The sequence below is a fragment of the Thalassococcus halodurans genome (assembly GCF_900108225.1).
In the GTDB taxonomy this organism is placed as follows: domain Bacteria; phylum Pseudomonadota; class Alphaproteobacteria; order Rhodobacterales; family Rhodobacteraceae; genus Thalassococcus; species Thalassococcus halodurans.
This window is the reverse complement of record NZ_FNUZ01000007.1, coordinates 1-113695: the sequence shown is the minus strand read 5'-3', so window position 1 is coordinate 113695 and position 113695 is coordinate 1. Positions and strand designations below refer to the sequence as shown.

At 59.9% G+C, this 113695-nt stretch carries 114 protein-coding genes and 1 riboswitch (1 of these 115 cut by a window edge); of the genes, 76 read left to right on the top strand and 38 right to left on the bottom strand.

From position 1 onward, the window contains the following. Positions 1-590, bottom strand: partial view of a CatB-related O-acetyltransferase gene (locus C4S59_RS17640; RefSeq protein WP_103911697.1) — the 5' portion only. Its footprint begins 136 nt before the window's first position; 590 of the gene's 726 nt are visible here — the first part of the coding sequence; the start codon lies at positions 588-590; its stop codon lies beyond the left edge, outside the window. After that, positions 590-3139, bottom strand: coding sequence for a glycosyltransferase (locus tag C4S59_RS17635; RefSeq protein WP_103911696.1), 2550 nt, complete (start codon positions 3137-3139; stop codon positions 590-592). The genes C4S59_RS17640 and C4S59_RS17635 overlap by 1 nt, the downstream gene beginning before the upstream one ends. Positions 3140-3343: 204 nt before the next feature. On the opposite strand from C4S59_RS17635, the gene C4S59_RS17630 reads away from it, so the two are divergent. After that, positions 3344-4432, top strand: coding sequence for a DUF2793 domain-containing protein (locus C4S59_RS17630; protein WP_103911695.1), 1089 nt, complete (start codon positions 3344-3346; stop codon positions 4430-4432). An 88-nt stretch (positions 4433-4520) separates the two neighbouring features. Beyond that, positions 4521-6968, top strand: a complete 2448-nt coding sequence (locus C4S59_RS17625; protein WP_103911694.1) for a calcium-binding protein — start codon at positions 4521-4523, stop codon at positions 6966-6968. On the opposite strand, the gene C4S59_RS17620 is transcribed toward C4S59_RS17625, so the two are convergent. The 3 genes from C4S59_RS17620 to C4S59_RS17610 form a co-directional block, all read right to left on the bottom strand. Beyond that, the gene (locus C4S59_RS17620) at positions 6969-7778 is read right to left on the bottom strand and encodes an ABC transporter permease (RefSeq protein ID WP_103911693.1); all 810 of its coding nucleotides are present in this window, start codon (positions 7776-7778) and stop codon (positions 6969-6971) included. A gap of 86 nt (positions 7779-7864) precedes the next feature. Beyond that, positions 7865-9736, bottom strand: coding sequence for a M10 family metallopeptidase C-terminal domain-containing protein (locus tag C4S59_RS17615; protein WP_103911692.1), 1872 nt, complete (start codon positions 9734-9736; stop codon positions 7865-7867). 92 nt (positions 9737-9828) lie between these two features. Further along, positions 9829-11148: a UDP-glucose dehydrogenase family protein gene (locus C4S59_RS17610; protein WP_103911691.1), complete on the bottom strand. Its 1320-nt coding sequence runs from the start codon at positions 11146-11148 to the stop codon at positions 9829-9831. A gap of 98 nt (positions 11149-11246) precedes the next feature. Here C4S59_RS17610 and C4S59_RS17605 point away from each other — a divergent pair, with 98 nt between their 5' ends. The 3 genes from C4S59_RS17605 to kdsA are packed head-to-tail and all read left to right on the top strand — an operon-like array spanning position 11247 to position 13839. Further along, positions 11247-12233 carry a KpsF/GutQ family sugar-phosphate isomerase gene (locus C4S59_RS17605; protein WP_234994821.1) on the top strand — a complete coding sequence of 329 codons (987 nt, stop codon included), beginning with the start codon at positions 11247-11249 and terminating at the stop codon, positions 12231-12233. Continuing rightward, the gene (locus tag C4S59_RS17600; RefSeq protein ID WP_103911690.1) at positions 12230-13021 is read left to right on the top strand and encodes a 3-deoxy-manno-octulosonate cytidylyltransferase; all 792 of its coding nucleotides are present in this window, start codon (positions 12230-12232) and stop codon (positions 13019-13021) included. Before C4S59_RS17605 ends, C4S59_RS17600 begins: the two co-directional genes overlap by 4 nt. After that, positions 13018-13839 (top strand): 3-deoxy-8-phosphooctulonate synthase, encoded by an 822-nt coding sequence (gene kdsA / locus C4S59_RS17595; RefSeq protein WP_103911689.1) that lies wholly within the window; start codon positions 13018-13020, stop codon positions 13837-13839. Before C4S59_RS17600 ends, kdsA begins: the two co-directional genes overlap by 4 nt. A gap of 3 nt (positions 13840-13842) precedes the next feature. Here the strand turns inward: kdsA and C4S59_RS17590 are convergent, their stop codons facing one another. Further along, positions 13843-14205 carry a winged helix-turn-helix transcriptional regulator gene (locus C4S59_RS17590; RefSeq protein ID WP_200813249.1) on the bottom strand — a complete coding sequence of 121 codons (363 nt, stop codon included), beginning with the start codon at positions 14203-14205 and terminating at the stop codon, positions 13843-13845. 96 nt (positions 14206-14301) lie between these two features. Here C4S59_RS17590 and C4S59_RS17585 point away from each other — a divergent pair, with 96 nt between their 5' ends. The 7 genes from C4S59_RS17585 (at position 14302) to C4S59_RS17555 (ending at position 21181) form a co-directional block, all read left to right on the top strand. Then, complete coding sequence (locus C4S59_RS17585; RefSeq protein WP_103911687.1) at positions 14302-15144, top strand: SDR family oxidoreductase; 843 nt, start codon at positions 14302-14304, stop codon at positions 15142-15144. A gap of 93 nt (positions 15145-15237) precedes the next feature. Beyond that, positions 15238-16053, top strand: a complete 816-nt coding sequence (locus tag C4S59_RS17580; RefSeq protein WP_103911686.1) for a M90 family metallopeptidase — start codon at positions 15238-15240, stop codon at positions 16051-16053. A gap of 128 nt (positions 16054-16181) precedes the next feature. Continuing rightward, positions 16182-17570: a GntP family permease gene (locus C4S59_RS17575; RefSeq protein WP_103911685.1), complete on the top strand. Its 1389-nt coding sequence runs from the start codon at positions 16182-16184 to the stop codon at positions 17568-17570. Positions 17571-17668: 98 nt separating this feature from the next. After that, complete coding sequence (locus tag C4S59_RS17570; protein ID WP_103911684.1) at positions 17669-18712, top strand: pyridoxal-phosphate dependent enzyme; 1044 nt, start codon at positions 17669-17671, stop codon at positions 18710-18712. Further along, the gene (locus tag C4S59_RS17565; RefSeq protein WP_103911683.1) at positions 18705-19871 is read left to right on the top strand and encodes a M24 family metallopeptidase; all 1167 of its coding nucleotides are present in this window, start codon (positions 18705-18707) and stop codon (positions 19869-19871) included. The genes C4S59_RS17570 and C4S59_RS17565 overlap by 8 nt, the downstream gene beginning before the upstream one ends. Before the next feature lie 5 nt (positions 19872-19876). Then, entirely contained in the window at positions 19877-20587 is a 711-nt protein-coding gene (locus C4S59_RS17560) for a maleate cis-trans isomerase family protein (RefSeq protein ID WP_103911682.1), read from the top strand. A gap of 111 nt (positions 20588-20698) precedes the next feature. After that, on the top strand, positions 20699-21181 hold the full coding sequence (locus C4S59_RS17555; protein WP_146064559.1) for a hypothetical protein: 483 nt from the start codon (positions 20699-20701) through the stop codon (positions 21179-21181). Positions 21182-21288: 107 nt separating this feature from the next. On the opposite strand, the gene C4S59_RS17550 is transcribed toward C4S59_RS17555, so the two are convergent. Then, positions 21289-21897, bottom strand: a complete 609-nt coding sequence (locus C4S59_RS17550; protein ID WP_103911680.1) for a GntR family transcriptional regulator — start codon at positions 21895-21897, stop codon at positions 21289-21291. A gap of 287 nt (positions 21898-22184) precedes the next feature. Here C4S59_RS17550 and C4S59_RS17545 point away from each other — a divergent pair, with 287 nt between their 5' ends. Continuing rightward, the gene (locus C4S59_RS17545) at positions 22185-23645 is read left to right on the top strand and encodes a NarK family nitrate/nitrite MFS transporter (RefSeq protein WP_103911679.1); all 1461 of its coding nucleotides are present in this window, start codon (positions 22185-22187) and stop codon (positions 23643-23645) included. Between the two features lie 69 nt (positions 23646-23714). Further along, positions 23715-25496, top strand: a complete 1782-nt coding sequence (locus C4S59_RS17540; protein ID WP_160006948.1) for a bifunctional protein-serine/threonine kinase/phosphatase — start codon at positions 23715-23717, stop codon at positions 25494-25496. Here C4S59_RS17540 and C4S59_RS17535 read toward each other — a convergent pair. The 14 genes from C4S59_RS17535 to thiD all read right to left on the bottom strand — a co-directional run bounded on the left by C4S59_RS17535 (position 25477) and on the right by thiD (position 39397). After that, a complete protein-coding gene (locus C4S59_RS17535) occupies positions 25477-28098 on the bottom strand; it encodes a nitrate reductase (protein WP_103911677.1) in 2622 nt (873 codons plus the stop codon). The genes C4S59_RS17540 and C4S59_RS17535 overlap by 20 nt on opposite strands. Next, positions 28098-28430 carry a nitrite reductase small subunit NirD gene (gene nirD / locus C4S59_RS17530; protein WP_103911676.1) on the bottom strand — a complete coding sequence of 111 codons (333 nt, stop codon included), beginning with the start codon at positions 28428-28430 and terminating at the stop codon, positions 28098-28100. The genes C4S59_RS17535 and nirD overlap by 1 nt, the downstream gene beginning before the upstream one ends. After that, positions 28427-30862 carry a nitrite reductase large subunit NirB gene (gene nirB / locus C4S59_RS17525; RefSeq protein ID WP_103911782.1) on the bottom strand — a complete coding sequence of 812 codons (2436 nt, stop codon included), beginning with the start codon at positions 30860-30862 and terminating at the stop codon, positions 28427-28429. The genes nirD and nirB overlap by 4 nt, the downstream gene beginning before the upstream one ends. Positions 30863-30876: 14 nt before the next feature. Then, a complete protein-coding gene (locus tag C4S59_RS17520; protein ID WP_103911675.1) occupies positions 30877-31818 on the bottom strand; it encodes a GAF domain-containing protein in 942 nt (313 codons plus the stop codon). A 226-nt stretch (positions 31819-32044) separates the two neighbouring features. Continuing rightward, a complete protein-coding gene (locus tag C4S59_RS17515; RefSeq protein ID WP_103911674.1) occupies positions 32045-32791 on the bottom strand; it encodes an ABC transporter permease in 747 nt (248 codons plus the stop codon). Further along, positions 32788-33432 carry an ABC transporter ATP-binding protein gene (locus C4S59_RS17510; protein WP_234994820.1) on the bottom strand — a complete coding sequence of 215 codons (645 nt, stop codon included), beginning with the start codon at positions 33430-33432 and terminating at the stop codon, positions 32788-32790. The genes C4S59_RS17515 and C4S59_RS17510 overlap by 4 nt, the downstream gene beginning before the upstream one ends. A gap of 92 nt (positions 33433-33524) precedes the next feature. Further along, a complete protein-coding gene (gene tenA / locus C4S59_RS17505; protein WP_103911673.1) occupies positions 33525-34196 on the bottom strand; it encodes a thiaminase II in 672 nt (223 codons plus the stop codon). Continuing rightward, a complete protein-coding gene (locus C4S59_RS17500; RefSeq protein WP_103911780.1) occupies positions 34193-35062 on the bottom strand; it encodes an ABC transporter substrate-binding protein in 870 nt (289 codons plus the stop codon). The genes tenA and C4S59_RS17500 overlap by 4 nt, the downstream gene beginning before the upstream one ends. A 72-nt stretch (positions 35063-35134) precedes the next feature. Next, entirely contained in the window at positions 35135-36106 is a 972-nt protein-coding gene (locus C4S59_RS17495) for a HesA/MoeB/ThiF family protein (RefSeq protein WP_103911672.1), read from the bottom strand. Then, entirely contained in the window at positions 36103-36699 is a 597-nt protein-coding gene (locus tag C4S59_RS17490; RefSeq protein WP_103911671.1) for a thiamine phosphate synthase, read from the bottom strand. Before C4S59_RS17490 ends, C4S59_RS17495 begins: the two co-directional genes overlap by 4 nt. Then, entirely contained in the window at positions 36696-37460 is a 765-nt protein-coding gene (locus C4S59_RS17485) for a thiazole synthase (protein ID WP_103911670.1), read from the bottom strand. Before C4S59_RS17485 ends, C4S59_RS17490 begins: the two co-directional genes overlap by 4 nt. A 1-nt stretch (position 37461) precedes the next feature. Beyond that, on the bottom strand, positions 37462-37659 hold the full coding sequence (gene thiS, locus C4S59_RS17480; protein ID WP_103911669.1) for a sulfur carrier protein ThiS: 198 nt from the start codon (positions 37657-37659) through the stop codon (positions 37462-37464). Then, positions 37656-38615, bottom strand: a complete 960-nt coding sequence (locus C4S59_RS17475) for an FAD-dependent oxidoreductase (RefSeq protein WP_103911779.1) — start codon at positions 38613-38615, stop codon at positions 37656-37658. The genes thiS and C4S59_RS17475 overlap by 4 nt, the downstream gene beginning before the upstream one ends. Then, a complete protein-coding gene (gene thiD / locus C4S59_RS17470; protein ID WP_200813252.1) occupies positions 38612-39397 on the bottom strand; it encodes a bifunctional hydroxymethylpyrimidine kinase/phosphomethylpyrimidine kinase in 786 nt (261 codons plus the stop codon). Before thiD ends, C4S59_RS17475 begins: the two co-directional genes overlap by 4 nt. A gap of 67 nt (positions 39398-39464) precedes the next feature. Further along, positions 39465-39565, bottom strand: a riboswitch (TPP riboswitch). A 151-nt stretch (positions 39566-39716) separates the two neighbouring features. Between thiD and bioB the strand changes: the two genes are divergently transcribed. Genes bioB through bioA form a run of 4 tightly spaced genes read left to right on the top strand, consistent with a single transcriptional unit; the run spans position 39717 to position 43727 of the window. Continuing rightward, positions 39717-40694, top strand: a complete 978-nt coding sequence (gene bioB / locus C4S59_RS17465; RefSeq protein WP_103911777.1) for a biotin synthase BioB — start codon at positions 39717-39719, stop codon at positions 40692-40694. Next, positions 40691-41824 (top strand): 8-amino-7-oxononanoate synthase, encoded by a 1134-nt coding sequence (locus tag C4S59_RS17460; protein WP_103911668.1) that lies wholly within the window; start codon positions 40691-40693, stop codon positions 41822-41824. Before bioB ends, C4S59_RS17460 begins: the two co-directional genes overlap by 4 nt. Then, complete coding sequence (gene bioD / locus C4S59_RS17455; RefSeq protein WP_103911667.1) at positions 41821-42441, top strand: dethiobiotin synthase; 621 nt, start codon at positions 41821-41823, stop codon at positions 42439-42441. Before C4S59_RS17460 ends, bioD begins: the two co-directional genes overlap by 4 nt. After that, the gene (gene bioA / locus C4S59_RS17450) at positions 42438-43727 is read left to right on the top strand and encodes an adenosylmethionine--8-amino-7-oxononanoate transaminase (protein ID WP_103911666.1); all 1290 of its coding nucleotides are present in this window, start codon (positions 42438-42440) and stop codon (positions 43725-43727) included. Before bioD ends, bioA begins: the two co-directional genes overlap by 4 nt. A gap of 6 nt (positions 43728-43733) precedes the next feature. Here the strand turns inward: bioA and C4S59_RS17445 are convergent, their stop codons facing one another. Further along, complete coding sequence (locus tag C4S59_RS17445; RefSeq protein ID WP_103911665.1) at positions 43734-44318, bottom strand: hypothetical protein; 585 nt, start codon at positions 44316-44318, stop codon at positions 43734-43736. A 68-nt stretch (positions 44319-44386) separates the two neighbouring features. Between C4S59_RS17445 and C4S59_RS17440 the strand changes: the two genes are divergently transcribed. The 7 genes from C4S59_RS17440 (at position 44387) to paaZ (ending at position 50794) form a co-directional block, all read left to right on the top strand. Then, positions 44387-44914, top strand: coding sequence for a Crp/Fnr family transcriptional regulator (locus tag C4S59_RS17440; RefSeq protein ID WP_160006945.1), 528 nt, complete (start codon positions 44387-44389; stop codon positions 44912-44914). Between the two features lie 136 nt (positions 44915-45050). Beyond that, positions 45051-46028, top strand: coding sequence for a 1,2-phenylacetyl-CoA epoxidase subunit PaaA (gene paaA / locus C4S59_RS17435; RefSeq protein WP_103911663.1), 978 nt, complete (start codon positions 45051-45053; stop codon positions 46026-46028). A gap of 23 nt (positions 46029-46051) precedes the next feature. After that, on the top strand, positions 46052-46339 hold the full coding sequence (gene paaB, locus C4S59_RS17430; RefSeq protein ID WP_103911662.1) for a 1,2-phenylacetyl-CoA epoxidase subunit PaaB: 288 nt from the start codon (positions 46052-46054) through the stop codon (positions 46337-46339). Next, positions 46339-47136 carry a 1,2-phenylacetyl-CoA epoxidase subunit PaaC gene (gene paaC, locus C4S59_RS17425; RefSeq protein WP_103911661.1) on the top strand — a complete coding sequence of 266 codons (798 nt, stop codon included), beginning with the start codon at positions 46339-46341 and terminating at the stop codon, positions 47134-47136. The genes paaB and paaC overlap by 1 nt, the downstream gene beginning before the upstream one ends. Continuing rightward, entirely contained in the window at positions 47133-47639 is a 507-nt protein-coding gene (paaD, locus tag C4S59_RS17420) for a 1,2-phenylacetyl-CoA epoxidase subunit PaaD (RefSeq protein WP_200813247.1), read from the top strand. Before paaC ends, paaD begins: the two co-directional genes overlap by 4 nt. Before the next feature lie 37 nt (positions 47640-47676). Continuing rightward, the gene (paaE, locus tag C4S59_RS17415) at positions 47677-48741 is read left to right on the top strand and encodes a 1,2-phenylacetyl-CoA epoxidase subunit PaaE (RefSeq protein WP_103911659.1); all 1065 of its coding nucleotides are present in this window, start codon (positions 47677-47679) and stop codon (positions 48739-48741) included. Continuing rightward, positions 48731-50794, top strand: a complete 2064-nt coding sequence (paaZ, locus tag C4S59_RS17410; protein ID WP_103911658.1) for a phenylacetic acid degradation bifunctional protein PaaZ — start codon at positions 48731-48733, stop codon at positions 50792-50794. The genes paaE and paaZ overlap by 11 nt, the downstream gene beginning before the upstream one ends. 6 nt (positions 50795-50800) lie before the next feature. Here the strand turns inward: paaZ and C4S59_RS17405 are convergent, their stop codons facing one another. The 5 genes from C4S59_RS17405 to C4S59_RS17385 form a co-directional block, all read right to left on the bottom strand. Then, positions 50801-51400, bottom strand: a complete 600-nt coding sequence (locus C4S59_RS17405) for a TetR/AcrR family transcriptional regulator (protein WP_103911657.1) — start codon at positions 51398-51400, stop codon at positions 50801-50803. A 78-nt stretch (positions 51401-51478) separates the two neighbouring features. Beyond that, complete coding sequence (paaK, locus tag C4S59_RS17400; RefSeq protein WP_103911656.1) at positions 51479-52786, bottom strand: phenylacetate--CoA ligase PaaK; 1308 nt, start codon at positions 52784-52786, stop codon at positions 51479-51481. A 20-nt stretch (positions 52787-52806) separates the two neighbouring features. Further along, a complete protein-coding gene (gene paaI, locus C4S59_RS17395) occupies positions 52807-53241 on the bottom strand; it encodes a hydroxyphenylacetyl-CoA thioesterase PaaI (protein WP_103911655.1) in 435 nt (144 codons plus the stop codon). Positions 53242-53255: 14 nt separating this feature from the next. Beyond that, positions 53256-54047 carry a 2-(1,2-epoxy-1,2-dihydrophenyl)acetyl-CoA isomerase PaaG gene (gene paaG, locus C4S59_RS17390; RefSeq protein WP_103911654.1) on the bottom strand — a complete coding sequence of 264 codons (792 nt, stop codon included), beginning with the start codon at positions 54045-54047 and terminating at the stop codon, positions 53256-53258. Between the two features lie 90 nt (positions 54048-54137). Then, entirely contained in the window at positions 54138-56012 is a 1875-nt protein-coding gene (locus C4S59_RS17385; RefSeq protein WP_103911653.1) for an FAD-dependent monooxygenase, read from the bottom strand. Between the two features lie 287 nt (positions 56013-56299). Here C4S59_RS17385 and C4S59_RS17380 point away from each other — a divergent pair, with 287 nt between their 5' ends. The 4 genes from C4S59_RS17380 to C4S59_RS17370 all read left to right on the top strand — a co-directional run bounded on the left by C4S59_RS17380 (position 56300) and on the right by C4S59_RS17370 (position 59485). After that, complete coding sequence (locus C4S59_RS17380; protein ID WP_146064558.1) at positions 56300-57106, top strand: M48 family metalloprotease; 807 nt, start codon at positions 56300-56302, stop codon at positions 57104-57106. Between the two features lie 137 nt (positions 57107-57243). After that, positions 57244-57870 carry a hypothetical protein gene (locus tag C4S59_RS19605; protein ID WP_160006942.1) on the top strand — a complete coding sequence of 209 codons (627 nt, stop codon included), beginning with the start codon at positions 57244-57246 and terminating at the stop codon, positions 57868-57870. Between the two features lie 178 nt (positions 57871-58048). After that, positions 58049-58969, top strand: coding sequence for an AEC family transporter (locus C4S59_RS17375; RefSeq protein WP_160006939.1), 921 nt, complete (start codon positions 58049-58051; stop codon positions 58967-58969). Positions 58970-58978: 9 nt separating this feature from the next. Next, entirely contained in the window at positions 58979-59485 is a 507-nt protein-coding gene (locus C4S59_RS17370) for a MarR family winged helix-turn-helix transcriptional regulator (RefSeq protein WP_234994817.1), read from the top strand. Here C4S59_RS17370 and C4S59_RS17365 read toward each other — a convergent pair. The 6 genes from C4S59_RS17365 to C4S59_RS17340 all read right to left on the bottom strand — a co-directional run bounded on the left by C4S59_RS17365 (position 59482) and on the right by C4S59_RS17340 (position 66288). Then, positions 59482-60684 (bottom strand): aminopeptidase P family protein, encoded by a 1203-nt coding sequence (locus C4S59_RS17365; RefSeq protein WP_103911650.1) that lies wholly within the window; start codon positions 60682-60684, stop codon positions 59482-59484. The two genes, C4S59_RS17370 and C4S59_RS17365, sit on opposite strands and share 4 nt — an antisense overlap. A 216-nt stretch (positions 60685-60900) precedes the next feature. Next, positions 60901-61425, bottom strand: a complete 525-nt coding sequence (idi, locus tag C4S59_RS17360; protein ID WP_103911649.1) for an isopentenyl-diphosphate Delta-isomerase — start codon at positions 61423-61425, stop codon at positions 60901-60903. 84 nt (positions 61426-61509) lie between these two features. Then, on the bottom strand, positions 61510-61893 hold the full coding sequence (gene cueR, locus C4S59_RS17355) for a Cu(I)-responsive transcriptional regulator (protein WP_103911648.1): 384 nt from the start codon (positions 61891-61893) through the stop codon (positions 61510-61512). Continuing rightward, entirely contained in the window at positions 61890-64394 is a 2505-nt protein-coding gene (locus C4S59_RS17350) for a heavy metal translocating P-type ATPase (RefSeq protein ID WP_103911775.1), read from the bottom strand. The genes cueR and C4S59_RS17350 overlap by 4 nt, the downstream gene beginning before the upstream one ends. Positions 64395-64465: 71 nt before the next feature. Beyond that, on the bottom strand, positions 64466-65572 hold the full coding sequence (locus tag C4S59_RS17345; RefSeq protein ID WP_103911647.1) for a Gfo/Idh/MocA family protein: 1107 nt from the start codon (positions 65570-65572) through the stop codon (positions 64466-64468). 8 nt (positions 65573-65580) lie between these two features. Next, positions 65581-66288 (bottom strand): GntR family transcriptional regulator, encoded by a 708-nt coding sequence (locus C4S59_RS17340; protein ID WP_103911646.1) that lies wholly within the window; start codon positions 66286-66288, stop codon positions 65581-65583. Between the two features lie 107 nt (positions 66289-66395). Here C4S59_RS17340 and C4S59_RS17335 point away from each other — a divergent pair, with 107 nt between their 5' ends. From C4S59_RS17335 to C4S59_RS17245, 19 genes are all read left to right on the top strand, one after another. Beyond that, positions 66396-67550: an LLM class flavin-dependent oxidoreductase gene (locus tag C4S59_RS17335; protein WP_103911645.1), complete on the top strand. Its 1155-nt coding sequence runs from the start codon at positions 66396-66398 to the stop codon at positions 67548-67550. Continuing rightward, positions 67550-68440, top strand: a complete 891-nt coding sequence (locus C4S59_RS17330) for an aldo/keto reductase (protein ID WP_103911644.1) — start codon at positions 67550-67552, stop codon at positions 68438-68440. Before C4S59_RS17335 ends, C4S59_RS17330 begins: the two co-directional genes overlap by 1 nt. Then, positions 68440-68964 carry a flavin reductase family protein gene (locus tag C4S59_RS17325; protein ID WP_103911643.1) on the top strand — a complete coding sequence of 175 codons (525 nt, stop codon included), beginning with the start codon at positions 68440-68442 and terminating at the stop codon, positions 68962-68964. Before C4S59_RS17330 ends, C4S59_RS17325 begins: the two co-directional genes overlap by 1 nt. Before the next feature lie 84 nt (positions 68965-69048). Continuing rightward, complete coding sequence (locus C4S59_RS17320; RefSeq protein WP_103911642.1) at positions 69049-70323, top strand: ABC transporter substrate-binding protein; 1275 nt, start codon at positions 69049-69051, stop codon at positions 70321-70323. A gap of 33 nt (positions 70324-70356) precedes the next feature. Continuing rightward, on the top strand, positions 70357-71418 hold the full coding sequence (locus C4S59_RS17315; RefSeq protein WP_103911641.1) for a carbohydrate ABC transporter permease: 1062 nt from the start codon (positions 70357-70359) through the stop codon (positions 71416-71418). Beyond that, on the top strand, positions 71415-72851 hold the full coding sequence (locus C4S59_RS17310) for a carbohydrate ABC transporter permease (RefSeq protein ID WP_103911640.1): 1437 nt from the start codon (positions 71415-71417) through the stop codon (positions 72849-72851). Before C4S59_RS17315 ends, C4S59_RS17310 begins: the two co-directional genes overlap by 4 nt. Beyond that, positions 72851-73924, top strand: a complete 1074-nt coding sequence (locus tag C4S59_RS17305) for an ABC transporter ATP-binding protein (RefSeq protein WP_103911639.1) — start codon at positions 72851-72853, stop codon at positions 73922-73924. The genes C4S59_RS17310 and C4S59_RS17305 overlap by 1 nt, the downstream gene beginning before the upstream one ends. Next, entirely contained in the window at positions 73921-74913 is a 993-nt protein-coding gene (locus C4S59_RS17300; RefSeq protein ID WP_103911638.1) for a YeiH family protein, read from the top strand. Before C4S59_RS17305 ends, C4S59_RS17300 begins: the two co-directional genes overlap by 4 nt. Positions 74914-75123: 210 nt before the next feature. Further along, the gene (locus tag C4S59_RS17295; protein ID WP_103911637.1) at positions 75124-75303 is read left to right on the top strand and encodes a Flp family type IVb pilin; all 180 of its coding nucleotides are present in this window, start codon (positions 75124-75126) and stop codon (positions 75301-75303) included. A 92-nt stretch (positions 75304-75395) separates the two neighbouring features. After that, positions 75396-76199, top strand: a complete 804-nt coding sequence (cpaB, locus tag C4S59_RS17290; protein WP_103911636.1) for a Flp pilus assembly protein CpaB — start codon at positions 75396-75398, stop codon at positions 76197-76199. A 12-nt stretch (positions 76200-76211) separates the two neighbouring features. Next, positions 76212-77660 (top strand): TadE/TadG family type IV pilus assembly protein, encoded by a 1449-nt coding sequence (locus C4S59_RS17285; RefSeq protein WP_103911635.1) that lies wholly within the window; start codon positions 76212-76214, stop codon positions 77658-77660. Between the two features lie 3 nt (positions 77661-77663). Further along, on the top strand, positions 77664-78152 hold the full coding sequence (locus tag C4S59_RS17280; protein ID WP_103911634.1) for a TadE/TadG family type IV pilus assembly protein: 489 nt from the start codon (positions 77664-77666) through the stop codon (positions 78150-78152). Next, on the top strand, positions 78149-78787 hold the full coding sequence (locus tag C4S59_RS17275) for a TadE/TadG family type IV pilus assembly protein (protein ID WP_103911633.1): 639 nt from the start codon (positions 78149-78151) through the stop codon (positions 78785-78787). The genes C4S59_RS17280 and C4S59_RS17275 overlap by 4 nt, the downstream gene beginning before the upstream one ends. An 18-nt stretch (positions 78788-78805) precedes the next feature. Next, entirely contained in the window at positions 78806-80005 is a 1200-nt protein-coding gene (locus C4S59_RS17270) for an AAA family ATPase (protein WP_160006936.1), read from the top strand. An 11-nt stretch (positions 80006-80016) separates the two neighbouring features. Then, positions 80017-81414, top strand: coding sequence for a CpaF family protein (locus tag C4S59_RS17265; RefSeq protein WP_200813246.1), 1398 nt, complete (start codon positions 80017-80019; stop codon positions 81412-81414). Between the two features lie 2 nt (positions 81415-81416). Continuing rightward, on the top strand, positions 81417-82388 hold the full coding sequence (locus C4S59_RS17260; RefSeq protein WP_103911631.1) for a type II secretion system F family protein: 972 nt from the start codon (positions 81417-81419) through the stop codon (positions 82386-82388). A 15-nt stretch (positions 82389-82403) separates the two neighbouring features. Next, positions 82404-83393, top strand: coding sequence for a type II secretion system F family protein (locus tag C4S59_RS17255; protein WP_103911630.1), 990 nt, complete (start codon positions 82404-82406; stop codon positions 83391-83393). Positions 83394-83561: 168 nt separating this feature from the next. Further along, positions 83562-84365, top strand: a complete 804-nt coding sequence (locus C4S59_RS17250; RefSeq protein ID WP_146064557.1) for a helix-turn-helix transcriptional regulator — start codon at positions 83562-83564, stop codon at positions 84363-84365. Next, entirely contained in the window at positions 84362-84808 is a 447-nt protein-coding gene (locus tag C4S59_RS17245; RefSeq protein WP_103911628.1) for an A24 family peptidase, read from the top strand. The genes C4S59_RS17250 and C4S59_RS17245 overlap by 4 nt, the downstream gene beginning before the upstream one ends. 19 nt (positions 84809-84827) lie before the next feature. Here the strand turns inward: C4S59_RS17245 and C4S59_RS17240 are convergent, their stop codons facing one another. Next, positions 84828-85031, bottom strand: a complete 204-nt coding sequence (locus C4S59_RS17240; protein WP_103911627.1) for a hypothetical protein — start codon at positions 85029-85031, stop codon at positions 84828-84830. A gap of 159 nt (positions 85032-85190) precedes the next feature. Here C4S59_RS17240 and C4S59_RS17235 point away from each other — a divergent pair, with 159 nt between their 5' ends. The 10 genes from C4S59_RS17235 (at position 85191) to pqqE (ending at position 92581) form a co-directional block, all read left to right on the top strand. Further along, on the top strand, positions 85191-86807 hold the full coding sequence (locus C4S59_RS17235) for a sensor histidine kinase (RefSeq protein WP_103911773.1): 1617 nt from the start codon (positions 85191-85193) through the stop codon (positions 86805-86807). A gap of 81 nt (positions 86808-86888) precedes the next feature. Continuing rightward, on the top strand, positions 86889-87266 hold the full coding sequence (locus tag C4S59_RS17230; RefSeq protein ID WP_103911626.1) for an MbcA/ParS/Xre antitoxin family protein: 378 nt from the start codon (positions 86889-86891) through the stop codon (positions 87264-87266). Next, positions 87226-87993: an RES family NAD+ phosphorylase gene (locus C4S59_RS17225; RefSeq protein ID WP_103911625.1), complete on the top strand. Its 768-nt coding sequence runs from the start codon at positions 87226-87228 to the stop codon at positions 87991-87993. Before C4S59_RS17230 ends, C4S59_RS17225 begins: the two co-directional genes overlap by 41 nt. Beyond that, on the top strand, positions 87990-88607 hold the full coding sequence (locus C4S59_RS17220) for a GNAT family N-acetyltransferase (RefSeq protein WP_103911624.1): 618 nt from the start codon (positions 87990-87992) through the stop codon (positions 88605-88607). The genes C4S59_RS17225 and C4S59_RS17220 overlap by 4 nt, the downstream gene beginning before the upstream one ends. Before the next feature lie 27 nt (positions 88608-88634). Beyond that, positions 88635-89327, top strand: a complete 693-nt coding sequence (locus C4S59_RS17215) for a response regulator transcription factor (RefSeq protein WP_103911623.1) — start codon at positions 88635-88637, stop codon at positions 89325-89327. Positions 89328-89431: 104 nt separating this feature from the next. Next, complete coding sequence (gene pqqA / locus C4S59_RS17210; RefSeq protein ID WP_103911772.1) at positions 89432-89521, top strand: pyrroloquinoline quinone precursor peptide PqqA; 90 nt, start codon at positions 89432-89434, stop codon at positions 89519-89521. A 24-nt stretch (positions 89522-89545) separates the two neighbouring features. Continuing rightward, on the top strand, positions 89546-90442 hold the full coding sequence (gene pqqB / locus C4S59_RS17205) for a pyrroloquinoline quinone biosynthesis protein PqqB (protein ID WP_103911622.1): 897 nt from the start codon (positions 89546-89548) through the stop codon (positions 90440-90442). Further along, a complete protein-coding gene (gene pqqC, locus C4S59_RS17200) occupies positions 90439-91188 on the top strand; it encodes a pyrroloquinoline-quinone synthase PqqC (RefSeq protein WP_103911621.1) in 750 nt (249 codons plus the stop codon). Before pqqB ends, pqqC begins: the two co-directional genes overlap by 4 nt. Beyond that, complete coding sequence (gene pqqD / locus C4S59_RS17195) at positions 91188-91460, top strand: pyrroloquinoline quinone biosynthesis peptide chaperone PqqD (RefSeq protein WP_200813245.1); 273 nt, start codon at positions 91188-91190, stop codon at positions 91458-91460. Before pqqC ends, pqqD begins: the two co-directional genes overlap by 1 nt. Beyond that, complete coding sequence (gene pqqE, locus C4S59_RS17190; protein ID WP_200813244.1) at positions 91460-92581, top strand: pyrroloquinoline quinone biosynthesis protein PqqE; 1122 nt, start codon at positions 91460-91462, stop codon at positions 92579-92581. The genes pqqD and pqqE overlap by 1 nt, the downstream gene beginning before the upstream one ends. A 305-nt stretch (positions 92582-92886) precedes the next feature. Here pqqE and C4S59_RS17185 read toward each other — a convergent pair whose 3' ends face one another. Then, positions 92887-93975 carry a ParB/RepB/Spo0J family partition protein gene (locus C4S59_RS17185; protein ID WP_103911620.1) on the bottom strand — a complete coding sequence of 363 codons (1089 nt, stop codon included), beginning with the start codon at positions 93973-93975 and terminating at the stop codon, positions 92887-92889. Next, positions 93972-95219 carry an AAA family ATPase gene (locus C4S59_RS17180; RefSeq protein WP_103911769.1) on the bottom strand — a complete coding sequence of 416 codons (1248 nt, stop codon included), beginning with the start codon at positions 95217-95219 and terminating at the stop codon, positions 93972-93974. The genes C4S59_RS17185 and C4S59_RS17180 overlap by 4 nt, the downstream gene beginning before the upstream one ends. 553 nt (positions 95220-95772) lie before the next feature. Between C4S59_RS17180 and C4S59_RS17175 the strand changes: the two genes are divergently transcribed. The 17 genes from C4S59_RS17175 (at position 95773) to C4S59_RS17095 (ending at position 110819) form a co-directional block, all read left to right on the top strand. Next, entirely contained in the window at positions 95773-96483 is a 711-nt protein-coding gene (locus C4S59_RS17175; RefSeq protein ID WP_103911619.1) for a DnaA N-terminal domain-containing protein, read from the top strand. A 74-nt stretch (positions 96484-96557) separates the two neighbouring features. Beyond that, positions 96558-97484 (top strand): hypothetical protein, encoded by a 927-nt coding sequence (locus C4S59_RS17170; protein WP_103911618.1) that lies wholly within the window; start codon positions 96558-96560, stop codon positions 97482-97484. A gap of 96 nt (positions 97485-97580) precedes the next feature. After that, entirely contained in the window at positions 97581-98537 is a 957-nt protein-coding gene (locus C4S59_RS17165) for an AAA family ATPase (RefSeq protein ID WP_103911617.1), read from the top strand. Beyond that, on the top strand, positions 98534-99433 hold the full coding sequence (locus C4S59_RS17160) for a DUF58 domain-containing protein (protein WP_103911616.1): 900 nt from the start codon (positions 98534-98536) through the stop codon (positions 99431-99433). The genes C4S59_RS17165 and C4S59_RS17160 overlap by 4 nt, the downstream gene beginning before the upstream one ends. A 3-nt stretch (positions 99434-99436) precedes the next feature. Then, the gene (locus tag C4S59_RS17155; protein ID WP_103911615.1) at positions 99437-99808 is read left to right on the top strand and encodes a hypothetical protein; all 372 of its coding nucleotides are present in this window, start codon (positions 99437-99439) and stop codon (positions 99806-99808) included. Then, complete coding sequence (locus C4S59_RS17150) at positions 99801-100760, top strand: VWA domain-containing protein (RefSeq protein WP_103911614.1); 960 nt, start codon at positions 99801-99803, stop codon at positions 100758-100760. The genes C4S59_RS17155 and C4S59_RS17150 overlap by 8 nt, the downstream gene beginning before the upstream one ends. Beyond that, a complete protein-coding gene (locus tag C4S59_RS17145; RefSeq protein ID WP_234994815.1) occupies positions 100757-101662 on the top strand; it encodes a vWA domain-containing protein in 906 nt (301 codons plus the stop codon). The genes C4S59_RS17150 and C4S59_RS17145 overlap by 4 nt, the downstream gene beginning before the upstream one ends. Next, on the top strand, positions 101662-102348 hold the full coding sequence (locus tag C4S59_RS17140) for a tetratricopeptide repeat protein (protein WP_234994814.1): 687 nt from the start codon (positions 101662-101664) through the stop codon (positions 102346-102348). Before C4S59_RS17145 ends, C4S59_RS17140 begins: the two co-directional genes overlap by 1 nt. Beyond that, positions 102345-103517 carry a BatD family protein gene (locus C4S59_RS17135; protein WP_103911613.1) on the top strand — a complete coding sequence of 391 codons (1173 nt, stop codon included), beginning with the start codon at positions 102345-102347 and terminating at the stop codon, positions 103515-103517. The genes C4S59_RS17140 and C4S59_RS17135 overlap by 4 nt, the downstream gene beginning before the upstream one ends. 137 nt (positions 103518-103654) lie before the next feature. Next, positions 103655-104287 (top strand): S-(hydroxymethyl)glutathione synthase, encoded by a 633-nt coding sequence (gene gfa / locus C4S59_RS17130; RefSeq protein ID WP_103911612.1) that lies wholly within the window; start codon positions 103655-103657, stop codon positions 104285-104287. Between the two features lie 130 nt (positions 104288-104417). Then, complete coding sequence (locus C4S59_RS17125) at positions 104418-105137, top strand: LuxR C-terminal-related transcriptional regulator (RefSeq protein WP_103911611.1); 720 nt, start codon at positions 104418-104420, stop codon at positions 105135-105137. 12 nt (positions 105138-105149) lie between these two features. Further along, a complete protein-coding gene (locus C4S59_RS17120; protein ID WP_327346786.1) occupies positions 105150-106304 on the top strand; it encodes an FIST N-terminal domain-containing protein in 1155 nt (384 codons plus the stop codon). Continuing rightward, positions 106304-108559 carry a hybrid sensor histidine kinase/response regulator gene (locus C4S59_RS17115; protein WP_103911610.1) on the top strand — a complete coding sequence of 752 codons (2256 nt, stop codon included), beginning with the start codon at positions 106304-106306 and terminating at the stop codon, positions 108557-108559. Before C4S59_RS17120 ends, C4S59_RS17115 begins: the two co-directional genes overlap by 1 nt. 65 nt (positions 108560-108624) lie before the next feature. Continuing rightward, entirely contained in the window at positions 108625-109302 is a 678-nt protein-coding gene (locus C4S59_RS17110; protein ID WP_103911609.1) for a hypothetical protein, read from the top strand. Beyond that, complete coding sequence (locus tag C4S59_RS17105; RefSeq protein WP_103911608.1) at positions 109299-109643, top strand: hypothetical protein; 345 nt, start codon at positions 109299-109301, stop codon at positions 109641-109643. Before C4S59_RS17110 ends, C4S59_RS17105 begins: the two co-directional genes overlap by 4 nt. Before the next feature lie 37 nt (positions 109644-109680). Next, entirely contained in the window at positions 109681-110061 is a 381-nt protein-coding gene (locus C4S59_RS17100) for an NUDIX hydrolase (RefSeq protein ID WP_200813243.1), read from the top strand. Between the two features lie 11 nt (positions 110062-110072). Further along, positions 110073-110819 carry an SDR family oxidoreductase gene (locus tag C4S59_RS17095; RefSeq protein WP_103911607.1) on the top strand — a complete coding sequence of 249 codons (747 nt, stop codon included), beginning with the start codon at positions 110073-110075 and terminating at the stop codon, positions 110817-110819. Positions 110820-110834: 15 nt separating this feature from the next. Here C4S59_RS17095 and C4S59_RS17090 read toward each other — a convergent pair whose 3' ends face one another. Then, positions 110835-111638: a quinoprotein dehydrogenase-associated SoxYZ-like carrier gene (locus C4S59_RS17090; RefSeq protein ID WP_103911606.1), complete on the bottom strand. Its 804-nt coding sequence runs from the start codon at positions 111636-111638 to the stop codon at positions 110835-110837. A 141-nt stretch (positions 111639-111779) separates the two neighbouring features. On the opposite strand from C4S59_RS17090, the gene C4S59_RS17085 reads away from it, so the two are divergent. Then, positions 111780-112817 carry a quinoprotein relay system zinc metallohydrolase 2 gene (locus C4S59_RS17085; RefSeq protein WP_103911605.1) on the top strand — a complete coding sequence of 346 codons (1038 nt, stop codon included), beginning with the start codon at positions 111780-111782 and terminating at the stop codon, positions 112815-112817. A gap of 3 nt (positions 112818-112820) precedes the next feature. Here the strand turns inward: C4S59_RS17085 and C4S59_RS17080 are convergent, their stop codons facing one another. Beyond that, positions 112821-113435: a hypothetical protein gene (locus C4S59_RS17080; protein WP_103911604.1), complete on the bottom strand. Its 615-nt coding sequence runs from the start codon at positions 113433-113435 to the stop codon at positions 112821-112823. Positions 113436-113695: the final 260 nt, after the last annotated feature.

Sequence of the window (113695 nt, the reverse complement as noted above, 5' to 3'; positions counted from 1 at the left end):
CACCGCAAGTTCAGCATGGCTGATTGCTGTCGGGCAGGGATGCGCATTTTCAGAATTTGCGCCGGATTGCCGCCGACGACCGCATAGGCCGGCACATCGCGCGTCACGACAGCACCGGCGGCAACAACAGCCCCATCCCCGATGGTCGTGCCCGCCGCGATATATGCCCCATGTCCGATCCAGACATCATTGCCGATTGTTGTGAGTTTCACCTGTGTTGCAGGCCCATTCCGGATGTTGAAATGCGGGGGCCATGTCGCCCCGTTTGCCCAGTTTTGCGGATTAAGCGAAATCAGAGCCTGCGCCTGATAAAAGGCCGGGCTGGTTGAGGCCCAGGTCATCGGGTGGTTCTGGCGTCCGATCTGGACGTTTTCGCCAAACGAACAGTACCGGCCGATCCGCGCGCCGAAACAATAGCCGGACACCTGATAGGAAAAGGCCCCGAGACACAGAGAATATTCGTATTGCGTCCATTTCAGGCTGCAGGGGGCTTCGATTTCGCATTGATCGGGAAGGTTGATGGTGGCGCTGCCGCGGGGCAGAACCTCGATCCCAAGTGCGTGTAGATGGTCAATGGCGACGGGCTTCATTACGCGGCCCCCTTCAATGCGTGTATTTGGACAGTCTCGAGGATCAATTTCGCCGCTTGTTGTGGCGCGTTGGGACGGGTCAATAGCTCTGCTGGTAGTACGACACCGTTCGGGGCGTTCCATACGGCTTCGCCCTGAGCGCCAAGATCGAAAGCAAGACAGGGCAGGCCGGTCGACAAAGCCTCGTGAACCGTGAAGCAGAAGGTTTCGGGCCAGATTGACGGGATCAACCAATGGGTGACGCTGTATTTCTGAGCCAGCCTTGGGATGTCCCGTCTGTCGTAAGCACCGTGGACCGTGACCCACGGGGGCAGGCCGAACGACGGGTCCACGTGCCCGATTACGGCCAAGCGCACGTTCGGATTGCGCGGCATTTGCAGCGAAAGAGCACGCACAAACTCTGCCCCCTTTTGCTGACCGATTGCCCCGAGAACAGCGATGGTGACGCCCGCGTTTCCGTGTTGCATCACGCGCGGAACCGTGTGGGCAATATGGGGCTCGACGCAGATCGCTTGCTTCAGATCGGGCCAGACCCGAGAGACGATGGATTTGCTCGATTTGGAAAAAACGGTCAGCTTGGACCGCTTGGCAAGTCGATGCCACGCGCTTTGCCAGTCGGTCAGTGGTGTGATCGTTCCATCCGGCCGCGTGTATAAATGCGCACGATCCTGTGTTTCTGCCAAGGGCGGACCAGTGTAGCGGCCGTCTTGCCCCAGCAAGGTGTAGGACGGAGACAGAGGCAGGTAGTCGTGAAACTTCAGCTCGGACAGATCATGGGGGTTCAGCATCGACAAAAGAACGTCCGGCAGCCCGGCAACGTCGCGATCACCGACAGCGCAAGAGTAAACCAAGCGTTTGCGGGGGATCAGTGACAGAAAGCTGCGAACGTTCTCAAGCTCATTGGTTTCACCGGTGGTTTGCCCGTGCGACGTCAAAAGTTCGAGCCGCCAACGATGCGTGCCCCCAAGGCGCAAAACAATCGCGGCTGGGTGCGTTTTTAAAGCGATCTGGATGTCCTTTTCTAAGGCATGCTCTGCACCGCCGCCCATGGAATGCCCAATAAACACGGGGGTATGTTCTGTCGCAATCGCACCGGCCCACGCAAATGCAAGTGCGAGCCTGCCCGAGCTGAGCGGATCGGTCGCGATGAAATCCTGCACCTGCTGGTCATAATCCGGATAGCGGTTCAGAATGATGCTGTGATGGGCGGTTATCAAAGCGGACTTGGCGGTGTCACCAAAGCTTTGACCACCTGCATGTTCGACAAACAGCGCCGGTTGCCCCACGTGACGGGCGCCAAGGGCGCGGGTTTTCTGGCACCAGTCGACCTCTTCCCCGTATCCGCGCCCGAAAGCGGTATCCAACTGCGGTACGTGGCGAAGCCATTCACGCGAAAGCGCCATGCAGAAGCCGACGCCTGTTGGCACGGTCGCCGTCCAGTCGAGGGGATTCAGGCGCTGTGCGGCAAGGTCGATCTGGTCCGCTTGACCCGCCTTCAAACCGACGTTGTGGCACAGGATGGGCGCGGTCATGACCTCGGCGGCATTGGACATCGGTGTGACGCTGGCAATACCGGGATCTGTCAGCAGCGGCGCAATCAGGCGCATGGCCCAACCATCGGGTACAAATGCATCCGAGTTCAGTAAAACCACGGGCCAGTGCCGTTCTGCTTTCATTTTTGCGACGTGATCAAGACCACGGTTCACCGTGCCGACAAACCCGATATTTTCAGCGTTTTGCAGCAACGTCGCCCGGGTTTTATTGCGCGCGGTCCAAGCGTTCAAAAAGGGCTGAACGTCGGGATCAGGGGATGCGTCGTTGATCAGAACAAGATGCCACGGAATATCTGTGTGCGCCTCAACCCGCCTTAACGCCTCTTTCAGGGAAGCCAGCGCGTTGTAAACCGGCAGCACAATCAGCACCCCGGGTTTACGAGACCTGCGCAATGCTGCCAGCGCAGGATGCATCGCGCCAACGGGGCCCAAAGAGGGCACTCCGCCCGCCCGTGGGACGGGATGGCAAAGGCCCAAGTGTCGTTTGACCTGTTCGCGGTAATTCGGCCGTCGTTCCGTCATCCAGCCAATGATCGCGGGCAGCGCTGCAATGCCGTCGCGCAGAAAGCCGAGAAGGCATCGGCGATGCGCGCGTTTGATCTGACGCGTTGAAAAGGAGGGGAGGCTGACGGGACCCACCTTTGGCGCATCGCTGGCAGGTGTGACCTTCAGGCCCGGCGGCGCGCATTTCGGTAGTTCGGAAAACCCGATTGGAAGCGACAGATCAAACCCCTGAGGGCCGGAAATTCCGGCCGCAGCAAAGACATCACTGCGCCAGATCGAGGGTTTTGCGACCACCTGCTGACCCGCCAGAACCAGCGAAACGGTTTCGGCTTTGGCCCATCCCACAAGCCGAAAACACCCGTTTTCATAGGCGATCCGGTCAATATGCCCGATCACCGCCCCACTGCTGTCTGTCAAAGACGGGCCAGACGCGGACAAACCCAAATGCCTGTGCGCGTATCGGGAATAAAGGGCTGCGATCTGGCGGAACATGGGACCTCCTGCTGGTGATAGCTTTTGGTGCCATGGCGACTTTTAAGACCGGTTTAAGTGAAACGGTAAAACAGTCGATTGTATCAAATGCGAGATATTTTTCGGTTGGTGCCCAACCACTGCGCAACGCCCGCCACGGTCGTCGAAAATTAAGGGCCTATTCACCAAGGTCCGGTCAACGCAATCTAGACCGCCGAGGTGATCATGCCGTCCGTTTCCGCCGTTCTTTCAATGCCTTACATCGAACCTTCCCAAGCCCAGAAACATGTCACCCACAATGAGGCGCTGCGCGTGCTGGATGTGCTGACACAATTGAGCGTGCTGGACCGGGCGTTGACCGTGCCGCCGACAGAGCCTGCGACGGGTGATTGTTACATCGTGGCGGCGTCTGCCACTGGTGACTGGGCGGGGCATGATCAGGACATCGCCGTATTCGAAGAGACGTATTGGCGGTTCGAGACACCCAAAACAGGGTGGCGCGGATGGGTCGTGGCCGAAAACGCCGAGGTTGTTTTTGATGGTACCGTCTGGGCTACGTTCCCGACATCGCTGTCCAATATTGACGGCCTCGGGATTATGACCTCGTACGACAGCATCAACCGTTTGGCCGTCGCGTCCGAGGCCTCGCTTTTGACCCATGCCGGCGCAGGACATCAGTTGAAGATCAACAAGGCAGCAGTGGGCGATACGAACAGCCTGTTGTTCCAGACAAACTGGTCAGGTCGGGCCGAAATGGGTTTGGCGGGCAGCGACGCTTTTTCCATCAAGGTCAGCCCCGATGGCGGTGCGTGGATCACCGCGCTTGAGTTCGATCCCGCGACAGGTGCGGCCAGCGGCGCCGCGGTGCAGGCCACGCCCGACGACACCACGGCGGGTCGTTTGATGCGGGCCGATTATGGTTACGGTCCCGGTAATCTTTTGGGTGCGGTATCGTTGTCGGGTGGAACGCCGACGGGCGCGGTGATCGAAAGCGGGGCAGGCTATGTGCGCTTTGCCGATGGGACGCAGATCGCGACAGCCAAGCTGACATTGGTCCAAAGCGATGCCGCCACAGTGTCGGCCGCGTGGAGCTTTGGCCAGTCGTTTATCGCCGCCCCGATGGTGCAGGCGACGCTGGATATGACAAGCACTTCGGGCCTGACCCCGACTGACGATGCCCTTCTGGGCGTGGGCGCAGTTGTGCCGGACGGGGTCTCGGCCACGATCAGCCTGAAACGTGTCGCGGGACAAACGGATTTCGGGGTCTCGGACAGTTGCGATGTCTTTGCCATAGCCATCGGGCGTTGGGCCTAGGGCATTCACGTAAAATTCGTGAAAATCGCCACCAGCGAGCCTTAATCTTTCCGTGAGATTTGCCCGCCCTGACAGCAAAATTGCGGTCATGTTTGCGTCGGTGGTTCATCTTGGTTCTGTCTTCAGTGACGCCCAGCCTGTTTTGCTGGGCGCACGCGATTTGCAGGTTGTCGATGGGCCGAACGGGATAACAGCATATGTTGTGGCCACCCCAACCGAGGGGATCTGGCTGTCCCAGTGGACAGTTGGAAACACCGGCCTGTCCCTGACGTCATCAGCGCAAGCGGTGGGAGCCGCATCTGTTGGCGAAGATCCGGTCGTCAGCCATACGACGACGTCAAATGGCGATACTTTTGCCGTTCTTTCGGGAACCTCCCAGATCGGGCTGACGGGCTATGACACCGACAACCTGACACTTGAAGGCAGTTTCGCAAGCGGGATTGATGCCGATCTGACGCATTTCGTTATGCACGCAACCGGTGGCACAACCTATCTTTACGGGATCGAAGACGGCTCTGCGCGGCCTTCGGTCTGGGCACTGGATGCCACAGGGCAGGCGACGTTGGTTGATGCGGGTGTGACAGTGACGTCCCCCTATCAAGACAGCCTTCTGATCGCAGGGGGTTACCTTGTTGCCGGATCCACCGGCACGCGCGCGATTACGGTTTACGACATAGCATCGGACGGCACGCTGATTGCGCATCAGGAAATCGAACGCAGCGATACGCCGGGCATTTCAGGAACCACTCATCTGGCCACGGTCGAAGTGGACGGCACCCGTTTCGTCATCATTGCCGGTCAGGACAGCAGCACACTCAGCGTTTATGCGCAAAACCAGAACGGGCGTTTGTTTCTGCGCGATCACATCATCGATTCACGCAATAGCCGGTTTGACGGCGTGTCATCGCTGGATGTGCAGGTGATAGGCGATGCGATCTATGTGGCAGCCGCAGGGTCAGACGGCGGCGTCAGCCTTTTTCGCATGATGCCGGACGGACAACTGGTTCAGGTCGCCACCCTTATGGACGAACTGGATACGTCGCTTTCCGGATCGGTCACATTGGACATGTTCAGCCGCACGGATGGCGATCTCGGGTTACTGACCATGGCCAGCAGCGAAAGCGGCATCAGCCTGTTTTCTGTTTCGGAAACGGCCACGATTGTCGCGGACAGCGACGGCGAAACCCAGTTGGCAGGAAGCGTGGGGCAGGATTTGTTTGTCATGACCGCCGACGCCGCCCGCGATCAGATCACCGGCTTCGACATTACCGAGGACATGCTCGACCTGACGGCTTGGGCCTTTTATCGCAGCCCAACGCAACTGGTGATCAATCCCACGGCAACGGGGGCCGAAATCAGATTTCAAAGCCTGATCGGCGAAGAAGTATTGGTCATCACCTCGAACGACCTGCAACCGATCGACCCCAATCTTTTGACGGCGGCTCTTGCCACTGGACCCGACCGGTACATGCCCTGGTGGCTTACTGGCACCCGCCCTGATGAAGTCATCCCCGGCCAACAGCTGGATGGCACCACCGTCAACGACACGCTCCAGGGCGGTGATGGCGATGATGTCATTCTGGGCCGCGGCGGTATCGATCTGATCGACGGCGGGGCAGGGGCCGATAGCATCGCAGGTGGCGAAGGAAGCGACCGGATGATGGGGGGCGCTGGCGATGACACCGTCAGCGGCGCCAACGGCTATGATCATATCCAAGGCGGCACCGGTAACGATCTCATCAGCGGCAACAATGGCAACGACAGTCTTTTTGGCGATCTTGGGGACGACATTTTATTCGGAGGTCTCGGGGCAGACCTTCTTGAGGGCGGCGACGCAAACGATGATCTGTCGGGGGACGCAGGGCCTGACCGGCTGTTTGGTGGGGCAGGCGCGGACACGTTGAACGGGAATGCCGGTACGGATCAGCTTGACGGTGGGCTTGATCACGATGTCCTGCTGGGCGGACTGAACCACGATATTCTGGCGGGCGATTGGGGTGACGATACCCTGGACGGCGGATCAGGTAATGACACGCTGGACGGCGGGGAAGGGAACGACAGCCTGGAAGGCGGCGCAGGGGCAGATCAGCTTTCGGGTGGGAACGGGGCCGATATCCTTTCTGGCGGGATCAACCATGATCAGCTGTCAGGCGGGGCCGGTGATGATCAATTGTTTGGCGGCAACGGTGACGACAGCCTGATCGGGGACAGCGGCAATGACACGCTGTTTGGAAACTCAGGTGATGACCGGTTGGAAGGTGGCGGCGGCACGGACATTCTGAACGGCGGTCTGGGGGCCGATACCTTTGTGTTCCGCGGTGGATCGGTGCGGATCGAGGATTTCCAGAACGATGTGGACCACCTTCTGATTGATCCCGCACTGTGGGGTGGCGCTGCGCTGGACCCCGATGAAATCACGGCCCTCGCCCATGTTCAGGACGGCACGGTTGTTTTTGATTTCGGGGCGGACGGACGCCTTGTGATCGAAGGGGTCGGAACGACGACTGCGTTGGAAAACGATCTTGGTATGGCCTGATCACAGTTCCAGCAAATCCCGTCGGAACGCCTGCAAGATCAGCATGCCGAGAACCGCCGTGAACAGCGCAAATCCCAAGGGGTACAGATAGCCCGCGTAATCGGCTGAATAGAACGCATATGTCGCCTTACGCGACAGGCCGGTGATATGTACCAAAGGGTTCCATTCCAGCCAGTCGCGGTAAGGTTGCGGCACCATATCGTGCAGGAAAATCACACCGGACACCAGCACCATAGGTCGCATCAACACTGACCAGATGCTTTGCCAGATCACGTATCGTGTGATCAGCATACAGTTCAGGCACCCGACGCCAAACCCCAACGCCGCCGCAACGCCGTAACACGGGATCAGGATCGCCAGATCCAGTCTTTGGGCCGGGTCGAAGGCCACCATAATGACCGCAAGAATAATCACCGTCACAACTGTCTGGGTCAGAACGGCCAGAAGGAAGCGCGCCAAAATCGTATCGAGCAGCGTCACACGCGGATAGCCCAGCAAGGGTTTTGACTGGTTGATCGCCTGTGACACCTTGGTGCTGACGGCCTGAAACATGACAAAGGGCAGAAAGCCGCTGGCATAAAACAGCGCGAAATCGTCGCCCAAGGGCGGGGCGCGGAAGCCGATCGAAAATAGGATCACCAACGCTGCAATGCCCACGGTAGGCTCTAGCACAGCCCAAAGATACCCGCCCGGGGACCGCCCGTAGCTTGTTGCCATTTCACGTAGCACCAGCGCGGCAATCACACGCCAAGTGGCCCCCTGTGTCTGCCCGTGGACCGAGTGCAAAACCGGCTGTCCAGAAGATGGCATTCCTGTTCCCTTCCTGTGTCAGACGGTTTTGCCCCGACACAGGTTAAAAGCAGGTTCAAATCGGCGCATGAAACGCCGGTTTGCGATCAGAGGAAATCAAATACGGTATCCGAATACAGCCAGTCATTCGAATAGGCTGTCGCGTCCGTCGGCTCTTCGATTTCCTGAGCGTTGGGCACACGCGTCGTGAATGATAGACCCGAGAACAGGCCGATTGTGGACGTCGTCGTCGAAGTTGTTGTCGATTGTGACGTGCGAACAAAGCTGAAGCTGTCGAGGCTCAGGAAGCTTTCAAACAGGTTGTGCTGCGATGCAAAAAGACGGCCAAGGCCCGTAGGCTGCGTACCAGTTCCACCACCACCCGTACCACCGGATACCGCGTCAGACACTGTCACTGTACCATCAGAAAACGCGATGAATTCGATGTCGGTCAAGCTGTCGGTGCCAAAGTTGGACACAAGCTGATAGCCGTCGGCAGTTTCTGTCACTGTCGCATCCTCACGGGCCACAGCGACAACAAAAGTGTCATTGCCCAGACCACCGTTCGCGACGTCGTCACCGTAGCCGCCTGTGAACATGTTGTCGGCATCATTGCCGACAAAAATATCGTCATTGCTGCCGCCTGTGGCGTTTTCGATGATCACACCGTTCGCGATTGTAAAGCCGCCGTAGATACCATCCGCCTTGGAGACAAAACCACCGCCACCGAGTTCGGCGTTCAACGTGGCTGCGCGCAGATCGATGGTGACACTGGCCGAACCGGTGTAAACGATTTCATCGGTGCCACCGGCATCCCAGATTGCCTGATAGCCGGTGCCCGTCGCATTCACAGACACCAGTGTGTAAGTGTTGTCACCGGTCGCGTGCGTCATGTTCGCACCATAGGTCGCCTGCAGCTGGGCAATATCCAGCGCCATAGGTCCGATTTCATAACCGTAGTCGTAGGTGCTCGGATTACCCTCAGTCGGAAAACCCGTATTGTACGACATCGTCGTATAAATGCCTTGGTTCAGGTCAAAAATGCCATAGCTGCCAAACGGAGCTGTAACACCGGGCATGACAGTCGATGTCCCGCCATTGTCATGCGGATGCGCCAAGCCCATGCCATGCAGCAATTCATGCGTGATGGTGACGAAACCATAACCGCCCAGTTCCAGATCGCCGCCCGCCGTTCGATCCCATTGGGTTGCATCAAAAACGCCCACGCCTGAATTCGTGCCACCGGGCGGGATGAAGTAACCAAGGAATTCGCCGTTAACCTCGTTCGTATCAACGATGATGCGAAAATCTGCCTGCGATGCATTGGTCGTCACAACAAAAGTAACATCCGCCACTTGTGACATCAGTTCCAGAGATTCAAGGAACTGCTGGCGTTCGTAACTGTTCACGCCCTCAGACGTGAAACCGTCTTCGGTGTAACCGCTTGGTGCGAAGTAGACCGTGATGGTGTTCGACGAAAGTGATGTGCCCCAATCCAAGGTTGCCAAAAGATCAACGTCAGAAAAAGAAACCTCTTCAACGGTCAGTTGGTACGTACCCACGTCGGACGAGTCATAACCGCGCGCAGCGATATACACGGTCTGGTTGGTGTCAGAGTAGTAGCTTGTCGACGCCCACAGATTGGTTCCCGAGTCATCATCCTGAGCCAGGACATTTCCGTTCGAATCATAAATCGTCAGATAGCTGTCTTCGAGCGTTCCGTTGCCGAGGTCGACCTGAATGTATTGCCCTGCCGTTAGGTCGACCGCATACCAATCTTGATCGCCACCGGTTTCGATGGAACTGTTAACGCTGTCACCCACCAAAATTTCGTACGACGTCCCAATAGTTTGCCCAACTTCCTGTGTCGGGGTCAGGGTGCGTGATAATTCAGGGTCAACGGTGTCGGCACCACGGTTCGAGCCGTAGTAAACTTCCAACCAATTTTGGAAAATCCAGTTCGAGGAAAGCAACGGCATTTTTCGATCCTAATAGACGAGAGTGTTTATTGGCGGAAAAAACTACCTTTTGAATAACGGCACCGCCAACCGGCATGTGACCGCTATGCAAACTATATGCCGAATCCCGCGCGTCCGATGCTGTCATAGGCAACAAATCCGGCTTCTTTCGCATCCCGCGACGAGTAAATGTTGCGCAGGTCAGCAAGGCGGGCGTCGTTCATGCTTGCGCTGACCCGTTTCAGATCAAGCGCACGGAATTCATTCCACTCGGTCAGGATCACCAACAGATCGGCGTCTTTGGCCGCGGCATAGGGGTCATCGTACCACTGAACACCCGGCAAAAGGGCCTCGCCTTCGCGTTTGCCTTGCGGGTCGGTCACGCGCACTTCGGCACCGGCACCCACCATCGCAGGCACAATCGTCAGGGACGGCGCATCGCGCATGTCATCGGTGTTGGGTTTGAATGTCACACCCAAAACGGCCACGGTTTTACCGTTGAATGACCCACCGACCAGATCGAGCAGTTTGTCGAACATGCGGCGTTTGACGTCTTCGTTGATCTTGATCACCGCCTCGGTGATGACCATCGGGCTGGCGTGGTCCTGACCGATGCGGGCCAGCGCCTTGGTGTCCTTGGGGAAGCACGAACCGCCATAGCCCGGCCCTGCGTGCAGGAACTTGTTGCCGATGCGTCCGTCCAGACCCATGCCCTTGGACACCTGTTTTACGTCCGCGCCGACCTTTTCGCAAAGGGCCGCGATTTCGTTGATGAAGGTGATCTTGGTCGCCAGAAACGCGTTGGCGGCGTATTTGATCATCTCGGCGCTTTCCAGATCAGTCGTCACAATCGGGAAATCACGCAGGTACAGCGGGCGATAGATATCGGCCATCACCTGCGCCGCACGATCGGTTTCAACGCCCACCACGACGCGATCAGGCTTCATGAAGTCATCAATCGCCGCGCCTTCGCGCAGGAATTCAGGGTTCGAGGCCACGTCGAAATCCAGATCGGGGTTTGCTGCAGCAACCACTTCACGCACCTTGGCGTTGGTGCCGACAGGAACCGTCGATTTGGTCACGATGACCATATAATGGTCCGCCGCCTTCGCGATCTCTTCCGCCGCCGCCATCACATAGGTCAGGTCCGCATGGCCATCGCCACGACGTGTGGGTGTGCCCACGGCGATGAACACGGCATCCGCATCCTTGATCGCTTCGGCCAGATCGAGCGTGAAGGTCAGGCGACCAGCATCGACGTTTTTGGCCATCAGCAGGTCAAGACCGGGCTCATAGATCGGCACTTCGCCACTTTCGAGCATCTCGATCTTGCGCGGGTCTTTGTCGACGCAGACAACCTCGTGCCCGAAATCGGAAAAGCAAACCCCCGAAACCAACCCAACATAGCCGGTGCCGATCATCGCAATCTTCATATGCTCATGCCTTCTTGTACTGTTTAAAGGGTGTCATGCTGTAGCAGACAATCGCTGTCAACGCACGGGCGGGTTGGACAGCAGCAAATAGGCGGGATATGACCCAGAAAACGCAAACCGGAATGATGCTTATGACGTCCACGCCGTCCCAAATTGCCCGCCGTGTTCTGGAAACCGAACGCGATGCGCTGGATCGTATGATCGCCGAGCTGTCGGACCAGTTCGATGCGGTCGTCGATCTGTTCCTGAACCTGAAGGGCCGTGTGATCGTGTCAGGCATGGGCAAGTCCGGCCATGTGGGTGCGAAAATCGCAGCGACCCTGGCCTCGACAGGCACGCCCGCGCAGTTCGTCCATCCGGGCGAGGCATCGCACGGCGATCTGGGCATGGTCACCCGCGATGATGCAGTGATCCTGATCTCCAACTCGGGCGAAACCAAGGAACTGGCCGACATCATCGCCCACACCCGCCGGTTCTCGATCCCGATGGTGGCGATCACCAAGAATGCAGACAGCACTTTGGCCGCACAGGCCGACCATACACTGCAACTGCCCAACGCGCCCGAAGCCTGCGCCATCGGCATGGCGCCCACCACATCGACAACGCTGACCATGGCGCTTGGTGACGCGCTGTCGGTCGCACTGATGGAGGCACGCGGCTTTGACCGTGATGCCTATCGCGTCTTCCATCCGGGTGGCACGTTGGGGGCGCAGCTGTTGAAGGTGTCGGCGGTGATGCACAAGGATGATGAGCTTCCCATCGTTAGCCCCGACACCGACATGGGCGAAACGCTGGTCGTGATGAGTCAAAAAGGCTTTGGCGTTGCGGCTGTGGTCGAGAACGGCAGACTGGTCGGCATCATCACCGACGGTGACTTGCGCCGTAATCTGAACGGGTTGATGGAGTGTAAGGCCCGTGACGTGGCCACCCCGAACCCCAGTACAATTGAACCCGATGTCCTGCTGGTCGAAGCACTGGGCATCATGAATGACAAGAAAATCAGCGCGCTTTTTGCTGTGGATCAGGACAACCGCCTGTGCGGTCTGATCCACATCCATGACGCGCTTCGGGCAGGTGTTGCATGAAATCGGTTATCTTTATCCCCGCGCGCTACGCATCCTCGCGCTATCCCGGAAAACCGCTGGTCGAACTGACCGGCGCGGATGGCGTCAAGAAAAGCCTGATCCAACGCTCATGGGAAGCGGCCAAAGCCGTTGACGGCGTCGATGCTGTCTATGTCCTGACGGATGACGACCGTATCCGCGACGCGGCGCTGGCCTTTGGCGCCGATGTGCTGATGACCTCATCTGACGCGCGCAATGGCACCGAACGCTGTGCCGAAGGTCTGGCGCAACTGGAGGGTCAGCCTGATGTGGTTGTGAACCTTCAGGGCGACGCGCCCCTGACGCCTGCTTGGTTCATCGAAGACCTGCTGGCTGCCGTCGCCGCTGATGAAGAGGTGCAGATGGCCACGCCCGTTCTGCGCTGTGACAAGGAAACGCTGACCAACTTTGTGACCGACCGTTTGAACAGTCGGGTAGGGGGCACCACCGCCGCCATCCGCCCCGATGGCAAAGCGCTCTATTTCTCGAAAGAGGTGCTGCCTTACGTCGGATCGCTCGATAATCCGCCCGAGGTCTGGCACCACGTGGGCGTTTACGCCTACCGCCCCAAGGCGCTGGCCGCCTACGGATCATGGCCCGAAGGTCCGCTGGAAAAGGCCGAAGGGCTGGAACAGCTGCGCTTTCTTGAAAACGGCTGGCCCATCACCTGTGTGCCCGTCGAAGGCCGTGGTCGCGTGTTCTGGGAACTGAACAACCCTATCGATGTAGAACGGATCGAGGCCGTTTTGAAGCAGGAAGGACTGTCATGAAAACCGTCAAGATCGGCGATATCACTGTCGCGAACGACGCCGCCTTTACCCTGATCGCAGGGCCCTGCCAGATCGAAGGTTTGGACCACGCCCGCATGATGGCCGAAAAGATCGCCAAAGCGGCTGATGCCGTTGGCGTGCGCTGGATCTATAAATCCAGTTTTGACAAAGCGAACCGGTCGTCCCTCAACGCTGCACGCGGTGTTGGCATGGATGAAGGCCTGTCGATCCTGTCGAAAATCCGAGAAGAATTCGGCGTGCCGGTCCTGACCGATATCCACAACGCAGACCAATGCGCCACCGTGGCCGAAGCCGTGGACGTTCTGCAAATCCCCGCGTTCCTGTGCCGTCAGACCGATCTGCTGCTGGCTGCAGGCGAAACGGGCAAGCCTTTGAACGTGAAAAAGGGCCAGTTCCTTGCCCCGTGGGACATGACCAACGTCGCCGATAAAATCGCGTCCACAGGCAACGAAAACATCATGCTCTGCGAACGCGGGGCGTCGTTTGGCTACAACATGCTGGTCTCTGACATGCGGTCACTGCCGATCATGGCGCAGACGGGCTATCCGGTGGTGATGGACGCAACTCATTCGGTGCAACTGCCCGGCGGCAAAGGCACCTCAACCGACGGTCAGCGCGAATTCGTTGAACCGCTGGCCCGTGCCGCACTTGCCGTTGGTGCGGCGGCTGTGTTCATGGAAACACACGAAGCACCAGACACAGCGCCCTGCGACGGCCCGAACATGGTGCCTGTCGATGATCTGGAACGCGTGCTGCGCGGTCTGGTTGCCATCGACCGTTTGACCAAAAACCTCTGACCCTCAGGGCTGTTTCGCCGCAAGGATATCGCCAAGGTTTCCTTCGATCCACGAAGCCAACTCCCTGACCCGTTTGGACACTTCCTGTCCGAACGCGGTCAGGCTGTATTCGACGTGCGGCGGCACAACGTCGAACGCCTTGCGGTCCACAAACCCGTCTTCTTCCAACAATTTAAGCGTCTGCGACAACATCCGTTCGCTGACGCCTTCGATCTTGCGGCGCAACTCGCTGAACCGCATCGTGTCGTTTTGCAGCGCAATCAGCACCAACACGCCCCAACGGCTGGTGACGTGATTGAACAGCGTCCGCGACGGGCAATTCGCGCTTAACACATCGGGTTCGAAAACTTTTTCCAGCGTATCCATCGTTTTTTCCATACTTACATTTTTGTATGTACTTCCTTTTTGTTAGTTAGGCAGTAGATGGACTGTTGTCAATGAAACTCCAAAAGGACAACAACCATGAAAATCGCCATTACAGGGGCCAGCGGCCAACTGGGTCGCCTTGCTATCGAAAACCTGAAAACACGCGTGGACGCAGGCGATATCGTCGCCTTGGTTCGCGACCCGTCCAAAGTCGCCGATCTGGGTATTGAGTCGCGGGAAGCGGACTATCACAAGCCCGAAACCCTGACCGCTGCGCTGCAAGGCATCGACCGTCTTGTTCTGATTTCCTCCAGCGACTTTGACGACCGCGCGGGCCAGCATCAGAACGTGATCAACGCCGCCACGGAAACAGGCGTGAAACATCTGATCTACACATCGATCCTGAAGGCCGATGGATCCCCCATGATCATCGCGCAGGATCACAAGGTGACAGAGGCCGCGATCAAAGCATCCGGCATTCCCTACACCTTCCTCCGCAACGGCTGGTACACCGAAAACTGGACCGGTTCGCTACCCGCCGCAGTTGAGGCTGGCGCGCTGATCGGCTCTGCCGGTGACGCAAAAGTCACGCCCGCCACCCGTCAGGACTACGCCGAAGCAATCGCCGCCGTAGCCGCAGGTGAGGGGCACGAAGGTCAGATCTACGAACTGGGTGGCACCGCCTTTACCCTGTCCGATCTGGCCGCAGAACTGTCCAAACAAACCGGTAAGGACATTCCCTACAACGATCTGCCCGAAGCCGCCTACAAAGACATCCTGATCAGCTTCCAACTGCCCGAGGCCTTGGCGACCGTCATTGCAGACGCCGATGCACAGGCGCAGAACGGATGGCTGACCGATGAAAGCGGCACACTGGAACGCCTGATCGGCCGCCCCGCGACGCCGCTAGCCTGGGCCGTTGCGGCCGCCTTGGGGTAACGGTTCGCGCGAAAGTGGGCAGGGCAGGTGGTAAAACCTGCCCTGCATGCATAGGTTGCAGGGCAGTACACCGCCTTACACACGGCCACGCGCATGCCCATTCTTGTCTTAACGATTGTCATTCTCGGACTTGGTTACCGGCTCTATCGGCGCAGGGCCAAAGCGCAGTTGCGAAAAGACTGGCTGGCCACCCCGCTCACAGATCACGAAAGGGCAATTGTGCATGAACAGGTGCCGTTGGTCCGCACCTTGCCCGACCACCTGCAACAAAAGCTGGAAGGCAAGATCAACCTGTTCCTGAGCGAGTTCGATTTCTACGGCTACAACGGTCTTGAGATCACCGAAGAAATCGAACTGTCCATCGCCGCGCAAGCCTGCATTCTGGTGATGAACACCGATGCATGGTTCGATCACCTGACCAACGTGATGGTCTATCCCGGTGCGTTCCGCGCCAAACAGGCCCATCACGACGGCTATGTCGTGACTGAGGTGAACGAGACCCGATCCGGCGAAAGCTGGTCACGGGGACCGGTGATCCTGTCATGGGACTGTGTTGCCCAAGGGGCCGCGAACGATAAGGACGGGCACAACGTGGTCTTTCATGAATTTGCCCACCAATTGGACGATCTGACAGGCCACACAAATGGCGTGCCGATCTTGGGCAAAGACCAGACATTTGCCCGTTGGGAACGGGTCATTCTGGATGCATTCGACCGCCACGTCGCCAACACCGAACGCGGCCGCAAAACCGCGATGGACCCTTACGGCGCGGAAAACCACCAAGAGTTCTTTGCCGTCGCGATCGAGACCTTTTTCGAAAAGCCCGAACGCTTCAAAAAGGAAGAGCCCGAGGTCTACGCCGAACTGTCCAAGCTCTTGCGGCTCGACCCCTTGGAATGGACGAAATAGCCCGCCGCCATGATTTCGGCGGGGCGAACCTGCCTGTTTCCTAAGCGCCTACACAAACCACCCCCCTGCGACGCTCTGTCTAGGCTGCGTTCCTAGACACGCGCCCGACCCAGAGATAGCATTTTAACATGAGCTTATTTGGCATTGCGGCCTCGCTTGGACTGCTGATTTATCTGTCCTACCGCGGCCACAGCATCCTTACTTTGGCACCGCTTCTGGCGATCCTTGCCGCTGTGTTTAGCGGTGGACCACCGCTTGGAACCTATACCCAGATATTCATGTCAGGGCTTGGCGGGTTTCTCGTCGTATATTTCCCGATATTCCTGTTCGGTGCGGTCTTCGGAAAGCTGATGGAGGATTCTGGTTCGGCCGCCGCCATTGCCCAAGCCGCAGCGCGATTTCTGGGGCCTAAACGCGCGATCTATTCGGTGGTTCTGGCCTGCGCAGTGCTGACTTATGGCGGGGTATCGTTGTTTGTCGTGGCCTTCGCAGTCTACCCAATCGCCCGCCAGTTGTTCAAAGAAAGCGGCACGGCGGACCGATTCATTCCTGCCGCCATAGCGCTTGGGTCCTTCACCTTTACCATGACCGCGATGCCCGGATCGCCTGCGATCCAGAACGCGATCCCGATGCCCTATTTCGACACAACGCTGTACGCCGCGCCCGGGCTGGGGATGATCGCAAGCGTGATCATGTTGGGGTTCGGCATGGCGTGGCTTCAAGTGCGAAGCCGCAAACACGACACATCAGTCGCCGAGCTGACGTCGAACCCCCAGCCAACCGATCTTTCCAACGGCGCGGCGTCCGGCCGGACCCTGCACTGGGCCATTGGGTTTCTGCCGATTATCGTCGTGCTGCTGGGGAACGCGCTGATGGTCTATGTGGTCTTGCCGCTGGCCAACACCGATTACCTTGCGTCCCCGACTTACGGGGCCACGACCGTCGCGTCGGTCTCTGGCATATGGGCCATTCTTGTTGCGCTCGCGGCGGCTTGCCTTGTCATCATTTTACTGCAAGCAAAACGCCTGAAATCCCTGAAGCAGTCACTGTCAGACGGGGCGCAAAACGCGCTTCTTCCCATTGCAAGCACAGCCTCGCTTGTGGGCTTTGGGACAGTAATCGCATCGCTTTCAGGCTTTGATACCGTTCGCCTTGCTTTGCTTGATCTGTTCCCTGAAAACCCGCTGATTTCCCTGTCGCTTGCCGTCAATGCACTGGTCGGCATCACCGGATCGGCCTCGGGCGGGATGAGCATTGCGTTGAACACACTTGGCGCGACTTATCTTGAACTCGGGCAACAGCACGGGATTGACCCTGCCTTACTACACCGCGTCACCTCGATTGCGACTGGCGGGCTTGATGCACTGCCGCACAACGGGGCGGTAGTGACGCTTTTGTCGATCTGCGGGCTGACGCACAGGCATGCCTACTTTGATATCTTTGTTGTGGCTGTTCTGTGTCCGCTGATCGCACTGGTCGCGGTTCTTGTTCTGGGCAGCACATTCGGAAGTTTCTGAACACATCAGAATTTCCGCCAGATTATCCCGAATTTTCTTTACCAGACCGCGACTGCCTGATCCTAATGGCGAAACAGAAGTCAGCAGTCAGGTATGTCATGCCCCAGCACTTGCAAAACCCGTGGCGCGGCAAAGGACTTTTGCCCGATGCGATCCACCCGATTGATCATGCAGAAGACGTGGCAGCGCTGTTGGCGCAATGCCCTGCGCATCAACCCACACAGCTGACCCAAAGTCCTGAACTGGCGAAACTGGCAGGTGTAGCAGAGGTCTGGATCAAGGATGAACGCAGCCGCATGGGATTGGGCAGTTTCAAGGCGCTTGGCGCGGCCCATGCCATTGCCCGCGAAGCGGCTGCTACCGCGCCTGACGATTGGTCCACCGCCCTGAACGGGCAGGTCTTTGTCACCGCCAGCGCCGGCAACCACGGCCTGTCCGTCGCCGCAGGGGCCCGCGTGTTCGGGGCCAAGGCGGTGATCTATCTGTCCAAAACCGTGCCCGCCGCCTTTGCCGACCGCCTTAGGTCTTTCGGCGCCGATGTCATCATCGAAGGCGACGACTATGAAGCCAGCATGACCGCCGCCGCCAAGGCCGCCGAAGACAACGGCTGGACGCTTCTTTCAGACAGCAGTTGGGAAGGCTATTTCGAACTGCCACTGCGCGTAATGGAAGGCTACGTTCAAATGGCGGACGAAGCGGCGCAGGACATTTCCGAACCACCCACTCATATCCTGTTGCAGGCGGGCGTCGGTGGTTTGGCAGGGGCCGTTGCCGCCCACGCCCGCAAGACATGGGGTGATGTCCCACAGATCATCGTCGTCGAACCCGACGCAGCGCCCGCGCTTTATGAAAGCATTCGGAAGGGCGAACTGGTGGACACGACGGGCCCTGTGTCTTCAATGGGTCGGCTGGATTGCAAAACGCCCTCGGTCATCGCATTGGCAGGTCTTTCGCGCGATGCCGACCAGTTCACGCTGATCACAGAAGACGAAGCCAAGGACGCGATGCCCACACTTGCCGAGCATGGGTTCGAGACCACGCCATCCGGCGGGGCAGGGCTTGCCGCGTTATTGGCGGGTCTGAGCCTGCCGCCTGACGCGCGGGTGCTGACATTCCTCAGCGAAGGGCCCGAGGATGCCTGACAGGTCGTTGATCTTTCCGGCCAGCGAATACCGCCAGCGCATCGCGCGCTTGCAGGCGCAACTGGCCGCGAAAGACTGCGACGCTCTGCTGCTTACATCCGCGGCGGACATTTTTTACACCACCGGTTTCCTGACCCGTTTCTGGGAAAGCCCCGCACGCCCGTGGTTCGTCATCGTCCCCGCGCAGGGCGATCCGATTGCTGTGATCCCCTCCATCGGCGCGGATCTGATGGGGCGCACATGGATGCCCGACATCCGCACATGGAATGCACCGGACCCGCGTGATGACGGGGTTACTTTGCTGTCAGACTCCCTGCGCGAGGTCACTCCCGAAACAGGCCGCATCGCCACGCCCATGGGGTTGGAAACCCACCTACGGATGCCCTTGGCCGACTACCACGCGGTGCAGCACAGCATAGCGCCGCGTCAGTTCGTCGACGGCACCGACGTGATCCAACGAGTGCGCGAGATCAAATCAGACCCCGAGATCACCAAAATCCACGACATCTGCCAGATTGCCGACCGCGCCTTTGCACGCGTGCCCGAATTCGCCATGGCTGGAAAAGGCATCGACGCCATCTTCCGCGACTTCCAGATCGCGTTGCTGACTCAAGGCGCGGATTGGGTCAGCTACGTGGCAGGCGGCGCAGGGCAGGGGGGCTATGGCGACGTCATCTCTCCCGCGCCTGCAACCCCCTTGGCAAAGGGCGACATTCTGATGCTCGACACAGGTGCTGTGAAAGACGGCTATTTCTGCGACTTTGACCGGAACTTTACGGTCGGCACACCCAACGCCGCCACCGCCCGCTGTCACGACGCGCTATGGCACGCGACGCAGGACGCCTTGGAACAGCTGCGTCCGGGCATGACCGCCCGCGATTTGTGGGCCATCCTGAACAACGGCCTGACCGGTAGGGGGGCTACACCCCTAGGCGGGCGCTTGGGACATGGGCTGGGCATCACGCTGACCGAATGGCCGTCACTGACCCCGCTGGATGACACCGAACTGCGCAGCGGAATGGTGCTGACACTGGAACCGGGTGCTGTGGTCGAAGGCGACCGCATTCTGGTGCACGAAGAAAACATCGTGCTGCGGGATGACGGGCCTGAACTGCTGACAACCCGTGCGCCGCAAACCCTGATGACATTGGCGGAGTAGGGGACATGACCAAGGTTCCATACGAAACATCCGAACCCGATTTACCCGCCTTGGGCCTGATCGCGCTGCGTGTGGATGAAACACTGGAACCAGAGTTCCACCGCATGATCCCGCCCGACATGGCGCGGCTTTATGTGTCGCGCGTGCAGTCCGGCGACACGTTGTCACCGGAAAGCATTGCGCATATGGCAGACAATCTTGCGACCTCAGCCGCGCTTCTGCCGTCGGGTGGGCCGTTAGCGGTTGTCGGCTATGCCTGCACCTCGGGCACGGCGTTAATCGGAGAAGACCGCGTGACGGACCTGGTCCGTCAAAACAGCACGGCGCAGCACGTCACCAACCCGCTGACCGCCGCTGTGGCCCAGTTGAAAGCCTTGGGCGTGGGCAGCATCGGGGTCGTTTCACCCTATGTCGACAGTGTCTCTGGCCCCTTATGTGATGCCTTCACCGAACGTGGCATCACCGTGTCGCAAAGGCTTTCGTTCGGAGAAGAGATCGAAGCGCAGGTCGCGCGTATCACCCCGGCCTCCATCGCCAAAGCGGCCCTCCATATCGCCCAAGAGGGTGGCTGCGACGCTATTTTCCTGTCCTGCACAAACCTGCGCACGCTGGATATCCTGCAACCACTGATGCTCGACCTGAATATGCCGGTTCTAAGTTCGAACCACGCATTGGCATGGCATATGAAGCTTTTGGCGGGGTTGGAGGCAGATTGAGCGGATAGCTTGTGTTGCCCCGCAAGGAGAAATGTCACCGGGTATGCATAGCCGGAGTGCGTCCCAGTTGGGACGAGCCAAGAGCGACGACAAACATTCCGGACGCACCGCTTGCCAGTGGTTTCCGTACCCAGCTACAAGTCTTCAGAGAAATCAAACAAATTGGAAATCATGGGTATTCTGACAAGATGGCGCTCAATTAGAGCTTTTCAAAAAGGCGATGCGTTTGTGAATGTTGGCAAGTTTGCAGCGGCATGCGAGCAATATGATCTTGTCACAGAGCCGGCGGAGTATGTGGCGAAGGCGTGCCTGCAAAAGGCAGTGAGCATGCACAAAGGCAACTGCACGTCCGAAGCGGCTTCGTTTTACAGGGCCTTTCTTTCCGAGCACAGCGGAAAAATTACGAGGGATGCAGATCGGATATTTCTAAAGGCATTTGCCGAGTTTTATCTCGGGGTCCTGTTGGATGACGGAATGTTGTCTTCTCAACCAATAAAAATGGACGACCTAATTCGGCTACATGCAAAAGCCGACTATGTGACCCGTTGCGAATTTCCAGTTGGGGGTTATGGCCGTAAAGGTGCCGGTTCTTGACGGGAAAAGCTGCAATTTAGCCTTGCATAGGCTGGTGCTAGAAATCTTGCGTTGTGGGCACCGCACGACGATCTGATAATCTATCTTATGTTAACTTAATTCACGTCTCAGGACAGACGGGATAGATGCCGCTGCATCACGATACGCGCTGTGGCAGCGTCGCCTTCCTTGATTGCTGCAAGGATTGCGGCATGGTCGCGGTCGGCGCGTTTTTTCCAGCGGCCGGCGTAGTGCATATTGTAGTGCCACGAATACAAAACCTGCAGTTCAGCGATCTCGGCCACCAATCGCGGCATGTCGCATCCGGCGATCACAGCAAGATGGAAACGCCGGTTCGCGTCTTCCCAATCTTCGACCGTTTCGGCGAAATCGCAGGCGTCTTGCGCGTCTTCGATGTCTTGCACCTGTTCAGGTGTCAGGTTCGGTACCGAGCGTTCCAGTGCGACAGGCTCTAACGCCACGCGCATCACCTTCAGCTCTTCAGCCGTCTTTTGATCCATCGACGCAACGCAGGTCCCGCGACGAGGCAAGCTGATCACAAGGCCCTGACCTTCCAATCGCAGAAACGCTTCGCGGACCGTTACCTGACTGACACCGAATTCGCGGGCGACCAGATCCTGACGCAGCTTTTCACCCGGCGATACCTCGCAGCGCACAATGCGGCTGGCAAGTTGATGGGCAATGTCGTCGGATTTTTTAGGCGTCTGATCCAGCACGCGAGGTCCCCTGAGGCTTGGGCGGCAAACCTAGCCCGACCGCCGGAACAGGGCAACCATCCCAAAAGACAAAGCGGTCACGAATGCCCGAGATCACCGAATTGGTGATTTTGCAGAATGCACAAACATTCAAACCCTTCCCGCTATAGCGCCCATTTTTTAGGCGCACGCCCAAAAACACGCCGCCATTCGCCCCACTAGGGATAAAATGCATGCATTCGACCAAGACATGATCCAATCGCTCAGCGACCCGTCGCACGGCGCGACGGAAGACTTTGGAGACCGTCATGTCCTCGAGCAATTTTAATATCTTCTCGTTCTCGGGGAAGATGAAAATCCTTCACCTCACTTGGTTCGCTTTCTTCCTGACCTTCGTGGTCTGGTTCAACCTTGCCCCGATGCTGGGTGCGATCAAAGAAAGCCTTGGCCTGACCAAGCCGCAGATCACCACGCTGCTGATCCTGAACGTCGCGCTGACCATTCCGGCGCGGATCATCATCGGCATGCTGACCGACCAATATGGCCCCCGTCGCGTTTATTCGGCGCTGCTTATTCTGGCGTCGATCCCCTGCTTTATCTTTGCTGTCGCTGAAAACTTTACCCAACTGGCGCTGGCCCGTTTCGCGCTTGGGTTCATCGGGGCCGGTTTCGTCATCGGCATCCGGATGGTTTCTGAATGGTTCCCCGCCAACGAACTGGGAACCGCAGAAGGCATCTATGGCGGCTGGGGCAACTTCGGTTCGGCGGCTGCGGCCTTCACCCTGCCCACCATCGCGCTTTGGTTCGGCGGTGAAGACGGTTGGCGTTGGGCGATCGGTCTGACCGGTGCAATGGCGCTTGTGTTCGGCTTTATCTACTACGCAAGCGTTCAGGACGTGCCGAAAGGGTCCAAGTATTTCCGCCCCAAGAACGCCACCGCGATGGAGGTCACCTCGAAAGGCGATCTGTTCTTCCTGCTGGTCATGAAAGTGCCGCTGTACATCGCTTTGGGTGCTTTGGCATGGCGCCTGAAGAACGTCGACATCTTCACACCCATGACGACGAACGTTGTCTATTTCGGCCTGCTTCTTCTGTACCTCTATGACTCGATGTTGGCCGTGCGCGCCAACCGCAATGTCCTGACCGAAGAAGTCCCTGAATTCCAGCGCTACAAGTTCAAGCAGGTCGCCATTTTGAACATCCTGTACTTCGCCACCTTCGGCTCGGAACTGGCTGTTGTGTCCATGCTGCCGCTGTTCTTTCTGGAAACCTTCGACCTCACACCTGTCGTCGCGGGCATGGTGGCCTCGGCCTACGCCTTTATGAACCTGATGTCGCGCCCCGGTGGCGGTTGGATTTCCGACCGGTTCGGCCGCAAAAAGACACTGCTGATCCTGACCGCGGGCCTCGCGCTTGGCTATGCTCTGATGGGCGTCGTCGATGCGGCATGGCCGATTTGGCTGGCGGTTGTTGCAGCCATGGCCTGTTCGTTCTTTGTACAGGCCGGTGAAGGCGCCGTGTTCGCTGTGGTCCCGCTGATCAAACGGTCTCTGACAGGCCAGATCGCAGGCATGACCGGTGCCTACGGCAATGTTGGCGCGGTGATTTACCTGATCATCTATTCGGTGGTGGACGCCTCGACTTTCTTCATGGTCATCGCCGGTACTGCCGTCTTGGGCTTCATCGCCTTGCTCTTCCTTGAAGAACCCTCGGGCGAGATCGCCGAGGTTGACGAGGACGGCGCGGTCACCATGATCAAAGTGACCTAATCAGACCGGAATCGGTTGAAAACGATCAGGCGGGCATGTCCCGCCTTTTCGTGCATCATGAGGAAGACGATGCCTGCAAATTCAGAACAACCGCTGGTCAAAGGTCAGTTTCCGACCCATCCGCTCAAGGCCGCGATGGGGGGCTATTCTGCTGCAGGTGTCAAACCGCGTAACGACGACGCGATCTCGGGCCGCATTCCGGAAAGCCTTTATGAACTTCACGCGCGCGGCGCGATGATCTGTATTGCCGACGGCATAAGCACCGGTCGCAATTCATGGAAGGCCGCGCAAACGTCGGTAATGCAGTTCGCGCAGGACTATTACTCGGCCCCCGAAAGCTGGACAGTGGCGGATTGTTCGGGGCGTCTTATTCAGGCGCTGAACACCTTCTTCTACGCGCAGAACCGCAGCGGTTCGCCCGAGGCAGAGGGTCAGGTCACCACCTTTACCGCTATGATCGCCAAGTCGACCACAGCGCATATCGTGCATGTAGGCGACACGCGCTGTCTGTTGCTGCGCAACGGTCGTCTGAAGTGTCTGACCACCGACCACACCAGCATGTACATGGGCGAGAAAGAGGTCCTGACACGGGCGCTTGGCATCGATCAACGCCTGAATGTGGATTACGCCGAACACGAAATGGCCGCAGGGGATGTGTTTATCCTGCTGTCCGATGGGGTCCACAGCGCCCTGCCCGAACACGCCCTGCTCGAACAGCTGTCAGCGCCCCTGAAAACGCAACGCGATCTGGAAAAAGCAGCCCGCGCCCTGTGCGACGCGGCGCTTGCGGCGGGCAGTGACGATAACGTGTCTGCCATGCTGATGGCGGTTGAATCCCTGCCCTCGGAAAGCGTGACCGAAGCCCACCGCCGTTTGACCGATCTGGTCATTCCGCCGGTTATGAAGCCGGGCAACCGGATCGACGGCTGGCAGGTGACAGAAGTGCTGCACGCCTCGACCCGCAGCCATGTCTACAAGGTGCGTCGCGCAGATAAGCCCGATGGCGAATATGTGCTTAAGGCTCCGTCCCGCAACTTTGCCGAAACGCTTCAGTACCTCGAAGGCTTCACCCTCGAACAATGGGTCGGGCGCAAGATTTCACATCCTCAAGTGATGAAAATCTTGCCGCATGAAGACACAAGTTTTCTCTATTTCGTTGCCGAATGGGTCGAAGGCGAAACCCTGCGCGATTGGATCACAAGGCATCCGACGCCCCGTTTGCGCGATGTGCTGCCTGTCCTGACATCGCTCGTTTCAGCCGTGCGGGTGTTTCATCGCCTGCGCATGGTGCACCGAGACCTGAAACCTGAGAACGTCATGATCCTTGCAGATGGCACCGCGAAAATCATCGATTTCGGATCGGTTCAGGTCGCTGGTTTCAAGGGCCTTCTTGCGGGCGCCGACGAAGACCTTCCCGAAGGATCGCTGAACTACATCGCCCCCGAAGTGCTGGCCGGAAAACCCGCGTCCAACCTGTCGGATCTGTTTTCCATCGGCGTGATCGCCTTTGAAATGCTGACCGGCAAAGTGCCTTTCGATCACGAAAAACGTGGCAATCGCCTGTCCGTGAACCAGAAAGACTGGGTGCCGAAACCGCTGACCGACGCGCGCCCTGATTTGCCGAAAACTGCAAGCGCCGCCATTCTGCGTGCCATTGATTTCGAACCCAAAGAACGCCCGCAGGTGATGACCGAATTTCTGGGTGAACTGCGCAGCGCACGGGCCGAAGCCGCCGCAGGCGGTGACTTTGTGCCGCTGTTGCAGCGCGGGGGCCGCAACTTCTGGCGCACATGGGCACTGACAGCCACCAGCGTGGCGGCTGTCTTGCTGATCACTCTGCTGGTTCGCTGACCTCGACCGCGGCCAAAAGCCCCGCCAATTCAGATTTGCACGACCCGCAATTGGTGCCCGCTGACAGGCAGGCGCCAATTTCCTCGACCGTGGTCAGGCCCTTTTCCTCAATCTCGCGCAGAATGGTGTTGCGACCAACCGCAAAGCAGGAACAAACCACCGGACCGGGATCGGGCATATCGCCCCGCGCCTTGCCCGCCAGCGCCCAAAGCGTTTCCGTGCCCGGCAATCCCGCAAGGAAATCGCGCATCAGGTCCACAGGCTCGGGACCGACATAAAGCGCTGCGATCAGGATTTCGTCCTGATAGAACGCAATCCGGAACGTGCCCCGCTTCGGATCCTTCAGAACCTGAGCAGAGGTCTCGGACTGTTTTAGCAGCGAACGTGCGTAGGCTTCCCAATCATCGGGGATCGTATCGCCCGCCAGTTCCGCACGCCAGCCCTGACCAGTCCGCGCCCGCGCCCAATAGGAACAGTCCGGATCAAACGACGTGGCCGAGATCGCAAAACCATACCATTTCGCAGGAAACGGTTCGGCCGCAACGGTGCTGGCCTTGCTTTCCGGTTGCCCCGAAATCGGGTCGGTCACGGGTGCGACCAGCGCATCAATCCGTGCAGAGGGGGCCGTTTCACCGGTCCAGTGCATCGGAACAAACAGATCCCCCGGTGCCACATCTGTGGTGCGCCGCAACCGCAAGACCGAGGTTCCGTGCGGACTTGTCAGGCGCACAAGGTCTGCGGGCTTCAGGCCCAGTCGATCCGCATCCTTGGGGTGCATATCCACAAAGGGTTCGGGCAGATGCGCCGACAGTCGCGGGCTAAGAGCTGTCCGCGTCATAGTATGCCACTGATCGCGCAGACGCCCCGTGTTCAGCCTGAACGGGCGCTTCTCATCCGGCATAGACGCAGGATCGCGCGGCGTCAGCGCCAGCATCTTGGCCTTGCCATCCGCGTGGTAGAAACCACCGTCAGCAAAGAACCGGCCACCCTGCTTTGCTGCGCTTTGGGGCCAGCGGAATGGCGACAGCGTGTCATAATCGGCGTCGCAAATGTCCTTGAAATCCGAGATATCAAAGTCGCGCCCGAATGACCCGGCGATACCCGAAAGCGTCGCATATTCGCGGAAAATCTCGGCCGGACTAGTCCAATCGAAACCGTCAAAGCCCATGCGTTTTGCAACTTCGGCCAGAATCCACCAATCGGGCTGGGCAATCCCCGGTGCGGCCAGAACCGCGCGCTGCCGCGACACGGTACGATCAGAGTTTGTGACCGTGCCGGATTTTTCGGCCCATGCCGCCGCAGGCAACAACACATCCGCGCCACGCGCGGTGTCGGTGCGTTCGGTGATATCGCTGACCACAACAAAATCGCAGCCTTCAACAGCACCGCGCACACGGTCGGCATCCGGCAGGGTCACGGCAGGGTTCGAATGGATCACCCACAGCGCCTTGATGCGGCCTTCGCCCAACGCGCGGAACATATCGACCGCTTTCAAACCGGCCTTATCGGGCATCGCAGGCGATGCCCAGAACCCCTGCACGGCCTCGCGGTGGTCGGCGTTTTCCAGATCAAGGTGACAAGCCAGCATATTGGCCAGACCACCCACTTCGCGCCCGCCCATCGCGTTGGGCTGTCCGGTTACGGAAAACGGACCCATGCCAAGCCGTCCGATGCGGCCAGTGGCAAGATGGCAGTTCAGGATCGCATTGACCTTATCCGTGCCGGACGAAGACTGGTTCACGCCCTGACTGAAAATGGTCACGACCTTTTCCGTCCCGATCCAGAGATCGAAGAATGTCTTCAGATCGCCATCGGACAGGCCCGTGATCGCCGGATCACTGGCCTTGGCCGCTGCAATCGCGTTATCCGCGCCACTGACGTAAGCGTCGATATAGGCGCGGTCCAAAAGCCCGCGCCGGTCAATTTCCGCCAGCAAGGCATTGAACAGCGCCACGTCGCTGCCCGCCCGCAAAGCAAGGTGCAAATCCGCGCCATCGCAGCTTGCCGTGCGACGGGGATCAATGACCACCAGTTTGGTGCCACGGGATTTCCGCGCGGCCAGAATGCGTTGGTACAGAACCGGATGACACCAAGCGAGGTTCGAACCGGTCAGAACAATCAGATCGGCGTTTTCAAGATCTTCATAGGTGCCGGGCACCGTGTCGGTGCCAAAGGCGCGTTTGTGCCCTGCCACGGTCGACGACATACACAGACGCGAATTGGTATCGATATTGGCCGAACCGATGAAACCCTTCATCAGCTTGTTGGCGACGTAATAGTCTTCGCTTAGCATCTGGCCCGATACATAGAACGCCACCGAGTCCGGCCCGTGTTCCGCGATCGTTTTCGAGAACGTCTTGGCCACATGATCCAGCGCGCTGTCCCAATCGGTATCGGTCCCGTTAACGCGCGGGGTCATCAACCGGTGCGACAGACCCACCGTTTCGGCCAGAGCCGATCCTTTGGAACACAGACGCCCGAAGTTCGCCGGATGGTCCGGATCCCCTTTGACGGTCAGGCGGCCCTGCCCGTCAGGCGTTAGCAAAACACCACAACCCACCCCACAGTAGGGGCAGGTTGATCGCGTCGTGGCAGCCGTCATCAGGCGGCGTTCCGCGCGGCAACCGCATCCGTATCAAGCAGCAGACGACCGTCTTCGATCTTGACCGGATAGGTCGCAATGCTGCCTTCGTCCGCACCTTGGGCTTCGCCGGTTTCCAACGAATAAACCCAATTATGCAGCGGGCACGTCACCTGTTTTCCATGCACGATGCCTTCGGCCAAAGGGCCGCCCTTGTGGGCGCATTTGTTCGATGTCGCAAAGACTTCGGCTTCGTCAGTGCGGAACACAGCAATGCAGCCCGCAGGGGTTTTCACGATGCGCGCGCCGCGCAGGGGGATGTCTGTCAGGGCGCCAATATCGGTCCAGCTCATTCTGCGGCCTCCGTCGTCAGGTCGGCAAGCGGCGCATATTGCGCCTTACGGTTTTCTACATGTTCGGCCCACGGGTCGTGCTGATAGACGCTTTGCGAGATATCAAAACGTTCGATCAGTGCGGCACGGGTCGCCGGATCGTCCAGCGTTTCCTTGACCCAATCCAGCCCGACTTTCGCAACCCACTTATAGGCGCGGTCCAGATACTTGGCGTTTTCGCGGTACAGCTGGACAAAAGCCACGGTCCATTCGATCGCTTCCTCTTCGGTCGCCACATCGATCAGACGTTCGGTTTCTTTCACATCCATACCCGCCGCGCCGGCAACACCGATCTGATAGCCACTGTCGACACAAATCACGCCCACGTCCTTACAGGTCGCTTCAGCACAGTTGCGCGGACATCCCGATACACCCAGCTTGACCTTGTGCGGTGTCCAAGACCCCCACAGGCGTTTTTCAAGCTTGATGCCCAGACCGGTCGAATCCTGCGTACCAAAGCGGCACCAGTCAGACCCCACACAGGTTTTCACCGTCCGAAGGCCCTTGGTGTAGGCGTGGCCGGAAACCATGCCCGCATCGTTCAGATCCGACCAGATCGCTGGCAGGTCTTCTTTCTTGATGCCCAAAAGGTCGATCCGCTGACCGCCTGTCACCTTGACCACGGCGTCGAACTTTTTCGCCGCTTGCGCGATGGCGATCAGCTCGTCGGGATCGGTCATCCCGCCCCACATACGCGGCATTACGGAATAGGTGCCGTCCTTCTGGATGTTCGCATGGTTGCGTTCGTTCACAAAGCGCGACTGCAAATCGTCCTGATAGTCCAGCGGCCAGTCCGCCAGCAGGTAATAGTTGATGGCCGGACGGCATACGTGACAGCCGTTCGGCGTTTTCCACGCCAGTTGCTGCCAGACCGCAGGCTGCGATTTCAGCTCTTGCGATTTGATCAGACGGCGCACGTCTTCGTGGGTCAGGTCGGTACACTTACAGATCGGCTTTTCGGCCTTCGCCTCAAAGCTGTCACCCAGCGTGACGGCCAGAACCTGTTCCACCAGACCGGTGCATGTCCCGCAGGACGCCGAAGCCTTGGTGATGGCCTTCACATCGTCCAGCGTGGTCGCGCCGCCTTCGATGGCGGTAACAATTGTGCCTTTGCAAACGCCGTTACAGCCACAGATTTCGGCGTCAGCCGGCAATGCTGCAACGGCTGCCAGAGGGTCCGCGGCGGCAGCGCCACCCCCCTGGAATGCCGGACCAAAGATAATCGTGTCGCGCATCTCGGAGATGTCCGAGCCGTCTTTGATCAATCCGAAGAACCAGTTCGAATCCGCGGTGTCGCCGTACATCACGGCACCAACCAGCTTGTCGTCCTCGATGACCAGACGCTTGTAAACACCGCGCTTGGGGTCGCGGAACACGATGTCTTCGCGTGCGTCGCCCTCGGCGAAATCGCCTGCGCTGAACAGGTCGCAGCCTGTGACTTTCAACTTGGTCGACAGTTCGCGCATCTTGAACGCGTCGTCTTCGCCCAACAGGGTTTTGGCCAGAACCTTGGCCTGATCATAAAGCGGAGCAACAAGACCAAACAGGTTGCCTTCGAATTCGACGCATTCACCCACCGCCAGAATATCAGGGTCCGAGGTGCGCATCTGCGCATCGACCTTGATCGCGCGACCCATTTCAAGACCGGCATCCTGACCCAGTGCTGCGGCCGGACGGATACCGACCGCCATACAGACGATATCGGCCTCAAGCACAGTGCCGTCTTCCAGCAGAACGCGTTCGACCTTGCCATCCCCTTCGATGCACTTGGTCTGCGCCTTCAGCATCACATTGATGCCGCGCTTTTCCAGATCCTGTTTCAGCAAGTAACCCGCGGCTTCGTCCAGCTGACGCTCCATCAGGTGACCCATGATGTGCAGCACAGTCACGTCCATGCCGCGCAGGCGCAGCCCCGCCGCAGCCTCAAGACCCAACAGACCGCCGCCGATCACAACAGCCTTGCCGCCCGGCTTGGCCGATGCGTCGATCATGGCGTTTGTATCTTCCAGATCGCGGTAGGCAACGACACCCGGCAGATCATGGCCCGGCATCGGGATGATGAACGGGGCAGAGCCCGTGCCGATGATCAGCTTGTCATAAGCAACTTCGCCGTTTTCACCGACAACCACCTTACGGTCGCGATCGATTTTGGTGACCTTTTCGCCAAACCGCGTTGTCACCTTGTTGTCTGCATACCAAGCATCGTCATGGGTGACGATTTCTTCGAATGTCTTTTCCCCCGACAGAACAGGCGACAACATGATCCGGTTGTAGTTGCCACGCGGCTCGGCGTTGAACAGAGTGACGTCGAATGCCTCTGGCGCTGTGTCGAACAGGTGTTCCAGCACCCGTCCCGAGGCCATGCCTGCCCCGATAACCACAAGTTTCTGCATCGTCATTGCCTTTCTTACAGGTACCAGGCGACCACGTGGGTCAGCTCGGTGTCTTTGTAGACAGGAAGGGCCACCATCAGGGTGTAGCCCTTGGGAAGGCCGGTCGCGCCTTGATGGACTTCGGGCAGACCCGACCCCAGAACCTGACCGACAGGTCCCTGCCATGCGCTTGCCGATACCGCATCGACAGGCGGGTTTTCTTTGGGCCAAAGCGGCCCTTCAAGTGCGCAGAACCCGTCCATGCGCAGCGCTTTTTTCTCGGCGCCAACCACTTCGGGGCGTGCGTCCCAAATCTCGAACCGGCGCGCGATCGGTGTGTTTTCAGAGGACAGCAGTGTCAGCACATAGGATTTGTCGCCCGGAACCGGCACAGGCACGCCCAAACCGTTCTTCAACCCGATCTCGCCTGCGGCCTCGGCACGGATAAACGCGCCGATACGGGACAGGTCGCGCATAAGGATCGGCGTGGACGCCGCCCAAACACCCCCCGGAAGCCCCTGCCCGTAGGCAAACGAGATATCCTGAGAAATCGCTTCGAAATTCTTGGCGGTCCCGTAGTAGCCGTCTGTCAGCACCAGCTTGCTGCCTTCGTCTTCCCAGACTTCGATTGCGCCGTGATGGTCCGCATCGTCGCCACACAGAATAACCAGAACGGCCTTCAGCGTTTTTCCGGCAAAGACAGGAACGGCCACGGCACAGGTCAGACCGGCCTCTTTCGCGGCCTCTGTCCGTTTGAAATACGATCCGTCGAATTCCTTAAGAACAACGGGGCGCGCTTCGGCCCACGCCTTGCCCGGCAGGCCTTCGCCCTTGGCAAAGCTCATCTGACCGGAAAGATCGCTCAGGCCTTCGGCACCGTCATAGGCACCACCGCCATGCACCAAATGATCCCCTTCGGGAATCCACACTTCGGCGATGCGGGTAAAGGTTGCCACTGGGGCTAATGGCTGGCTCATAGGCTGTCCTTTTCGACTCGTAGGCACGCAGAACCAGAACAACTAGATTAGGCCGAATTGTCACTCTGCGTATAAGCTTCGCGCGCCGAATGCCTGCATAAGCGTCAGAAGGTCCAAGCCTAAGCGCGATTTTTGCTCGCAAAATGTACGACCACTACAGCCAGCGCGATAATATCAGGCATACAGTGCGGGATTGCTCAATTTATGAGCGGTTACAAAACGGGGGTCAGAGCGACGGCTCCGCCTGCCCGCGACTCTTATTTTCGATCTTGCATGCAAGGCGATTCACAACGGCATGAAGCAGGATTGTCATCACCGCAACGACCAGAACAGCCGCAAACATCAGGCCCGTTTTCGCCCGACCGTTGGACAGCAGCATCAAATAGCCCAGCCCCCGAGACGCCCCCACCCATTCCCCGATAATCGCCCCGATCGGCGCATAAACAGCCGCAAGCCGCAGACCCGACATCAGGCCGGGCAACGCCGCGGGCACGCGCAAAAACCACAGAACACGCCAGCGCGTTCCACCCATGACCTCTGCCTGCCGCAACCAGGCGGGCGGGGTCGCAACCAACGCGTCATGAAAGGCGGATGTCACAGGGAAATAGATGATCAAAAGCGCCATCATGATCTTTGACCAAAGCCCGTAGCCGAACCAAAGCGTCAGGATCGGCGCCAGCACGAAAACGGGAATGGATTGGCTGAGCACCAACACAGGCTTCAGCCAGCGATCAAGGCGCGGCGCCATCGCAAGGCCAAGTGCTGTCACCATACCCAGTATCGCTCCAAGCAAGAGCCCGATCATCACCTCGGACAGGGTCACGATGGCATGTTCCGCCAAAAGCGCCCGATTGCCCCACAACGTCACAGCGACCTTTGCCGGCGGCGGAAGAATAAAGGCCGGCACGTCCGTCACCCAGACAACACTCTGCCAAAGGCACAGGATCAAAGCTGCGGGCAAAAGATATTTCATGCAGCCTCCAGCAACAGCCGTGTCAGATCGGACGTCAGCGCCTGAACCTTCGGATCGTCAGCCTGCTTTGAATGCTGCGGCACAGACACGGGTGTCAGCCCGCTGTGATCAAGGATCAGAATGTCATCGGCAATGCGCGCGGCTTCGGCAGGATCATGGGTGACATGCAGCACAGTACGCCCGCTCAAAAGATCACGGGCGACGTCCTGCACGCGCAACCGCGTCGCCACATCCAGCGCGGAAAACGGCTCGTCCAGCAAAACAACCGGGCGGTCTTCGTAAAGCGTGCGCGCAAGGGCCAGACGCTGTTGCTGACCACCGGAAAGACGGGTGCAGTTTTGCGCCCCTTGCGCGCCCAGCCCGACCTGTTCCAGAAGCGCCTTTGCGCGGGCGTGATCTGGCCTCTCTCCGCGCAGACGCGACCCGATCCAGACATTCTGAAGCGCACTCAACCACGGCAAAAGCCCCGCATCCTGCGCCATAAGGGCCACCTGCCCCAAAGGCTGCGCCCCCGTATCAAGCACCGCCGATCCATCCATCCGCAACCCGTCCGGCAGACCTGTAAAGGCCTGCAACAGCGTGGATTTTCCAACGCCGGACGGCCCCAAAAGACATGTCCAGCGCCCCGCCGTTACAGTCAAGGACAATGGGCCAAGCAATCGCCGCGCACCCGTTCTTGCATCGGCAAACACCGAACCTTCAAAGGATAGTCCAGGGACAGGTGCGCGCGCTGTCACGGATCAAGCCCCATATCCCAGAACCCGACCTCGAGCCGCGTTGCCGTGGTGAACCTTTGACACAAACGCGGCCAGCTTGGTGATGCTTCGGCCCCCTCCCCCAGACGCAAGCGCACCGCCTCGTCGATCAAGGTACCGACACGGGAACACAGTACCTGATAATCACCACCCCCATAGGTTTCGATCCAGTCTGCATAGTCCGGCGCCGGATCCGACGCCAAAAGACGGGCTCCGATTTCGCCATAGCCCATCACACAAGGGGCCAGTGCTGCCATCAGATCAAGAAACCCGCCTGCGTGGCCTGCATCCAGAACGTAGCGGGTATAGGCCAGCGTCGCGGGGCGTTCTTCGGCACTTTGCAATGTGCTTTCGGAAATCCCCGCCTCGGCGCAAATGCGGGTATGAAGCCGCAATTCATCATCGATCAACGCTTGGGTCGTCGCCGCACAATGGCGCATTTCTTCCAGCGTTTCGGCCTTGGTCATCGCCAAGGCCCAAGCCCGCGCAAAATGCACAAGGTACAGGTAATCCTGCACCAGATAATGCAGAAAGCTTTCGCGCGGCAGGGTGCCGTCCCTCAGCCCTTCGACAAAGGCATGATGGGTATAGGCGTGCCAGTGATCACCAGCAGCAGCACGCCAGACGGGAAAGGTACTGCCGTAGGTCACTGGGCCACCGTCACGGCCAGATCGGACACAGGTCGCACTGTGGGGACCAGACCACGATCATGCAGGAACGTCTCGAACCGCGCGTAACGGCCTTCATCCAGCGCCGACGGACGCAACGCAAAGCGCGGCAAGGTATCCTGCCATGCCATCGCGTTCAGCGCATCGTCCAGTTCCGCCGAGGTTGCAGCAAAGATTTTCCAGCTCTCGTCGGGATGGTTGACGATGTATTGCGTGGCCTTTTCCGTCGCTGCAAGGAAACGGGCAATCTGGTCGGCATCCATCGTGTCGGGGTTGGCGACATAGATCAGTTCGTCATACGCGGGAACCCCGTGTTCTTCGGGATAAAGGCAGCGGCCCGCAATGCCTTCGATCTCCATCTGGTTCAGTTCGAAATTGCGGAAGGCCCCGATCACCGCATCCACCTGACCCGACATCAGCGCAGGGGACAACGACCAGTTCACGTTGACCAGTTCAACATCGTCCAGACCGATACCAGCAGGCTGCAGCATCGCACCCAAAAGCGCCTCTTCCACGCCTGCGATGGAAAATCCGATCTTGCGTCCGGCCAGATCCGCAATGGATTGAACAGGGCCGTCTTCCAGCGTCAGAAGACAGTTCAGCGGCGTGGCGACCAATGTGCCAACGCGCTTGAGCGGCAGACCTTCTGCCACCTGCAAATGAAGCTGAGGCTGATAGGAAATCGCCAGATCGGCCTTTCCGGCAGCGGCCAGCTTGGGCGGATCAGAAGGATCGGCCGGGGCGATCACTTCGACCTCAAGGCCTTGTTCTGCAAAATAGCCGTTTTCCTGCGCGACGATAATCGGGCCGTGGTCGGGGTTTACGAACCAGTCAAGCACGACAGACATCTGGTCAGCTGCAAAGGCGGGCGTCGCACACAGGCACGCCAACAGGGCAAGTGGTTTCACAAGAGGTCTCCTTCAGGAATTATTCGGAAAATCAGGCAGCGCGATCAGGGCAATGTCGCCCTGCCACACAAGAGAAAGGCGCTGCGCAGCAGTCCATGCGCGCAGTCCGGATTTACAACAAAGCACGGCGCGTTGGCCTGCTTCGGGCATAGGGCCATCGGGGCCGAAGGTGTCGACAGTCAGGCGGCGCGCATCAGGGTGGACAAGCGGCGCTTCTTCCGCGCCGCGCAGATCCACAAGCCAATCGTCGGTGCGCACCGCATCGGGGTCGATGAACACGGCCTGCCGGTCGGGTTCGGGGGCGCTATCAAACCGGAACCCGCCAAACCGTTGGCCTGCGGCGTCAAAGGTTGTGATCTGCCCCAACGGGGCCGGATCGCCCGCAGCAACGGTCAGCGCCATCTGCGCCTGAAGGCTGCCGATCACACCAACGACAGGGCCCAGAACACCCTCGACCGCGCAGGACCCCAAATGTTCCGGCAGGTCCGGAAACACCGCGCGCAGCGACGGCTTTCCCCCGCAAAATCCGCCGACGTAGCCATCCGTTCCACTGACCGATGCGCTGATCAACGGAATACCCTGATCCTTGCAAACGTCGGACAGGATATAGCTGACCGCAAAGCTGTCGGCGCAATCCAGAACAACCGTCGCCCCATCGCACAACGCTTCCGCGTTCGCGGGCATAAGGGCCGCCTGTTCAGCAATGATCCGGACATCCGGGTTCAGACCGCTTAGTGCCTCTTGCACCGCAATCACCTTTGGCATCCCGATCTGAGCCGCGCGAAAAAGCGTCTGGCGGTGCAAGTTGCTCAGGCTGACCACATCCGCATCCACAACCCGCAAGCTGCCGACACCGGCGCCAGCAAGATATTGCAACACCGGCGCGGCCAGGCCCCCTGCCCCCACAACCAGAACAGATGCCTTGGCCAAACGTGCCTGCGCCTCGGCCCCGATTACCGCCTGCTGACGGGCATAGCGGGTCATCGCGTGACCTCGATCCAGTCGCAGATGCGGGCCTCGGGATCGGCATTCAGCGTGATATCCGTCACCACCGACACGATATCGGCCCCCGCCGCAAAGGCCGAAGGCGCGCGTTCGACCGACAAACCCCCAATGGCGACCAGAGGCAGATCACCGATCCGGCGTTTCCATTCGGTCACACGATCCAGCCCCTGTTCGTGCCACTTCATTTTTTTCAGGATGGTCGGCCATACTGGCCCAAGCGCGATGTACCCCGGATCACAGGCCAACGCCCTGTCCAGTTCATCTTCGTCATGGGTCGACAGGCCGAACCGGATATCCGCGGCACGAAGGGCGTTCAGATCCGCACTATCAAGGTCCTCTTGCCCCAGATGCACCCAATCGCATCCCAGCTCGATCGCCAGTTCCCAGTGATCATTGACCACCAACACGGCCCCAGCCTCGCGGCACAAATCACGCGACCGTTCGATCCGCTGTTTCAGGTCATCGGGCGCACAATCCTTGGCCCGTAACTGCACAAGCTTGACCCCCAAGGGCAGCGCACGTTCCAGCCAATCGGGATGGTCGAAAATCGGATAGAAACGATCCAGCGTCATTCCAGCACCGCCAATCCCATCAGGGGTGTTGACGGCTGCGCCATATCGCGCGGCTCCATCGGGTCAGCGTCATAGGCCAGCTTTCCGGCGCGCAGCGCCAGCGCAAAGCCTTCGGCCATCGCCGCCGGATCACCGGCCTGCGCAACGGCGGTGTTCAACAGGACCGCATCGAACCCCATCTCCATCACCTGCGCCGCATGACTGGGCAGCCCGAGCCCCGCGTCCACCACCATCGGCACCTCGGGAAACTGGGCCCGCAGCGTGCGCAGACCGTAGGGGTTCATCAACCCGCGCCCTGTGCCAATCGGAGCACCCCACGGCATCAACACCTCGCAGCCAGCGTCCAGCAGTTTGCCCGCAAGAACGCCGTCTTCGGTGGTATAGGGAAATACGCGGAACCCGTCTTCGGACAGAATGCGCGCCGCCTCGACAAGCCCGAACGGGTCCGGCTGCAAGGTGTCGGCATGGCCGATCACCTCAAGCTTGATCCAATCTGTGTCGAAAACCTCGCGGGCCATGTGCGCCGTGGTCACCGCCTCGCGCACGGAATGACAGCCTGCCGTGTTCGGCAGAACGGGGATATCCAGTTCGCGGATCAGCTCCCAAAAATCGCCGCCACCCGCAGACTCGCGGCGCAACGACACCGTCGCCACGCCCGCTCCGGACCGGCGGAAGGCATCTGCCAAAACATCAGGTGACGGATATAGCGCCGTGCCCAGCATCAGGGGCGACGCGATCTCTGTTTCATAAAAAACCGGCATCTCAGCCCCCTTGCTTCGGGGCGAGGATTTCAAGCTGATCCCCCGCTTCAAGGCTTTGCGACGCGCGCATCGCGGCAGGCACAAAATTGGCGTTCAACGCGGTGGCCACGCGCGCATCGCCATAGCCAAGCTCAGCCAGGGCGGCATCAAGCGTCTGTGCAGACACCTCCTGCACGGTTCCGTTCACTGTGATCTTCATTCAATGTGCTCCGGTTTTCTGGAGTTCAAAACAAGCGTCGCCGCTTCTTGGGCCAACGCGGGGGCCATCAAAAATCCGTGGCGGAACAGACCGTTGACGTGGATACGATCCGGTGCCTTCACCACGCGCGGCATGTTGTCGGGAAAAGCGGGGCGCGCGTCGGCGCCGATTTCCAGCACCTCGGCCTCGGCAAAGGCGGGGTGCAATGCGTAGGCGGCATTCAAAAGCTCGGCGATGCCGCGCAACCGTGCTGGCCCCTGATCGCCGCTTTCGATCTGGGTCGCCCCCAGCATGTAGAGTCCTTCGCCACGGGGTACGATGTAAATGGGGTGGCGCGGATGCAGCATCCTGATGGGCCGGTGCAGGGTCACATCAGGGGCGCGAAGGATCACCATCTCGCCCCGAACGCCGCGCAGTTTCAGCAGATCTTCCCGTGCCGCCAACCCGCGACAGTCGATCAACTGACCCGATATCGGGCCATCCGTGACGATAGAAACACCCCGCCGCGCAAGACCGTCGCGCAAAACAGACAGGGCTTTGCGCGGATCAAGATGGGCTTCGTCCTGAATAAAAAGGGCCTTTTGAAAACGATCTGCCAGCGCCGGTTCCAGTTCAGAAATCTCAGGGGCGGACAGGGCACGATGCTGGGGCACGCGACGGCCGAACCGCACCAGTTCGCGCTGGTCACGGCCCAAAGCCACCACCAATGTGCCGCGCCGTTCCACCTGAACGCCCGCCGCCGCCCACCAATCGGCAGCCCCCTGCCCCAAGGTGACAACTTCTGTCACGGCGGTTTCGCCTTCGCAAAACGGGGCCAGCATGCCGCCGGCATAACGCGAACATCCGGTCAAACCGCCCTGCGGATCGATCAGACGCACCGATGCCCCCCGCGTCGTCAGCTCGTGTGCGACGCACAGCCCCGCAACTCCGGCCCCAAGGATCGTGACCCCGGTCATGGCCACATCGCGTGGAAATGATGAACCGGCCCGTGCCCCTGCCCGACGTCCAGTTGATCCGCTGCGAGGATCGCCTGATGCAACCAGTCGTGCGCCACCTGCACCGCAGTTTTCATGTCACGGCCCTTTGCTAGCTCGGACGCGATGGCCGAGGACATCGAACACCCCGTGCCGTGCGTGTTGCGCGTATCCACGCGCGGCGCGGCAAAGCGGGTCATGTCATCCGCTTCAACAAGAAAATCCTCGCACAGCGCACCATCGGCGTGGCCGCCTTTCATCAAAACCGCCTGCGGCCCAAGCGCCCGCAGCGCCTGACCCTGCGCCTGCGGGTCGCCAGCCATTGCACCATCCAGCAACCGCGCGGCCTCGGGCAGGTTCGGCGTCAACAACGCAGCACGCGGCAGCAAGCGCCGCGTCAGCGCATCAACTGCCGTGTCGTCCAGCAAGGCATCACCGGATTTCGCCACCATCACCGGATCAAGAACGATAGGGCCGCGATACTCCGCCAGCGCATCAGCGACAGCTTCGACGATCTCGGCAGTGCCCAACATGCCGATCTTGATGGCATCCGGCGGAATGTCCGACAGGACCGACCGGATTTGCGCGGCAACCATGTCGGGCGACATCATCTGAACCGCCTGCACCCCTTGGGTGTTCTGCGCGGTGATCGCGGTGACGGCTGTCATGGCATAGACGCCGCGCGCGGATGCGGATTTCAGATCGGCCTGTATCCCGGCGCCGCCGCCGCTGTCAGAGCCTGCGATAATCAGTAATTTTGCGATCGTCCCCAACTGTGCCTCCATCAAGGGAACGGCACAGCAAACAAAAGGCAAAACGGCATGGGGTGCCATCTAGCGCGCTTCCGTTCCCTACGCCGGTATTGTCCGGATCAGGTTCGATGGGTTGACTGACGCCTCTCAGCCCGATGACGGGCACCCCAACGGATTCGGCGTAACGCTATGTCCGGCCTGGGTTTTTGGCAAGGGGCGAAAAATCGTGGCCTGTTGACCAAGGGGCTGCGACCAAAAATGGGCTTGTCAGTCAGCCCACAATCGATAAAAAAATACCCAAACAGAAAATCGCATGGATTTTATCGATAAAATGACAAGCACGTCCAAAGAATGGAGCCGCGAGGCCGCCCAGACCCTGTACGACCAGCCACTCATGGACCTGCTGTTTCAGGCACAAACCGTCCATCGGCAGAACTTTGATCCGAACAAAGTGCAAACCTCGAAGCTTTTATCGATAAAAACCGGCGGCTGCGCCGAAGATTGCTCGTATTGCTCTCAGTCGGCCCGAAACGGATCGACACTCCCCGCCTCGAAACTTATCGAGGTCGAACGCGTTCTGGCCGAGGCCCGTCGCGCCCGTGATGGCGGCGCGACACGGTTCTGCATGGGGGCCGCGTGGCGTGAACCAAAAGACCGCGACATGGACAGCCTTGTTGCCATGGTCGAAGGCGTGCGGGCCCTTGGCATGGAAAGCTGCATGACCCTTGGCATGCTTGACGACAATCAGGTGGTACGCCTGCGGGACGCGGGTCTGGATTACTACAATCACAACATCGACACCTCCGAACGCTACTACCCTGAAGTCATCACCACCCGCACCTTCGCCGACCGCATAGACACGCTGAACCGCGTGAAAGAAGCAGGGATCAAGGTCTGCTCTGGCGGCATTCTGGGTATGGGGGAAGAAACGCAGGACCGGCTGGATATGCTGGTCACGCTTGCCAACCTTGACCCCGCCCCCGACAGCGTTCCGGTCAACATGCTGATGCCCCAGGCGGACACGCCTTTGGCCGACGCAGCCCCCGTTGACCCCATTGATTTCGTCCGGATTATCGCCGTGGCGCGGATCATGATGCCGCGGTCCTATGTCCGCCTGTCCGCAGGCCGCTCCGACATGAGCGAAGAGATGCAGGCAATGTGTTTCTTTGCCGGTGCAAACTCCATGTTCGTGGGCGAAACGCTTTTGACCGCCGAAAACCCCGAAGAAGACAAGGATGCACTGCTGTTTGCCAAACTGGGCATTCAGGCGGAAACCGCCGCCGGACAAAGCGCAAAGGCCGCAGAATGACCGCCCTTGGCAGACTCGCCGCGTCGCTGGACGATCTTGACGCGCGCCACCGTCGCAGACGCTTGATCCCGCAGGCGGGACTGGATTTCGCATCCAACGACTATCTGGGCCTTGCGAACTCTAATGTCCTGCGCACCGCCGCTGCCGATGCGCTGACCCGTGGCGTGCCTTTGGGGTCCGGCGGATCACGGTTGCTGCGCGGCAATCACGCCGAACACGAAGCACTTGAAGCAGAAGCCGCCGCCTTTTTCGGGGCCGAAGCCGCGCTATTTGTCGTTGGCGGGTTTCAGGCCAATCAGGCTATTTTTGCCGCACTTCCGGGGCCGGACGATCTGGTTCTTTATGATGAACTCGTTCACGCCAGCACCCATGACGGAATGCGCGCAGGTCGCGCCGAAACCCGGTCTTTTGCACATAACGATCCCGATGACGCCCGTCGCGTGCTGCGCGACTGGCGCACGCAGGGTGGCACAGGATCCATCTGGATCGCAGTCGAAAGCCTTTATTCGATGGAGGGCGATTTTGCCCCCTTAGCCGAATTTGATGCCTTGGCGGTCGAAACCGACGCGATCCTTGTGGTGGACGAAGCCCATGCCACGGGCCTTTACGGACCGGGAGGTCGCGGACTGGCCCACGGGCTGAAGGCCGAGGTTCTGACACTGCACACCTGTGGCAAGGGTCTGGGTGTCTCCGGCGGGCTGGTTTGTGGTGCGCGGGTTTTGATCGATATGCTGGTCAATCGCGGACGCCCCTTTATTTTTGCCACCGCGCCTGCCCCCTTCACCGCCGCGTTGGTGCGTGCGTCGATCGCCCATTTGGCGGCAGACGATACGCTGGTCACATCCGCGCGGGCCCGCATCGATCATGCCCATGCCACGGCAAGCGCCCATGGCATTTCTGACAACGCCCTGAAAAGCCAGATCATTCCGGTGATCATCGGCGAAGACGCCCCGACCATGCATATTGCGACGGGCCTTCAAGCACAGGGCTTTGACGTACGCGGCATCCGTCCGCCAACCGTGCCCAAGGGGACATCGCGGCTTCGGATTTCGATCACCGGAAACGTCAGCAACGCCGACATCACCGCATTGTTCGAGGCCTTGACGCACCACCGGCAGGCCGCCGCATGAACGCGATTGTCATCACCGGAACCGACACCGGCATCGGCAAGACCGTTTTTGCCGCGGGCCTGACCGCCGCGTTGAATGCCACCTATTGGAAGCCCGTCCAATCCGGGCTCGAAGAGGCAACCGACACCGAACAGGTCGCCCGCCTGTCAGGTCGCCCTGCGCTGCCCGAAGCGTACCGCCTGCAACTGCCGGCCTCACCGCATCTTTCGGCCGAGGCCGAGGGCGTCGAAATTGATCCGAACCGTCTCGCCTTGCCAGTAACCGACGGCCCGCTTGTTGTTGAAGGCGCAGGCGGCGTGATGGTTCCCCTGACCCGCAAGCTGTTCTACCGCGATATGTTTGCCAGATGGCAGGCCCCGGTCGTGCTTGTGGCGCGCACCCAGTTGGGAACGATCAATCACACGGCCATGTCCCTGATGGCGCTGCGTGACGCGGGCTGTTCTGTGGTCGGCGTGGCCTTTATCGGCGCGCCGGAACCGGATGTCGAAGACACCATCGTCCAGATGTGCGCCACCACACATCTTGGCCGCCTGCCCCATCTGTCGCCTCTGACCCCCGAAACACTGACCACGGCTTTTGCGAAGGTCGACACCGCTACGATCAAGGCCGCGCTATGACCCCGCTCGACTTTGACGCCCGTCACCTCTGGCATCCCTACACCAATGTTCTGGCCCCCGGCCCGATGCACTTGATCACCAAGGCAGAAGGCGTTTGGCTGACCCGCGATGACGGCGGACAGATGATTGATGCGATGTCGTCATGGTGGTGTGCCGTCCATGGCCATAGGCACCCTGCGATCACCAGCGCGATGCATACCCAGATCGACACGCTGCCGCATGTCATGTTCGGTGGGCTGACCCATGATCCGGCGATTGAACTGGGCCGTAAACTGGTGGCGATGCTGCCCGACGGACTGGACCGGATTTTCTATTCCGACAGCGGGTCCGTGGCGATTGAAGTCGCGCTCAAAATGGCCGTGCAATACCAGATGGCCAAGGGTGAAACCGGTCGCACCCAATTCGCAACCATTCGCGGCGGCTATCATGGCGACACGTGGAAAGCGATGAGCGTTTGCGACCCTGTCACCGGCATGCACGGGCTTTTTGCCGGTGCATTGTCGATCCAGCATTTCCTGCCGCGCCCACCTGTTGGCCTGACCGACGACTGGAGCGATGATCCGGCGTTGAACGGCATTGGTGCGCTCTCTGATCTATTGGATCATAACGCCCGCTCTATCGCCGCGCTGATCCTTGAACCGGTCGTTCAAGGTGCGGGCGGCATGTATTTCTATCATCCCGAATATCTGCGTCAGGCACAGGCCCTGTGCCGCGCCCATGGCGTGCTTCTGATCCTTGACGAAATCGCCACAGGCTTTGGCCGGACCGGGCAGATGTTTGCCATGGATCACGCGGATATCGTTCCGGACATTCTGTGTCTGGGCAAGGCGCTGACCGGCGGGCACATCACCCTTGCCGCGACCATCGCCAGCGAAGAGGTCGCGCGCGGCATTGGCGAAAGCGCCGCTGGCGTTATGATGCACGGGCCGACCTATATGGCCAACCCGCTGGCCTGCGCAGCCGCCTGCGCCAGTCTGGACCTGCTCGCCTCAGGCGATTGGAAGACAAACGTTCAGTCGATCGAGGCGCAGTTGCGCGACGGCCTCGCCCCTGCCGCCACCCTTCCGGGCGTTCGGGACGTGCGCGTTCTTGGCGCAATCGGCGTTATAGAAATGCACGATCCTGTGGATGCACGCATCGCCCATGCGCGCGCGCCAGAAACAGGTGTCTGGCTGCGTCCCTTCGGCCACAATATCTATACGATGCCACCCTACATCATCACGCCCGACGAACTGAGCCGCGTCACCATGGCGATGGTGGAACTGGCACAGGGTTCGTCGCGCTGATCAAGGTCACTTTGTACAGCCGTTGTGGCGGCGCCACATGTCGGGATCATGCCCCTCAGGTATCGCTTGGCAGGGATCATCCGCATAGCCACGCAACCTCTGATACGCCGCGATCTGGTCCTCACTCAGCACATCAGGCGTCATCAAATGGCGCGACAGATGCACAAAACGGAGCGCGGCGCGGGCCTCTGCCGAGGCCGCCAAAAGGGCGCGAAGGCTGTCCGGATCTATATCCTTGGCGGCGAAAGCCTCGCTTAGCGCGGCTTCTGCAGCGATAAACTTTTCACCCGCCTCAATGGCCTCGGCTTTCATCCCGTCATAGATAACCATGATCCTCGCGACCTGATCTTCGCTCAGTCCGATCTCGTCCTGCATCTCCAACAGATGCGCAGGTCCGGGCAACCCGCTAAGCTCCGCAGGCAGCGCAAGACCCCACCCACCCCCACGCCGCAGCTCGGCAATGTCGTCATCCGACAGGCTTTTGATCGCACGATCCTGAAAGCCTGCGTAGGGCGTGGCATGGTCCATCCCTGCCGCCCAAAGGCCGGTCGGTAAAACCCCCAGCGCAATAACCCGTATGACCTGATCCATCCTACGTCCCTCCGGTTCACAAGTTCTGACACCAGCCGTAGCATCAGACTCGCGCGACCTATATGATCATGATCATGTCACCTTGCCTGAACGATCTTTTTCACGACTGCCCGTCGATCATCGCACATGCGGGCGAATACCTGTTTCATTCGGGCGATCAGGTCGCATCGATGTATCTTGTCGAAAGCGGCCAGATTGATCTGGTGCGCGTCAGCCCTTCGGGTACACGGCTGATCCTAAACCGCGCAAACGCAGGCGCGATTCTGGCCGAGGCATCGGCCTATTCGCCGATCTATCATTGCGATGGTCAGGCCAGCACAAAAGCCACCCTGCTGCGTCTGCCTGTCGCCGACTTTCTTGACCGGCTTCATGCCTCTGCCCCTTTGACACGGGCATGGGCCGCACAATTGGCCCGAACGCTTCAGAAATCGCGGATGCAGTCCGAAATCCGGACGTTGAAAACAGTGGCCGAGCGGCTGGATGCATGGTTGGTCGACAACCCTGCCCTTCCCCCGAAAGGACAGCTTCAGGATCTGGCGCATATTCTGGGCGTATCCCGAGAAGCGCTTTACCGCGAACTGGCCAAGCGGCGCTAAGGCGCGCATGGGAACAACCGAATTTCCGGCCCGCTTCAAATTTTGTTTGATCCACTGGCCCATCTTGCGCTAAATATTCACCAACCGGTCGGTCAACGAATAAGATGGCTGACCTGTCGCGATGGGAGGCACGACCATGTATGCACAGATGATCAAGTCGGAATCGTCCAATGACGACCCGCAGGCGTTGGCCGAGTTTCAGGCGCGAATCGACCGTGGAGAACGGATCGAGCCCAAGGAATGGATGCCTGAGGGTTATCGCAAAACGCTGATCCGCCAGATCGGCCAGCACGCCCATTCCGAGATCGTCGGCCAACTGCCCGAAGGCAACTGGATCACCCGCGCCCCCACGCTTGAGCGCAAACAGATCCTGCTGGCCAAAGTGCAGGATGAAGCAGGCCACGGGCTGTACCTTTATTCAGCCTGTGAAACGCTTGGCGTCACCCGTGATGAGCTTTTCGAAAAGCTGCACTCCGGCGCGATGAAGTATAGCTCGATCTTCAACTACCCGACGCTGACATGGGCCGACATGGGCGCGATCGGCTGGCTGGTCGACGGTGCCGCGATCATGAATCAGGTGCCGCTACAGCGCACATCCTACGGCCCCTACGCCCGTGCGATGGTCCGCATCTGCAAAGAAGAAAGCTTTCACCAACGTCAGGGCTATTCCATCATGATGAAGATGGCCCAAGGCACGCCTGCGCAAAAGGAAATGGCGCAGGATGCGCTGAACCGCTTCTGGTATCCGTCGTTGATGATGTTCGGCCCCTCCGATGCAGAGTCCGTCCATTCGACGCAGAACATGGCGTGGAAAATCAAGATCAACACGAACGATGAATTGCGCCAGCGCTTTGTGAACGAAACCGTGCCGCAGGCCGAATATCTGGGCCTGACCGTGCCTGATGAACACCTGCGCTGGAACGACGACAAACAGGGCTACGATTTTTCCGAACCGGATTGGGATGAATTCTTTGAGGTTCTGAAAGGCAACGGCCCGTGTAACGAAGAACGCCTTGGGGCCCGCCGCAAGGCTTGGGACGACGGCCAGTGGTTCCGCGAAGGACTATCGGCCTACGCCGACAAACAGGCCACCCGCCGGACAGCGGCGGAATAGGGACACTGAGGGGAGGAGAAATCATGTCGAAAAAAGAATGGCCCCTGTGGGAAATCTTTATCCGTGGCCAGCATGGCCTGAACCACCGTCACGTGGGCAGCCTGCACGCCCCTGACGCTGAAATGGCGATCAACAACGCTCGCGATGTCTACACCCGCCGCAAGGAAGGCGTGTCGATCTGGGTCGTGCCCTCGTCCGCGATCACGGCATCAAGCCCCTCTGAAAAAGGCCCGCTTTTCGATCCGGCCGAAGACAAAGTCTATCGCCACCCGACCTTTTACGACATCCCCGATGAAGTGGGGCACATGTGATGGCTCTGGACGGACGCGATCCTGTGAAGATCGATGACGCCCTGCGCCCCGCCATGTTCGACTGGCTCTGCCGGCTGGGGGACAACGCGCTGATCCTTGGGCACCGCACGTCGGAATGGTGCGGTCATGGCCCTGCGCTGGAAGAGGACATCGCGCTGGCCAATACCGCGCTGGACCTGATCGGGCACTGCCAGATGTGGCTGGGCCTTGCCGCCGAGGTCGAGGGTCAGGGCCGCACAGCCGACCAACTGGCCTATCTGCGCGATGCGATGGCCTTCCGGAATGTGAAGCTAGTCGAACTGCCCAACGGCGACATCGGTCAGACAATCATGCGCGAATTCCTGTTCGATGCCTTCCACTTCGAACTTCTGACAGAGCTGTCCACCTCGCCCAACACCCGCGTGGCCGAGATCGCCGCGAAGGCGCTGAAGGAAGTGGCCTATCAGCTGGACCGAGCCTCGGACCTTGTTGTCCGGCTGGGCGACGGCACCGAAGAAAGCCACGCCCGAATGCAGGCCGCGCTGGACCACCTCTGGCCCTACACCGGCGAGATGTTCACAGCCGACGCCGTCGACACCGCGATGACAGAGGCTGGCATCGCCCCTGATCTGAGTGATCTGCAAACACGCTGGACCGCCACTGTGAAGGATATTCTGGACGAGGCCACGCTGACCCTGCCCGAACGCCGTTTCGACGTGCACACAGGTGGCAAGCAAGGACGGCATACGGAACATCTGGGCTACCTTCTGGCCGAAATGCAGTTCCTGCAACGCGCCTATCCGGGGGCCGAGTGGTGACAGCCAGCACCGACCAGATATGGGAATGGCTGGCCGAGGTGCCCGACCCTGAAATCCCCGTCGTGTCAGTTACCGAACTTGGCATCATCCGCGATGTCCGCTGGGACGACGACATCCTGCGCGTCGCGGTCACGCCCACCTATTCCGGCTGCCCCGCCACGGCAGTGATCGACATGATGGTCGAGGATAAACTGCGCGAAAAGGGTATCGAAAAGCTGGCGCTGGAACGACGCCTGTCGCCCCCGTGGACCACCGACTGGATCACCGACAGCGCCCGCGACAAGCTGCGCGCTTATGGGATCGCGCCACCCGTGAACGGCACGGCCTCGGATGGCCGCATGGGCCGCGCGGCGCGCTTGGCGGGATCGAACCTGACAATCGAATGCCCCCGCTGCGGATCGACACATACCGACAAAGTCAGCCAGTTCGGATCGACGCCCTGCAAAGCGGCTTATGTCTGCCGCGACTGTCTGGAACCCTTTGACTATTTCAAATGCCATTAACGCTGGCCTCAGAGCACTTGGAACAGGAGACGCGATAATGCCCCGCTTCCACACCCTTGATGTGATCGATGTCCACCACGACACCCGTGATGCCGTGGTTGTCACACTGAAACCGCAGGATGGCGATTTCACCTTTACCCAAGGCCAGTACCTGACCTTCCGCCGCGACTTTGACGGGCAGGAACTGCGCCGGTCCTATTCAATTTGCGCAGGTCTGGACGACAATCTGCTGCGTGTCGGCATCAAGCGGGTCGATGGCGGCGCGTTCTCGACCTGGGCCAATGAAAACCTGCGCCCCGGCGACACGGTCGAGGCGATGACACCGCAAGGCCGCTTCTTTACCCCGCTCGATCCCGACAGCGCGCGCGGCTATCTGGCCTTTGCGGGCGGGTCCGGCATCACGCCTGTTCTGTCGATCATCAAGACCACCCTCGCGCGGGAACCGAACGCAAACATCACGCTGGTCTACGCCAACCGCCACGCCAGTTCGATCATGTTCCGCGAGGAACTGGAGGATCTGAAGAACACCTATCTGGGGCGTTTCTCGGTCATCCATATTCTGGAAACCGGCGGAGATATCGATCTGTTCTCGGGCCGCGTCGATGCCGAAAAACTCGATACGCTTTTCCGCCTCTGGATCGACGCCGACAGCATCGACACCGCGTTTATCTGCGGCCCCGAGCCGATGATGCTGACCATCGCCGAAGGCCTGCGCAAACACGGGCTGAGCGATGACCAGATCAAATTCGAACTTTTCGCTTCGTCCCAGCCGGGCCGCGCGAAACAGAAGGCCAGCGCAAAGGCGGACAGCCAGACAAGCGACGCCTGCGACGTGTCTGTCACCATCGATGGCGTGACCCGCAGCTTCCAGATGCCGCGCGACGGAACCGCCGTTCTGGACGCAGCGCTTCAACATGACATGGACGCGCCCTATTCCTGCAAGGCGGGCGTCTGTTCGACCTGCCGCGCCAAAGTGCTGGAGGGCGAGGTCGAAATGGAAATGAACCACGCGCTGGAAGATTACGAAGTGCGCGCGGGCTACGTCCTGTCGTGCCAGTGCATTCCCCTGTCCGACAAAGTGGTGCTGACCTATGACGAATGAAACTCCCCGCCGCTTGGAAAGCTACCTGAGCGGCGCGTGGCGCACCGGCGCGGGTGAACCCAAACCGCTTTTTGATGCCGCAACCGGCGACATCCACGCGCTGATCGGGTCCGAAGGTCTGGACATGGCTGCCGCGCTGGACTGGGGCCGCACCGTGGGCGGCCCTGCCCTGCGCCGCCACACCACCCACGAACGCGCCATGATGCTGAAGACCATCGGTCTGAAGCTGTTAGAGATGAAAGACGACTTCCACCGCGAAAGTCTGCACACAGGGGCCACGCCCCGTGATGCATGGCCAGATATCGACGGCGGGATCGGCACCATGCTGACCTTCGCCTCCAAGGCCCGTCGCGAACTGCCCAACGCCCGCGTTCTGCCCGAAGGTCCGGTCGAACAACTGTCCAAAGACGGCTCTTTCGTGGGCCAGCACGTCCTTAGCCCGATGCTGGGCGTTGCGGTTCATATCAATGCTTTCAACTTCCCCGTCTGGGGCATGTTGGAAAAGATCGCCCCAGCCCTGATCGCAGGCATGCCCTGTCTTGTGAAACCGGCCTCGACCGGTGCCTATCTGGCAGAACTCGTCGCCCGCCGGATCATCGACATGGGCATTCTGCCCGACGGCGCGTTGCAGATTGTCTGCGGCGGTGTCGGCGATCTGCTGGATCACGTGACCGAACAGGATGTGGTCACCTTCACCGGATCGGCCGCGACCGGCCACAAGCTGCGCAGCCATCCGGCCATCGTCAAAAACTCGGTCCGGTTCACGATGGAGGCCGACAGCCTGAACGCCTCGATCCTTGCGCCCGATGCGGTGGCGGGAACGCCCGAGTTCGATCTGTTCGTGAAAGAAGTCCAGCGCGAGATGACGTCGAAGGCGGGCCAGAAATGTACCGCCATCCGCCGCGTCCTTGTGCCGAAATCCCAAGAACAGGCCGTGATCGACGCGTTGTCAGCGGCATTGGCCAAGGTGCAGCCGGGCCTGCCATCGGTTGCCGCAACCCGCATGGGGGCCTTGGCCTCACTTTCCGATCGCGACACCGTCCGCGCCCAGATCGCCCGTATCACAACCGACGCCGAAATCGTTTTCGGCGATCCTGACGCGGTCAGCACCTCGTCGGGCGATCCCGACAAAGGCGCGTTCATGAATCCCGTTCTGCTGCATTGCGCCAATTCGATGACCGCAACCGCCCCCCACGACACCGAGGCATTTGGCCCCGCCGCCACCGTCATGGGTTACGACGGCGTGGACGAAGCCATCGCCTTGGCCATGAAAGGCCGCGGGTCCTTGGTGTCGTCGGTCTTTACCAATGACGACACTCTCGCTGCCGAGCTGACCTTGGGCCTTGCGCCGCAGCATGGTCGGGTGCTGGTCGGCAACCGCGACAGCGCCAAAACGTCCACCGGTCACGGCTCTCCGCTTGCGCCGCTGATCCACGGCGGTCCCGGCCGCGCTGGTGGGGGTGAAGAAATGGGTGGCATGCGCGGGGTCAAACACTTTATGGCGCGCACCGCCATTCAGGGCACGCCCCGTATGCTGGCCAAAATCACGGGCCAATGGGTGGCGGGCGCCCCTGCGCAATCCGGCATGCATCCGTTCCGGAAATCGCTGGCAGAGCTGCACATTGGCGACCAGTTGGTCACCGCCCGACGCGCGATCACGCTGGAAGACACCGAACATTTTGCCAAATTCACCGGCGATACCTTCTACGCCCATATGGACGAAGTCGCGGCCAAGGCGAACCCGTTCTTCGACGACCGCGTCGCGCATGGTTATCTGATCGTGTCCTTTGCCGCAGGCCTGTTCGTACAGCCCGATCCGGGCCCTGTTCTGGCGAACTACGGCATCGACAACCTGCGTTTTCTGACGCCGGTCTATTTCGGCGACAGTCTGGGCGTGCAGCTGACCTGTAAGGAAATCAGTCCCCGCGAAGGATCGGTTTATGGCGAGGTCCGTTGGGATTGCTGCGTCACCAACCAGAACGACGAGGTTGTCGCGCAATACGATGTTCTGACGATGGTCGCAAAAAGCTGGCCGTTGCCGGACGATGCCTAAGGGGCGTCAGGCGACGCCCTTTACGCCATCCAAAATCAGCGTGGTCGCCATGCGCGCGTAATCTTCGCGCGTCATGGGGCCATCTTCGCGGAACCACAGATAGGCCCAGTTCATCATCCCGAACAGCGACATGGTGACTGGCATCAAAAGCGATCCTGACGGAGCCGCCAGTTCAGGGTGGATTTCCGCGATCACATCCGCAATGCGCTTTACGATCTGGCGGTTCATTGTGGTGACTTGGGCCAGCTGATCTTCGTCCAGTGCTTCGCCCGCGTTCAGCTGCACCTTGTGCATATCATCGGCGCCCTCGTAGGCATCCAGCGTGGCCTTCACCAGTTTCTGCAACCGGTCACGTGGCGCAAGCGATGGGTCATCCGCTTCGGCCAAGGCCGCCTCAAGCTCGACCAGGTGGGCCTGAATGATGGAAAAGATCAGCTCGGACTTGGAGGGGTAGTAATGATAGAGCAGCGATTTCGACACGCCCGCCAGTTTCGCGATACCGGACATCGACGCCTTTTCCATCCCGTCGGTGGCAAAGACATGGGCGGCCACCAGCAAAAGCTGATGCTGCTTTTCCTCGAAATCCTTAGCGCGTGTTCTGGCCATACCAATCGGCCCTTCCCTGATACTCCATCGCTGGCTTAAACGACGGCGGTCCTCTCCGCCACCCCGGACGGTCGAGCGTTAGCCGGTCCGGTTGTCCACCACCCGTTTGGCCTTGCCCTCGGATCGGGCGACGCCATTGGGATCGTGCACGGTGATTGCCGCTGTGATGCCAACGACCGATTTGATGTGATGCGCCAGTTCCCGCGCCGTCGCATCGCGCGCGTCCGACGACGACATATCGGCCGTGCATTCCACATGCACCACCATCGCGTCCATCCGGCCCTTGCTGATCAATTCGATCTGGAAGTGCGGCGCAAGACCCGCGCATTTCAGGATCTGTTCCTCGATCTGGGTCGGAAACACGTTGACGCCGCGCAGAATGATCATGTCGTCGCTGCGCCCCGTGATCTTTTCGATCCGCCGCATGGACCGCGCCGTTCCGGGCAGGATGCGCGTCAGATCGCGGGTCCGGTAGCGCACCATCGGCAACGCCTCTTTCGTCAGCGTGGTAAAGACCAACTCGCCCATCTCGCCATCCGGCAGCACCTCGCCCGTCGCGGGGTCGATGATTTCGGGGTAGAAGTGATCTTCCCAGACATGCAGCCCGTCTTTGGTTTCGACGCATTCATTGGCGACACCGGGCCCCATGATCTCTGACAGGCCGTAGATATCCACCGCATGCATATCGAACGCCTGTTCAATCTCGCCGCGCATCGAATTCGTCCACGGCTCTGCCCCGAAAATCCCGACGTTCAAAGAGGACTCGCGCGGGTCGATGCCCTGCCTGCGGAACTCATCCAGAATGGCCAGCATGTAGGACGGGGTCACCATGATGATCTGCGGTTTGAAATCCTGGATCAGCGTGACCTGCCGTTCGGTCATCCCGCCGGAGACAGGCACCACAGTGCAGCCCAGACGTTCGGCCCCGTAATGCGCACCCAGACCGCCGGTGAACAACCCGTAGCCATAGGAGATATGGCAAATGTCCCCTTTCCGCCCGCCAGAGGCACGGATCGACCGCGCAACACAATCGGCCCAATTGCTGATGTCGTTCTGCGTATAACCGACCACTGTCGGCTTGCCGGTAGTGCCCGACGACGCATGCACACGCGCCACCTGATCCTGCGGCATAGCGAACATGCCAAAGGGGTAGGTATCGCGCAGATCCTGCTTCATCGTAAAGGGAAATTTCGCCAGATCGGCCAGCGTTTTGAAATCATCCGGATGCGCGCCGTGCTTGTCAAAGTTCGCTTTGAAAAAGGGCGAGTTGTCATAGGCATGGCGCAGCGACCACGCCATCCGCTGCTCCTGAAGCGCGGTGATTTCATCGCGGCTCGCAATCTCGATCGGGTCAAGGATGTCCTTTGGTGGTGTCAGGTCTTTCATGGTCTCTCCTCCCCTAATCCTTATGCGCCTGCGTCCGTCAAAAGCGGCTGTCCCAAGCTGCGCGAATGCCCGCGGAATTCGGCAATTACGGTGCCGTCCTGTCGTGTGATCGTGACGTCGTAGATGCCCGACCGGCCCTTGCGCGAAATCTCGTGGGCGTGGGCGGTCAGACGATCCCCCAAAGCGCCGGGCGTGATGTAGGTCACCGAACAATGCTGCGCGACGGTGGCCTGATTGTAGGTATTGCACGCAAAGGCAAAGGCGCTGTCGGCCAGCGTGAACAGATAGCCCCCATGGGCCGTACCGTGTCCGTTGGTCATCCGCTCGGTCACGACCATTTCGATCACCGCCTCACCGGGGCCGACACTGGCCAGCTCCATACCCAACTGCTGCGTTGCGTTATCCGTGGACCAGAGTGCCTTGGCGCAGGCTTCGGCGAGTTGCTGATCTGTCATGTCCTGTGCCACGATCAACGCCCCGAAAAACTTGGCGCGCGCTTTTCAAGAAACGCGATGACGCCTTCCTTGTAATCGTCCGACGCCCCCGCCGCGCGCTGACTATCCCGTTCGCGATCAAGCTGCGCATCGAAATCGTTGGTCGCCGCGTCATGGATCAACTGTTTTGTCAGGCCCAAACCAAAGGTCGGCCCCGCCGCCAGCTTTTCCGCCAGCGCCGTCGCCTCATCGATCAGCGCGTCGTCATCGACGGCCTTCCAGATCAATCCCCAGTCCGCTGCGGTTTCCGCCATCAAAGGCTCCGCCGTCATGGTCAGCGCCTTGGCGCGCGCCTCGCCAATCATGCGCGTCAACGTCCAACTGCCGCCTGCATCGGGAACCAGTCCGATCTTGCTGAAAGCCTGAATGAACTTGGCGGATTTCGCGGCCAGCACAATATCGCAGGCCAAGGCCACATTGGCCCCTGCCCCCGCCGCCACGCCATTCACTGCGCAGACGATGGGTTTCTTCAAATCCCGCATCAGCCGCAGCGTCGGGTTGTAAAACATATCCAACGTCTGCCCCAGATCGCGCGCCTCGCCCTTGCGCGGATCACGATCCCCAAGGTCCTGCCCCGCGCAAAAGCCACGCCCCGCGCCGGTAAGAAGAACAGCGCGCACCGCATCGTCATCCCTTGCGCGCTCGAACTCGGCCCGCAGCGCGATGTGCATCTCTTCGGTAAAGGCGTTCAACCGGTCCGGACGGTTCAGCGTTATACACAGAACGCCCGCGTCCAACCGCGACAGCACGGTGTCGGATGATGTCATTAGTCATGTCCTCCCTGCCCCTTTCGCGGGGCTTGGAGGAAAGGTTATTTGTAACCGACCGGACGGTCAATGTTTAACATGATCGCTCGTTCACATCATGAACTCGGCGAAAAACGCGCCTAGGTCATCATAGGCATCCAACGGCAAAACCTGCGCCACAAACTGATCGGGCCGCACGACAACCACCGCCCCTTTGGCACGGTCAATTCCGCGTATATCGAAAATATCCACGCCCGATTTCAGATCGGGACAAAAGATTTTTTCGTAATCCGTCAGTCCCAACTTGCCTTTCTTCGGCACCAGCAAATCGGGCATCGTAAACAGATCCAGATCACGATGCGCCTGCTGGAACACTGCCCGCACGTCCAAAACCGCATCCAAGTCTTCGCCATCGCGCCCGAATTTCATCAGGGGCGACTTCGGATCTTCCAACAGATAATCGCACAACGCCGCGACCTTGCCACCCGGACCTCCCGTATCGGACGCATCCGCAAAACAGATTACGCGCCACCGCCCGTTCGCCGTCAAAGCCTCGGACAATTCCAGCGGCTTCGCATCGGCCAGCCGGATCACAGGGGCCGAATGGAACCGCTTGCCCACGACCTGACCCTTGGCCAGATCCTGATGCGCCGTCCCGCCAATAATCAACGAGGCATCATAGGTCGTCTCAACCCCCGCCGTATACCGCCCGTGCTTCTGGAAATACCGCTGGAACTGCGCGCTTTCCTCGGCTGTCTTGGGCTTTTCACTGAACAGCCGCGCCATATCGCGGTCAAAGTCGATCAGTTCTTTCGCCTTGGCATGACGTTCCTCCGAATACGTCGCCAGAAGTTTGGGTTGCGCACGCCCCTTCAGAACGGCGGCCAGTTTCCAGCCAAGGTTAAACGTATCCGCCATCGACACGTTCATCCCCTGCCCCGCCTTGGGGCTATGGGTGTGGCAGGCATCACCGGCAATAAAGATGCACGGAATGTCCCCGTCGCGAATGTCCGACGGCAGGTCATCGAATGAATCGCAGACCCGCTGCCCGATCTCATAGGCCGAGAACCAAGCAACCTCTTTCACTTCGAAATGATAGGGTGCCAGAATGGCGCGCGCCTTTCCTTCCAGCATTTCGGCGGTCACGCCACGATCCGCGGCGCGTTCATCGCCATGCAATGCGTCCATCTCGATATACAGGCGCGTCAGGTAGCCGCCTTCGCGCGGGATGATCAGGATGCTGCCTGCCTCGGCTGACTGGATCGCGCATTTCAGGCGGTAGTCGGGAAAATCCGTCACCGCCAGCACATCCATCACACCCCAAAGCTGCCGTGCGGCCTCGCCCTTTAGCGCATAGCCCATAGCGGCGCGCACCTTGCTGCGGGCACCGTCGCAACCGACGACATATTTCGCGTGAACCACTTCTTGCTGACCCGGTGCATCAAGGCAGTCGAACGTCAGCGTCACGGGATGCTCGGCACTGTCATCACAGACCAGTCCGGCCAGATCACGGTTATAATCCGGCACCAGCCCCATCGCCGAATTCTCCATCATCTCAAGATAGAAATCATGCACCCGCGCCTGGTTCAGAATGACATGCGGCTGATGGGACAGGTCGTCTTCCACATCCTGAATACGGTCAGCGCGATGCAGGCCCGAGCCACTGGGATCGGGCCGCCAGAACGCGACCTCGTTCACCCAATAGCTTTCTTTCAAAACCTTTTCGGCAAAACCGAAGGCCTCGAACATCTCAAGCGACCGGCAGGCAATGCCATCAGCCTGCCCGACCTCAAGCGGCCCGTCCTTCTTGTCAAAGATGCGCACCGACATGCCACCAATCGCCGCCAGTTGCGCAGCAAGCGTCAGACCGGCAGGCCCACATCCGATGATCGCGACATCCACATGATCACTGGCTTTGGGCGCCTTGTCCGCCTCCGGCGTTTTCAGCGGATCACCCGTACGAAACCCGTCCAGATAAAATTGCATGCGGCATCTCCTCCTGTCGCGACCTTATATTAGTAAGTATACATACTATAATCGCGAGTCAACCCCTCTCAGCAAATGGCGCAGGTCCAGGGAAACGCGCATCGATCGGGATTTTTGGATATGCCTACAATCCCGCGAGTGCCTCCAAACAACACACAGTTCCGGACACCGCGAAGGGCAAAAGTAACGTTGCCCTATGGGGTCGCGCACCCCTTTAAGGCGATATTTTTTGCTGGAAACAACTTAATCGCCCGAAAATCGCCCGTTTTACCTGCTTCTATTCGCTTATGAAAAAGAAGCCCCATCCAGCCATAGACAGATTGTTAAGAGGTATTTCGACGGATCACGTAGAAACCGCTCGGGATGCATGGCGCGACGCTTTGAAAGAAGGCGCAGCGTCCGTCAGCGACGTAAAAGCAAAACTGGCATCCGCCGCTTGGTCTGAGAATCCTCGCGGGCCTCTGGCCAAATACTTTGGAGTTTTGCTCTCCATACTGAGCGAATTAGATGCATCTGCTTTTGAAGACGAAGTTAAAAGGCTTCGAAAATGTGATTTGCACCCCATGCACAGGAAGACGCTGGACATTCTTTCGAGGCGACGTTTCGAAGCGCCTGCTACTCATGTTGCCGAGAAGGTACCCGTATTTATAGCCTCGGACATCGAAGACCGCAGTATCGTCATCAAAAACATCGAAACGTGGAGCACCACAAAGGGTCTTTCACTCGAAAACATTACCCGAATAGACGTAATCCCGCGACACCCAGAACTGGGTTATTTAGGAAAGTATAACTTGCTCTTCTCCGGTATTATTTTGACATGGCCTACTAAAACGCCCCGAGGCGTCGAGCAGTGGTTTAATCGTTTGGACGCGGAATTCACGTTTTATCACGAAATAGGGCATCACGTATCGGGGCACATCCAAGGGGGGGAGGTTTCTGAACAGGAACGGGAAGCCAACGAATACGCACTTTCAATGATGCGCAATTCAAGACCAGCCTTTACGTTGATTAGCAGAATGTTTGTCTGGCCACTCAGACCAAAGCTAAGACGTTTGATCGCGTCATCAAAACACCCAAGGGCTCCTGCGACCTAGTCGAAATCCGACACTAGCGCTGCAACCAGAACGGCAACTCAGTTCCCGACTCGCCAAACACGACCGTTGCTCAAAACCGGCGTTGATGTGTACCTTTCCAAGACGGCTTTTTCGGCGAAATTTTGAGATGTGTTTTAATGGGTGGCAATGAACTTCAGAAGTATCTGGACGCGAACGTAGACCGCACCGACCCGATCTATGGGCCGCAATGTCGTTGCTCTGTCACCCTGACAGATGGGCTTGTTCTGCCGTGCGTCATCCTAAGGCAGGCCGCACCCACGGTCGATCTGGCGCTACGCCGGTTTGACGACGAAAAGCATGGCAAAGGTGTTTTCGGAAAATCTAAAAAGCCTTACCAGCAGATTGTCCGGCACTTCGTGACCTCTGGTTCATCGATCGACGATTTCTATGTGAAATCCGTCGACCCAAGCCCTTTCGCACTCCCGTCAGAGGTCATGAGCCAAATCAAGGGCGAGACCATGATGGGCTGGACGGGTTGGGTGTTCGAAATGTCCGATGGTTCGGTCTTTTCCTACGGCTCGTCGTTTTCCTTTGATTTCTTTGAACTGCCAGACGGGTACACGTTCGGCGACGTGGCAAAGGTACACAACCATTCCTTTGTGAACACGGATGGACAGGTCGCCTCAATTCATGAGGATCCGGCAGGCTACCTCGAAAAACGAGGCTCTGACGATCTGGCCAGAACCTATCAGGCAAGGCCGTCATTTGTCTGCTACGTGGACAGTCGGACCCGTTTGGAATGACCTAGGCACAGCACTATTGCAGACTCCGGCTCAGCTTCGAACTGCTGGCACGTCGCAAAACCAGCCCTTTCAACGCCTAAAATTTTTGCCCCGCATAATCTCAAACCCATTGCCCGATCTCCCCCGAGGCCTTACCCCACATAATAAAACCAAACAGTACCACGCGGGCCAAAAGACCATGATCGACATTATCATCCTGATGCTTCCCATCTTTTCGATGATCGCGATCGGCAGTCTGTTTCTGCACCAAGGCTGGTTCCCGTCCGAAGGCCTGCCCATCCTGAACAAGTTCGTCATGAACGCCTGTATCCCTGCGTTGCTCTTTTCCGCCGTCACCGGCAGCGACAGCTTCGGGGCCGAGGCCTGGCGAAACGCGGCGCTTTATGCGGGTGCGTCGGTGTTGGGATGCTTCCTACTCTGGGTCATTCTGCGCCTCGTCCTGAAAGGCCACGGCGCGCAAAGTGTCATTCTGGCGATGGGCGCCGCCACCGCGAACAGCGTGTTTCTGGGCTTTCCGATCCTGACCATCTTTATGCCCGACAGCGCGAACGAGGTCTTTGCATGGATCATCATCGCCGAAATCGCCTTCATTATCCCGATCATGACAACGCTGGCCCTGATGGCCGAGGATCGTGATGACACATCCGTCGGCCCCTTGCTGATGGCATTCCTGCGCAGCCCCGTTGCGGTCGGCCTGTTCGCCGGTTTCGGGTTCCGCCTGACGGGGCTCGACCTGCCCGACTGGACGTCTCAGGTCATCAAATCCATCGTCTCGGCCGCACCGTTCATCGCGCTCTTTGTCGTCGGCGGCACGATGCTGCAAAACCGCCTGACCCGATCGGGCCCCCGCGTTCTGGCGGTATCTGCGGCCAAGCTCTTCCTGCAACCCGCATTGGTTGCCATGGCCTTTGGCTTGCTGATCGGCTGGGACACAGACGCCACCAAAGGCGCCATCGTCTTTGCCACCATGCCCCTGTTCCTAAGCTTCGTCGCCTTCGCCAGCCGCCACGAAGTCGAAGACGTCGCCGCCTCGTCCATCGTTTTGACCACGCTTCTGGGCGCCGTCACCGTGACGCTGACTTTGTCGCTGTTGTTCTGACGCTGGGCTATGGCCTTGGGCCAAACGCTCGCCTATCCTGCGCGCATGACGATTATTTACACCATGCCTGGGCACCTGATCCGGCGGCTTCAGCAGATTTCGGTCTCGGTCTTTGCCGAACAGATGAAAGCGGCAGGGTCTGATCTGACATCACCGCAGTTTGCCGCTTTGGCGATGTTGCGCGACCACCCCGAGATTGATCAAGCCACGCTTGCCGGTCTGATCGCCTATGACCGTCCGACAATCGGAGGCGTGGTGGATCGTCTGGTGGCCAAGGGCTTTGTCGCCCGCACCACCAACCCCGAGGACCGCCGCGCCAAGGTACTGACCCTGACGCCCGAAGGCGACGCCGCCCTGACCCGCCTGATCCCTGTGGTCGAAGCCTGTCAGGACGCCATCCTGCCCGGCCTGTCCGACAGCGAAAAGGCCGAGTTCATCCGCTTGGCGGGGAAGATCGCCGAGGCAGGAAACACGCTGTCCCGCGTGCCCCTGCAAACCGGCCCAAAACCGGATTAACCGATCACATTGTGATCCGGCCCGTAGGGGTAGCCGGTGATGTTTTCACTGCCGTCTTCGGTGATGATCAGGATGTCATGTTCACGGTAGCCACCCGCACCTGCCTGCCCTTCTGGGATGGTCAGCATCGGTTCCATCGAGATCACCATGCCGGGTTCCAGCACAGTCGGAATGTCTTCACGAAGCTCGAGCCCCGCCTCGCGCCCGTAATAGTGGCTGAGCACACCAAAGGAATGGCCATAACCGAACGTCCGGTATTGCAGCAGCTCCCTTTCGGCAAAGAAGCCGTTGATCTTTTCGGTTACCTCGGCGCAGGACGCACCGGGTTTCAGCAGGCTCATCCCGTATTCATGGGCATCCAAATTGGCCTGCCAGATGGCCAGCGATGCGTCATCCACCTCGCCCACAAACAGGGTTCGTTCCAGCGCAGTGTAGTAGCCCGAAATCATCGGGAAGGTGTTCAGGCTCAGGATATCGCCACGCTGCAAGGCCCGGGACGTGACAGGGTTGTGCGCCCCGTCGGTGTTGATGCCCGATTGGAACCACACCCACGTGTCGCGATATTCCGCATCGGGAAACCGACGGGCGATTTCCAGTTCCATCGCATCGCGCCCTGCCATGGCCACGTCAATTTCACGCGTACCTTCGCGGATGGCATCGCGGATCGCGTATCCACCTACGTCCGCCACGGCAGCCCCCGCACGGATCAGTGCGATTTCGGCGTCGGATTTGCGGAACCGCTGTTGCATTGTCAGGGGCGCAATATCGACAGTGGCCGACGGCGACAGCATATCGTTCAGCAACCCCATCTGGGTCAGCGTCAGATGATCGCCCTCATAGCCGATCACCTTGCCCGCGCCCGTCACCGACAGGATCGCGCGCCAGTAGTTGTTCCGCTGCCAATCGGTGTAGGTGATGTTGTCGCCATAGCACCGCCGCCACGGCTGGGCCGCGTCAATGCCCGCGCTGAACGTCACCGTATCCGTCGCGGTCACGACCTGCGCATAGGGCCGCCCGAACGAACAATAAAGAAAGCCGGAGTAATAGGCGACGTTGTGCATCGAGGTCAGCACAACCGCATCAACGCCCTGATCGGCCATGATCCGGCGCAGGCCACTAAGGCGCGCCTCATATTCCGCGTCTGAAAAAGGAAGTGTCTTTTCACCTTGGTGAAAACGGTAAAACTGGGGACGATCCATCAAAGGACTCCTTCGCATCTTGGGCTGCGACAGGGACCACAAGGCAAAGGACGACACCTTCCCCCGCGGCCCTTAGGCAGCAAAGCAAGATCCCGGCGTTCAGGATGGGTGATCAGGGGTTATCGGCCCGCTGGCCGAAGGCGACGCCATCGCCTGCCCCTTAGCGATAAGAATAACAGTTCCAGCGACGATGGAAATGCCAGAATGCGACGCGCGTCAGTCGTTTTCGCCAAAAATCCGCGCGGCGTGTTCGGTCAGGTAAATCCGCAGCCACGGTGTATAATTCTCAGGCGCTTTTTGCACCAGAACGGTCAGTTCGCGGATATCGACCCAGGCTGTGTCCATAACCTCGTCAGGGTTCGGCGCAACCTCGATCCGTTCCACTAATTCGCACAGGAAAATATCGACGCGCTCATGTTCGATCAGCCCGCCACCCACATCGGCGCGGTAGGTCAGCTGATCGCGGTGCTCCAGCGTCAGGCCGGTGATCCCCAGCTCTTCCTGCAAACGACGGTTCGCACAATCAAGCGCGCTTTCGCCCCAATGGGGATGGGTGCAGCAGGTGTTCGCCCACAAACCCGGCGTATGGTATTTGCCCATCGCGCGGCGCTGGATCAGCACAGCGCCATCGCAGATCACAAAGACAGAAATCGCCTTGTGCAAAAGCCCGCGCTGATGTGCCTCAAGCTTCTCGACTGCGACCAGATCGCCATCAACCCACGTCGGGATCATCTCTTTCATTCGGGCAGCACCATAAGGATGTCGTCAATTCCGGCGCTTCTTAGGGTCTGGCGCAGGAAATGAAAACCACCGCAAACGGACAGTCTATTGCCCCAGATCATTCAGAATGGGGCAGTCGGGGCGGTGATCGCCTGCACAAGCCTCGACCAGATGCGCCAGCGTGTTTCGCATGGATTGCAACTGCGCGATCTTCTGGTCGATCTCATCCAGATGCTTGCGGCTTAGCTCCTTGACCTCGGCACTGCTGCGGCCCTTATCCTCATAAAGTGCAAGCAGGGTTCGGCAGTCTTCAATGGCAAACCCCAACGCACGGGCACGGGCCAGAAACCGCAGCTTGTGCAGATCGTTTTCGGAAAACACGCGATATCCGTTGGCCTCGCGCTTGGGTGTCACCAGCGCGATGTCCTCGTAATAGCGGATCGTTTTTGCGGGCAGGCCGGATGCGGTTGCAACGTCACCGATATTCATACGTGCGCCTCCTTCAGTACAGGGGCCGGTGTGGCAGGTTTCTCATCCGCCATGGCCGGCTCGATCCAGCGCAAGCGCAGCGCGTTCGACAGAACAAAGACCGACGACAACGCCATTGCGCCCGCCGCCAGTACCGGCGACAGCAGGATGCCGAACACAGGGTACAGCACACCCGCCGCCACAGGGATCAGCGCCACGTTATAGCCAAAGGCCCAGAACAGGTTTTCCTTGATATTGCGCATTGTGCGGGCCGACACCTCATGCGCGTTCACCACGCCCGCCAGATCACCCGACATCAACACAACATCCGCCGATTCAATGGCCACATCTGTGCCAGTCCCAATCGCGATACCCACATCGGCCACCGCCAAAGCAGGCGCATCGTTGATGCCGTCACCCACGAAGGCGATTTTTTCGCCGTCTTTGGTCATCGCCTGAAGCGCAGCAACCTTGCCGTCGGGCAGAACGCCCGCAATCACCTGATCAATGCCGGTTTCCCGCGCGATCGCCTCGGCGGTTTCGCGTTTGTCACCGGTGATCATCGCCACCTTCAGCCCCTTCGCCCGCAGCGCCGCAATTGCCGCCTTGCTGCTGGGTTTCACCGGATCGGCCACACCGATCACCGCCGCGGCCTTTCCGTCAATCGCCGCATAAAGCGCTGTGCGGCCACTTTCAGCCAAGGCGGTTTCCTGCGCGGTCAGGCCCGAGATTTCCACACCCTCACGCGCCATGAAACGATCAGCGCCCACAAGAACGGTCACGCCATCGACCTGACCCATGGCACCATGGCCGGTTACCGTCTGGAACTGGTCCACATCCGGAAATCCGCCCAGTTCGGCACGCGCTGCACGCACAATGGCGTCGGCGATGGGATGTTCCGACTGCGCCTCGACCGCAGCGACCTTGGCCAGAACCCCGGCGCGGTCAAAGCCATCCGCCAGCACCAGATCGGTCAGTTCAGGCCGCCCTTGCGTCACTGTGCCGGTCTTATCCACGGCCACGATATCCACGTCCGCCAATCCCTGAAGCGCGTCACCCTTTCTAAACAACACACCCAGTTCCGCCGCGCGCCCCGTGCCCACCATGATCGAGGTCGGCGTGGCCAGACCCATGGCACAAGGGCAGGCGATGATCAGAACGGACACACCCGCGACCAAGGCCAAAGTCAGCGCAGGATCGGGGCCAAAGATCAGCCAGACCGCCACGGTCAACGCGGCAATCGTCATCACCGCAGGCACAAACCACATGGTGATCTTATCAACCAAGCCCTGCACCGGCAGCTTCGCCCCTTGGGCGTCCTGCACCATGCGGATGATCTGGGACAGAACCGTATCGGCCCCCACATGGGTCGCCGAAATACGCAGGCCCCCTGCCCCGTTCACAGTGCCCGCCGTCACTTTGGCACCCACCGTCTTTTCATCTGGCACAGGTTCGCCGGTAATCATGCTTTCATCAACGTGGCTGGCCCCTTCCAGCACCACACCATCCGCTGCGATCCGTTCACCGGGGCGCACGATCACCACGTCACCGACCTTCAGATCATCGACCGACACTTCGATCACCTGACCGTCCCGCTCCACCCGCGCCTCGCGCGATTGCAGGCGCAGAAGCTTGCGGATCGCCGCACCGGTCCGGCCCTTGGCGCGGGCCTCAAGCAGACGACCGATCAGGATCAGAACCACGATCACCGCCGCGGCTTCGAAATACACGGCGCGCACGGCGTCGGGCAAAAGCGACGGCACAAAGGTTGCGATGACCGAAAACCCGTAGGCCGCCAGCGTGCCGACCGCCACAAGGCTGTTCATATCCGGCGCGCCTTTCAGCAAGGCAGGGATGCCGCGCGTGTAAAACGCGCGACCGGGCCCGACCAAGACGGCGGTCGTCAACAGGAACTGGATGATCCAGCTGGCTTGATGACCGATGGTCTGTCCGATGAAATGGTGAAACGGCGGGTACATATGCCCGCCCATTTCCAGAATAAAGACAGGCACAGCCAGACAGGCCGCGATGATCACCTGCCGCGTCAGCCCTTTGGCCTCTTCTTCCTTTTCCGCCTCGCGATCCAGTGCCGCGTCGGCCCCCGCAACTGACGCAGGATAGCCCGCATCGGTCGCGGCCTGCGCCAAGGCGTTCGGCGTGGTCACGCCTTGCAGGTAAGTCACCTTGGCCGTCTCGGATGCAAGGTTCACCGCCACGTCAATCACACCCGGCACCGTAGCCAGCGCCTTATCCACCCGACCCACGCAGGACGCACAGGACATGGATTTGACGCTCAACTCGACCGACGCCTTGCGCGCGGGATAGCCAAGATCATCCAGCTTTTTGTTGATATCAGGCAGGCGCGCGCTGTCGTCCACCGCCACGCGCAGCGTTTCGGCGGCAAGGTTCACCGATGCCTCGGACACGCCCTCAAGCGTGCCGACGCCGGCCTCGACCCGCCCTGCGCAAGACGCGCAGGACATGCGATCAACGATTAAAGTTGCTGACTGGTTTTGTGACATGATCCGAGTCCCCATAGACGGAGTTTGGATCATACATGGTCCTTCCAGTCACTGGAAGGTCAAGACGCCCCTTAAAGAAATTCCGACATTTCCACCACGCGCTTTTCCTGCATGGCGATTTGTGCCGCGATCCCCATCAAAACAGCCATACGTCCGTCGGCCATGCTGACCTCGGGCGCGTCCCGTTCACCGCGCACCAGTTCCAGAAACTTCTGGTGCTGGTAAAACGTCGATCCGTTGTGGTCCCCTGCATCCAGCAGCGTCGGATCTACAGGGATATCATGCGTGACAGGCCCCTTGGGGCTGCGCGGGCTGACCGCCAGTTTCGGCACAGGCGGCGCGCCCAGATCATCGGGCCAGAAGCGTCCCGGACCGGGCACAAACGCCTCGATCTTGCCCGCCGGACCCACGGCGCTGATTTCTTCCTGATACTCGGCCCCTTCGGCAAACATGCACAGATCCAGCATTGCCCGGGTACCATCGGCGAAGTCCACGATGACATAGCCGTTGTCCAGAATATCAGGCACCTGCCCGTTATAGGCTTCATCCAGATGGTTCACGTCCTGCCCACCCGACGCCATGACGCGCACAGGCTCGGACCCAAGCGTCAAGCGCATCAGATCAAAGAAGTGGCAGCATTTTTCCACGAACGTCCCGCCGGACTGGGCATTGAACCGGTTCCACGCCCCGACCTTATCCAGAAACGGAAAGCGGTGTTCGCGGATCGTCAGCATCTTGATCCCGCCGGTCGCCCCCTGCGCCTGTTTCAAAAACGCGGCAACAGGCGGCATATAGCGATACTCCATCGCCACCCAAACCGGCGCGGGATAGCTGGCGGCGAAATCGGCCAAACGGGTCAGATCGTCCAAAGCCGTAAATAGCGGTTTTTCCACCAGCACCGGCAAAGGCCGCGCCCCTGCGATCCGTTCCAGCTGTTCCACATGGCAGTGGTTCGGGCTGGCGATCATCAGACAGTCCAACCCATCAAAGGCCAACAACTCATCCAATGTCTCGACAAACACTGCCTCGGGCGCAAACTCTGCCGCCGCGGTCCGCATGTCGGCATCTGGTTCAAAGATCACCGCGACCTGCGTGTCAGGCAACAGCGCGATATTGCGCAGATGCTCTTGCCCCATCATTCCACAACCGATGACGCCGTAGCGCGTAAGCTCTGACATAAGCGATCCTATTTCATCCGCTGCACATAGCGTGCGGCGTTCGTGTCAAACCATGTGCGTGAAAACTCGACCGGTTCGGGCACCTGCGCCCAGCTGAACCGCTCGATATAGCCTGCGGGGTCGCCCGCGTTGGGGCCAAAGGCCTCAGGCGCCCAATCGGGAACCGGCGCCGCCCAAACGCTGTCTTCAGCGTGGGACACCCAGAAACCAAGCTTGTTCTGATAGTAGAAATACAGCGAATCCGACAAAGCCGCCGGATCGATACGGCCGGAATCACCGTCCAGCCAAATCTCTTCAACCGCGATCACCGTCTGATCCAGATAGCGCAGACGACGGATTCGCGATGCATGATCCGAGGTGCCGAAGCGCGGCAGATCATCGGGTTTCGCCATATAGTCGACCCCCAGAACATCCGCCGTCGGAAGGCCCCCGCCACCGGGCAATTCCAGCCGGAACATCGAATAGACCGACCGCGCATTCGTGTTGTCGCGCACGTAATTGCCGGACCCCTGAATCCGCTCCAACATGCCTTTGTTTTCAAGCTCGGACAGCGATTTGCGCAAGGTGCGCACAGTCGTCGAATAGGTCTTGGCCAGTTCCCGTTCCGGCGGCAGGCGTTCGCCCACCACGTAACGACCGCTCGCGATGTCACGCATCAGCGATTCACTGATCTGAAGGTATATCGGCAGCGCCGTATTGCTTTCGCGTCTTTGCATCGTGCGTCGGGTCGTTTTGTCGCAAAAATTATTGATACACCATTGATCTACATCAATGCGCTTGATACGCAAGAGGAAATCGACAGACGATTTAGTGGAGGAATCGTATGGGCGTGGTCCCCGTGACATCCGAAGATCTGGATGCAGCCGAGGTATCCTGGTTCGCAGCACTCTGCTCGGACGACTACCAGTTTCTGGGCGTGCCGGACGGGTCCCTGCGGTCATCGTGGGCGCATTGTTCAAGCCTTGTGAAAACCGCCGAAGACCAAGGATTTCGCAACATCCTCTGCCCGTCGTCCTATCAGGTCGGTCAGGACACGCTGTCCTTCGTCGCAGGCTGCGCGCCCATCACCGACAAGATCAACATGCTGGCCGCCGTACGCTGCGGTGAAATGCAGCCCATCATGCTGGCCCGCACCATCGCCACGCTGGATCACATGTTGGAAGGCCGCCTGACGGTCAACATCATCTCGTCCGACTTCCCCGGTGAAAAGGACGAAAGCCGCTATCGGTACCAGCGGTCGCGCGAGGTCATCGAAATCCTGAAACAGGCGTGGACGCAGGACGAAATCAACCATCGCGGCCAGATCTATAACTTCACCGGCCTCAGCACCGATCCAGCACGCCCCTACCAAACCGGCGGCCCGCTGCTTTATTTCGGTGGCTATTCGCCCGACGCGCTTGAACTCTGTGGCCAACACTGCAACGTCTACCTGATGTGGCCCGAAACGATGGACATGCTGGAAGGCCGGATGAAAGCCGTTCATGCCGTGGCCGACCGCTACAACCGCACGCTGGATTACGGCCTGCGCGTTCACATGATCGTCCGCGACACCGAGGCCGAGGCCCGCGAATACGCCGATTACATCGTGTCCAAACTGGACGATGAACAGGGCCGCGCAATCCGCGAACGGGCGCTGGATGCCACGTCTCTGGGTGTCAGCCATCAGGCCAAGAACCGCGATATGGCGGATGACGACGGCTTTATCGAAGCCAACCTTTGGACAGGTGTGGGCCGCGCGCGGTCCGGTTGCGGCGCGGCACTGGTCGGGTCCGCCGATCAGGTTATGTCGAAAATCGAGGCCTATCAGAAAATGGGCATCCGCGCCTTTATCTTCTCGGGCTACCCCCACAAGGAAGAGGCGCTTCACGTCGGAAAACACATCCTGCCGAATATGAAAACCTGTTCCCTCCCGCACGAATATGGTCGTGTCCCCTCCTCAACCCCTGCAACCCCTCTTGGCGTAGGAGAACGTCGCTAATGGATCGCGTCGCACTTACATCCGACCTTGGCTTTTCGCGCATTGTTTACGGAATGTGGCGTGTGGCCGATGATGCCAACACATCGCCCGAACACGTCGCCGCCAAAATCCAGTCCTGTCTGGATCAGGGCATCACCACCTTTGATCAGGCCGACATCTATGGTGATTATGGGGCCGAGGCCGTGCTGGGCGATGCGCTCCGCGCCAATCCGACCCTGCGCCAGAAGATGGAGATCGTGACGAAATGCGATATCGTCGCGCCCATCGGCAAATATTCGGACAAGCCCGTCAAATACTACGACACATCCCGCGCGCACATCCGCGCATCCGTCGAAAACTCGCTTCAGGTGATGGGGCTGGATGTGATCGACCTGCTGCTGATCCACCGCCCCGACCCGCTGATGGACCACCACGAAACCGGCGCCGCACTTGATGAACTGGTGGCCGAGGGCAAGGTCCGCACCGTGGGCGTGTCGAACTTCCGCCCGTGGGACTGGTCCCTGCTGCAATCGGCGATGAAGAATCAGTTGGTCACTAACCAGATCGAAATCTCGCTGGCTGAAATCCGCCCCTTCACCAACGGTGATCTGGCATTCCACCAACAGCACGATCATCCGATCATGGCGTGGTCGCCCCTTGGCGGCGGCAACCTGATGACCGCGTCCGGCCAACTGGCCGACCGGATGGATACGCTTGCCAAAGACCACGGCGTTGATCGCGCCGCGATTGCAGTTGCCTTCCTTCTGGCGCATCCGGCGAAAATCTTGCCGGTGATGGGCACCAACAATCTGGACCGCATCGCCACACTGGCGGATGCCTTGAAGGTCAAGCTGGATCGCGAAAGCTGGTTCATGCTGTATGAAGCAGCACTTGGCGCCGAGGTGCCGTGATGAACGCGCTTTCGGCAAAACAGCACACCGCCTTCGAACCGGACGCCACCAACGGCCGCCTGCTTCGCGATGCATACGGGCGTTTTGCCACCGGCGTGACCGTCATCACCACCCTGACCGACAGCGGCCCCGTGGCCACCACGGCCAATTCGTTTTCGTCCGTCTCCATGGACCCGCCGCTGGTCCTCTGGTCGCCGGATAAGAATTCCCGTCGTTTTGGGCATTTCGCTTCGGCCCGCACCTATGCCATTCATGTGCTAGCGTCAGATCAGGAAGACCTGTGCTGGCGCATCGCACGGGACGCATATGGACTGCGGTCCGAAGACTACCATTTAGACGGGGACGACATTCCGGTTTTGACAGACTGCCTTGCGCGGTTCGATTGCGAACAACACGCGGTGTTCGAAGGGGGCGACCATGCCATTGTTGTGGGCAGGGTCAAACGCGCCTCTTTCGCCAAAGACCGCCAAGCGTTGGGGTTCTTCGGGGGCCAGATCGGCACATTCGCCCCGAAACCCGACTAAGACCTTCCCTGCCACTCTGGGAGGGGACGGCAGGGCAAGAACAAGACAGAAAAGACGGCCTACACGTGTACAGAGGAGGACACCATGAAAGGCGCATTTAAAACGACCAAGACGGTTGCGCTTGCAACCACGATCCTTGCGGGCGCATCGGTTGCGCAGGCAGATGAAATCACCTTCCTGTGCTATCAGGACGGCAATGAATGCGACGTGATCGGCGAAATGATCCCCGCCTTCACCGAGGCCACAGGCCACACCGTGAAAATGGACACCGTCGGCTATGACGTGATCCGTGACCAGTTGGAAAACCAGCTTCAGACAGACGCCGCGCCCGACGTGGCCCGCGTTACCAACCTTGGCGGACTGAACCAGTACTACCTTGATCTCGCCCCTTACGTGGACACAGCCGCATGGGAAGCCAACTATGGCGCGACCCTGCCGTGGTTCCGTGCGCCGGGTGGCGAAGACAAAGGCGTCTACGGCTGGATGACACAGCTGACCGTGACCGGTCCTTATGTGAACGTGTCCCTGTTTGACGACGCAGGCGTCGACATGCCGGGCGAAGGGGCCACATGGGATGACTGGGCCGCAGCGCTTATGGAAGTCAAAGACGCCACCGGCATTCTGGGTGGTCTGGCAATCGACCGCACCGCACACCGCATCGCGGGTCCGGCATTCAGCTATGGCGCCAAGTTCTTTGACGACGCAGGCAACCCCATTCTGGTTGACGACGGCTTCCGCAAGTTCGCCGAAACATTCGTCGGCTGGCACAAATCCGGCCTGATGCCCGCCGAAGGCTGGCCCGCAGGTTCCGGCACACAGTACCGCAACGCCGCCCCGCTGTTCCAGTCGGGTGACGTCGCGATGCACATGTCGGGGTCGTGGATGATCAACAACTACGCCGCCAACATCACCGATTTCGACTGGAAAGCGGTCCCTGCCCCCTGTGGCGACGGTGGCTGTGGCGCGATGCCCGGCGGTGCGGCTTTGACGGCATTCAAATCCACCAAGTCGCCCGAGGCCGCGGCAGCCTTCATCGACTTCATGGCCAGCACCGAAAACGCCGAAAAGTTTGCGGTTGAAACCAACAACATCTCGGCCAACCAGGCGCTTCAGGCCTCCGGCATCGATTATGCCAAGGCCGATCCGGCTGTCGCTGCGGCGCTGTCCACGTTTGCATCCAACGCAGGCAAAGCGGCAGAAACCACACCGCAGGCCTACACGTTCCAAGGCTACAACAAGAACTTTGTCATCTACGGCGTCATCCCCGATTACCTGACACAGGCAATCACCGGTGAAATCACGCTGGACGAAGCGCTTGCAGCCATCGACGCGGATGTTGCCGCGAAGATCGCGGAATAAAGTCGAAACGCACAAGGCCACGGAACCCGAATTATGCATGACGCTTTAGTTGCTGCATTCGCAGGGTCTTCGTGGCCCCTTGCGCTTCTGATCTACCTGCTGATCGGTTGGGCGATCCTTCGCCCGACCGGACCTTTCTGGGGACGACTGGCCACCGTCGTGGGCTGGCCGGTGGAAATGGTCCAGCGCCTGTCGGGCGCGACGGGCCTTCCCTATATCTTCCTGATCCCGAACATGATCGTCTTCGGCCTGTTCACCTTTGCGCCACTGTTCATCAACATGGGCTTCTCGGTGACCGAAGGGCAGTCGATCAATTTCGCCGACCGCGCATGGGCGGGCGACGACAACCTCCAACGCCTTCTGTCTGAAACCCAGATCGATACGGGCGGTGAAAACCGCGAAGATGATAAGTTCATGGCCGCCGTCTATGACACGGCGATCTTTGTGATCTTCCAGGTCCCGATCATGATCGTTGTGGCGCTGATGACGGCGCTTGCGCTGAACCGCGATATCAAGGGCCGTGGCCTGTGGCGGGCGGTGTTTTTCTACCCCGTCATGCTGTCGCCCGTGGTCGTCGGTTTCCTCTGGACGCTGATCCTGAAACGTCAAGGCGCGCTTAGTCAGACGCTGATTAACTGGGGCTGGATATCAGAGCCGATCCAATGGCTGACCGACCCAAGCTGGACCATGTTCTGGTCTGTCTTCGTCTACACATGGGCGCACCTCGGGTTCTACATGCTGATCCTTCTGGCGGGCCTTCAGGCAATTCCGCGCGACGTCTATGAAGCCGCCGAAATGGATGGCACCCCTGCGTGGCGGCAACTGACCCGCATCACCATTCCGCTGCTGGCCCCCACCCTGTTGGTGGTCACGGTCCTGTCGCTGATCAAAGCCGTTCAGGCCTTTGAAGAGCTGTACGCCATGTCCGTGCGCTGGATTTCGCTGGTGTCCTATATCTTCGACACCTCGGGCCTGCGCGGTCAGCCCACGGCGAACGGCTTGGGCATCGCGGCGACGGCCTCTCTCTTGGTGGCTGTGGTTCTGATCATCCTGTCGCTGTTGCAGGTCTATCTCTCGTCAAGGGCCAACAAATGAGCGGTATCCTCACATTCCTGACGCGCAAGTCCGGCGGACAACGGGCGAACTGGCTGGATTATCTGACCTACGCCTATCTGGCCTTCGGTTTCCTGATGATCGTGATCCCCGTCGCGTGGCTGGGCCTGAATTCGCTAAAGACCAAGTCGCAGTTGGAAAAGCAGGACCTCGCCCTGCTGCCCACCGAATACAAACGAGTGGCGCGCGCGACAGTGAATACAGCCGACGGCAAGGAAATCTTTATCATCGGCGATCTGCCGGAATGGGTGCTGAACTGGCAGGATCTGAGCGAGGAAGAACAGGCCAAACAGGATCCCGCCGCCTTTATCGAAGGCTTTGACGGGCTGACCTACTATGCCCTGCGCACCCATCTGGGGCAGTTGCAGGTGCAAGTGAATGATCTGATCGCCCGCGAAAACCTGCCCGACTGGATCACCCGCTATGTGACCATGTCCGATGATGCCAAGGCAGAAAACGATGTGGATGCGATCCTGTCGCGCCTGTCCGCTGACGATCAGCGCCTGCTGTCTGAATACCTCGGCCTTCCGCCGTATGAGGCATCGCGCTTTGCGACCCAAATTCTTGTCACAGCACCCGATCCAGAGACCGGCCAGAAAACACAATTCGCCGTGTCGAACATCCGTCCCAACCGCGACATCACCCCTGCACGCTACGTCGATAACCGCAGCACCGATGTCGTCAAACTGCCCACCGACACTATCACCGCCGAACGCCGCTTCGCACCGTCCTGGTCAAACTATTCCGAGCCGCTGTCAGGTCAGGCCTTTGGCGTGAACGTCAACTTTGCCACCTGCTTCACGAACTCGGTCCTGGTCACAGTGATCGCCACGATCCTGACGCTGCTGATCAACTCGATGGCCGCCTTCGCGCTGGCGAAATACAAATTCCGCGGTCAGGTGCTGTTCTTTATCGTCATCCTCGCCACCCTGATGGTGCCGCCCACAATCACTCTGGTCGGTGTGTTCAAGGCGATCCACGCCACGGGCCTGTCTGGATCGATCTGGGGCGTCATCATTCCGGGTGCTGCAACCCCCACAGGCGTCTTCCTATTGCGCCAATACATGCTGTCCATCCCTGATGAGCTGATCGAGGCCGCCCGCATGGACGCGGCATCGGAATGGAAGGTCTACTGGCGCATCATGCTGCCCCTGACCCTGCCCGCTCTGGCCGCACTGGGTATTCTGTCGGTGATCTGGCGCTGGAACGATCTGATCCTGCCCTTGGTCGCCATCGCCACCACGAAAGAGGCCTACACCATCCAGCTTTGTCTGCTGGAATTCCGTGGCGAACACATCAGTCAGGAACACTACCGTCTTGCGATGACCATGGTCAGCCTGATCCCGTCCACGCTCGTCTTTGTGTTCCTTCAGAAATACATCACCGCCGGCATCGCCAATACAGGACTGAAATAATGGCCGATCTGACCCTGAAAAACGTCAAGAAATCCTATGGCGATGTGGATGTGATCCACGGCATCGATATGGAGATCAAATCCGGCGAATTCTGTGTGTTTGTCGGCCCCTCGGGCTGCGGCAAGTCCACACTGCTGCGCATGATCTCGGGGCTTGAGCCGATCACATCGGGCGATTGCGTGATTGATGGCGAAGTCGTCAACCACGTCCCCGCAGCACAGCGCGGGCTGGCGATGGTGTTCCAGTCCTACGCGCTCTATCCGCATATGTCGGTGAAAAAGAACCTGTCCTTCGGTCTTGAGAACCTGAACATGCCCAAGGCCGAGATCGCCAAACGCGTAAACGACGCCGCCACCATGCTTCAGATCGACGACTATCTGAACCGCCGCCCGGGCCAGTTGTCCGGCGGCCAGCGCCAGCGCGTCGCCATCGGCCGCGCCGTGGTGCGCGAGCCCAAGATTTTCCTGTTCGACGAACCACTGTCCAATCTCGATGCCGAACTGCGCGTTACCATGCGCCGCGAAATCGCCTCGCTGCATCGCCGCCTTGGCAACACGATGATCTACGTCACCCACGATCAGGTCGAAGCAATGACCATGGCCGACAAGATCGCCGTTCTGCGCGCGGGCCGCGTCGAACAATTCGGCACACCGCTCGAGCTGTTCAACAATCCCCGTAACCGCTTTGTCGCGGGCTTCATCGGGTCGCCCGCCATGAACTTTGTCAACGTCACCCGCTCGGGCGACAGCCTTGCGCTGGCGGATGGCACCGTCGTGTCCATGGGCCACACCCACCTGAACGACGAAGGCACAGACTTCGAACTGGGCATCCGCCCCCGTTCCCTGCTGATCGACCCCAATGGCCCGATCAAGGCCACCGTGTCCGAGGTCGAACAGCTTGGCACCGAAAGCTATGTGTTCGGCACACTGGCCACCGGCGAAACCCTGACCGTCCACATGGCCGGCCAAACCACCGTCAAGGCAGGCGACCAGATTTCGCTGACGCCCGACACCGACGGCATCCACCTGTTCCGCCGCGACAACGGTCTGGCGGTTCCCGCCTTCGCAGCATGAGCCCCACCGTCGCCGCCACCCACGCCCGCACGCTGATGCCGGGTCTTTTGATCGTGGCGTCGGTCGCGATGGCGGCTCAGTTCATTGCCGATCACTACGGCGCACCCGTCATGCTAATGGCGATCCTTCTGGGCATCCCACTTCAGTTCCTGTCCGAAGATCCTAAAACCGCCCCCGGCATCCACTTTGCCGCGCGGGTCCTGTTGCGCGTCGGCGTCGCCCTTTTGGGGCTGCGCATAAGTTTTGACATGGTCGCCGCCATCGGCTGGACGCAAGTCGCGATCCTGACAGCAGGAGTGGCCGCAACGATCCTGCTGTCCGTCGCAATCGCGCCGCTGGTGGGCAAAGACCGTCTGTTCGGGTTCCTGACCGGTGGCTCCGTCGCGATCTGCGGCGCGTCCGCCGCGCTTGCGATCAGTTCGATCCTGCCGAAATCGCCCGAGCGCGACCAGAACCTGTCCTTCACCGTGATCTCGGTCACGGTCCTGTCGACGGTCGCGATGATCCTCTACCCGATCCTTGCCAACACCTTGGGCCTTGATCCGCAACAGGCGGGCATCTTTATGGGCGGCACGATCCATGACGTGGCGCAGGTCGTCGGCGCGGGCTATTCGATTTCCGAGGAAACAGGCGATGTATCAACCGTCGTCAAACTGTTCCGCGTCACGCTTCTGGCCCCCGTCGTGTTCATCGGCGCGCTGATCCTTCGCAAACATCAAAGCAACGGTGCAGACCGCCCGCCTCTTCTGCCGCTGTTCATTCTCGCGTTCCTGATACTGGCCGCGCTGAACTCTTACGATCTGGTTCCCACTCCTGTCACTGACGCCGCCAACGTCATTTCCCGCGCGTCGCTGGTCGTTGCCGTGGCCGCTGTCGGCATGAAAACCTCGCTCGAACAACTAAGATTCGTCGGCCCTGCGCCGATGATCATGATTGCCTCGCAGACGGTGTTTATCGGCCTGTTCGTTCTGGCCGGATTGTTTCTCTGACGGACAGAATCACACCTGAATCGATTCCATAATCCCGCCAAAACCCTGCGTCCAAGCAGGTCCTCTACTGTTTTTTCTCCTTATAGTTGAAAAATTGGCAAATCGCTCTGATCCGCGAATTCTCCCCAAGGAATAGCCTGTTCCAACCTGCCGGATAATCCGCAGGACCAATTTGGTCGGCCTTGAGCCATCTATTCCGAGGAAAAAACGATGAAAGACATGATTTTGAAGACCATGGTTGCGTTCCAATCCGATGAGCGGGGCGTGACGCTTGTTGAATACGGTATCGCACTGGCTCTGGCGGTGACACTGGGCGTTGCAGCTCTGTCCACGCTGGGCGGCGAAGTCAGCGGCGCAATGGGCGCAGCCGGCCTAGCTATGCCGAACTGATCCACTTCACGGATCACCAAAGGCTGCATTCCGCACCTCCACAGTCTGGAATGCAGCCTTACCCCCCAACCTAACACAGCAGGAGCTGACCCATGCGTATCAAAGCCCTTATGCTGGCCACTGCAGGCCTGACAGTCGCAGGTGGTTCAGCCTACATCGCTCAAACCCTGATCAACACAAACGCAGCCGAATCCTCGCCCGCCCCAGCCGTCCGGCTGGTTCCGGTCGTTATTGCGGCCAGCGATATCGGCTTTGGTCAGGAAATCGAACGCACCATGCTAAGCACCATCAAGTGGCCGGAAAATGCCCTGCCGCCGGGTGTATATACAGAATTCACCGATCTTCTGCCCCAAGGCGAAGACGAAGGCCGCCGCGCCCGTCGCGCCATTGGCAAAGGCGAACTGGTCCTTGCGGGCAAAGTGTCGAACTTCGGCGAAAAGGTCACCATCGTCCAAACGCTCGGCCCGAACCGCCGCGCTATGGCGATCAAAGTTGATGCCGAAACCGCCGTTGGCGGCTTTGTCACGCCGGGTGACTATGTCGACGTGCTGCTGACCCAAGGCCGCGAAGAAAGCCTGCGGGCCGTCACCATCCTTCAGAACATCCGCGTCATCGGCGTGGATCAGGATTCGGACGAACAATCCGACATGCCCGAGGTCGCGCGCACCGTCACTGTCGAAGTGACCCCTGAACAAGGCCAGCGACTGGCGCTCGCGCAAGAGGCAGGCACCCTGTCCCTGACGCTGCGCACGCTGGAAGCCAGCGAAGACGCACCGCTCGATTCCATCCGCCTGTCGGATCTGCTGATCGAACGCTCTCCCGTGCCCGTCACCGAGCCGGTCAAGACCATCAAGGTCCGCCGCGCCAACGTGATGTTCAAAGAAGAAATCCGCTAACGGACCCCGACAATGAAACGCGCCGCCCAGTCCCTCATCCAAGACGAAACAGGCACACTTCTGCCCGTTTGGGCGGTGACCTTTGTTGTCTTCTTCGGCATCGTGGCCCTGTCTTTTGATCTGGGCCGCGTCGGCGCCACGCAAAGCGAATTTCAGGCCTATGCCGATCAGGTCGCCCTGACCGCCGCTGGTGAACTGGACGGCCGCAGCGATGCGATCACCCGCGCCACGAACGCCGCCGCCCAACTGACCGACATCCAGACCTATGCCCAGGGCGACAAGGCGCTGACCTCGGCCGATGTGACGCTGACGTTTTACAGCGACCTGCCGGAAAACGACCTAACCGCCATGGGCGCGGTCACCACCGACCCCCGCCTTGCGCGCTATGTCAAAGCCACCATGACACCGGGCGAAGTGCCCATGACATTTGCTGCGGCCTTTGCATCACTCACAGGAAAAGAAGGCCCTGAAGGCAGTGTCAAAGCCAGCGCAACAGCGGGTTTTGCCCAGCTTGCCTGCGACATCAGCCCGCTGATGTTCTGCATCCCCGATCCGTCCTTTTCCGCCGAAGACGCAGAAGGTGTCATGGTCCGCCTGCGCTCGGGCGGTGTGGGCTCGCTCTGGGGTCCGGGCGACTTTGGTTTCCTTGACCCGTCCAAGAACCTCGTCGACGCCTCCGGTCCCTGCGCTGGCCTGAGCGGCATCAACCTTGATGCCTGCCTGATCGGCGCGACCGGCACGATCACCCAATGCTTTTCGATCAACGGTGTCGATATCGAACCGGGCCAGAAAGTCGGCATCGAAGACGCGTCGTTCAACGTCCGCTTTGACATGTATTCGGCCATCATGAATGGGGCCAAAAACGACCCTGCCTATGCGCCTGCCCCCAACGTTATTCGCGGGCTGGAACTGGGCACAAACGGCTGCACCGCACCGTCGCCGGAGCTGTCCACCGACACGCTGGGCCTGCCCCGCGACGATTGCTTTTCCACCGGCCTCTGCACCCGATACGGCGATGGCACATGGACGCTGGGGCGTCTGGCCTATGTTGCGGCAAACTACGGCGTGGTCGATCCGCATCCCGAGGCCGTCACACGATTTGATTACTACAAAGCAGAGATCGAAGCCGCAGGCGGGGGCGCCTCGACCACTTCGATCCTGACGGGCCGCTCTGAAACAGGCCGCCCGCAGTGCAGCCCGAACCAAAGCGACGATCCCAACCGTCGCGTCGTTGTAGCCGCTGGCATCGATTGCGTCGGCAACGCTATCGCGGGTGCCGCCACCAACGTGCCCGTGCACGAGTTCGTCAAAATCTTCCTAACCGAACCTGTCGCCTCTGACGGTCTGTCGCCGCCCACGCTCGATATCTGGGGCGAAATCATCGGCCCTGCAAACGACGGTGGCGCAGGCACCGGCATGTCGTCCGGCAACGTCCGCGACTTTGTCCAGCTGTACAGGTGATCCATGCGCTTCGGTTTTCATAAATTCAGAAAAGACGAAAGCGGCGCGGCGCTGGTCGAATTCGCGATCCTCTTGCCAATGATGGTTCTGCTGTTCGCCGTGATCATCGAAGGCGCGCGCCTGCTTTGGGCCTATCAGGTGGCCGAGGCCGGCATCCGTGACGCCACCCGCTATATCGCCCGCCGCGCGCCCTATGACATCTGCGACACAAGCGGTTCTCTCAGCAGCTACCAGTCCGAACTGGAAACCATCGTGCGCACCCGCCTGAACGGCGATCCGGTGACCGCAGGCCAGATCACCCTTCTCAGCGTCAGCGCCGGTCTGACCTGCACCACAGGCAACTACCGTGGCGCGGTTCTGCCCATTGCTCGTGTCAGCGCGCGGCTCGAAGTGACCCCGATCTTTGCCAACATGCTGTTCTTCGGATCGGGCGACACGCTGGCCACCCGCACCACAACCATTTCAGACAGCAGCAGGGTGTTCGGAACATGAAACGTCACCTTCCCTTCCTGTCGCGCTTTGCCCGCAAAACAGACGGCACCGTTCTGGTCGAACTGGCTGTGGTGATGCCGATCTTTCTGTTGCTTTACTTCGGCCTGATCGACTTCGGTCGTCTGGCCTTCCACCTCGTGACCACGGAAAAGGCGCTGTATAACGCGACCCGCGTGGCCATTGTGCGCAGCCCGCTCTGCCCCAATGTACCGACCGTCAACACGCGCGGACCCTCGACCAACGGATCGTCGCCCGTGCCCTTTGGCATCGACTGTAACCAAGGGTCGAACATCTGCTCGAACCCGGGCGATATCGTCTGCACAGGCAGCCTTACCAACCCGACCATGGCCGAAATCTGGCCCATGATCGATGGCGCCCTGCCTATGGGCACCACACCCGCCAATCTGCAAATCACCTACTCCTACGATCCAAACCTTGGATTCCTTGGCGGTCCTTATGTGCCGATCGTAACCATCACGCTGACAGATGCGTGGTTCACCTTTGTCTCGCCGCTTGGATCGATCCTGTCCCTGACCGGATCAACCGCCGAAACCATGCCCGAACAATCCCTTCCGTTCCCGCCCCTCAGTGTCTCGATGCCTGCCGAAGACCTGTCCGGCGGCATTAGCTTGTGATCCGAAATGATGTACTCGATGAACCAGATGATCCCCTCCACCCAATCGGCCCGCATCCTGCTGGTGACAGACCGTGACACAGAAACGGTCCCGTCGCTGAAGGGTATCGACGGACGGGCCAAGGTGACCCGTCTGACCGAGGAAACCGATCTGAGCAGTCCCGAAGGCTTCGACTGTGCGATTATCGCGCTGTCCGGCGAAGGCGCGCATCCCGCTTCGGCCATTTCGACCATCCGCAAGGGGCTGTCACCCACCTGCACAGTGATCGCGATTTCCAGCAGCAACACCACGCTGACAGATGTGATGGATTACAAACGTGCAGGCGCCGACGACGTACTGGCCGATATCATCACTTCTGAAGATCTGTGGCAGGTGATCCAGCGCTACATCGCCCAGCATCACGCGCTGGTGCCCGTGGCCCCTGCCCCGCGCAAAACCGGCAAGGTCATCACCATCACCAAATCCCGTGGCGGGATCGGCGCCACCACAGTGGCCGTCAATCTGGCCCATGCGTTGGTCGATACCGGCAAAGGCGGTGATGCCGCCCCCAGCGTTGCACTGGTCGATCTGGACCTGCAGTTCGGCGCCATCGCCAGCTTCTATGACCAGAATGCCTCGGACACGCTGTTCCATCTGGCGATGAAAGGCACCATGCCCGACGACCGCATTCTCGACGACTGGGCCTGCGAAATGTCGAACGGCGTGACCCTGTTCAGCGCGCCTGAAAAGATGGTTCCGTTCGAGTCGATGGACCGCAGCCAGACAGAACGCCTGATCGAACTTCTGAAGGCGCGCTTTGACTATGTGATCATCGACCTGCCCCACTTGCTGGTCGATTGGATCAGCCCGCTTCTGGCCCAAAGCGACCGCCTGCTTCTGGTCACAGACACCACCGTGCCGTCGATCCGTCAGGCGCGCCGTCTGCTGGACGCCTACCGCGAAGACGCCATGAACCTGCCGGTGGAAATCGTTGTCAGCCAGGAACGCAAACCATTCTCGCTGAAACGTCACCACCGCGCCGCCGCCCGCCTTCTGGAAATGCCCCTCTCGCACTGGCTGCCCCCCGACAGCAAGGCCGCGCTTGAGGCCTGCGATCGCGGCGCATCCCTTCTGTCCTGCGCCCCCCGTTCGGGCCTTTGCAAATCCATCCGCAAGATCGCCTCGTCGATCAGCACATCTCTTCCGGCTGAACACACAGCCCAAACCCAATCCAGCTGAAAGGAGCCCCCATGTTCGGTAATTTCACACGTGCCCAAAGCCCCAAAAACGGGAATGTCGTTCCTCTTCAGCCGAAGGGCATGACACCGCCGCCTGCGGCCCCCGCAGCCCCGCGCGAACCCAGCCCCGAGGACACCGCACACAAGCAGAACCTCGAACTGAAAAGCCGTCTGCACGACATGCTGCTGGACCGGATGAACCTTGCCGTCATCGACAAAATCCAACCGGGCGAGCTGAAACAGGAAGTCGCCGCTCTGGTCAGCGAAGAGCTGGCCAAGGACGGCCCCTCCATGTCGTCGGACGCCTTCAAGAAACTGATCGACGAATTGATCGACGAAGTGCTGGGCCTCGGCCCACTGGAGCCGCTTCTGGCCGATCCCACAATCAGCGATATTCTGGTCAACGGTCACCGCGATGTGTTCGTCGAACGCGGCGGTATGCTCGAGGTGACTTCGACACGATTCCGCGACGAAAAGCACCTTCTGCGCATCATCGACAAGATCGTCAGCCGCGTTGGCCGCCGGATCGACGAAAGCAACCCGTGGGTTGACGCCCGCCTTGCTGACGGCAGCCGCGTCAACGCAATCATCCGCCCCTGCGCCATCGACGGGCCGTCCATGTCGATCCGTAAATTCTCGGCATCGCCGCTGACGATGGACAAGCTGGTCGGCCACGGCGCGCTGTCCGGTGCTGCCGCCGAATTCCTGCAGGCCATCGTGGCCGGTCGCATGAATATCCTGATTTCAGGCGGTACAGGCTCTGGTAAAACCACCATGCTAAACGCGATGTCCGCCAGCATCGGCAAGACCGAACGCATCGTCACCATCGAAGACGCCGCCGAACTCCAGCTGCAACAGCGCCACGTGGTCCGTCTGGAAACCAAGACCCCCACGCCTTCGGGCGGCGGCGCGGTCGATCAGCGCGACCTGCTGAAAAACGCCCTGCGTATGCGCCCCGACCGCATCATCGTAGGCGAGGTGCGCGGCGCCGAAACATTCGACATGCTTCAGGCGATGAACACCGGTCACGACGGGTCCATGACCACAGTCCACGCCAACACCGCGCGCGACGCGATTGGCCGTGTGGAACAGATGGTCACCATGATCGGCATCGACTTCCCGCTGTCCGCGATCCGTTCGCAGATTGCCTCGGGTCTGAACTTTGTCGTTCAGCTGAACCGTCTGGCCGACGGTCAGCGCAAGGTCATGTCGATTTCGGAAATCACCGGTCTGGAAGGCGACATCATCACCATGCAGGACATCTTCTGTTTCCGCAAAAACGGCAAAACAGACGATGGCAAGGTTCTGGGCGAATTCGTTGCCACCGGCATCCGCCCCGCCTGCTGGGACAAGCTGATCGCTGCAGGCTGCCAACTGTCGCCTGAATCCTTCATCCACCGGAGCAACTGATCATGGAACTTGCCGTCGACACACGCATGATGGGCTACGTCGTCTACATCGGCGTTGCCTTGGGTGTGTTCCTTGCGCTCTCGGGTCTGGCCCAGATGCTGGGCCGGCGGGAAAACTTTGACGAGGTCCGCAACCGCCGGATCAAGATGTTGTCCGACGGCAAGTCCACCTCTGAACTTCTGGCTCTACTCAAGCCCAAAAAAGCCAACGGCATTCTGCCGAACCTGCCCTTCTCGGGCGATCTGCCCTCACTTCTGGTGCAGGCGGGTCTGACCATGTCGCCCACGCGGTTCCTGATCATATGCGGCGCACTTGCCGCCGCCGGTCTGGCCGCTGGCCTGCGGTTTTTCGATCCGCTGCCTGCGCTGGCCCTGACCCTGACCGTGGGGTGGATCCTGCCTGTCACCGTTCTGCGCCAACGCCGCTCCAAACGGACCGAGGCGCTGACAAACCAGCTGCCCGATGCGCTGGATATCATGGCACGCGGCCTGAAGGTCGGCCACCCGCTGTCCACCTCGATCAAAGGCGTGGCCGAACAGATGCCTGATCCCATCGGCAGCGAATTCGGCATCGTCTTTGACAGCATCAGCTATGGCGATGATCTGGTGGATTCCTTCTCTGAATTTGCCGAACGTGTCGATATCGAAGACGTGCACTATCTGTCGGCCTCGATTGGCATCCAGTACGGCACCGGCGGTGATCTGGCACGGGTGATCGCGGTTCTGGCGAAAGTCATCCGCAACCGCATCGCCATGCGCCGCAAAATCCACGCGATCTCGTCCGAGGGACGCCTGACAGCCTGGTTCCTGTCCGGCCTTCCCGTTGCGATCTTCGTGATCACCTCGATTTCGTCACCCGACTATTACGGCGGTGTGTCCGAAGACCCCCTGTTCATTCCCATGATGTCCGGGATCGTCCTGTTCACGGTCCTCAATTTCCTTGTCCTGCGGAAAATGACCAATTTCCGCATCTAGTAAAAGTCCGCGCCCATGACCCAACTCGCGTTTCTTCAAGGTATGTCAGCTTCAACGGTCCTGCCCTACGGGATCGGTGCAGGTGCCCTGTTGATCTTTTTTGCGCTCGTGACCTTTGTCACCAACCGCGATGCCGCCGCCGCGCGGATCGAAGCCGCCGCAAAAACCAAGATCGACCGCCGCGACCGCGGCTTCCTTCAATCACCCACCACTGCGCCCAAAGGCTTGATGAAAACGCTGCTGCCCAGTGACGAGGCCGAGCGAACCAAGTTGCAAAAACAACTGGCCCAAGCGGGCTATAGCGGGCGCAATGCGCTGCGCGACTTTACCCTGATCCGCGCGATGTTGGGCTTTGGCCTGCCTTCGACGCTTCTGGTGATGATCATGCTGTCGCGCATGCCCGAACTTCAGGCCCCGCTGCCCGTTCTGATCTGGCTGGGCAGCCTGACGTCGATGCAGGTGTTTCAGCTTCTGACGATCACCGTCGCCATCGGGTTCTTCGGCCCTGTGCGCTGGCTCTCCTCCCGCGTGGCCGAACGCAAACAACGCATCGAAGAGGGCTTTCCCAACGCGCTCGACCTGATGCAGATTTCGGTGGAATCGGGCTTGGGCTTTGACGCCGCCATGACCCGTGTGGGCAACGAGCTGGCCGAGGTGTCCCCCGACATCGCCTTTGAATTCCTGTCGGTCCAGCGTCAGGTACAGGCGGGCCGCGCCCGCGAAGCAGCCCTTCGCGACATGGCCGATCGTACCGGCGTTGAAACCGTCCGTGCCTTTGCCAACGTCGTGCAGCAATCCATGCAATTCGGCACTGGCATGTCCGAGGCCCTGATCACCTACGCCGAAGAACTGCGCGAAACCCGTGAACTGCGTGCACAGGAAATGGCCAACAAACTGCCGGTGAAAATGTCTGCCGTGCTGGCCTCGCTCATGCTGCCCGCGCTGATCCTGCTGACAGTCGGCCCCGTTCTCATCCGCTACATCCGCTTTTTCGGAGGCGACTGACCCCACCCAAAAGCACCCCCATTACACGGCTTCGTGACCGCCCGCGCAAATGGCGCGGAACTTGAATGACCATCCGTGAAAATCATTTCACGGGTGGAGCAAGTCGTGGTCCAACAGATACAACAACCTATTGAAAGTTACGCCCCCTACGCACAGGGGCAGACATTGGTGAACAGCGCCAATTTCATCGAAACAACCGCCAACTGGTGCAGCTGCCTTCAGGGTCAGAAACCGATCCTGCGCATTCTGGACGAACTGGCCAACGCGATGGGCGCAGGCTTGGTCCTGCTGTCCCGCGTTCCCAAAGACCCCAACATGCCAAGCCGCGCGCTGTCGTCCGAGACACGCCCCGACAACTACGGCTCGGCCAGCGCCCGAAGCTTTGCCCGCAACATCATGGCCGGTTACCTGACCGGCGCGAAACCGGGTTCGGTCTGGGTGCAATCCGTGGTCGCCCCCGACCACGACGAAGATCTGGCCCGCTTCCAGCGTATGCGCCAGTTTCACGAACTCGCTCTGATCCCGCTGCAAAGCACCGACAAACACGGCGACTTTCTGGAATTCCACTTCCCCCGCGCCACGTCGTCGAACGCCTTTGCGCATCTGAACATGATTGCGCCTACGCTGGCCGCCACTTGGCAAACCCGCGCCGCGGGCACCTTCACCGACAGCCTGCTGCGCCACTCCAAACCCAAGCGTGACGCGGCCCACCAGCCGATGGCGCTCAGCTTTGAAAATCCCTGCAAATTCAGCCGCGCCGAATACCGCATCTGCGTGATGTTCAGCCGTGGTCTGGACAGCGCCGCCATCCGAGAAGAGCTGGGCATCAGCCAATCCACCCTCAGCACCCATCTGGGCAACATCTACGCCAAGACCGGCTGCACCGGCCAACGCGAACTCGTCTTCTTCCTCATGAGCGGCAACGAGCCCGTCAGATCCGCATCCCATATGGAAAGGGCCTACTGCGCATGACGCCACTGATTGTTTTGTCCCCATTGCTTCTGGTTCTCGGCTACGGCGATATGCGCCACCTTCGCATCCCCAACCTGCTGGTCTTTGCCACCATCGGGGTGTTCATTCTGACGCTGCCTTGGGTGCCGTCGGAAGAAATCATTCCACGCGTGATCAACGCAGGCAGCGCCTTTGCCATCGGCTTTCTGGCCTTCATCACGCGGATTGTCGGTGGTGGGGATGCCAAAATGTTTCCGGCGCTGCTGCTGTTCGTGCCGCCCGGATCATTGTCCCAATTTGTGCTGCTCTTTGCGATCAGTCTTCTGATCGTCACACTGCTCTTGATGGCAGTGCGCGTTGTGTTCCGCCAAGGAAACACGCGGTTCGCCGCGATCAATACCCCCAGAAGCGTTCCGATGGGTGTGCCCATGGCACTCAGCGGCCTGATCCTGCCCCTCCTCTAAGGCAGGGTCGGTACGTAAATCAGGCCTCTTTCTCGGCCGTGCGTACCTGTTGGCATTTCCAACCCGCTACGCGAAACGCAGGATGCGTTGCTGCCCATTTGGCCAACTGGGGCTGCGCGCCCATCATGCAGGCCATCGGCGTGGCATCGGTGAAAATCATACTGCGTTCTTCACATTGGTCCGGCGCTGTACTGAGACAGGCGACAAATAATAGTTCGATCATTTTCTTCTCCTGTTAAGTTACCACTAAAGTCTTAATGCTAGGATTGCGCCAAACTCCGTAGCTTTCCCTAAACGCAACGCACGCCCGATTGCTGCAATGCAGCATTTTGGCGCGAAATCGACCGGTTTGTTCCGTGTCTGCACAAAAAACCGGCAATTTATGTCAGCAAATCTGTCCCAACATGCCCCATCGCCCAAGGCCCTCAGCCTGTCTCTGAAGGCACGCTTGGGCCTTGGTGCGTTGCTGTTGGGCTTGGTGACGCTGGTGACGGCAGGCATGATGGTGGTTGCGATGGATCGCGTCACCCAACGGCTGGATGCCGCGCTCATGGCGGAAAAGCGGGTCGAACGTTACGCGGCCCTTTCGACTCAGGTGTCGACCTTTATCGTCATCGCCGCTGAATCCATCCAGACCCGAATGCCACCGGATGATCGCGCCCTTCGTCTGGAATCTGTGACCAGCAACATCATGCGCACCCTCACCCAGATCCGGCAGGATCTCGACAACGCCGTGCTTGAAGCCCGCGCCTTGGGGATCGACGAACAATCCCGCCGCGCCACCCAATCCCTTGGCATCGCGCGGATGGAGGCGATGTTCACCTCGACCCGCGACGGGTTTCTGTCCGACACCCAAGACCCCGACCGCCTGCAAGGCTTCCTTGATATCTTCTCGATCAGCTTTGACCCCCTGCTGAACGAGGTCGTCGTCGAAGAAATGCGCGCCCGTCAGACGATCCTGTCGGGCATCGAAACCCTGCGCCAGCGCCTGACCCTCATCGCCGCGGCTGTCGCGGCCGTCACCATCGTCCTGTTGCTGGCCTATTATTTCGCGCTGATCCGGCCCCAGTTCCGCAGGCTCGACATGCTGCGCGACGCGGCCCAACGCATCGGTCGCGAAGATTTTGCCGTCGCCCTGCCCGACAACAAAACCGATGAAATCGGGCGCGTGTTTTCCGAAACCAACCGCATGGCCGCCGCCCTGTCAGATCGCAAGGCCGAGGTCGCCTCTGAATGGGCCAAGCTGAACGACATCATCGCAGACCGCACGCAGGAACTCAGCGATGCCAACGCCAAGCTTGCCAAAACCGACGAAGACCGCCGCCGCTTCTTTGCCGATGTCAGCCACGAATTGCGCACGCCACTGACCGTAATCTTGATGGAATCCCAACTGGGCCGCGCCGGTGGACCCGACCCGCAAGCGGCCTTTGCCACCATCGAATCCCGCGCACTACGTTTGAACCGCCGGATTGACGACCTGCTCCGCGTCGCCCGTTCCGAAAGCGGACAGCTGGCACTGAACCCCGCGCCCTTTGACCTGCCTCAGATGATCGACGAAGCGCTGGATGAAACCCGCGCCGAAATCGCCAACGCAGGGATGGAGATGACACTCCACACCATTCCTGACCTGACCGTGGAAGGCGACCGCAACTGGATACGCCAGGTCATCGCCAGCCTGATCCGCAACGCGATCCGCCACGCCGCCGACGGCACGCATCTGTCGCTGGGGGCCGAGGCCACGGACACAACCGCGCTCATCCACATCACCGACAACGGCCCGGGCATCGCCCCCGCCGATCAAGGCAAGATTTTCGAACGCTTCGCCCAAGGGTCCGGCACCACCCGCGCCGCCGGTTTCGGCGTGGGCCTCGCGCTGGCGAAATGGGTGATCGAGGAACAGGGTGGCCAGATCACCATCCACAGCCCCCTGCCCCGCGACACGGCCCTTGGCGACAACCCCGGCACGACGGTCACTTTGTCCCTGCCTTTGGCAATTTAGCGGCGGGTCTTGACCGATCACGCGAAGAACAATACTTTCCTACGCAAGATTTATACATTTTTCTTTCACAGGAAAGCACACATGCTCCGCACGCAAACCACCCAAACGCCCGATCGCGGCACCGTTCTGGGCAAGGCCGTGCTGCGCAGCGCCGAGCGACTGAACCTCAGCGGCAAAACCCTTGCTGCCGTGCTAGGCCTGTCGGAACCTCAAATCTCGCGCCTCAAAAAGGGCACCGCGCCGCTGAACGAACAGACCAAAGCGTTCGAACTCGCCGCCCTGCTGGTCCGCGCCTTCCGTTCGCTTGACGCCATCACCGGCGGCGACGAAACCGCTGCCCGCGCGTGGATGCGGGCCGACAACACTGCGCTTGGCGGCCGCCCCGTCGATCTGATCACCTCTATCCAAGGCCTGACCAATGTCTGCACCTACCTGGACGCCCGACGCGCTCCGGTCTGAGGCGCAGCCCTACAACAAACCCGCATGGCGTCTGGTCGAGGCACAGCACCACGTCTCGACCCTGAAACTAACCGACAGTCTGGCGGAACAGGAACTGCTGGAAGACATCCTCGAAGACACCAAACCACCTGTGCCTTCGGACTGCGCCCATCTGGATTATCTGCTGGCCACGCCCTTCCGCTACCGCCCCTACCCTCACGGCTCGCGCTTTCGCCGCGCAGGGATCACGCCGGGCGTCTGGTACGGGGCCGAAGACCCGAACACAGCGCTGGCCGAAATGGCCTTCTACCGCGTGCTGTTCTATGCCGAGAGCCCCGACACTCCCTTCCCCAACACCGCCGCCGACTACACCGCCTTTGCCGTTCCGGTAAAAACCGCGGCCGCTGTGGACCTGACCTCAGGGGAACTGGCGAAAGACGCCGACGCGTGGGAGCACCTGACCGACTACGCCCCCTGCCAAACACTGGCCGAAACCGCTCGCGACATCGGGGCCGAAGTCATCCGCTACCGATCCGCCCGCGATCCGGACGGCGGTGCCAACGTCGCCGTTTTGACCTGCACCGCCTTCGCCCGCGCCAAACCCACCCAACGCCAAACATGGCGCATCCGCATCAGTGCCAACGGAGTCCAAGCCCTCTGCGACCACCCCCGCACAGCCGTGGAGTTCCCGCCAGACAGCTTTGACGCAGACAGTCGGGTGGCTGGGATGGATTGGACACGCGCATGACTGGTGAACCCAAGGCCCGCCTGATCGACCCGTTGAAGGTTCACGTACCACACCAAGTCGAAACCCCACGCCTGCGCCTGAAACGCGCTTCCGTTCAGCTGGCCACTGCGCTCGCCGCTGCAAGATCGGAAAGCTACGCATCGCTGTACCCATGGTTTCATGGCGACATGGGAACAGAAGCCGAAGAAGGTGATCCTGAATGGCAAGCAACAAAGCTCGACCAGCAATCACGAGACTTCGAACAGCGCAACAGCCTGACCTACTACGCGTTCAAAGAAGACCACCTGATCGGAATGGTCGCGCTTCAGCCAATCTGGCGCAGGGGCCAAATGAAACTGACCTATTGGATACGGTCCAACGCGCAACGACATGGCTATGCCACAGAAGCCGTCACCGCGATGATTGCCTTTGCCTTCGACACGCTAGACGCCCGCTTGGTCACAACAGGCCATGCCGAACCCAACACAGCCAGCGCGCGATTGGCGCAGAAACTCGGCTTCCAACAAATCGCCCGACAACCCCTTGCCTGCGAACTGCCCGATGGGACGCTCGTCGCTGGCATCGCTTACGGCCTAGAAACCCCACCGCACCCACCAAAGGCTGCCTCGCGCTGAGTGCTGAAATACCCCTAGACTGCCCCCATGACGACCCAACCACCCATCCTCGTGGTCGATGATGACCCTGAAATCACCTCGGCGCTTAGTCGGGGGTTGGCCATTCACAGCTATCAGGCGGTGGCCGTCCATCGCTGCGCCGATGCGATGCAGACGCTGGATACCACCACGGTGGGGGCCGCGATTGTCGATGTGATGATCGGGTCGGAAAACGGCTTTGATCTGGTCCGCGCCATGCGCGAGGCGGGACATCGCTTTCCCATCCTCATGCTGTCCGCCATGTCCGAGGTCGAAGACCGTGCCGCGGGGCTTGAGGCCGGGGCCGATGATTACATCGTCAAACCCTTTTCCTTTGACGAACTGGTCGCCCGTCTGAAGGTGCAGGAAAAACGCGCCGCCAGTGCGCGCCCCTCCCCTGCCCGTCTGGGCACCGAATCGCGCCGCCTGACCATGGGGTCAGAGTCGGCCATTCTGACAGAACGGGAATATGACCTTCTTAGGCTCTTCTTAGAAAACGCCGATAAGGTGCTTTCGCGCGGCGAAATCTTTGACGCGCTCTGGGCTGGCGACGGCAACGGCAGTGAAAACGTCGTAGATGTCTATCTGGGCTACCTGCGCCGGAAAATCGGCCTTCCGCAGAAATTCGGCTTTCAGATCAAAACCTTGCGCGGGAAAGGTTTTGTCATCGACGGTCTACCCCCGGTTTTCGCGCCCGAATAAATGCGACCATGGTCTAGGCCATTCTTAGAAAATAAGAATTGGATAAGAAGCACGCCCGACGCAGGATACCCCAGTAAGACAACTTACATATGGAGGAGAAGACCATGGCATGGAATAAACCCGTAGTCCGCGAAATCGAGTGCGGCATGGAAATCAACATGTACGGCCCCGAAGAAGACGGCGTACTGTTCTAAGTTCCAGCGCGCGGAGGCGTTACTATGACATTCCGCGCGCAAATTCTGGGGGCGGCTGCCGGTGGCGGCCTTCCCCAATGGAATTGCGGTTGCGAAAACTGCAATCTGGCGCGAACCGGCGCAATCCCCCCACAGACGCAAAGCTCTCTGGCCGTCACCGCCAATGGCGTGGACTGGGCCATTCTGAATGCGTCTCCGGATATCCGTCAGCAACTGGCTGACACCCCTGCCCTGCATCCCACCGGCCTCCGTGACATGCCGCTTCGGTCCGTTTTGCTGACCAATGGCGACATCGACCACGTCGCAGGCCTGCTGACATTGCGGGAAATGCAGCCCTTTACGGTGCATGCGACCCAAGGCATCCACGATGTGATCGCCGAAAACCCCATTTTCGCCGCCCTGAACGCCTCTGTGGTGGCCCGTAACACCATCCGGCTGGACGAGCCCTGCGAAATCGCCCCGGGCCTCTCAGCGACGCTTTTTGCCGTTCCGGGCAAGGTGCCGCTCTATCTTGAGGGCGATGAGGTCCAGACCGACCTGATCGGTGAACAGACGGTTGGCGTCGAACTGACAGCCCATGGCCGCACCGCCTACTACATCCCCGGCTGCGCGATCCTGAACGACGACCTGCGCGCCCGCCTGACCGGCGCGGACACGCTGTTCTTTGACGGCACCCTCTGGCGCGACGATGAAATGGTCCGCGCGGGACTGGGCCAGAAGACCGGCAAACGCATGGGCCACATGTCGATGTCCGGCGAAGACGGATCCATCGCCGGTTTCGCGGACATGGACATCGCCAAGAAAATCTACGTTCATATGAACAACACCAACCCCGTCCTGCGCCCGGACTCGGCCGAAAAAGCCGAAGCAGAGGCCGCCGGATGGATCATCGGCCAAGACGGAATGGAGATCACCCTATGACCCAGACCCGAGAAGAGTTCGAAGCCCGCCTGCGCCAGATCGGCGCCGAGCGTTACCACGACAAACACCCCTTCCACCACCTGCTGCACGGTGGTGGCTGCACCCCCGATCAGGTGCGCGCATGGGTGATCAACCGCTACTACTACCAGCACTCGATCCCGATGAAGGACGCCGCCTTCATGTCCCGCGTCGAAAGCCCCGACCTGCGCCGCGCGTGGCGCTCGCGGATCGAAGATCACGACGGAACAGACACGAACCCCGGCGGCATCAAGCGCTGGCTCAAACTAGCCGAGGCCGTGGGCCTTGATCCCGACTACGTCGCCTCGACCGAAGGCGTCATGCCCGCCACCAAATTCGCCGTCGACGCCTACGTCCGCTTTGTCCGCGACAAAACCCTGCTCGAGGCCGTCGCCGCCTCGCTGACCGAGCTTTTCGCGCCCAAGATCCATGCCGACCGCATTCAGGGCCTGCTGAAGAACTACGATTTCGCCGACGACAGCTCGCTTTCCTACTTCCAGAACCGCCTGAAAGAGGCCCCCAAAGACGTGGCGTTCGGCCTGAAATGGGTGCTGGACCATGCGGACACGCAAGAAAAGCAGGATATGGCCGCTAACGCATTGATATTTAAGACAGATGTTCTCTGGTCACAGCTTGACGCGCTCCATTCGGCCTATGTCGAACCCGGCCGCATCCCGCCGGGCGCATGGCAGCCCGGTCAGGGCATGGCCAACGCCAAGGCCGCCTGATGGAGCTTGACGCGATCCCCTACCTGCCCCGCGGCGTCCGCCTGCATTTCGACAAGGTGCGCGACACATGGGTCCTGCTGGCCCCTGAACGCGCCATCACGCTCGATCAGGTGGGTCAGGCGATCCTGTCCGAACTCGATGGCACCCGCAGCTTCGGCCAGATCACCGACGACCTTGCCGCCAAATACAACGCGCCCAAGGATCAGATCGTGCAGGACAGCGCGGGCTTTCTGAAGGCGCTGCGCGACCGCCGCTTCCTCGAGGTACAGTGATGGCCCTTGACCGTTCCGCAATCCGCCCGCCCATCGCGATGCTGGCCGAACTGACCCATCGCTGCCCCCTCTCCTGTCCCTACTGTTCCAACCCCGTCGAACTGACGCGGATCAACTCGGAACTCGACACTGAAACGTGGCAATCCGTATTCAAACAGGCCGGCGAACTGGGTGTCCTGCAACTGCATCTGTCGGGCGGTGAACCCGCCTCGCGCCGTGATCTGGAAACACTGGTCACCTCGGCGCGCGATGCTGGGCTCTATACCAACCTGATCACCTCGGGCATCGGCCTGACCGAACGCCGCCTTAAGGCCCTGGACGAGGCCGGACTGGATCACATCCAGCTTTCCCTGCAGGGAACCGACGCGCCCATGGCCGACCAGATCGGCGGCTACAAAGGTGGCTTTGATCGCAAGATGAAGGTTGCTGAATGGATTGCCGACATCGGCTTTCCCCTGACACTCAATGCCGTCCTGCATCGCCGCAATCTGCACCAGCTGCCCCGCGCGCTGGAAATGGCGGTCGAGATGGGTGCACGCCGGATCGAGGTCGCGACTGTGCAGTTCCATGGCTGGGCGCTTAAGAATCGCGATACCCTGATGCCCACGCGCGAACAGGCGCGTGAAGCCGACCGTATCGTGTCCGAGGCCCGTGCAGCGCTCAAAGGCACCCTGGTGATCGACTACGTGCCTGCTGACTACCATTCAGACTTCCCCAAGCGCTGTATGGGCGGCTGGGGCACCACAGGGCTTAACGTGGCCCCTGATGGCAAGGTACTACCCTGCCACGCGGCAGAAACCATCCCCCACCTACAATTCGATAACGTGCGGGACAAATCACTGTCTGACATCTGGTACTACAATAGCGCGTTTCAGGCATACCGCGGCACAGACTGGATGTCTGAACCCTGCCAAAGCTGCGAACGCAAGACCGTCGATTTCGGCGGCTGTCGGTGTCAGGCGATGGCGATTGTGGGCGATGCCTCAGCCACCGATCCGGTCTGCATCAAGTCGCCCCACCACGGCGCGCTACAGGCTCAGGCAGATGCGCATGCCTCTGTGGCAGACGCGCCTTTGGTCTACCGCGAAGCACCGGGCAAAGAATCCGAACCGGCGGAATAAGGGTCCCCTGCCCCATTATCGACGCCGGCCTTTCGCACTCTGATTACTTTCATCAGCCATAAAATACCGATGCCGCAGAATCGCTTCTGCGGCCTTTTTCGTGCTAGATTAGGCTCTATCCTATCACAAAACAGTCTCTAACAAAGCCCAACTCTGTTGGCGCTTCGCTCTGCCCTCTCCAACAGCTGACATAGACTCTATTACGTCGGATATCAGTCTCTATAGCGGCCAAAGAAAAAGGGGCCCTTCGGCCCCTCACTCGCTCCACCCACAGACGGGTTAACAATGGTTCCCCGCGGGGAACGCTACTCTTCCAACTTAGTCAGAAACTCTGCCAGCGCTTGTTCCAGCGCATGGCGATCCTTGGCAGAGAAGTCGCAATCCAGCAGAACTTCCAACCGACCTTGCGACGCCGTCACCTTGGCCGCACCCCTGCTCCGCTCAAGCCGGAACGTGGTTTTCGCAACGCGCGGCTTCTGTTCTTTCGTGGGCTTTGGTGCAGCGGGTTTCGCGGCACTGACAAAGCTCTGCAGAACCGCCAGTTCGTCCTCCGGTGATCTGGGTGCAGGAACCGCCTTGATGCGCGCAATCACTGTCTCGGGCAGAACCAAGCCCTCTTCGATCAGCTTACGCAGCTCCAGCCCCAAAGCACGCGGAATGATCTGCGGGTACAGAACGGCGCCCTGCAGATACTCCAGCAGTTTCGCAAAGGCGCGGACATAGCTGCGCTTCTGTTTGTTGGCGGATTCATACAGAACCGAAACCGCCTCATCGACGTCCTTCGCTTCGGTCTCGGGATCATGCGCATAGTCCCGCGCAAGGACGGCCATTTCACCAAAGGAAATATCTCGGCGCACAAGGTTCTCGTCGACCATGCGGCGATACAAACGCTCCAGCGCCTCGCCCTTGGCAATGATCGTTGCGGGGATATGGCCCCACTTTTCCGCATCGCCGGTTTCGTCCTTCATCTCGCGCCACGCGCTCAGACGGCGGAAACCCTGCACCAGTTCGAAATATCCGTCATCGGCTTCTTCCAGCTGGATCGGGTTCGACAGACCAATCGCGCGGATCGACTCTTTCAACTCGGTCAGATCATCGCCTTCACTCAGACGGTCACGGATCAGCTTACTGACGCGGATCTTGCCAAGCGGCACCAGATCGGTGATCAGCCCCGCCTTTTTCAGCCGCACATGCTCATGCGCAAGACGGTCGTTTTCCTCACGGATTTTCTGTTCGATCTCTGCACGGGAATTTAACGACTCGGCCGTTTCCCGCACCGCCGCCGCCATAGGCCCACGCCGCGCATCCGCCTTCGTATCGCGCGAGGGCGCAGCAGCGGGCGGCGTGTCGTCGACAGGCAGGTCGATATCGAAAACTCTACGCTTCTTGCTCATGCCTCATCCTCCAACTGATCCCATGCTTTCAGGATGGTGTCGCGGAACTCTTCATACGCCTGATCGAACGTTGCGCGCGCACGGCGCCACGTTTCCCGCGTCATATCCCGGTAGTCGATCTCGTAGACCGAAGACAGGAAGCGCCCCGACTGTTCAACCGCCCGCGTCATCTCGATCGGGTGTTCGGCGACGTGACCCTCGAAAACCTTTCTGAAAGCATCAAACATCGCACGGTGCAGATCGTTGCCAGGTTCATACCGTGTCATCAGGAAACGGATGTCCGTAAAGACCTTCGGCAGCTTGAGGTTCCCCGCGGGGAACCCGTGGGAGAGGTCTTCAAGGGCTTCGGCCAGCTGGCCGATGAAGGAGGTGGTTGAGTCGTATTCCCAGTAGCCGGGGCCGGAGGGTATATAAAGCATGTCGGCGGCGAACACTGCGTTCATGCTTTGGTAGCCGATTGCCGGCGGACAGTCGAAGATCACGAGGTCATAGGCGTCGGCCGGGATGCTGTCCAAGTAGCGGGACACGGCGGCGAAGAACGACCATTCGGGGTTCAGGTGACGGTACTGGGCCGAGGCGAATTCGACGAAGGCCGCGTTGGCGCAAGAGGGCACGATATCAATCGCGCTCCAGGCTGTGGGCTTGATGAAGTCGGTGTTCCGAAGCTCACCCAGACCCATGTCACGGATCGAGTCCGGCAGTTTGCGGGTCGGAAGCTGTACGCCGGATTCCGCCGCAACAGAAGCGCTGTTCATCCGGTCGGTTTCGCGGATCAGGTCGCGGGCCATGATGCCCCAGACTGTATAGTCTTCGGCCACATCGTTCAGACCCATGGAATGGGACAGCGTTGCCTGCGGGTCAAAGTCGACGACCAGAACGCGGTAACCATCAAGGGCAGCGGCGTGCGCGAAATGCAAAGCGACAGTCGACTTGCCCGCGCCACCTTTGAAGTTGGCGATCGCGGCGCGGAAGGCGCGCTTATTGGCAGGACGTTTCGGCATGAGCGACCGGCGGTTCACTTTCATGCGGCGACGGATCTCGTTGATTTCGTCCAGAGTGTACCAACGCTGACGACCGTCTTCCTCAACCTCGCCAGAGGGGAGGGAGGGGTCAGCGGCCAGACGGCCACGGAATGTGGACTGGTTCACCTTAAAGATAAGCTCGGACACTTCCCAGCTTGAGAACCTCCGAAGGCTTTTCTCCATCTCGGGTGAGAAGGTTTGACGCCGGATGTGACCCTGCATCTTAAGTGACTTTGCCTGCAACTCTGCCAGATCTTCGTGTGTATAACTCACATTTCCACCTTTTTTGGGGACGCTATTTCTTTATAAAACGGAATTTACGATGATTTGCGGAATTTGGCAAAACCCAATATTGTATAAAAGACAGGTTTTTTCGGCCTTTTTCCCGAAGGATTTCTGCTTTCAACCGATTCTGGCGATTCGGAGAGATGGGGGGCAGGAGGGTCTTGAAACTGAACCAATATTTTGGGGACAGGTTTGGGGCAAAATCCACATTTAGGGGGACATTTTGGCCAAATAAGGGGACACACTGGATGTCCCCCTATACCAATAATACCAATTTTCTTTTTAAAAATTTGGTTAGGGTTTGATCCCAGATGGCAAAACGCTTGACAGAATCGAACTTCCGGACGCAAATCAGATCAAGTTGGCGATAAGCGTTGAGTTTTCATCTCAATGCGGTATGAAGACCGACAAAGTGGCATAGAACCGCAGAAAACGAACTGAGGCAGCAACGGGACAATCATAGTCCCGACAGGAAACGAGGACCGAGCAGATGGCCGTCACCCATCCCGTGGGTCGCAATGCGGCATCACGGAAATACGACATACTTACCGCCCTTGGTGCGCTTGCGTTGTCTCAGGACAAATCCGCACAACGACTGACGTTGCGGCTGATGACCCTGATCACAGCACGCTACAACTGGCGCAACGACGAACTGATTGTTGGTCGGGTCGAGATGGCACGGCTGTGGTGTGTGGACGAACGAACCGTCAAACGCGAGATGGCCAAGCTGAAGGCGATGGGCTGGATCGAAGTGAAACGGGCAGGGGCCCGTGGACGGATCACGACCTACCGGATGATGCTGGACCGGATACTGGATGACACCCGTGTGGCATGGGCCAATGTCGGGCCGGATTTCGAAGCGCGGCTTTCTTTGGAAACAGAAGCGCCGCAGCCCGCGACAGGGCAGGGGGCCATCGTCGCCTTTCCCGGCGCCAAACAGGTTCCTGCGCCGGATGTGTCCTCGGGGGATCCGTGGGCGCTGGCGGCAGGGATGCTGCACGGGGATGATCCGCAAAGCTATGGCGCATGGATTGCGCCGCTGACCCATCACGACACACGCGGCGAGGTGATGATGCTGATGGCCCCGTCACGGTTCCACGCGTCTTATGTGCAAACGCATCTTCTGCGGAAAATCGAACGGGCGGTGCGTAGCCTTGATGTGGATGTGTCCCGCGTCGCCGTGCTGTTTCCTGAAGGCTAAGTCGGGGCGCAACTTAACCGTTATTGGACGCATCAAGACCTGCGCGCTAGTTCGTGGCGAAAGGAGGGTCCAAGATGGTTCTGCGCACCGCCTTTCTGGCGTTCATTCTGACATGTCTTTCGGGCCTGTCCTGGGCCACGCCGGACCGTGCGGCGTTCTTGGATATCGCCCGCAAAGGCTGGATCTATCAGCTGCGCACCACGATGATCGGGCGCGATATGTCGATCCCTGTGCGGATCAACGGGCAGACATTGTTGGGGGCATCGATCTGTCTGGTGGGCGAGCGACCGCATCTGGAAACCCGCGCCAGCCTGAACGCATTCCGGACCTTGGTGGCCGAGGTCACGGGCAAGCCGTTGCCCATGCGATACGCCGGTGTGTCAGCACGGCAATGCGGGGCAGGGCGGACGGTGGTTATTCGTCTCTATTCCGGCAGACCTCCAGGCTCTGCTTTGACGGACGATTTGATGTGGATGAACGAGATCCACGACTTCGGCCTGCCGCAGGGGCGGCAGTATTCAGCGGGATCGCCCGCGATGGCGCAGACGTTTTTCGGCCGTAAGGGGCAGGGCACCCATGTGATGGTCAAACAGCCCCGTCATGACGAGCTGACCGATATGGAGCGGGATTTCTACCGCTCGATCCTGATCGAGGAACTGTTCCAGTCCTTCACCTTTGGCATGGATATCCTGCATTTCGATCGCGAGGCGGCCTTTGTGTCGAAGCTTGAGGAATACCCCGTCGATCTGCGCTATCTGCCGTGGGATTCAGAGCCGTTCATGGAGGCCTTGGTTCGGTCGAACCCGCGCGGGCTGTGTCCGTTTGATGTGTTCATGTTGCATGCCGTGGCAGATGCGCCAGTTCAGCAGACGAACGAAGACGCGTTTCTGGATTTCATCGATGCGCGCTACGACGATCTTTGGCAGCGCGCTGAACGGGTTGTCGCGGACGGGCGGTTTCAGGCCATTCTGGACCCTGAATGCCGCGGGCCGTTCGACTGATTGTGATTGCTAATACCTTCTGCGGTGTTTGTGGGTTTCGGGATTGCCGCTAGGCTTTCCGGATAAACGTGCGCACTTCGCACGAAGGGAGGAACCATGGACCAGACGATAAAGGCCGCGCCGGTGGGCGTCGGTCGCCTTGCCGCGCATCTGGAAGACGGGCTGGTCGGGCATCAGGTTCTTGTCGAACGGCTGTTGATCGGGGTGCTGGCTGGCGGGCATCTGTTGGTCGAAGGTGCGCCGGGCTTGGCCAAGACGCGGGCGGTGAAATGGCTGGCTGAGGCGATGGAAGGAACGTTTGCGCGGATCCAGTGTACGCCTGATCTGATGCCGGCGGATCTGACGGGGACGCCTGTCTATCGGCCGCAGGACGGGACCTTCGAGTTTGTCAAAGGGCCGGTGTTTCACAACCTTGTTCTGGTCGACGAAATCAACCGCGCGCCGCCCAAGGTGCAGTCGGCCTTGCTTGAGGCTATGGCCGAAGGGCAGGTGACGGCGGGCAATGAAACGCACCCACTGCCGGACCCGTTTCTGGTGGTTGCCACGCAGAACCCGATTGAACATGACGGTACCTTCCCGCTGCCCGAGGCGCAGTTGGACCGCTTCCTGATGCATGTGGTTCTAACCCTGCCTGATCCGGATACCGAACGGCGTATCCTTGATCTGGTCGAGGCGGAATCCGTGTCGGGTGTGACCCACCCTGAACCGGTGCCGTTGGCCGAGGTTCTTGAAGCGCGGAAACAGGCGATGGCGGTGCATTTGTCGCCTGCGTTGAAGGACTACATCGTGCGCCTTGTGACGGCGACGCGGGTGGCGCCGTTCAAGGATGAGATCGAACATGCCGTGTCGCCGCGTGGCACGCTGGCGCTTGCGGCGGCGGCCAAGGCGCGGGCGTATCTGCATGGGCGCGACCATGCGCTGCCCGAGGATGTGGAGGCGGTGGCAAGTGACGCGCTGGCGCACCGGATCGTGTTGACGTGGCGCGCGGTGGCCGAGGGGCGGACCGCGCGGGCGCTGATTGCGGATGTTCTGAAACAGGTTGAACCGCTGTGAGCGATGCGCTTCAGGCCCCCGGCGTTGCGCTTCGGGCCGAGGCGCTGATCGGGCTGCGCCGCGCGGCATTGATGAAAACGCTGGATATCCCGCTGGCCGCGCTTCCGGGCGGATTCGTGACGAAACGCAAAGGCCACGGGCAGGATGTGGCGGACGTGCGCGAATATGTGGCGGGCGATGATATCCGCCATCTGGATCGCGGCACGACGGCACGGACGGGCACCCTACATGTGCGACGGTTTCAGGAAGAACGGGATCGCGTGTCGATCCTTGTTGCCGATTTTCGGCCTTCGATGTTGTGGGGCACGCGGCGCGCCTTCCGGTCTGTCGCCGCGGCCGAGGCTTTGGCGTTGGTCGGCTGGCGCATTGTGGAAGAGGGCGGTCGCGTGGGTTTGCTGGCGCTTGGGGCAGGGGAGCCCGCTGTGGTTCCGGCCCGTGGACGCGCGCGCGGAATGCTGGATGTCATCGGCGGCATGATCCGCGCCCATGATGCCGCTTTGGAATTGGCCCTGTCGGGGGTTAGGCACGACCCCGATCTGGCCACGGGCCTTGCGCGGTTGGAACGTATTTCACCGCGCGGGTCCGAAATTATTCTGGCGTCCGGTTATGACAGTCTGGGTGCGGGGTTTCAGGACCGGATTGATGAACTGTCCGAACGCCGCAGCCTGCGCTGTTTGCGGGTGGTGGATCAGGCGGCACAGAGCCTGCCGGACGGTTCCTATCCCATCGTTCTGAGCGACGGCACACGGACCCGCGCGACGGTGCGTGGGGCGAAATCAGAGACTGTTTCTGACCAGATCGCAGGCCAGCCGGTTTTGACCATCGATGCGGGTCAGACCCCTGACGCCACCGCGCGGTTGATCGCTGCGGCCTTCCCGCCGGATCGGGGGGCTTAGGGCATGGCGGACAGGGCCATCAGCCAAGAGGCGTTGTTGCAGGGGCTGCGCGACATCCACCTGCCGCCCGAGATTGCGGGTGGGGGTATTGCCCAGATGCTGGCGGCCTTGGCGATGGGGTTGGGTCTGGCGCTGATCATCGGGGGTATTTTGCGCGCCTTTTCCATGCGGCCCAAACGAGAGCGACCCGTGACGTTGAATGACCGTGTGATCGCCGCGCGTGAGCTGCCATCTGATGCGCAGCAAGTGGCGCTGTTGCACCTGCTGAAAGACGTGTCGCCTGCGCGATATCAGGCTCTGTCACAGCGGATTTATCAAAAGGGCGGTATCCCTGCGCCCGACGTGATCGAGCAGGAGTTGCGCGATCATGCTTGAACTGGCCACACCCTGGGCGCTGATCCTGTTGCCGCTGCCCCTGATCCTGATGCGGTTCCTGCCGGTGCGGGTGGAACGGGGCGCGGCCTTGGCTGTTCCTGACACGGTGGGCACGGCATTGCTGGCGCAAGGCGGGCAGGGCGGCAGCATGGCGCGGAGGGTGTCGCGCAGCCTGCCTTGGGTGATCTGGGTTTTGCTGGTTCTGGCACTGACCGGCCCACGGAAATTAGAGCCTATTCCGGCGCTAAAGGTGTCGGGTCGGGATCTGGCGATTGCGCTGGATTTGTCGGGGTCGATGGTGCGCGATGATTTCTATCTGGACGGCGAACAGATCACGCGGCTTGAGGCAGTGCAGCGTGTTGGTGCGGATTTCGCCCGTGGCCGTGGGGGCGACCGTGTGGCGCTGATTGTCTTCGGGTCTGACGCCTATTACGCCGCGCCGTTTTCCTATGACACCGAGGCCATCGCCCGCCGGATCGAAACCGCCGTCATCGGCATTTCGGGGCGGGCAACGAATGTATCGGATGCCCTGGGGTTGGCGTTGAAGCGCATGGCGCAAAGCGACGCGGCGACCAAGGTGGTGATCCTGCTGTCAGACGGGGTCAGCAACGCAGGTGCTACGAACCCGAGGGGGGTAGCAGAACTGGCGGCGAAGCTGGGGGTGCGGGTGCACACCATCGCCATGGGGCCCAAGGATTTGACCACAGCGGAAGAGGGCGAGCGCGGGGTTGTGGACGCGGCCACGCTGCGCGCGATTTCGGACCTGTCTGGCGGCACCAGTTTCCGCGTGAAAACGACCGAGGATCTGGTCGCTGTTGCGGACGCTTTGGATAAGCTTGAGGCGAATGACAGCGACGGTCTGGCGGCCGAGGTGTTCCGTGAATTCTGGCTCTATCCTGCCGCGATTGCGCTGATGTTGTCCCTGATTATTGTCTGGAGGCAAGAGGCGTGATCGGGCTGTCGGATATCACCCTGCTGCGCCCTTGGTGGTTGCTGGCATTGATGCCGTTGGCGGTGCTGGTCTGGGTGATGGCGCGTCGTCGCGGGGGTGCGGGCGATTGGGAGGCCGTCGTTGATCCGCAGCTGATGCAGGCCTTGGGCGCGATGGGCCGCGTTGATGCGGGGCATGGCGGGCGGGTTGCCAAAGGGGCGACCATCGGCGCGGTGTTGTTGATCGTCGCCTTGGCGGGGCCGGCAATGGAACGGCGCGATGCGGTGGCGTTTCGCAATCTGGACGGGGTGGTGTTTGTGCTCGATGCGTCATCGTCGGTCGTCGATAGCCCGCGCTGGCCGCAGATGCTGACCATGGGGCGGTTCGGGATTGCGTCGCTCGGGTCGCGGCCTGCGGGGTTGGTTGTCTACGGGGGCGATGCCTATGTGGCGACGGATATCACCGGTGATGTACGGCAGTTGGGGCAGACGCTGTCGGTGGTGGATCGCGATACGATGCCTGATCCGGGATCGCGGCCTGAACGGGGACTGGCGCTGGCGCGGCGTATTCAGCAAGAGGCCGAGATACTGGCGGGCGATGTGATCATGATGACCGATGGCGCAGGCCTGACGCCGCGCGCTTTTGCCGAGGCGGAGGCGATTGCCGCCCGTGGCGCGCGGCTGTCGGTGATCTCGCTTGAGGCGCCTACGGCTGGAATCGAGACACTTGTGCAGATCGGCGGGGGGCGGGTGTTTACCCTGGATCAGACCGATGCGCTGTCAGACTGGATGCGCACTTCGGCGCGGGAAAGGTTGGAGCAGCAGGATTATCCGCTGCTGTTCTGGTCAGACTACGGGCGCTGGTTGCTGGTGTTGGTGCTGATCCCCGCGATGTTGTTGTTCCGGCGAAGGGCGGTGACGTGATGGCGCGGGTGTTGCTGATCCTGACGGTACTTTGCACGGGCGCTGCGGTGTTGATCGGCGGGGCGCAGCCGTTCGGGCGTGTGCTGATGTCTGTGGGTCTGCACGGGGTTGCTGCGCAGGTGTTTCAAGACCCCTATTGGCGCGGCGTGGCGCAGTATCGGGCGGGCGATATGGATAGTGCCGCCGCGTCCTTCCGCGAGGCGCGGGCGTTCTTCAACTTGGGGAATGCCGAGGTGCATCGCGGCAATCACGCCGCCGCGCTTGAGGCCTTTGATATAGACCGGATGCGCGGGCATGCAGATGCCTCGACCAATTTTGATCTGGTGTCTGCCTACTATGCCGGTCTGGCGGTCGACGCGGATGCGCCGCTGTCATGGGTGACGACGCGCGACAAAGACGGGCCCGAGGTGCGCGGGCCTGTGGCGCAAGGCAGTGCGCGGGCCGCGGGGCAGGGGACCGACACGACGAACGCGGGCACCTTGTTCGGCCTGCCGGAACTGACGACATGGGCCGAAACATCGGGCGTGCGGCGGGTGTTTGATGACAAGTTTGTCGTGGCCAATGACCGCTGGTTGGCCACGCTTGAGGACGTGCCGGGCGCCTACCTGAAAGAGCGGATCAAACACGAATACAAACGCCGCCACAAAGCGGGTCTAACACCGCCCAATCCGGAGGACCCGCGATGAGATGGCTGATCGCTTGGTTGTTCTGGACTTCGGTTGCCTTTGCGCAATCCAGCACGGTTTTGCCGACCGATGCGGAACTGACCGTGACCGTCGAAAACGCCGAGGTCACGCCCTACACCCAAGAGATGATCCTGATCACCATCGAAGGCGTGTACCGGCGGCACATCACCTTGGAAAAGCTGGAGCAGCCTGATCTGTCGGGCTTCAACTGGATGCAGTTGGGCGCGGATTTCTGGTACGACGACACCGAGGCCGGAAAGAAGGTCAAGAAATTCAAACGGCGCATGGCGCTGTATCCTGATCGCGCCGGCGAGATCGAGATAGGGCCGTTCATCCATCATCTGACGCTGACCGATGAAGGCGATGATTGGTTCGCCCATGACATCCAGTCTGAACCTTTCACCATCAAGGTCGAACAGGCCCCCGAAGTGCCCGATGGCGGTTGGTGGTTTCCTGTGCGCCGGTTGGAGGTTGGTGACAACTGGTCAAACTCGCCCGATCAACTGGTCGAAGGCGAAGGCGTTTTGCGCATAATCAGGGTCGAAGCGATCGGCGTTGGCCCCGATATGATCCCGCCGATGCCAGAGCTGAAATCACCGTCTGCGATGATCTTTCCACATCCGGAAAAACGCATTGTCGAATTGTCCCCTTATGGCCCTGTGTCGGTGGCCTTCTGGCGTTGGACGATCAGGCCCACGAACACGACCTCGGCCATTCTGGAACCGATCGAATTCGATTATTTCGACACGGTGAACCGTGTGCCGCGCAAGGCGGTGATTTCGCCGCAACGTGTAGCCTATCTGGAAAGCGAATTGGATGCACCGCCGGTGGTCGCGGAACCTGCGCGTCTGGGAAGTCTGCCGGTTATGGCGGTCTTCGGGGTGGGGGCCGCGCTTGGTCTGGTGGTGATGCTGATGGGACGGCGGTTTAGCCCCGACGCAATCCAGCGTTGGCCCATGTTCGACCCGCTTGTGCGCGATCTGAAACGGGCCGAACGCGCGGGCGACGGCGTGGCATTGCGCCGTGCCGCACAGGCCCTGATCCGGCGCGACGGGGCGGGGGCAAACAGGCAAGCGCGGCTGTCCGAACTGGATGATCTGCTGTTTTCCGAAGGATATGGCGGACAGGTGCCAGAGGGATTTGTCCGCAGGTTTCTGAGCGCCGCTTAGAGTGAAAACCAGAGCCGAGTATTGCACTAAAGTCGATACTATTGGTTGAATTGCCCGAATCCTAAAGGGCGCGCAGGCTGTCACCACTAAAAATAAAAATCACGACTTAACTCGTGTCCTTAGGGAGGACGTCTGAAATGGGATTTCTATCCAACCTTTTCGGAGGGGGGGATTCTTCTGCATCCGCTGCTCCGCAATATACGCATATCAAAATTCACCCCAGTGTAGATAACGGCATTCCGGCAGGGTCCGCGAATTTCGCGGGTGGTACGCTGAAATGTAAATGTTCCTCGAACCCGGTGGTTGTAGAAGTGTCGGCGCAAACCGCGCACAACCACGTTTGCGGTTGCACAAAGTGCTGGAAGCCCGCGGGCGCGGTTTTCAGCCAGATCGCCGTTGTGGGACGTGACAACGTCACCGTCACAGAAAACGCCGACAAGCTGGCCATTGTTGACGAAGCGGCGGCGATCCAGCGTCATGCCTGTAAGGACTGCGGTGTTCACATGTATGGCCGGATCGAAAACACAGGCCACCCGTTCCACGGTCTGGATTTTGTTCATACCGAACTGAGCTCGGCGTCGGGTTGGTCCGCGCCAGAATTCGCGGCCTTTGTGTCGTCGATTATTGAATCCGGGGTCGCGCCCGAACGGATGGGGGACATTCGCGCGCGTCTGAAAGAGCTGGGGCTGGAGCCCTACGATTGCCTGTCGCCACCGCTGATGGATGCGATTGCGACGCATGTGGCAAAAACGTCGGGTGCGCTGAAGTAAGAGAACCCTGGTGAGGAACCGGCGCAGCCTTCGGGATGCGCCGGTTTCCGCGTTTTAAAGATTCTGACTAAGCCGTTGTTGCCACAGCACCGATTCGGACTGTAGTCTCGCTTCTGGGAGGATTGGGGAAATGAAGCATGAAAATCTGGAACAGGCTCCGGGACGTATCCGGTCTGTTGTGATTGTCGATGATCACCCCTTGTATAGCGATGCACTATCGGCAGCGTTGCGGTTGGTTTTTCCGAACTGCACGATCGAGGCACGTCAGACTTTGGGCGACACACTGAGTTTGCTGGATAAGGGCTTTGTCCCTGATCTGGTGATGTTCGATCTGAAATTGCCGGATGTGAACGGTATTTCGGGCTTTGAAAGCCTGCGCGACCGTGTGCCGGATACGCCTATTCTGGTCATCTCGTCGCTGACGTCGGTCGAGATTGTGGCGGCCCTGATGGAAAAGGGCGCGGCGGGTTTCCTGCCAAAGGATGCCTCGGCGCAGGTTCTGAAATCGGCGTTGTTTGACGTGAGCACGGGGCGCAAGTTTGTGCCCAAAAGCTATCAGACAGCCGCAGCGGCGCCCGCATCCGACGAGATGTGCCGTAAGGATCAGTCGAAGATTTCCGAACTGACGCCGCAGCAGGCGCGGATCATGAAGCTGATCTGTGCGGGCAAGCCGAACAAACAGATTGCATATGAGCTGAACCTTGCGGAAGCGACGGTCAAAGCCCACATCACCGCGCTGTTGCGCCGGTTGGGGGTACAGAACCGGACGCAGGCGGCGGTTCTGGTCGAGGCATCCATGGCAGAAGCGGTGGCGGGCGATCCCGAGTCCCAAGTCTTCCTGAGCCGGTAAGGGCAGGGCAAGGTGCTGGACACAAGCGGATCACCTTTTGTCGGTGTCTCCGTGTCCTATGAATTGGATGCGGACGCCGCGGTTGCGGAAATTGCCAGCCAGATCGATTTGCAGGACAGCTGTTTTGTGCTGGTGTTCCTGCCCGACCGTCTGGATGTGCAGGAATTGGAAACAGCGCTGAATGCCCATCTGGGCAGCGTGCCGGTATTCGGCTGTACCACGGCAGGGCAGATCACCCCCAAGGGCTACGAGACCGAGGCGCTTTTGGCGATTTCGTTTTCGCGGAAACATTTCCGCTGCGCGTCTTTGCTGATCGAACCGTTGAAACCACTGTCGATCAAAACCATCGCGCGGGATGTTCAAAAACATGCCTCGCATTTCCAGCGCACGGCTGGGTGGGACCGGCTGGCGTTGGTCTTTGCCGATGGGCTGTCGAAACAGGAAGACGTGCTGGTGTCCACGCTGGAAACGGCGCTGGTCAATGTGCCGATCTTTGGCGGATCGGCGGGCAACGGGCTGCATTTCGAACAGACCTTTGTGCTGCATGACGGCAAGTTCCGGTCAAACGCCGCGCTGCTTTTGTTGCTGGAAACCGACCTGCGGTTCGAGGGCTTGGGCTTTCACCATTTTCTGCCCACCGAAAAGCAACTGGTCGTGACCGAGGCCGAGCCGGAAGAACGGCTTGTTCTGGAAATCAACGGCGCGCCTGCGGCGCAGGAATATGCCCGCCTTGTGGGTCGCGATGTCGAAGACCTGTCGCCCGAGGTGTTTGCTGAAAACCCTCTCTTGGTGCGTCAGAACATGAGCTATCACGTGCGGGCCATTCACGGGGCGGTATCGCCCCATGCGCTGTCATTCCTGTGTGCTATCGACGACGGTCTGATCATGACGCTTGGACGCGGCAAGGAAATCGTCCGCACGCTGGATACGGAACTGGACGTTCAGGATGAGATGGGCCGCGCGCCGGACTTTATCCTCGGGTTCGACTGTGTGCTGCGCAAGCTTGAGATCGAACAGAAGCAGATGTCGGATGAGATTTCGGACGTGTTTCGGAAACGGCGGGTCGTGGGCTTTAACACCTATGGCGAACAGCACCGAGGGGTGCATGTGAACCAGACCTTTGTGGGCGTCGCCTTCTTTCAGCCGTCACGGAGGGATTTGCATTGATGATCAATCCGGACGATCCGCTGAACCTTCAGGTTCAGAAACAGGCCAAGATCATCGAGGCACTGGTGCGCCGCGCCAACCGCCAGCACGAGATCGGCAGCACGGCCTATAGCGCGTTTCAGTCGGCGATTGCGTTGCAGGGACAGATCTGGGCCAAGACCCGCGATCTGGAACGCACCACAAACGAGCTTGAATCCGTCCGCTATGATCGGGAACGGACCCGCAAAAGCCTGACCGATGCTTTGGCGTCGATGGAGGGTGGCTTTGCCCTGTTCACCGATGGCAAGCTTGAGGTCTGCAACGATCTGTTCCGCACGCTTCTGCCTGACCTGAGCCGCCAGTTGGCCCCGGGATTAGAGATCGAGCTGTATTTCGACGCGCTTCGCAACAGCCGCTATCTGGTCAGCACCGACGGGCGCATGTCGACGTCCTTGACCGAAGCTCAGCGCGGCCCTGTGGGGGCGATGGTTCTGTCTTTCGTGATCGAACTGACCGAAGACCGTTGGTTCCAGATCAACATGCAGCGCACGTCTTCGGACAACATCGTGATCCTGCAAACCGAGATCACCGGCATTGTCCGGCAGAACCGGTCGGAAAAGGAAAACCTCATCGACAAACAGGCGCTGTATCTACAGGCCGTGTTCGAAAACATGTCGGCGGGCATCTGCACCTTTTCGCAGGACGGCGAGGTGATGATGCACAACACGCGGTTCCGCGAGTTGCTGGGCCTGCCCTACACGTTGCTGCAAAAGGGGACAGGGCTGCAGCAGGTGCTGGATTTCATCAGCGTCAATGCGCTGGTTCTGGACAGTGCCGCGCTTAACGTGAACCTGTGGCGCGAACGTCTGGCCCATCAAGGGCGGTTGCGCCGCCGCATCCGCCACGCGGGCGGGCGGGTTCTGGACCTGCATGCGCATGTGTTGCCGGATCAGGGTTTTCTAGTGGAACTGAAGGACGTCACGCTGGAAAGCCGCGCGACCGAGATGCTGGAAAAGCGCGTCGACGAACGGACGCTGGAACTGACACAGGCCAACAAACGCCTGACCGCGCAATACGAGGCCCAAGCGCGGGTCGAAGAGGAACTGCGTCTGGCCAAGGAACGGGCCGAAGCGGCGGTGTCGTCCAAGACACGGTTCCTTGCGGCGGCGAGCCACGATCTGTTGCAGCCGATCAATGCGGCCAAGCTGCTAATTTCGACCCTGAAGGAAACCACCAAGGATAACCCCGTGTCCGGCACGGTGGATCGTTTGCAGGGGTCTTTCACCTCGATCGAGGAACTGCTGCACGCGCTTCTGGATATCTCGCGACTGGATTCCACCGACACGGCGCTGACGCCGTCCGATGTCTGTCTGGGCACGTTGATGCAGGGCGTGGTCGAGGATCAGGCGCCTTTGGCAGCCCGCAAGAAGGTACAGCTGGATGTGGTGCCGGTCAGTGCGCTGGTGCGGTCTGATCAACGGTATCTGATGCGGTCGATCCAGAACCTTGTGGTGAACGCGATCCAGTACACGCCCGAAGGCGGGCGGGTGTTGCTGGGCTGTCGGCGCAGGGGCGACAAGATCGTGCTTGAGGTCTGGGATACCGGCATCGGCATCAGCCCCAAGGATCAGAAACGGATTTTCGACGAATTCACACGGGCTGACAACGTGCCGATCGGGTCGGGGATGGGGCTTGGTCTGTCTATCGTGGACCGGACCTGTCGCCATCTGGGGCACAAGGTATCTGTACGGTCGAAACGCGGGGTCGGGTCGATCTTTTCCATCGAGATGGATCTGGTCAAAGGTCAGCCTCAGGAACCCACGACCTACCTTGCGCCAGCAGGTGCCAACGAAGCGGATATGGATCTGATCGTGCTGGTGGTGGAAAACGACGAAGACGTGTTGTTCGCCACGACGCAGAAGCTGGAACTGTGGGGGGCGAGCGTTTTGCCTGCGGCTTCGACCGAAGAGGCGCTGGGGTTGATCCGCGATATCGGCATGCCGCCGGATATCATTCTGGCGGATTACCAGTTGGACAACGGCGATACCGGCGTGAACGCGATCCGTCAGGTGCGGTCCGAGACGAAAACCAAGGTTCCCGCCATCATGATCACCGCCGACCGAAGCCCCGATCTGGTGCGCACCGGGGCGCAGATGGGCTTTACCGTTCTGACCAAACCCGTCCAGCTGTCGCGCCTGCGTCCGCTGATCGATTGGAAAACGCGGCCACAAAACCGCAGCGGGGCTGGCATGAAGGCGGTCTATGCCGGTGAGTGATACAAAAGTAGCGCCTGACACAGGGTTTACAGTCAATAGGCTCTGACCTCGGGAGGACTCAAATAATGCTAAGAATTCTGGCGACGTTATGCGCGTTGGCGATTGCTGCTCCGGCTGTGTCGGCGGCAGAGGGATCGGGAAACGAAACCTATGATGTGCTGTTTAAGAACGGCACGCTGGACGATATCCCCGAAGGTGCGGAACTGGTCTACAGCCGGTCGTCGGGCAACCCTGTGAAGCCCGAGATATCCAAGCGGGACACGGGCGATATTGCCCTGACGATCACCCCGGCGGATAAACCTGTTGCGCGTCTGGAATTCACCCAGTTCGGCGGGCAAAAGCGGAACCTTGGATCGTTCCCCGCCAGCGTCGGCAACCCGATGATCATGTACTTTTATGAAACGGTCGTACGGGACATGGCCGAGATTTCCGGCGGCAGTCCATTCTACATCCGCAACCGTGTGAAAGACTCGCTGATTCAGCCTGCCGATATCACCACGGGCGAGGCCGAATTTGACGGCAAGACGATCCCGATCACGACGGTGAAAATCCATCCCTTTGACGGTGATCCGAATGCGGACCGGATGATGGGCTTTGGCGATCTGGAACTGATTGTTCAGATGTCCGACGAGGTGCCCGGCTGGTACCTGAGCCTGACCGCCGCAGCCCCCGATGCCAAGCATGAGGATGCGTGGATCTACCTGTCGCAGATCACGTTCAAGGAACTGGAGACCGCGCAATGAAACGTCTGGCGGTTTTGCTGGCGATGATCGGCGGGGCCGCGCAGGCCCAGACGGTTGCGGAACGGTTGAACGACTATCCCACGGCGGCGCGGGCGGACTATGTGTTCGCCTGCATGGCCACCAACGGGCAAAGCCGTCAGGTGCTGGAGCAGTGTTCCTGTTCTATCGACCAGATCGCGCAAATCCTGCCCTACGACAAATACGTCGAGGCCGAGACGGTTCTGTCCATGCGGCTGACCGGTGGTGAACGTATGGCCGTGTTCAATAGCGCGGTCGCCGCCAATAATCTGGTCGCCGACCTGCGCCGCGCACAGGCCGAGGCCGAGATCATCTGTTTCTGAACCCGATTGTCCGGACGCCCGCCATTCGCTAGCACGTGTGCATGACGATACGGGCCACGTCAAAGGCGTGCGGCCCTTGGGTGGCACGGTCGAATTCGGAGAGACAGCACAGGCCGCCCTGATCCGCGAGTTTCAGGAAGAGCTGGGCCTTACGATCGACATCCTCGGGCCGCCTGTTTTCATGGAAAACCTTTACACCCACGAAGGCAGTGTCGGCCACGAGGTGCTGGCGCTTTTTGATGTGGGGTTTCCTGAAGGGGCCTATGCGGGTGCGACGCGGATCAGTTTTCAGGAAGACAACGGCATGACCTGTTGGGCGGAATGGTTCGACCTTGCGCGTTTGGATGTGGACGGCGGGCCAGAGCTCTTTCCTTCGGGGTTAAAAGACGTACTGATTGCAAGACGGGGTCAAACGTAAGGGGGCATCCCATGCAGAAGACAGTTCTTATCAGTGGCGGCTCGCGGGGCATCGGGCGTGCGACGGGTTTGGTGATGGCGGGGCAGGGTTGGCGCGTGGCGTTTACCTATCGCGGGGATCAGGCGGCGGCGGACCAAACGGTTGCCGATATCCATGCGGCGGGAAGCGAGGCCATCGCCATTCAGGGTGACACCGCGAATGAGGCCGATGTCCTGCGCGCCTATGATGAGACGATCAGTGCCTTTGGCGGGTTGGATGCGGTGGTGGTGAATGCGGGCGTCGTGGCGCCGTCTTCGAGACTGGCGGATATGTCTATCGAGCGGCTGCGGACCATGTTCGACACCAACGTTCTGGGCGCATTCCTGTTCGCCCGCGAAGCTGCACGGCGTTTGCCTGCGCATAAGTCAGGCGAGGACGCGGCCATTGTTCTGTTGTCATCGGCGGCGGCGCGTTTGGGGTCGCCCAATGAATACGTGGATTACGCCGCAACCAAAGGGGCCATCGACACGATGACGCTTGGGTTGTCCAAAGAGCTTGCCCCCGACGGTATTCGCGTCAACGGGGTGCGGCCTGGTTTGATTGAAACAGACATTCACGCCAGCGGCGGCCAACCGGACCGCGCCGAACGCTTGGGCAAAACGGCACCGCTCGGGCGGGCAGGGACAGCCGAAGAGGTGGCGAATGCCATCGCATGGCTGTGCAGCGCCGAGGCGTCCTATTGCACAGGTTCGATTCTGGATGTGGCAGGGGGGCGGTAGAACCGCCTTCCCGTTTTAGCTTTCTGCGACTTTGGACAGTTCGCGTTCGAAGATGTTGCCTTCGGTGTCTGTCGCGCGGACGGTCAGAGTCTCGGACCCGTTGTCATTGTACGAGAACCGGAACACGGGGTTTTCGCTGATCGAAATCCCGCCTTCCATCGTGAACAGCAGATCGTCGCCTTGGCGGACCTCGATCGTGTCGATGAAATGAGCGTTGATAAACAACTGGGTCACCTGATCGCGCTGAAGGCCCGAGTAGTTCGGGTGGCGGATCATGATCTGGGCTTCGCGGCGGGCCTGCGACATGGCGGGCGTATCGCCAAACAGGCGCAGTTTCATCTGGCCCATGCTGGCCAGCGCCAGTTCCGGATCGCGGGTCGCGGGGGCCGAACATCCGCCCGACGCCTTCACGTAGCGGCCGTTCATCACGTAGCCTTCGGGCGTTTCGGCCAGAACGCGGACGTTGGAATATTGGTTCACACGGACCCGCAGTTCGAAATCAATCGGACCCATCGACGGGCCGAATTCGAATCGTCCCGCGACAGGGGCGGGGTTTTCATCGACAACCACGGTTGCGGCGGTGATCGGAACGCTGGTGTCGGCCTGATGGATGACAATCGGCACGGTGGCCGCGTCATGGGCGCGATATGGCGCATCCACGGTGAAAAGCGTTTGGCTTTCAGTGATCTGGGCGTCGCCGACCACATCGCCGCGCAGGTCGATCCATGTGGCGCCTTCGGTCAGGGGGTTCTTGATCTCTTCTGCTGCCAAGGGGCTGGCAAGGGCGCACAACAGGGCGGCCGCATAAGTCATTTTCATGTCCGTCTCCTCCTCCGAAACGGCGGTTCAATCGCTGTGGTATGCCATAAAATTGATCAGAAAGATATTCAGCGGATGGTATCGCTGGTTCACAGATCGGTGTGCAGGCCATGTTTGCTGGGCCGAAAGGGGAGGGTGCAGATGTTCGAAGCGGTGGTGACTGTGTGTCTGATGATGGAACCGGACATCTGTCGGGATGTGCTGTTGCCCAACCATCGGGCGGCAGAGCAGGCCGATTGTCTGGCGTCCTTGAGTACCGTTCCGGATTATGTCCCGCCGTCGGGCCTGACCGCGACAGCGCTGACGTGCAAACCGGAAGGCCCCGCGCTGAAGGTGAGCGAGGTCGGGGACGGCGTGTTTTGGCACCGCGGATTGATCGAGGAACCCGATAGAGTGAACCGCGGGGATGTGACCAACCTTGGCTTTGTGATCGGCGAGGAGTGGGTTGCGGTCATCGACACGGGCACTGCGCGCTGGATGGGCGAGGCGCTGTTGCGCGCGATCCGGCAGCGCACGGATTTGCCGATTGGTTATGTGATCCTGACACACATGCACCCCGACCATGTGCTGGGCGCGAATGTTCTGGCCGAGGCCGGGGGCGAAGTGGTGGGGCATGCGAAACTGCCCCGTGCCTTGGCGGATCGGCGCGACAATTATCTGGAAAGCCTGTCGGGCCTTTTGGGGGACAGCGCCTTTATCGGCAGTGACATCATTGCGCCGTCGGTCGTGGTCGAAGACGAGATGGTTCTTGATCTGGGCGGGCGTCAGTTGGCGCTGCGCGCTTGGCCTGCGGCGCACACGGGCACGGACCTGACGGTTCAGGACGATCTGACAGGGCTGCTGTTTACCGGCGATCTGGTTTTTCACGAACACACGCCTGCCCTGGACGGGTCGTTGCGCGGTTGGCAAAAGGTGCTGGCCGAGTTTGCCGATCTGAACCCGACCGGTATTTTGCCCGGACACGGCGGGCCGCTTCTGGACTGGCCCGAAGGGACGGCGGATATGGAGCGGTATCTGGAGGTGCTGGCCCATGACACCCGACAGGCGATTGATGACGGCATGCACATGGGCGAGGCCGTGACCCGGATCGCCGAAAGCGAACGGGATCACTGGACGCTGTTCGATGCCTACAACCCGCGCAATGCGACGGTTGCCTTTACCGAGCTTGAATGGGAATAGCGCCTAGTCCTCGACCACCTGCATCAACATCTGCGCAATGGCGAACAAACGCTTTTCCAAAAGCACCGGCGTTTCGCAGACGTAGGTCAGGTTTTTCTGCCGGTCGATGTAGATGCGTTCGTCCCAATCGATCTGCTCTTCGAGCGAATCAAGTTTGTCGTAGTCAGGATTTTCGACGTTCAGAAGGCTGTCGAATTCCACCCGTGCTTCTTCGATTCGTTCCGACTGGGCGATCTGGCCAAGCGAGAAATCCGCGATTCCATCCATAATGGTCGACCGTCGGCGGGCCACTTGATCGAAGACGCGGACAAAGACCTGACTGATCAGCGGTTCGGCCGCGCCGTGTTCGCCTACGAATTCAGCGATGCGGGCCTCGGCCTCTTCCAGCGATACGCGGCGCAGGGTCAGGGCCCCTGCTAAATCTCGTACCGCCTCGCCTGTGGGGCCTTCTATCTTGGCCTCTTCCACAGGGTGGGGCCACATCAGGCCGATGGACAGACGTTCCACCTTGCGTTGGATACAGGGCCATGTCGGGTCCGAGAAATCGGCCGCGAACACCGGCTGTCCAAGCGTTGTGGTCAATAAAAGGGCACTAAGCCCTGCGCGGAAATTAATCATGCTGTCCTCCCTGTCAGGAACTATGTGGCACCCTCAAGAACATGTCCATTCAGACCAATACCCACCATTGTCTGCGTTGTTCGAAAATGTCGCATCAACCCATACTCTGACCAATCGCCGTCAGAGCGAATTGTGGAATACGAAGTTTTTGGGAGGAGCCTGCACATGCGGACACGTGCGGCGGTGGCTTTGGAAGCCGGGAAGCCATTGGAAGTGATGGAAGTGAACCTTGAGGGCCCGAAGGCTGGCGAGGTTCTGAT

Excerpts from the sequence above, each read along its gene's own strand:
- C4S59_RS17635 (WP_103911696.1), bottom strand. The coding sequence starts at position 3,139 with ATGTTCCGCCAGATCGCAGCCCTTTATTCCCGATACGCGCACAGGCAT.
- C4S59_RS17630 (WP_103911695.1), top strand. The coding sequence starts at position 3,344 with ATGCCGTCCGTTTCCGCCGTTCTTTCAATGCCTTACATCGAACCTTCC.
- C4S59_RS17625 (WP_103911694.1), top strand. The coding sequence starts at position 4,521 with ATGTTTGCGTCGGTGGTTCATCTTGGTTCTGTCTTCAGTGACGCCCAG.
- C4S59_RS17620 (WP_103911693.1), bottom strand. The coding sequence starts at position 7,778 with ATGCCATCTTCTGGACAGCCGGTTTTGCACTCGGTCCACGGGCAGACA.
- C4S59_RS17615 (WP_103911692.1), bottom strand. The coding sequence starts at position 9,736 with ATGCCGTTGCTTTCCTCGAACTGGATTTTCCAAAATTGGTTGGAAGTT.
- C4S59_RS17610 (WP_103911691.1), bottom strand. The coding sequence starts at position 11,148 with ATGAAGATTGCGATGATCGGCACCGGCTATGTTGGGTTGGTTTCGGGG.
- C4S59_RS17605 (WP_234994821.1), top strand. The coding sequence starts at position 11,247 with ATGACCCAGAAAACGCAAACCGGAATGATGCTTATGACGTCCACGCCG.
- C4S59_RS17600 (WP_103911690.1), top strand. The coding sequence starts at position 12,230 with ATGAAATCGGTTATCTTTATCCCCGCGCGCTACGCATCCTCGCGCTAT.
- kdsA (WP_103911689.1), top strand. The coding sequence starts at position 13,018 with ATGAAAACCGTCAAGATCGGCGATATCACTGTCGCGAACGACGCCGCC.
- C4S59_RS17590 (WP_200813249.1), bottom strand. The coding sequence starts at position 14,205 with ATGGATACGCTGGAAAAAGTTTTCGAACCCGATGTGTTAAGCGCGAAT.
- C4S59_RS17585 (WP_103911687.1), top strand. The coding sequence starts at position 14,302 with ATGAAAATCGCCATTACAGGGGCCAGCGGCCAACTGGGTCGCCTTGCT.
- C4S59_RS17580 (WP_103911686.1), top strand. The coding sequence starts at position 15,238 with ATGCCCATTCTTGTCTTAACGATTGTCATTCTCGGACTTGGTTACCGG.
- C4S59_RS17575 (WP_103911685.1), top strand. The coding sequence starts at position 16,182 with ATGAGCTTATTTGGCATTGCGGCCTCGCTTGGACTGCTGATTTATCTG.
- C4S59_RS17570 (WP_103911684.1), top strand. The coding sequence starts at position 17,669 with ATGCCCCAGCACTTGCAAAACCCGTGGCGCGGCAAAGGACTTTTGCCC.
- C4S59_RS17565 (WP_103911683.1), top strand. The coding sequence starts at position 18,705 with ATGCCTGACAGGTCGTTGATCTTTCCGGCCAGCGAATACCGCCAGCGC.
- C4S59_RS17560 (WP_103911682.1), top strand. The coding sequence starts at position 19,877 with ATGACCAAGGTTCCATACGAAACATCCGAACCCGATTTACCCGCCTTG.
- C4S59_RS17545 (WP_103911679.1), top strand. The coding sequence starts at position 22,185 with ATGTCCTCGAGCAATTTTAATATCTTCTCGTTCTCGGGGAAGATGAAA.
- C4S59_RS17540 (WP_160006948.1), top strand. The coding sequence starts at position 23,715 with ATGCCTGCAAATTCAGAACAACCGCTGGTCAAAGGTCAGTTTCCGACC.
- C4S59_RS17535 (WP_103911677.1), bottom strand. The coding sequence starts at position 28,098 with ATGACGGCTGCCACGACGCGATCAACCTGCCCCTACTGTGGGGTGGGT.
- nirD (WP_103911676.1), bottom strand. The coding sequence starts at position 28,430 with ATGAGCTGGACCGATATTGGCGCCCTGACAGACATCCCCCTGCGCGGC.
- nirB (WP_103911782.1), bottom strand. The coding sequence starts at position 30,862 with ATGCAGAAACTTGTGGTTATCGGGGCAGGCATGGCCTCGGGACGGGTG.
- C4S59_RS17520 (WP_103911675.1), bottom strand. The coding sequence starts at position 31,818 with ATGAGCCAGCCATTAGCCCCAGTGGCAACCTTTACCCGCATCGCCGAA.
- C4S59_RS17515 (WP_103911674.1), bottom strand. The coding sequence starts at position 32,791 with ATGAAATATCTTTTGCCCGCAGCTTTGATCCTGTGCCTTTGGCAGAGT.
- C4S59_RS17500 (WP_103911780.1), bottom strand. The coding sequence starts at position 35,062 with ATGTCTGTCGTGCTTGACTGGTTCGTAAACCCCGACCACGGCCCGATT.
- C4S59_RS17495 (WP_103911672.1), bottom strand. The coding sequence starts at position 36,106 with ATGACCCGCTATGCCCGTCAGCAGGCGGTAATCGGGGCCGAGGCGCAG.
- C4S59_RS17490 (WP_103911671.1), bottom strand. The coding sequence starts at position 36,699 with ATGACGCTGGATCGTTTCTATCCGATTTTCGACCATCCCGATTGGCTG.
- C4S59_RS17485 (WP_103911670.1), bottom strand. The coding sequence starts at position 37,460 with ATGCCGGTTTTTTATGAAACAGAGATCGCGTCGCCCCTGATGCTGGGC.
- thiS (WP_103911669.1), bottom strand. The coding sequence starts at position 37,659 with ATGAAGATCACAGTGAACGGAACCGTGCAGGAGGTGTCTGCACAGACG.
- C4S59_RS17475 (WP_103911779.1), bottom strand. The coding sequence starts at position 38,615 with ATGACCGGGGTCACGATCCTTGGGGCCGGAGTTGCGGGGCTGTGCGTC.
- bioB (WP_103911777.1), top strand. The coding sequence starts at position 39,717 with ATGACAAGCACGTCCAAAGAATGGAGCCGCGAGGCCGCCCAGACCCTG.
- C4S59_RS17460 (WP_103911668.1), top strand. The coding sequence starts at position 40,691 with ATGACCGCCCTTGGCAGACTCGCCGCGTCGCTGGACGATCTTGACGCG.
- bioD (WP_103911667.1), top strand. The coding sequence starts at position 41,821 with ATGAACGCGATTGTCATCACCGGAACCGACACCGGCATCGGCAAGACC.
- bioA (WP_103911666.1), top strand. The coding sequence starts at position 42,438 with ATGACCCCGCTCGACTTTGACGCCCGTCACCTCTGGCATCCCTACACC.
- C4S59_RS17445 (WP_103911665.1), bottom strand. The coding sequence starts at position 44,318 with ATGGATCAGGTCATACGGGTTATTGCGCTGGGGGTTTTACCGACCGGC.
- C4S59_RS17440 (WP_160006945.1), top strand. The coding sequence starts at position 44,387 with ATGATCATGTCACCTTGCCTGAACGATCTTTTTCACGACTGCCCGTCG.
- paaA (WP_103911663.1), top strand. The coding sequence starts at position 45,051 with ATGTATGCACAGATGATCAAGTCGGAATCGTCCAATGACGACCCGCAG.
- paaB (WP_103911662.1), top strand. The coding sequence starts at position 46,052 with ATGTCGAAAAAAGAATGGCCCCTGTGGGAAATCTTTATCCGTGGCCAG.
- paaC (WP_103911661.1), top strand. The coding sequence starts at position 46,339 with ATGGCTCTGGACGGACGCGATCCTGTGAAGATCGATGACGCCCTGCGC.
- paaE (WP_103911659.1), top strand. The coding sequence starts at position 47,677 with ATGCCCCGCTTCCACACCCTTGATGTGATCGATGTCCACCACGACACC.
- paaZ (WP_103911658.1), top strand. The coding sequence starts at position 48,731 with ATGACGAATGAAACTCCCCGCCGCTTGGAAAGCTACCTGAGCGGCGCG.
- C4S59_RS17405 (WP_103911657.1), bottom strand. The coding sequence starts at position 51,400 with ATGGCCAGAACACGCGCTAAGGATTTCGAGGAAAAGCAGCATCAGCTT.
- paaK (WP_103911656.1), bottom strand. The coding sequence starts at position 52,786 with ATGAAAGACCTGACACCACCAAAGGACATCCTTGACCCGATCGAGATT.
- paaI (WP_103911655.1), bottom strand. The coding sequence starts at position 53,241 with ATGACAGATCAGCAACTCGCCGAAGCCTGCGCCAAGGCACTCTGGTCC.
- paaG (WP_103911654.1), bottom strand. The coding sequence starts at position 54,047 with ATGACATCATCCGACACCGTGCTGTCGCGGTTGGACGCGGGCGTTCTG.
- C4S59_RS17385 (WP_103911653.1), bottom strand. The coding sequence starts at position 56,012 with ATGCAATTTTATCTGGACGGGTTTCGTACGGGTGATCCGCTGAAAACG.
- C4S59_RS17380 (WP_146064558.1), top strand. The coding sequence starts at position 56,300 with ATGAAAAAGAAGCCCCATCCAGCCATAGACAGATTGTTAAGAGGTATT.
- C4S59_RS19605 (WP_160006942.1), top strand. The coding sequence starts at position 57,244 with ATGGGTGGCAATGAACTTCAGAAGTATCTGGACGCGAACGTAGACCGC.
- C4S59_RS17375 (WP_160006939.1), top strand. The coding sequence starts at position 58,049 with ATGATCGACATTATCATCCTGATGCTTCCCATCTTTTCGATGATCGCG.
- C4S59_RS17370 (WP_234994817.1), top strand. The coding sequence starts at position 58,979 with ATGGCCTTGGGCCAAACGCTCGCCTATCCTGCGCGCATGACGATTATT.
- C4S59_RS17365 (WP_103911650.1), bottom strand. The coding sequence starts at position 60,684 with ATGGATCGTCCCCAGTTTTACCGTTTTCACCAAGGTGAAAAGACACTT.
- idi (WP_103911649.1), bottom strand. The coding sequence starts at position 61,425 with ATGAAAGAGATGATCCCGACGTGGGTTGATGGCGATCTGGTCGCAGTC.
- cueR (WP_103911648.1), bottom strand. The coding sequence starts at position 61,893 with ATGAATATCGGTGACGTTGCAACCGCATCCGGCCTGCCCGCAAAAACG.
- C4S59_RS17350 (WP_103911775.1), bottom strand. The coding sequence starts at position 64,394 with ATGTCACAAAACCAGTCAGCAACTTTAATCGTTGATCGCATGTCCTGC.
- C4S59_RS17345 (WP_103911647.1), bottom strand. The coding sequence starts at position 65,572 with ATGTCAGAGCTTACGCGCTACGGCGTCATCGGTTGTGGAATGATGGGG.
- C4S59_RS17340 (WP_103911646.1), bottom strand. The coding sequence starts at position 66,288 with ATGCAAAGACGCGAAAGCAATACGGCGCTGCCGATATACCTTCAGATC.
- C4S59_RS17335 (WP_103911645.1), top strand. The coding sequence starts at position 66,396 with ATGGGCGTGGTCCCCGTGACATCCGAAGATCTGGATGCAGCCGAGGTA.
- C4S59_RS17330 (WP_103911644.1), top strand. The coding sequence starts at position 67,550 with ATGGATCGCGTCGCACTTACATCCGACCTTGGCTTTTCGCGCATTGTT.
- C4S59_RS17325 (WP_103911643.1), top strand. The coding sequence starts at position 68,440 with ATGAACGCGCTTTCGGCAAAACAGCACACCGCCTTCGAACCGGACGCC.
- C4S59_RS17320 (WP_103911642.1), top strand. The coding sequence starts at position 69,049 with ATGAAAGGCGCATTTAAAACGACCAAGACGGTTGCGCTTGCAACCACG.
- C4S59_RS17315 (WP_103911641.1), top strand. The coding sequence starts at position 70,357 with ATGCATGACGCTTTAGTTGCTGCATTCGCAGGGTCTTCGTGGCCCCTT.
- C4S59_RS17310 (WP_103911640.1), top strand. The coding sequence starts at position 71,415 with ATGAGCGGTATCCTCACATTCCTGACGCGCAAGTCCGGCGGACAACGG.
- C4S59_RS17305 (WP_103911639.1), top strand. The coding sequence starts at position 72,851 with ATGGCCGATCTGACCCTGAAAAACGTCAAGAAATCCTATGGCGATGTG.
- C4S59_RS17300 (WP_103911638.1), top strand. The coding sequence starts at position 73,921 with ATGAGCCCCACCGTCGCCGCCACCCACGCCCGCACGCTGATGCCGGGT.
- C4S59_RS17295 (WP_103911637.1), top strand. The coding sequence starts at position 75,124 with ATGAAAGACATGATTTTGAAGACCATGGTTGCGTTCCAATCCGATGAG.
- cpaB (WP_103911636.1), top strand. The coding sequence starts at position 75,396 with ATGCGTATCAAAGCCCTTATGCTGGCCACTGCAGGCCTGACAGTCGCA.
- C4S59_RS17285 (WP_103911635.1), top strand. The coding sequence starts at position 76,212 with ATGAAACGCGCCGCCCAGTCCCTCATCCAAGACGAAACAGGCACACTT.
- C4S59_RS17280 (WP_103911634.1), top strand. The coding sequence starts at position 77,664 with ATGCGCTTCGGTTTTCATAAATTCAGAAAAGACGAAAGCGGCGCGGCG.
- C4S59_RS17275 (WP_103911633.1), top strand. The coding sequence starts at position 78,149 with ATGAAACGTCACCTTCCCTTCCTGTCGCGCTTTGCCCGCAAAACAGAC.
- C4S59_RS17270 (WP_160006936.1), top strand. The coding sequence starts at position 78,806 with ATGAACCAGATGATCCCCTCCACCCAATCGGCCCGCATCCTGCTGGTG.
- C4S59_RS17265 (WP_200813246.1), top strand. The coding sequence starts at position 80,017 with ATGTTCGGTAATTTCACACGTGCCCAAAGCCCCAAAAACGGGAATGTC.
- C4S59_RS17260 (WP_103911631.1), top strand. The coding sequence starts at position 81,417 with ATGGAACTTGCCGTCGACACACGCATGATGGGCTACGTCGTCTACATC.
- C4S59_RS17255 (WP_103911630.1), top strand. The coding sequence starts at position 82,404 with ATGACCCAACTCGCGTTTCTTCAAGGTATGTCAGCTTCAACGGTCCTG.
- C4S59_RS17245 (WP_103911628.1), top strand. The coding sequence starts at position 84,362 with ATGACGCCACTGATTGTTTTGTCCCCATTGCTTCTGGTTCTCGGCTAC.
- C4S59_RS17240 (WP_103911627.1), bottom strand. The coding sequence starts at position 85,031 with ATGATCGAACTATTATTTGTCGCCTGTCTCAGTACAGCGCCGGACCAA.
- C4S59_RS17235 (WP_103911773.1), top strand. The coding sequence starts at position 85,191 with ATGTCAGCAAATCTGTCCCAACATGCCCCATCGCCCAAGGCCCTCAGC.
- C4S59_RS17230 (WP_103911626.1), top strand. The coding sequence starts at position 86,889 with ATGCTCCGCACGCAAACCACCCAAACGCCCGATCGCGGCACCGTTCTG.
- C4S59_RS17225 (WP_103911625.1), top strand. The coding sequence starts at position 87,226 with ATGTCTGCACCTACCTGGACGCCCGACGCGCTCCGGTCTGAGGCGCAG.
- C4S59_RS17220 (WP_103911624.1), top strand. The coding sequence starts at position 87,990 with ATGACTGGTGAACCCAAGGCCCGCCTGATCGACCCGTTGAAGGTTCAC.
- C4S59_RS17215 (WP_103911623.1), top strand. The coding sequence starts at position 88,635 with ATGACGACCCAACCACCCATCCTCGTGGTCGATGATGACCCTGAAATC.
- pqqA (WP_103911772.1), top strand. The coding sequence starts at position 89,432 with ATGGCATGGAATAAACCCGTAGTCCGCGAAATCGAGTGCGGCATGGAA.
- pqqB (WP_103911622.1), top strand. The coding sequence starts at position 89,546 with ATGACATTCCGCGCGCAAATTCTGGGGGCGGCTGCCGGTGGCGGCCTT.
- pqqC (WP_103911621.1), top strand. The coding sequence starts at position 90,439 with ATGACCCAGACCCGAGAAGAGTTCGAAGCCCGCCTGCGCCAGATCGGC.
- pqqD (WP_200813245.1), top strand. The coding sequence starts at position 91,188 with ATGGAGCTTGACGCGATCCCCTACCTGCCCCGCGGCGTCCGCCTGCAT.
- pqqE (WP_200813244.1), top strand. The coding sequence starts at position 91,460 with ATGGCCCTTGACCGTTCCGCAATCCGCCCGCCCATCGCGATGCTGGCC.
- C4S59_RS17185 (WP_103911620.1), bottom strand. The coding sequence starts at position 93,975 with ATGAGCAAGAAGCGTAGAGTTTTCGATATCGACCTGCCTGTCGACGAC.
- C4S59_RS17180 (WP_103911769.1), bottom strand. The coding sequence starts at position 95,219 with ATGCAGGGTCACATCCGGCGTCAAACCTTCTCACCCGAGATGGAGAAA.
- C4S59_RS17175 (WP_103911619.1), top strand. The coding sequence starts at position 95,773 with ATGGCCGTCACCCATCCCGTGGGTCGCAATGCGGCATCACGGAAATAC.
- C4S59_RS17170 (WP_103911618.1), top strand. The coding sequence starts at position 96,558 with ATGGTTCTGCGCACCGCCTTTCTGGCGTTCATTCTGACATGTCTTTCG.
- C4S59_RS17165 (WP_103911617.1), top strand. The coding sequence starts at position 97,581 with ATGGACCAGACGATAAAGGCCGCGCCGGTGGGCGTCGGTCGCCTTGCC.
- C4S59_RS17155 (WP_103911615.1), top strand. The coding sequence starts at position 99,437 with ATGGCGGACAGGGCCATCAGCCAAGAGGCGTTGTTGCAGGGGCTGCGC.
- C4S59_RS17150 (WP_103911614.1), top strand. The coding sequence starts at position 99,801 with ATGCTTGAACTGGCCACACCCTGGGCGCTGATCCTGTTGCCGCTGCCC.
- C4S59_RS17140 (WP_234994814.1), top strand. The coding sequence starts at position 101,662 with ATGGCGCGGGTGTTGCTGATCCTGACGGTACTTTGCACGGGCGCTGCG.
- C4S59_RS17135 (WP_103911613.1), top strand. The coding sequence starts at position 102,345 with ATGAGATGGCTGATCGCTTGGTTGTTCTGGACTTCGGTTGCCTTTGCG.
- gfa (WP_103911612.1), top strand. The coding sequence starts at position 103,655 with ATGGGATTTCTATCCAACCTTTTCGGAGGGGGGGATTCTTCTGCATCC.
- C4S59_RS17125 (WP_103911611.1), top strand. The coding sequence starts at position 104,418 with ATGAAGCATGAAAATCTGGAACAGGCTCCGGGACGTATCCGGTCTGTT.
- C4S59_RS17115 (WP_103911610.1), top strand. The coding sequence starts at position 106,304 with ATGATCAATCCGGACGATCCGCTGAACCTTCAGGTTCAGAAACAGGCC.
- C4S59_RS17110 (WP_103911609.1), top strand. The coding sequence starts at position 108,625 with ATGCTAAGAATTCTGGCGACGTTATGCGCGTTGGCGATTGCTGCTCCG.
- C4S59_RS17105 (WP_103911608.1), top strand. The coding sequence starts at position 109,299 with ATGAAACGTCTGGCGGTTTTGCTGGCGATGATCGGCGGGGCCGCGCAG.
- C4S59_RS17095 (WP_103911607.1), top strand. The coding sequence starts at position 110,073 with ATGCAGAAGACAGTTCTTATCAGTGGCGGCTCGCGGGGCATCGGGCGT.
- C4S59_RS17090 (WP_103911606.1), bottom strand. The coding sequence starts at position 111,638 with ATGAAAATGACTTATGCGGCCGCCCTGTTGTGCGCCCTTGCCAGCCCC.
- C4S59_RS17085 (WP_103911605.1), top strand. The coding sequence starts at position 111,780 with ATGTTCGAAGCGGTGGTGACTGTGTGTCTGATGATGGAACCGGACATC.
- C4S59_RS17080 (WP_103911604.1), bottom strand. The coding sequence starts at position 113,435 with ATGATTAATTTCCGCGCAGGGCTTAGTGCCCTTTTATTGACCACAACG.